The following is a 115,343-nucleotide window of genomic DNA, read 5'->3' as shown; positions in this document are numbered from 1 at the left end:
CGCAAGATGACCCTGCCTCAGGTACCGTTTGATGACCGCGGACTGGCGTATGGGGATGGCGTGTTCGAAACGGTGCTACTGCGTCACGGCGAGCCGGTGCTTTGGCCGTATCACGTAGCACGGCTGGTGCGTGGATGTCAGTGTCTGGGTATCCCCACTCCCTGCCAGGCGGCGATCGAAGCCACTTGGCAGGGCAAGGCCACGGCACCGCTTGAAGTATTAAAACTGATCGTCACCCGGGGAAGCGGTGGAAGAGGGTATGCGCTACCCGATCCCCCAGCGCCCCGTTTACTAAGCCAACGGACTGTGTTTGCCCCCATGGTTGAACGCTGGAAAAATGGGGTAACGGTGCGTATATGCTGTTTACGTCTGGGTCATCAGCCTGCTTTAGCCGGTATCAAGCATTTAAATCGGCTTGAAAACGTAATGGCGCGTCAGGAATGGCGCGATGCCATGATTGCCGAAGGTTTGCTTGCCGATCAGCAAGGGCAGCTGGTTGAAGCGACAAGCATGAACGTGTTCTGGCAACAGCGAGGGCAGGTGTTTACGCCGCCGCTGGATAAATGCGGCGTGGCGGGCACACTGCGTCGCGCGTTAATTGATCAGGGCGCTGTCAGTGAAGCCAGCCTGTCACTTGAATTGCTACCCAGGATGGAGCGCGTTTGGGTGGCTAACTCCGTGCAGGGTGTCTGGCCCGTTCACACGTTACTATCGGAAGACAATGTTTGCCTGCAACGCTTTCAGGGCGATAGGCACGACAAGTTTCAAACGCTGGCGCACCGCCTGTTGGGCTATGCGCCAACTCCTATGCAGTAAGCCCTAACTTATTTTGTTGAGGTGAAACGTTGAAACGGTTATTGGCCGCTGTTGGAATTATCCTGGTGTTGGGCGTTGCTGTCGCGGCAGGTAGCTATCTGTATTGGCAAAACCGCCTGGAAGCACCCTTAACGCTTGATGAGCCAGTTCTTTACCAAGTACCCGCCGGTGCTGGCTTTAATCAGGTGGTAGCGCAGTTAGAGTCTCAAGGCATTATTGATGATGCCTGGGCATTTCAATTGCTGGCACGGGTTCATCCAGAGCGCGTTCCGCGTCTTCGCGTGGGTGAGTATCAGCTGACACCCGGGATGAGCGGTCTTGAGATGATCGCGCTGTTAGGCAGTAACAATGTAGTTACCTATGCATTAACGCTTCCCGAAGGGCGCACGTTTAATCAATTGCGTGAGCTGCTCAATAATGCGCCAAAGCTTGGCCATCAAACGGCCGATATGAGTGATGAAGAGATCATGGCGCTGCTGGACCGGGAAGGTACCTTTCCAGAAGGCTGGTTTTTCCCCGATACGTACCGTTATCACCTAGGGATGGATGACGTCGATCTTCTGCGTCAAGCGCTTGCGCGCATGGAGCGTATTTTAGAGGAAGTGTGGGAATCTCGTGCAGAAGACCTGACCGTTGAATCGCCTTACGAGGCGCTTATCATGGCATCGCTTATCGAGCGGGAAACCGGGGCGCCTGAAGAGCGGCGTGAAATTGCCGGTGTCTTTAAGCGCCGTATGGAGCAGGGCATGCGCCTGCAAACCGACCCTACCGTGATTTACGGCATGGGTGAGCGCTACGCGGGGCGTATTACCTATGCCGACCTGCGCGAAGCCACGCCTTACAATACCTATGTGATTAATGGTATGCCACCCACGCCGATTGCCATGCCGGGGCGGGCGTCGCTTGAAGCGGCCGTTAATCCTCTGCCCGGTGATACGCTGTATTTTGTATCGCGTGGAGATGGTACGCACCAGTTCTCACGCACGTTGCGTGAGCACAATAATGCGGTTAATCGTTATATTCGCAACCGTTGATTAAGGGATCGCAATGACTAAGCGGGGACGCTTTATTACGCTGGAAGGCGGCGAAGGCGTAGGCAAATCCACCAATATGGCCTTTGTGGTCGCCTCGCTTGAAGCGCAGGGTTTTGAGGTTGTAAGTACGCGGGAGCCAGGTGGTACGCCGCGCGCCGAAGCGATCCGTACGCTCCTGCTCGACCCTGCTCCGCAGGAACCGTTACATGCCGATGCTGAGCTTTTATTGATGTTTGCCGCGCGTGCCCAGCATCTGGCCGAAAAAATAGTCCCGGCGCTGGAACGCGGGGCATGGGTCGTGTGTGATCGCTTTACTGACGCAACCTTTGCCTATCAGGGGGGCGGGCGAGGCATGCCGGTTGAGCGGATTGCCCAACTTGAAGCGTTCGTGCAAAAGGGGCTCGCACCTGATCTGACCCTGCTGCTGGACATGCCGTTAACTGCCGCGCAATCGCGCCTTGAGTCACGTTTAAATAGTCAAAACGAGCAGCGTGACCGTTTTGAGCAGGAGCGTGGCGAATTTTTCCAGGCTGTTCGTAAAGCCTATTTGGCCCGAGTCGACGCCGAACCGGAGCGCTTTGCGCTGATTGATGCGCATCAGTCACTTGCCAATGTGCAAGCCGATATTCACGACACGCTCGCCGAACGGATAGCGCTATGGCGTTAACCGGCATACTGCCGTGGCAGGAAGCCACTTGGCGACAGCTGGTGCGCCTGGCGGATGAGGGGCGTATGCCGCATGCGATTTTGCTCAGCGGCGCCCACGGCGTGGGTAAGCAGCAGCTGGCTGAGACATTGATTGCCCGCACGCTATGCGCAAACCCCGATGTGTTGGCATGCGGCCAGTGTCACAGCTGTTCCATGCTGGCCTCGGGCTACCATCCTGATCTGCTGCGCGTTTCTCCTGAAGAGGGCAAACGACAGATACGTATTGACCCTATCCGCGACGTTAATCGGTTTGTGTCGCAGACCGCCCAGCAGGGCGGCTATCGCGTGATTGTGATTTCTCCTGCTGAGAGCATGAACATCGCCGCTGCCAATGCGTTGCTGAAAAGCCTCGAAGAGCCGGGCGCCAAGACGCTATTTATTCTGCTGTCTGATGTGCCCTCGCGCATGTTGGCCACCATACGCTCGCGGTGTCAGCAGTGGTCATTGCCCAATGTCGCATTCGAGGCATCGCGAGGCTGGCTGATCGAGAAGTTGGGCAGCCAGGATGAGGCATATTTTTGGTGGCGTGTGTCGGGTGGTTTGCCACTGTTGGCAGTTGAGCTGGCTTCGCCTGAAGAGCGGGCATTGCGCCATCAGATACATGACTGTTTTGAGCAGTTGGTGCGCGGTGCCGAACCAGTGTCAGAAGCCGCGCGGCTTGATCGTCAGGCGATTGATGCCATCCTGTGGTACGGTATTGCCTGGCTTGAAGATCTCATTCGGTTGGGCATCTCCGGCGAAGCGGACGTATTGCATAACCCCGATTTAGAGCCTCTTTATCGTCAGGCGGTTAAAAACGGCCGTGTTCAGGACTGGTTTCGTTTATTGGACTACGCCCGTGAGCAGCGGCGCCTGTTGGCGGTGGGAGCCAACCCCAATCCGCAGCTGGTGCTGGAAGCCTGGCTAGTGCGTTGGGCCGCGCTACTGCGGTCGTAATTTTCTATGGCGCGCGAGGTTGATATGAATGTTCACAAAGCCCTTGCCCTGACCGTGCCCGATATTGCTACGCTATTGTCTGCCTATATGCCGTTTTTAGAACGTGGTGGCATGTTTGTTCCCACCAAAACGCCGTATGCGTTGGGCGATCAGGTCACTTTACTACTTACGTTGCCGGATGAAACCGAGCGGGTCACCGTTTCGGGTGATGTTGTGTGGGTGACGCCCAGCGAAGCAGACACCCAGCGTACGCCGGGCATTGGCGTGCATTTTCGCTCACAGGATAATGCTCTGCGCGAACGTATCGAAACGTTGCTGGCAGAGGTAAGTTCTACGACGCCCTCGTTTACGCTTTAATATCCTGCCTTTATTCTTCTTTATTGTTGCTGAGACGTTCATGTTTGTTGATTCGCACTGTCATTTAGATCGTTTATCTGAACATACCCATGGAGGCGATATAGCCGCCACGCTGAACGCGGCGCGGGCGGCCGACGTCAGCCAGTTTTTGGCGGTTGCGGTAACGCTTGACGATATGCCGGGGCTTGCTGCGATTGCCCGCGAGCATGCTGATGTCGCTATCTCGGCAGGCCTGCATCCGCTGCACACGCCTAAGCAGGAGCCCAGCGTCAGCGATATTCAAGAAGCCGCCGAGCGATATGGCGCGGTGGCCATTGGCGAAACGGGGCTCGATTATCACTATCAGGACAGCGTGTCGGATGTTGTGCAGCATGAACGCTTCAAGCGTCACTTGGTGGCCGCGCGGGAGCTTGAACTGCCGGTCATCGTGCATACTCGTGAAGCTAAAGAAGATACGCTCGCCTTATTGCGCGATCACAGTAACCCGCGGGTCGGGGGCGTACTTCACTGCTTTACCGAAGATTTGGATATGGCTCGCGAGGCCGTGCGGCTTGGCTTCTATATCTCGTTGTCAGGTATTATTACCTTCAACAACGCCGCATCACTGCGTGAGCTGGCTCGCCAACTGCCGCTTGATCGTCTATTGATTGAAACCGACAGCCCTTATCTGGCGCCTGTGCCATACCGTGGCAAACCCAATGAGCCTGCGTGGGTGGTCGAGGTGGCGGAGTGTATCGCCAAGGAGCGCGGGGTGAGTGTTGATGAAGTGGCCATGCAGACGACCGCTAACTTCTATCAGCTTTTTAAAGCGGCAGTACCCGATGCCCCGGCGCATATCAAAGACGCGCTGGCGCAGGCCGGGTTAGTGTCAGCACGTTAAACTGCGCAAGCGTAAGGTGGGTGCGATGAATATTGACCGACTACTTCAGCAACGTCAAAGCGCGGCCAGTATTCCGCCTTTAGATCAATGGCAGCCGGCGTTGTCGGGTGATATCAATATTGTGATTCAGGCCGATGGTACCTGGCTGCACGAAGGGCAGCCGTTTGCCCGGCCGAATATTGCGCGCCTGCTATCAACGCTGTTACGCCATGATTCAGACGGTGTTTGCCTGGTGACGCCGGTTGAGCGCTGGCGCGTTCAGGTGGAAGATTTGCCTTTCGTGGCGGTCGAGGCCGATTTTCGTGATGACGCCTGGTGGTTTACCACCCAGTTTGATGATGTCGTACGTCTGGACCAAGCGCATCCTTTATCCATTAGTCAGACGCCGCAAGGGGAGTGGGTACCGGAAGCCAGCGTGCGTTATGGGCTGGCGGCTAGATTGCATCGCCATGTGTTTTACCAATTGGTTGAGGCCTCCAGCACCCGGGAACTTGCTAACGGCCAGTGTGAGGTGGGTATTTGGAGCGCCGGTGACTGGTATCCGCTAGGCCAGGTGGACGCTATGGATGATGGCTCGCCAAGTGAGGTTTCGTGAAGTTAACCGCTGAGCAACATGCTGTAGTGCATCATAGCGGTGGCCATGCGCGGGTAGCGGCTGTCGCGGGGGCCGGCAAAACGACCACTATGGCGGCGCGGGTTTTGCATTTGCTTGCCAGCGGTGTAGAGCCAAAACGGATGCTGGTACTGATGTTCAACCGCTCGGCGCGCGATGATTTTCATCAGCGCTTGGTCAAGATGGCGCCTGACGGCCAGGTATTGCCTGCCGTGCGCACCTTTCATTCCTTGGGGCACCGGCTTACTCAAAGCCTGTGCCGCTGGGGCGCGCTTGCGCCACGGCGGTTACTCTCGGCTGACTGGCAGCTGGAGCGCTTGCTGCGCCAGGCGAGTATCAATGTACTGCGTGACAGCGTGGAGCGCCGCGATGCGGCGATTGAAGGCGACCGACTGGAAGCCCTGGCGCATTTTTGTAATCTGGTGAAAGCTGAAATGGCCGCGCCCCAAGCGCTTTATGAGCGGCTTAATTACGAGCCCGATACCGATTATTTTCCTGCCGCCTTTGATGAGGCGGAAAAAATGCTCAGTAACGAAGGTCTGATGACCTACGCCGATCTTTTGTATCGGCCGCTACAGGTGTTGGAAGCTGACAGTACACTACGCCAGCGGGTCGAAGGCTTTCTGGATCACGTGATTATTGATGAGTATCAGGATATCAACGCCGCTCAGCAACGCCTTTTGGCAGTGCTGGCGGGCAGTACGGCGTCGGTAATGGCGGTAGGTGATGCTAACCAGTGCATTTATGAATGGCGCGGCGCTCGGCCGGATACCATGCTGGAAGACTTTACCGCCACGTTTGGGCAGGCAACCGACTACCCGCTTTCCACGACCTTCCGCCACGGTCACGCGCTGGCGCTTACCGCGAACCACGCGATCGTGGCCAATCGGCGGCGTCCTGATCAGCTGTGTTTGGCCGCGCCGTATAACCCGAATACGCGGGTGTCGGTCGGGCAGGGCAATACCGTATTGCTGGATACCTTGATAGACTGGAAAGCGCAGGGCCGCGCCTTTAACCAGGTGAGTCTTTTAGTGCGTAGCTGGGCGCTTTCCGTACCTTTTCAATTGGCGCTTCTCCAGGCGGGCATTCCGTTTCGTCTGCTGCGTGAAGACCGCTTTGTATTTCGTTTGCCGCTGGTGCAGGCATTGGTCGGCTATTTAAAGCTTTCGCGTCGTCCCGAACTTCTCCATCAGCCTGAACATCTGCTGCTGTTGCTTTCGCAACCAACACCTTTCGTAGCACGCGATCGGCTACAGCGCTTGGCGTATCAGCTGGCAACTACACAGAACTGGCCAGAGCGGCATGACCCCGTCCTCACGGAGCTAAAGCCTCTGCAACGGCGTACGCTAAAAAAACGCTGGGCTTTATTGTGTGAGCTTCCCAGGTTAAGCGCCTGGCCGCCGGCCAAACTACTCAGTCATGTAGTGGAAACTATCGACGCCGAGAAGACCTTAAAACGTGCTGCGGCACGGCGTGATAAAGGCGAAGAGGATGTGCGTCTTCTGGACGTGCTGATCGAGCAGGCGCAAAGCGTTCAAGACCCGGATGCGTTTATTGAGCTTTTAGAGCGCCCGGTTGAAAACCAGGCGGGGGGCGTGCTGATTTCAACCGTACACGGCGCCAAAGGGCTGGAGTGGCCGCTGGTTGTGGTGGCTGGCGTCAATGAAGAAGATTTCCCCCACTATAGTCGTGAAACGCCGCTAAGTGATGAGCGCTTGGAAGAGGAGCGACGGCTGTTTTATGTGGCGATTACCCGTGCAGAAGAGCAGCTAATAGTATTGCACGATGGCGGTGCGCATCGCCCAAGCCGCTTTATCGCTGAAAGCGCGTGGCAGGACAGTATGCGTATTGCTGAGTGTCTGGCGCAGAGTGCGCCTGGCAGCGCTACCCTGAGCGTGGCGTCACCCGCTATTGTTAAACGCTATCTAGAGCGCTTGGGGCGCGATGACATTACCCTCGCGGTGCCTGAGGTTCGGGAGCCCAAGGCCTCTTATGCGCCGGGCGAACCCTTTTATCCAGGGCAGCGGCTGCATCATGCGGTATTTGGTGAGGGAGAGATTGCGTCTGTTGAGGGTAACCCTGCTGATCCGGTGATTGATGTACGTTTTGTCCAGGCAGGACGGCGACGCTTGATTGCTCGCCGGGCCCCCATTGAGCGGCTGGAGCCGCCCGCTCAGCCAGCCTGAACGTGTAAGGTTTAGGCTGGCGTTTGGACGTGCTCTAAAGAGCAGGTGTGGGTATTACATGTTCGGATAGTTGGGGCCGCCGCCGCCTTCTGGCGCTACCCAGTTGATGTTCTGGGCCGGGTCTTTAATATCACAGGTTTTGCAGTGCACGCAGTTTTGGAAGTTGATCTGAAAGCGTGGTTCGCCCGCCGTATCTTCCACCACTTCATAAACCCCAGCTGGGCAGTAGCGCTGAGCAGGCTCGGCGTACTTGGGCAGGTTTTCCTGGATAGGGATTTTGGGATCATCAAGGCGCAGATGGCACGGCTGATCCTCTTCGTGGTTGGTGTTGGAGAGAAACACCGAAGAAGGCTTATCGAAAGACAGCTTGCCGTCAGGCTTAGGGTAGTTGATTTTTTCGAACTCAGACGCAAGCTTTAGCGCGCCATGATCCGTGGTGGTGTCGTGCACATTGGGCAGTTTGTTGCCCAGCAACTGGTTGACGAAGTTATAGGCGCCACCACCCACCGTGCCGTATTTATGCATGGCCGGGCTAAAGCTAGCAGTCTCTTTGAGCTCTTGATACGCCCAGCTGGCTTGCCATTTCTCAGTAAAACTCACAAGCTCCTGCGCACCTTCGTCACCGCCTTTAATCGCTTCAAAGACGCTTTCAGCGGCTACCAGCCCGGACTTCATTGCTGTATGCAAGCCCTTAATCTTGGCGGAGTTCAATGTGCCTGCATCGCAGCCGATTAGCAGGCCGCCAGGGAAAGTCATTTTCGGAAGGCTGTTAAAACCGCCTTTCGTCAAGGCACGCGCCCCGTAAGCAACTCGTTTGCCCCCTTCCAGGTATTGGCTCAGCGTCGGGTGGTGCTTCATGCGCTGGAACTCATCAAAAGGCGAAAGCCAAGGGTTCTGGTAACCCAGATCCATAATCAGGCCTACTACCACCTGCTGGTTCTCAGCGTGGTAAAGAAACCAACCGCCGTGGGTGTTTTTGTCCAGTGGCCAGCCAGACCCGTGTACCACCAGCCCAGGTTCATGCTTGTCGGCGGGCACATCCCACAGCTCTTTCAGGCCAATGCCGTAGTGTTGCGGATCGCGCCCTGAATCAAGAGAGAAGTGCTCGATAAGACGCTTGCCTAAATGGCCACGCGCGCCCTCGGCAAACAGCGTGTACTTGGCACGCAGCTCCATGCCGGGCATATAGCCATCTTTCGGCGTGCCGTCAGCGGCCACACCCATATCGCCAATGATAATTCCGCGTACGGCATCTTCTTCAATAATCACTTCCTGTGCGGCAAAGCCCGGGAAGATTTCAACGCCCAAGCTCTCTGCCTGTTCGGCGAGCCAGCGGCATAGATTGCCGGCGCTGATCACATAGCGGGTGATATCGCCGCCGGTATTGTGCATGCTCTTGGGCACTACGGCATTTGGCAGCTTTTGAGCTTTGTGCGCGTCTTTAAGCAGGTAAACATCGTCACGAGTGGCGGGGGTGTTTAAGGGAGCGCCACGCTCTTGCCAGTCAGGAAACAGCTCCGCCAGAGCCCGCGGTTCAAAAACAGCGCCGGATAAAATGTGTGCACCGACTTCAGAGCCTTTTTCCACAACACAAACGGTCAGCTCCTGTTCGGCTTCATTGGCTTGCTGCATCAGGCGGCAGGCTGCGGAAAGTCCGGACGGACCCGCGCCTACAATCACTACATCAAAGTCCATGACATCGCGTTCAACATTTTCCACCTGGTTTCTCCTTATTCTCATAAGTGCAGTGCCTTATAAAAACACGGCCTTAATTTAAAACGGTCGTTTGCTTCTGGTTATACTCCATGATAGGCATAATACCTGTGTCAGGTCACGCCTACGATGGTAAAACCCGCCTTTCCGGCTAAGTGAGCCACAGGTAGTGCTATTTAGGGCAGTCCTTCGACCATTGCGCTGAGAATGGGTATTGTTGCCACCCAGCAGGCTGTGGCAAATTGATAGGGTTTTTTGATTGCGTACCTATCAAACGCTTGCATGAATTTATCGAAGCCTTGCCATTACGTCACCATGGCGAGGCTGACTCTTTTATAAGCGGTGTCCGCAAAGCGGGTGCCGACTTGGGTAAACGGCTTTTGCCACCAGCCAAGCGAGGAACCTATGAAAGTACTCGTCGCGGTTAAACGCGTCATCGATTACAACGTCAAGATCCGCGTTAAAGCGGATCACTCCGACGTGGATCTTACCAACGTCAAAATGGCCATGAACCCCTTCTGCGAAATCGCCGTGGAAGAGGCTCTGCGCCTCAAAGAGAAGGGCGTGGCCACGGAAGTCGTTGCCGTCAGCATTGGCCCCAAGGCCGCCCAGGAACAGCTGCGTACCGCGCTGGCGCTGGGCGCCGACCGCGCCCTGCATATCGAAACCGACGAACGGGCCGAGTCACTGGCGGTTGCCAAACTGCTGGCCAACGTCGTCGATGAAGAGCAGCCGGGGTTGGTGATTCTGGGTAAACAGGCGATCGACACTGACAATAACCAAACCGGCCAGATGCTCGCTGCGCTGACCAATCTGCCTCAGGGCACGTTTGCCTCGGAAGTGGCTGTCGATGGTGACAAGGTCAACGTCACCCGTGAAATCGACGGCGGTCTGCAGACGATTGCGCTGACGCTCCCGGCGATTGTGACCACCGACCTGCGCCTGAACGAGCCGCGCTACGCCAAGCTTCCGGACATCATGAAGGCCAAGAAAAAGCCCATGGACGTCAAGACCCCCGCCGACTACGGCGTCGAGGTGGCGTCCAAGGTCAGCCTGCTCAAGGTGGAATCTCCGGCCGAGCGCAAAGGCGGCATCAAGGTCGCCTCCGTGGACGAACTGATCGATAAACTTAAAAACGAAGCCAAGGTGCTTTAAGAGGAGTCGAACGCATGAGCATTCTGGTACTTGCCGACCTTCATGAAGGCCAGTTGGCGGGCGCAACCGCCCACGTGGTGGCGGCCGCCAAAGCGATCGGTGGCGATATTGACGTGCTGATCGCCGGGGAAGGCGTTCAAGCCGCCGCCGACGCGGCCGCCAAGCTGGACGGCGTCAGCAAAGTGCGCGTGGCGGATAACGCCGTCTATGCCCACCAGCTCGCCGAGCCCATGGGCGCCTTGCTGGTCGAGCTGGCCGGCGACTACACCCACGTATTGGCCAGCGCCTCCACCACGGGCAAAAACGTCCTGCCGCGCTTGGCCGCGTTGAAAGATGTCAGCCAGCTGTCTGACGTGATTGCGGTGGAAAGCGCGGATACCTTCAAGCGCTCGATCTACGCGGGCAACGCCATCGCCACGGTGAAAAGCGATGATGCGCTTAAAGTGATGACCGTACGCACCACCGCGTTTGACGCGGTCAGCGATAGCGGTAGCGCCACGGTGGAAGCGGTAGACGTGGTGGTCGAGAACACCCAGTCAAGCTTTGTGAAACAAGAACTGGCGCAGTCTGACCGCCCCGAACTCGGCGGTGCCAAGGTCGTCATCTCCGGTGGCCGCGGCATGGGCAACGGCGACAACTTCAAACTGCTTAACGGGATTGCCGACAAGCTGGGCGCGGCGGTAGGCGCCTCGCGCGCCGCGGTGGACGCAGGCTTTGTACCCAACGATATGCAGGTTGGTCAAACCGGTAAAATCGTCGCTCCAGATCTGTATATCGCGGTGGGGATCTCCGGCGCCATTCAGCACTTGGCGGGCATGAAAGACTCCAAAGTGATCGTTGCGATCAACAAGGACGACGAAGCGCCGATCTTCCAGGTGGCCGACTACGGCCTGGTGGGCGATCTGTTCGAGATTCTGCCCGAGCTTGAAAGCAAGCTATAAATCGCTACGCCGGATTGCACTTTAGGCCAGTGATTTTAAGCCGGCTCGTTTGTTAGCCGGCTTTTTCGTATGCATGTATTAGATAAACACGCCGTTGTTAGCTAAAGTACGGGCACGACATGAGAAAACGCCGCCAGGGCGGTTGAAAAAGGTGTCGGTTGGCCGCACCTATTAGTAGTGAACGCAACGAAAGCCACTCAAGGAGATGATAATATGGCACATACACTTCCCGAACTGCCGTACGCGTATGACGCTCTCGAGCCGAATATTGATGCGATGACCATGGAAATCCACCATTCGCGTCATCATCAAACGTATGTAAATAACCTCAATGCTGCACTAGAAGGCACGGGTCTTGAGGACGTTGCGATTGAAGAGCTCGTCTCTAATCTGGATCGCGTACCTGAAGCTAAGCGTCAGGCGGTTATTAACAACGGCGGTGGTCATGCTAACCACTCCATGTTCTGGCAAATGATGTCACCCAATGGTGGCGGTCAGCCCCAGGGTGATGTTGCAAAAGCCATTGAAAGTGAGCTGGGCGGCTTGGACACCTTTAAAGAAGAGTTCAAAAAAGCGGCTGTAGGCCGTTTTGGTAGCGGTTGGGCATGGCTCAGCGTTACGCCAGAGAAAAAGCTGGTGGTAGAAAATACCCTGAACCAGGATAGCCCGCTGATGCACGGCAACACGCCGCTGCTGGGTCTGGACGTCTGGGAACACGCTTACTACCTGAAGTACCAGAACAAGCGTCCTGACTATATTTCTGCGTTCTTTGACGTGGTTAACTGGGAAGACGTTGAGCGTCGTTACCAGGCTGCTATCGCTTAATTACGCGTTATGTAAGCTAAGATGCCAGCTTTTGGCGTCTACAAGAGACCGCCCCCTTCGTTTCTGTATAGTACATAGAACTGTGTAATTTTGATAAAAACCCCCTTAATGGGGGTTTCTTTTTTCTGAAGACTACGCTATATGTATAGTAAATACTGTGTAAGATGTGTAGGATTCAAGAATGTTTGCAACGAAGGTTACAGCCAAGGTAGTTCAGGACAAAAGTGGAGTGGCCACAGAGATCCCGGTCATTCTGACCGACCAAGGGGTTTTGGGGTCAGTCACAGATTATGTGCTTAGCCTTCACCTAAATGGCACCTCACTTTCAACAATCACTAACCATATTCAGTCGATTAGGCTCCTCATCGAGTTCATGGATGCCAACGAAGGCATGTTCGATGAACCCGAAGCGTTGTTCGCGGGCTTTGTCCGACGGCTCTACAGCGGCACCATCGGTGAAGATGGATTGGATCCCTCTGGCCTTTATTGGATACCGGCCAGTAATGGCACGATACATCGACACATCAACAATCTGACGAATTTCACCAATTGGCTCTCGGACAAAGGTCTGGGCAAGCCTCTTAATACCTTGCGGACAGCCACTCGACATGAGGAGCGCATCCAGTATGCCGCTTGGTTTAGGCGCAACCAGAACGATTTCCTCGGACACATCAAAGACAAGTCGATCAACAATACTGTCAAGAGAGCCCGCAGCATCAAGGGCAGAACGCCTCTGGCAAGAACCAATGACGATGCGATTGCCTTCCCTACGGGAAAGTTTGAAGACTTCTACATGAAGGGCTTGGGAGGAGCCAAAGACCCGCGAGTTGCGCTGCGGGACAAGCTTATTTTGCTCCTGATGCACGCGGCCGGTTTGAGGCGTAGCGAAGCACTGTTGCTTTGGGTCACAGATGTCTTCGAGGCTCCCTCCGATCCGGATCGGGCAATCGTGAGGATCTACAACGAGATAGAAGGCAAGGCACCTGAAGGATGGAAGTCCCGAAAAGGGATAAAAAACCGCAAGGCGTACCTACAAGAAAAGTATTCACGCATACCGCGTCAGGAGATGCAAAACACCCAGCATCTTGGCTGGAAATCCAAAACCCTGGATCACAAGGATGGTTACCTGGAGGCGTATTTCTTCCCGCAGGAGTTTGCTCGGATATTCATGTTGCTGTGGCGACAGTATTTGGTTTTCCGTGCATCGTTGGAGTGCCATCACCCCTATGCGTTTATCAGCTTCGACTCTCGCTATCTGGGCAATCCCTATACCTACAACGCCTTCACCCAAAGCTATGCCGCAGGATTAAGACGAATTGGCCTCGAACCCAACAAGAGCGTAGGGCTCGATCCTCATGGCCATCGCCACAATTATGGCCGCCGATTGACGGATGCCGGGGTCGATCCACTCATTCGCAAAAAGTGCCTGCATCACGCAAGCCTGGAGTCTCAGGTTCCTTACACCATGCCCCCCAGTGTGAAAGTCTCAGAAGCGCTGTCCCAGGCAACACAACAGCTTCAGTTGGGATCGGATAAGGAAAAGACCCCCGTGTCTTTCGACTGGAAGACGTTGGCAGAACACGGCTTTGAAGACCTCGATCCAAACGGCCACTTCACCGGCAAGAATCCACGGTTAGGGAAGCGATAACATGACCCAAAAACTAAAAGGGAAAGGCTACACCACGGATCTGACGCTGGGGTGGGTGACTGAGGAACTGGGGCACGACTGGCTGCAATGGCAGCAGTACGCCGCCGAATGGCTAAAAACGCAAGACAAAGGCGTTGGTCAGCGTTTGGCGGGTATAAGAAAATTTCTTCTTTATTTGAACGCGAAAGCCTCGTATGCCACTGATGTGGCCACAATGTTCAAGGGCCATCCGAGCGGCCATAAAGTGTCCAGTGAAGAGTTTGAGGCCTTTCTGGTTAATAGTGGAGCGAGTTCTGAGAACTCTAAACACGTTTCGCACACGGTCGAATTATGCGACCACATCCTCAAGCACCATCTAAGCGCCGAGTGCGATGACGGCGTCGAACGACCTCTATTCTCTAATCCGTTCGATAAAATCAAGGGAAACACATCAAACACCGAAACCGTCCACAGCCCGTTACCCTATCGCTATATTCAGCAAGCTAGGCACATTCTCTGCCCCTATCCAACCGATGATCCCGGCAATAAAACGCCATGGGTCGGGTTTCATTTCCGGGACTGGCAGTGGGCCCTCAACCATCTTCAATGTGGCAATCAGGCGTGGATGGAAGTGCCTCTGGAAGTCATTGATCCCGATGATCCGGACTGCGTCGCCCGTACACGGATTGTGACCAGGAACGGCAGGAAAGTTGATATCCATGAGGTCTGGTCGCCTGTGATGGCGATGTTTCTATTTACCAAACTCCATCTGCCTCTTCGCTCTCTACAGGTGCGGTTTCTGGACTCCGGCGAAGGCGATACCTGGCGTTACGAGCGCGGTCATTGGGTCGAGAACATCCAGCACCCATTCAGGTACGGGACCCCGAAGCGGCCCTACCAGAAAGGGGTCTTCCGGCGCATTTATGACTCGATGACGGAGAGTTATGCCACCGGACTCTATGTCTCGACCAACAAAACCGCCGATCAAAACAAAGACGAAATTCAGCGAGGGTATACCATACCGTGGCAGCACGAAGAACTGCTGTATTGGCTGGAAAAGCTCCGCAACTGGCAGGAAAAATACAACCCGATTAACCGACTGATCAGTGGCGCAGAGCTTTCGGCTACCTATATTGGCAAGACCAAATCCAAGAAGCAATTAGCCGAAATGGGCGAGTTTGCCTTTTTGTTTCGAGACCGAAATTCCGCCTTCCCGATCAGCACAAACTCTTTCATGAGTCCTTGGTATCGCTTGTTGTCGAAACTGGAAGAAGATTTGTTCCAGTCGGGCCTGAGGATGAGAGACGGGCACCGTCTACGGTTTGTGAAAGACTACGGTGATGACTACGAGGGGCAGGAGTCAGAAAAGAAGGCAACGGAATACCCCCTGCACAGCCTCCGCGTGTCGTTGATCACCTGCTACACCATGGACACCGATCTGCCGTTGCCGGTGATCTCCAAGCTTCTGGCCGGTCATACCCGGCTGTTAATGACGATCTATTACAACAAGATCACGCCCTCAGTGATGGCCGAGAAAATGAATGAGGCGTACTCCGCTTTGGTTGAGCGCGGGGAAGCGTCCCTGAAGAACTTTCTTCAGGACGCAGAGATGAGGCAGATCCAACTCCGCGCTGCCTTCCACGGTGATCAGTACAATTCTGTCGAAGCTACACTGGCGAACCGAAATCCGATTGGCTGGGAAGAGCGGGCCACCGGACTGTGCCTGGTCGGCGGCAACTCCGTGTGTTCGGATGAACTGTCCACCGTTGGTGGCTGCTGGAATGGTGGCCCGTTAATCAGGGATTCAACAATAGCTAATACCAGGGTTTATAGCCCGGTACCCCATGGCCCTGAAAACTGCCCCCGCTGTCGCTTTCACATCACCGATGCAACCTACTTGCCAGCGCTGAATTCCAAGTTCAATCAGGTCAGCTACAAGGCGCATCAGGCGGCTGAACTGGCCGTCGAGATTGAAGGCCAATTAGAGGCCCTGAAGGATGAGCTGTTCATCGCCGAGGAAACCGGTAAGCCGTTTCTCAAGCATGGCGAACTTCAGGCTCTGGAGCGCCGGTACGAAAAGCAGCGCGTGGAGGCAGATGAGTACGCCAAGGACTACATCGCGATCTTCAATCTGATCAACAAAGTGATCCAGATCGAGAATGGGCGAACTGAGGACGATGACCGTCAAAAGCTGGTCGCTGTGGGGTCTGCGGAAGACCTCAATGTCAGCATGAAATTCATCGAAACCGACTCGGAATTGCTGCACCTGTCCTTGCTCTGCGAGGACGCTGAGTTCTATCCCGATCTACACGATGATCTGCGCAAGACGCCTGCGATTGCCAAGCGTACCAACGCCTTGAGTCGCATGATGGCCCGCTCCGGGTACAAGCCCGTCTTTTTGGAAATGGACGAAAACACGCAGTTGATCGTGGGTAATGCTCTCATTCGAAAGATGGCTAAGATCGCGGAACCAGACGACAAAATGGAAGGCTACCGAATCGCAACAAATTACATCGAAGCGCAAGAGTACCTGGAGAACGATGGACTGCTGAAATCCGGGTTTGAGGCAGTCAAACAAATCACCCCGATCACGCTGTCGTCGGGCGCTCTCAAACGGATTCCGGCCTTGGAGGTGTCCGATGAACATTGATGTTGATGCGATTCTGGACACCCTTAAAGACGGCAAGACCGCCAAGACGAAGGCCTCTCTGGTTAAGCTCCACGAAACGTTGAGTGCCTACTTCGACTCCGGTGCTCGGGACTTTTCCATCACCACCATTGGGCGCGTATCCGAGGAAGATGGCGGTGTTGGCTACCAGTCGATCCGTGCCACCGCAAACAAGCATTATCGGGATCTGGTCGAAGCGTGGGCTGCCAAAGCGAAGACCACCACGAAGAAACCACCGGTAGGGCCACCCAAGAGAATGAGCCAGGATCACCAACTTCTGGAGCGCATTGAGGACGCGGCGGTGCGTGCCCTCTTTGGACAAATCATTCGTGAGCGGGATCGCTACAGAAGCGAAGCCAACATGCTCAAGAGCACAACCGAGATCGTGATTGATAAGCGACCGACGACCTATGTGGAGCCCCAGTCTGAAGCCAGTGTGGAGCTGCTGCCCTCGTTAAAGGGGATCTGTTCGGAGAACGAGATCAAGGCGTTGCAAACCGTCTGCACCGAGGAATGGCTGGAGAAACTCGGATTCAAAGCGAACGCATTGGGCCAAGTGAAAGATGAGCTGGGTACGGAAATCCTACCTCGCGGATTTCTAACAGCGATCAAAAAGCTCTTGGGGGAAATGGATGAGTAATGGTCAGGAAAGAGCACGTCAGAACCTGAGTGCCTTCCAGAGCTGGGTGGCCACCCAAACGGATGACGATTTTAAGCAGATCATCTTTCGGGGCCAGTTAAACCGTGGCGAAGTGGCCAAAGCCATAGGCATCGGAAAGAGCGCGTTGCGCCAGAATCCGGCCATTAAATCGGCACTGGAGAATCTGGAGCAGAGCCTGCGTGATCGGGGTGTTCTGCCAGAACTGACCGAAACCGCCCAGGCCCAGCGGTCAGAACCGAAGCGCTACGACCCTAGTGTCAACCAAAGAGCCATGGAATCGAGAAGGCTCTCAGTGCTGGAGCAGGAAAACATTGAGCTGAAGGCCCGGGTGGCAACCCTCGAAGCCAAGCTAAAACGTTACGGTGAACTGTCTGAAGTCCTCACAGAGTTCGGAGTCGCGCCCGATGCATGAAGAGTATTTCCGTGTCACCAGCTGCCAACACAACGGCTATAAATACGCGATCTTCACGGGCATTCCCCTTAAAGCCGACAGTTACAAAATCAACTCGGGCAAATACATCGTTAGCATCCGATGCGAAAACCAGTCCCTGCCTATCAAGCCGTCTGTTGGTCAGCAATGGCGGGTGCGTGGCGTAAGGACGCTGGAGACCGTTCAAGCAGGCGATTATAAGCTTCAGCAGCATTTGTATGATGCCCCAGCTGAGATGGAGTGCATGCTGCCGGAAACGGGCGAGGCGCTGATCCGCTTCATTGCCAATGAAAAGGAGTTCACCGGTATCGGTGAGGCTAAAGCACGAGCCCTCTGGGACGCTTTTGGCAGTGAACTGCACCCCATGCTCCAGTTCGAGACCTCAGAGCACAGAGGCCGCCTCAGGGAGGTTCTCAGCGAGGTTTCGGTAACCGCGCTATACAACGGGTACGCCAAGTACAAAAACCTCGCGCATGCCAACTGGTTGGCCTCTCTGGGAGTGCCGCTGCGCATTCAGCAACGCATCCTGAAATACCACGATAATCGTACCGTTGAGATACTCAAGAGCAATCCTTACGCATTGCTCGGATTCGGGATGTCTTTTGCCGATATCGATACCATTGCTGAACAGATGGGTATGGAGAAATCGGCACCGATGCGGCTCGCAGCTGCTTTAGAAAGCGCGATACGAAAAGAGGTAGAAAAGGGGCACACCTACGCCACTCATCAGGCGCTCAGGCCCGAGATGATCAAACTGCTAGGCGATAAAACTCTGGTTGCAGAGGCATTCGCCAGCGGTTATCGCAACGGCCAGTTCATTCTCAGGCCAGAGACCGGCACCTACCATCCCACCGCCCAAATCATGATGGAGTCGGTCGTTGCCAAGCGGCTCAAGGCCCTGGCCGCCAACAAGGATGAAGATGAATCCGTTTTCAAGGCGCTCACCGAGGCCGTTCAGGAGTTGCCCTACGACCTGACCGAGCAGCAGTTCCGAGCGGTTGAGTCGAGCCTGACGAATTCGGTGTCCTGCATCACGGGTGGTGCCGGTACGGGCAAGACCACGGTCCTTAGTACCGTGCTCAAAGCCTATGCCGCACTAGGCTATAAGGTTCATGCCGTCGCACTGTCGGGGCGAGCAGCCATGCGACTGCACGAGAGCATCGGATTCTTCACCATGACGATTGCTCGCCTGTTACGGGAAGAGCCGATCTCGCCGTCATTAGATGAGCCGAAGCATCTTCTGGTCATCGACGAAGCCAGTATGATCGACCTCCCGACCATGTATCGGATCGTTACGCACCTCGATCCTTCAGTACGTATCATCCTGACAGGCGATCCGAACCAGCTGCCAGCCATCGGATGTGGCAAAGTCCTCTCAGACATCGTTGAATCCGGCGCAATCGCTACGGTTGAGTTGAACATCGTCAAACGCCAAGAAGGCTCAACGAGCATCCCGGAATACTCGACTACCATCAATCGGGGCGAGGTGCCTCCATCGTTATCGGTTGGCGCAATCACGTTCCACGAGACGCCTCCGCAGCAGGTGGTCGATAAGTGCAAATCCTTGTACGCGGAGTCACCCTATAACACCCAGATCATCGGAGCCACCAAGGCTCTCGTTGGCGAGGTGAACCGTGAATGCCAAAAGCTGATCAACCCCGATGGGGAGCGCTTGCAGTTTAGGCTGCATGGCGATGAATTCTTCCTCGATATGAGAGTGGGCGACCCGATCCTCTTCACCAGGAACAACTACAACATCGGCATTCAGAATGGGTCACTTGGCATCTTATCCTCAACAGAGCGCGACACTCAGGATGGCCAAGAAACATTTGGTATCGTGACCCTGGATACCGGAGAGGCCATTTCAATTACGGATGAAGTCTTCGATTGCATGGAGCTTGGTTACGGAATCACGCTCCACAAAGCTCAAGGAAGCCAGTTCCCGAGAATCATCGTGGCAGTCCAGAAGGGTCGCATCTCAGACCGTGCGTGGCTTTACACGGCGATTACCCGTGCCGAGGCAGAGATACACATTGTCGCGCAGGCTAGTGATTTTGCGTCCATCGTGAAATCGGTAAGCAATGCCACCAAGCGGGCGAGCTTCTTGAGGGAGTTGCTGGAAGAGAGGGATTCGGGGGTTAGCCATTAACGGCACGCCCCTCATCGCCGGTCGCGGCCATCGGGACCTCTCCCTGTACCGCAACTTCATCTTAAACGATCATCGCCGGTCGTCAAATACCTCGAAATCAGCTCATTAAAAAAGCGAACATTCTAGTCACGCCTTCCCTCCGCCTCCGAAAGCACCACTGCCAAATCCTCGGGCACCGGCATGGGTGCAAACGCGCTGACGTTTGCACGACCGGTGTTTCCGACCGGAACCCAAATTCGGGAAAAGACCAGGGCGGCAATGGTTCGGGTCAACTGCCCCAGCACCTCACGAACGTCTCTTGTTCGCCAACCCAGTCTGAGCATCCGTAAGTGGGTTGCAGCGTGCGCCAGAGCATATTTCTGGCTGAGGATATGGGCACGTTCCAGATGGGTGAAGGCTGTCTGGAAATCGCCTGCGCCTTCCGCCCTGCCTGTCGCCTCAAGCTCCGCAATATAGGATGGCTTCAGTTCACTGTGCATTGATGTTTACTCCCCGTAGATTGGCAACGGCAAGCCGATAATCGACCGCCTGCCCCCGAAAGGTTCAGCCTTTCAGTGCCAGTATGCGTTTGGCACCCATCAAGACGATGCCACCGACAATTCCGCCAATAATCAGATCTGGGTAGTTGGACCCGGTCCAGGCAACGAGCAGCCCCGCAAGTATTACCCCCAGGTTGATGACCACGTCGTTGGCTGAAAATATCCAGCTGGCTTTCATGTGAGCACCGCCTTCACGGTGTTTTGCGATCAGGAGCAGGCAACTGATATTCGCAATGAGAGCAACAGAGGCGACGGCCATCATCATTAACGACTGAGGATCACTGCCGAACAGAAAACGTCTGCTAACTTCAACCAATACCCCAGCGGCAAGGATAAGCTGGAGGATGCCTGCCACATGGGCCGCTCTGACCTGCATTTTGATGCCGTGCCCAACGGCGTAAAGTGCGAGACCGTAGACGGCGGCATCGGCAAGCATGTCTAGCGAGTCTGCAATCAGGCCAGCGGACTGGGCGATCAGGCCCATCGTCATCTCGACCAGAAACATCAGGCCGTTGATTGCCAGCAGTATCCATAAAGTGCCGGATTCTTCGCTTTCGTTGGCCTTAGAAGATTCAGCCGCTCTGACGGATTCAGCGCTGGCGTCTTCTGTCCGCTGCAAGGAAGCACCCAGGCCCAGGTTTTCCAGTTTGCTGGTAATAGGACCGGTTTCTCCATGGTGGATAATTTCCAATGTACGACCCGATAAATCGAATGACAGCGACTGAATGTTTTCAACGCCAGTCAGTGCCATTCGAATCATTCGCTCTTCCGAGGGACAATCCATTTTTGGTATTTTGTAGGTGCTTAGCTGGCTACCTGTTTCGTCGGTGGCGCGTCCCTGAAACTTGTCATCTACGACAGAGTCTTCACTACCACACTGCCCATTGCAGGGTTTGCTCATTTTCTCGGCTCCGGTTTTCGTACAAATGATGCAATTTAAAACCCTGTAGCCACTACAGGGTCAATAACTAATCTACACTAGTAGTCGTCAAAATCGGCGTTTGTCTGGATAAAGATCTACAATGATAAGTGCGATGGTGTGGACGTCTAATTTTATTTCGAGGGTAAACTTTATGATTTCATTTAAAGGACTTACAGCAACCGCTGCGTTGTTGGTTTTTCCTGCATTCGTGCTAGCGCATGGTGATCAAGGCTCATGGCAAGGGCATGGTCCTGGCATGATGATGGATCAGGAGCAAATGCAACAGATGCACCAGAACTGGTCTCACATGAACCAGCTGATGCAACGCATTCCTGATGAAGCTTCACCGCAAGAACGGCAACGATTGATGCGAGAACACAGGGAGGCGATGCAAGAGCAAATGGGTTTTATGCATCACGGTATGATGGGCCCCGGCATGATGCGTGGACAAAACGGCATGATGGGAGGTCAGCACATGATGAACGGCGGCGGTAAATCAAAGAATGGTGGTAGTCTGTCTAACGAGCAACAAATTCAGATGATGCAGGAGCGCATGGATCAAATGCAGCTGATGATGGAGCAAATGCTGCAATACCAGCAAAATCTAAAGGTAGAGTGATCGAGAAGCCTTCAAATACTTTTACTTAACAGACGCGTAGTAACTGGCGAGTTTGATAGGCTGAAGTTTGTGAAAACGGCGCAGTAGCTGGGTTTCGGTCTCAACGAAATCCCTGGCCTTTTACGGCTGGAAGATGGCGCTCTGGGCACCACTTCGAATGTTCGCTTTGCGACCAGAGCCACGGGCGGCCAATTTGTTGTGGCAACCTCCAGCTACAGTATGGGTATGGTGGTACGACCACTGCTAACTTTGGGTAAGCGGATTAAATGGTTGATCTTACCTTTGCATGAGAGTGAGACAGACCGGCATCTCATCGGATTATCTGGTTGATGCTTCACCTACTGCTGGTGCATGTTTCCTTCGCTAATTCCAGCAAGAACCCCACACGCCTCAACTTCCCGGTCATCGTTGCAACTCGCTCTCAGTGAAACGAGTTGTTTCTCAAGCGCTTGCAGAGCGGTTATCTGCGACCGCACATGAGAGATGTGATCATCGAGCAAGGCGTTGACGGCGGTACAAGGCTGATGAGGGTCGTCCTGATAGCTCTGTAGTTCGTGAATCTCAGCCAGTGACAGGCCCAGGATTCTGCAGCGACGGATGAAGGCCAGCCCCTCACCATGCTTCTCGGTATAGACACGGTAACCGTTGTCCTGCCGATCAGGCGGCGGCAACAAGCCCTGCTGTTCATAGAAGCGGATCGTCTGTGTTTCGACCCCTACCAACTGCGCCAACTGACCAATGCGCATCAGCCTCCTCCCCAACGGATTCTTTACTCTATTGACCTTATAGTAGCTTTATAGTTTTAAATGGTACCACAACATTGTTCAAGTGGAGTCGTATCATGAGCAAATCCTGTGGTGGCGCCTGTGGCGGTGATGCAACGTCCGCAGCGGATACCGATATACAGGCCTCCTCCGAGGCGCCAGGGAGATGGGTCAGTGTTTATGCCGTGCCGAAGATGGACTGTCCATCAGAAGAACGAATGATTCGCCTAGCCCTGAACGGCTTTGAGGAGATTCGGGCGCTGTCCTTCGACTTGTCGAACCGCCGGCTGAAGGTCGTGCATGACGGCGAGGTCGAGCCCGTCACCTCGAAACTGAAGACCTTGGGGCTAGGCGCCTCGCTTCAGGAAACCGTCGCTGCAAATCCGGAGACCATCAAGGCCGCCGAGTTTTCGGCAGCTTCTGCTAAGCAAGAATCCGGGACCCTGCGCTGGTTGCTCGGCATCAATGCACTTCTGTTCGTGGTGGAAATGACTGCCGGTCTGATCGCCCAGTCCACCGGCCTGATTGGAGAATCCCTGGACAATTTTGCCGATGCGGCGGTGTACGGGCTTGCCCTTTATGCGGTTGGACATAGCGTGAAAATGCAGGTACGTGCCGCGCATCTTGCTGGTGTACTGCAACTGATCTTGGCTGTGGGCGTGCTCGTAGAGGTGGTGAGACGCTTTGTATTCGGTAGTGAGCCTGAATCGCTGGTGATGATGGCTATCGCATTCGTCGCATTGATTGCCAATACCAGTTGTCTGCTGCTCATATCCAAACATCGGGAAGGCGGGGCGCACATGAAGGCAAGCTGGATATTCTCGGCCAACGACGTGGTGATCAACCTGGGGGTCATCACCGCCGGCGCCCTGGTCGCGTGGACCGGTTCCAATTATCCGGATCTGATTATCGGCACCATCGCGGGGGGCATTGTACTTAACGGTGCCAGACGCATTTTGGCGTTGAAGGGTTAAATAATGCTCATTATTGGCAAAAAGCTCTCGCCGTATGCCCTATTGTCCATATCGGGCCTGCTGGCAGCGTCTGATCAGGCTGTAAAGTGGCTGGTGCAGCAATCAATGGCCTATGGCGAGTATGTTTCGGTGACCCCGTTCTTTAACTGGGTGCACCTATGGAACACCGGTGCCGCATTCAGTCTTTTTGCGAATGGTGGAGGCTGGCAGCGCTACTTATTTATCGGAATCGCGGTAGTGGTCTCGATTTTTCTGATCAAGCTGATCCTTGAAAATCGTCATAAAGGAGAAGCCATCGCTTACAGTCTTATCCTCGGTGGCGCCATGGGCAACCTGATTGACCGGGTCTTTCGCGGCTATGTTGTGGATTCCTTTGATTTCTATTGGCGAGACTGGCATTGGCCGGCCTTCAACCTGGCTGATATTGCAATTGTCCTCGGTGCCTTACTTTTCGTTTCCAGCAGCTTGTTGGGTAAAAAAGCAAACACCAATGCCGAGCCGGATGGATCTGACTGACACCTACGCCTATACAACACCATGACCGAACTTCCCGACAACATCCTTCACCTGCCGCAATACCAAGTACTGGGCTGCAAATCAACCGACGACGAAATGCACTTCCAGGTGGACGTGCCCGATCCCATCGCCTGCGAGGAATGCGGCGTGCAGGGTGAGTTCGTACGGTTCGGCAAGCGTGACGTTCCCTATCGTGATCTGCCCATCCACGGCAAGCGGGTTACTCTCTGGGTGGTCCGCCGCCGATACACCTGCCGGGCCTGCAAGACAACATTCAGGCCCCAGCTACCGGAGATGGTGGACGGATTCCGTATGACACTGCGGCTGCATGAGTACGTGGAGAAGGAATCCTTCAACCACCCCTACACCTTTGTGGCGGCACAGACCGGCCTGGACGAGAAGACGGTGCGCGACATCTTCAACGCCCGCGCCGAGTTCCTGGGGCGCTGGCACCGCTTCGAGACGCCCCGCATCCTGGGCATTGACGAGCTATACCTGAACAAGCGCTACCGCTGCATTCTGACCAACATTGAGGAGCGAACCCTGCTCGACCTGCTGGCCACCCGCCGCCAGGACGTGGTGACCAACTACCTGATGAAGCTGAAAGACCGGCAGAAGGTCGAGATCGTCAGCATGGACATGTGGAACCCCTACCGGGCAGCGGTCAAGGCTGTGCTGCCCCAGGCCCGTATCGTGGTCGATAAGTTCCATGTGGTGCGCATGGCCAACGATGCCCTAGAGAGAGTGCGCAAGGGCCTCAGAAAGGAGCTGAAACCGTCCCAGAGCCGGACTCTCAAGGGAGACCGGAAAATCCTGCTGAAACGCGCTCACGAAGTCTCAGACCGGGAGCGCCTCATCATGGAGACCTGGACAGGCGCGTTCCCGCAACTGCTGGCCGCCTACGAGCACAAGGAGCGCTTCTACGGCATCTGGGACGCCACCACACGGCTCCAGGCAGAAGCCGCCCTGGACGAGTGGATAGCCACCATCCCGAAGGGCCAAAAGGAAGTCTGGAGCGATCTGGTCAGGGCAGTGGGAAACTGGCGCGAAGAGACCATGACCTACTTCGAGACGGACATGCCCGTCACCAACGCTTACACGGAGTCCATCAACCGACTGGCCAAGGACAAGAACCGTGAAGGGCGCGGTTACTCCTTCGAGGTGATGCGGGCACGAATGCTCTACACCACGAAGCACAAGAAGAAGGCACCGACTGCGAAGGTCTCTCCTTTCTACAAGAAAACCATCGGTTACGGACTGCCGGACTTCGCAGAGGAACTCAACTACGGAGTCGATCTATCAACCATCTGAGGGTGGTATCAGATTGATGGGGTGAAGGTGCCCCATCAACCATTAAATCCGTATACCCCTAACTTTTAAGCACCCCCGAGGAAGTTGTCTTCATCTGTGCTCTCACTCGATCACATCGCTGGTCGTGAAATACCTCGGGTGAATCGTCGCTTGCGGCGAGAGGGCAGAGCCCTTGGAACAAGCGCTTCTATTTTTACACATGGAATTACACACTGTGTAGAAATAAAGAATGCCCCAAAAGGCGCTGCTCATGGGGCACTCACTCACTCACTCAGTGAAGTACATAAAGTTCACTATATACTCCTTCGTGGGGCGGTTTTTTTATTTCTAAAGGGGATGCTGGGTATGAGCTGTCAATAACCTGTGGATGAAAAAATACCATATATGCTTGAATTGATTTTCTCATGGTCTATATATAGTATGCGTGCTGTCTTTAGAGAGGGTGAAGCACTAACGCTGCTTTACCCGAAAAATACCGCTATGAAAAGGAAAAATGACCATGGCAATCCAGATTTATAGCAAGCCTGCTTGTGTTCAGTGCACCGCCACGTATCGCGCTCTGGATAAGCACGGTTTAGAGTATACCGTTATTGATATTACGGCTGAGTCGGGTGCCCAACAAGAAGTAGAAGCCCTTGGCTACCGTCAGCTTCCTGTTGTGGTAGCAGGCGATGACCACTGGTCAGGCTTCCGTCCTGATCGTATTCAAGCATTGGCGTAAATATTTATGTTGGTGGACGCCGCCGCTGAATCACCAATGGCTGGCAGCCTGGTCTATTTTTCCACCAAGTCAGGTAACACTCATCGTTTTGTACAGAAACTTGGTCTGGCTGCTCAACGGCTTCCGCTTGGGCGTGATGAACCGATGCTACATGTCACTACACCTTACATATTGATCACGCCCACCTATGGGGGCGGAGAAGCAAAAGGCGCAGTGCCAGGGCAAGTGATCCGTTTTCTCAACGATGAACAGAATCGACGCCTTATTTGCGGCGTCATTGCTGCCGGAAACACTAATTTTGGCGAAGCGTATGGCCTGGCTGGACGCGTCATTGCAGAGAAGTGTCAGGTGCCATTGTTATATAGATTTGAATTATTTGGCACCGACGACGACGTCGCCAAGGTCCGCAAAGGAGTAGAAGAGTTTTGGAAACGACAAACCTAGTCACGAAAAACTTGGCTGAATCAAAACGGCCGGCTACGGGAGCCTCCGAGGCGCGTACATTGGATTATCACGCGCTCAACGCGATGCTTAATTTGTACGGTGCCAACGGCGAATTACAGCTCGATAAAGATCGTGAAGCTGCGCGTCAGTATTTCTTGCAGCATGTTAATCAGAACACGGTCTTTTTCCACTCGCTGGAAGAAAAACTCGACTATCTGATGGAAGAGGGCTATTACGAAGCAGAAATGCTGGGCCAGTACAGTTTCGCCTTTATTAAGGCGCTTTTTGAGCAGGCGTATGCCTACAAATTCCGGTTTCCAAGCTTTCTCGGCGCCTTTAAGTACTACACCAGCTATACGCTTAAAACGTTCGACGGCAAGCGTTACCTTGAGCGCTATGAAGACCGCGTCTGCATGGTGGCACTGACCCTGGCCCGTGGTGATGAAGCACTGGCAAAATCCCTGGTCGATGAAGTGATCAGCGGTCGCTTCCAGCCAGCGACACCAACGTTTCTTAACTGCGGTAAGCAGCAGCGCGGTGAGTTGGTATCGTGCTTCCTGTTGCGTATTGAAGACAACATGGAGTCGATTGGCCGCTCGATTAACTCAGCGCTGCAGCTCTCCAAGCGCGGTGGAGGTGTGGCCTTCCTGCTGACCAATATTCGTGAGGCTGGCGCGCCCATCAAGCGCATCGAGAACCAGTCGTCGGGCATTATTCCGATCATGAAGCTGCTCGAAGACGCTTTCTCCTACGCCAACCAGCTGGGTGCTCGCCAGGGTGCAGGTGCGGTATATCTCAACGCGCACCACCCGGATATCCTGCGTTTTCTGGATACCAAGCGTGAAAACGCGGATGAAAAAATCCGTATCAAAACGCTGTCGCTGGGCGTCACCATTCCGGATATTACGTTTGAGCTTGCCAAGCGTAACGACGATATGTACCTGTTCTCGCCCTATGATGTCGAACGTGTTTACGGCGTACCGTTTGGCGATATCAGCGTCACCGAGAAATACCACGAGATGGTAGCGGACGCGCGTATTCGTAAGCAGAAAATCAATGCGCGCGCGTTCTTCCAGACGCTGGCAGAGCTGCAGTTCGAATCAGGCTATCCGTACATCATGTTTGAAGATACGGTAAACCGGACGAACCCGATTGCCGGGCGTATCAATATGAGTAACCTGTGCTCGGAAATTCTTCAGGTGAACACGCCGACAGAATATGACGATGACCTTGGCTATCGCCAAATGGGGCAGGACATTTCCTGCAATCTAGGCTCAATGAACATTGCCAAGGTAATGGATGCCGGCAATATTGGCGAAAGCGTTGAAATTGCGATTCGCGGGTTAACGGCTGTTTCTGAAATGAGCAACCTGAAAAGCGTGCCTTCCATTGCTGAAGGTAACGCCAAATCCCGCGCGATCGGCCTTGGTCAAATGAACCTGCACGGCTACCTGGCGCGCGAGCACATTTATTACGGCTCTGAAGAAGGATTGGACTTCACCAACCTCTACTTCTACTGCATTGCGTTTTACGCTATCCGTGCGTCCAACCGTCTGGCGGTTGAGCATAACGATACCTTTGCAGGCTTTGCAGATTCCACGTACGCAACGGGCGAGTTTTTTGATAAGTACGTTGATCAAGAGTGGCTGCCGCGTACCGAGAAAGTCCGTGGGTTGTTTGAGCGTAGCAATATTACGCTACCCACTCAGCAGGACTGGCAGGAGCTGAAAGCGTCCGTAATGGCACACGGGCTTTACAACCGCAACTTGCAGGCAGTGCCGCCGACTGGTTCGATTTCGTATATCAATCACTCGACTTCCAGTATCCACCCGGTAGCGGCCAGAATTGAAATTCGTAAAGAGGGCAAGCTGGGGCGTGTTTATTATTCGGCGCCGTTCTTGAACGAGGCCAATTTCGATTACTTCCAGGATGCCTACGAAATTGGTCCTGAGAAGATTATTGACACCTATGCCGAGGCTTCCAAGCACGTAGACCAGGGGCTTTCACTGACCCTGTTCTTCCCGGATACCGCCACAACGCGTGATATCAACAAGGCGCAAATTTACGCCTGGCGCAAAGGCATTAAAACGCTTTATTACATCCGCCTGCGCCAAAGCGCGCTGGAAGGTACGGAAATAGAAGGCTGCGTTTCCTGCACGCTTTAATCTTTGTGCTTGGGGCTCGCGCCAGCATCTGATATCCGTTTTTACGCGCCGTATATAATACGGCGCTTTTGATGAGAGTTATTTCATGACCACCACGCAACGCTTATCGCGGGTTAATGCGATTAACTGGAACCGCCTTCAAGATGACAAGGATCTGGAAGTGTGGAACCGTCTGACCAGCAACTTTTGGCTGCCGGAAAAAGTGCCGCTGTCCAACGATATTCAATCGTGGAATACGCTGACTCAGCAGGAAAAACAGCTGACCATTCGCGTGTTCACCGGATTGACGCTGCTGGATACCATTCAGAGTAGCGTTGGTGCGCCGGTGCTGATGGAAGATGCCCGTACCCCCCATGAAGAAGCGGTATATACCAATATCGCGTTTATGGAATCGGTGCATGCGCGTTCGTATAGCTCGATTTTCTCGACGCTGTGTGCCACGCGTGATGTGGACGACGCTTTCCGCTGGAGCGAAGAGAACCCCACGCTTCAGGCCAAGTCAGAGCTGATTCTGGAGCGCTATCGCTCCGATGATCCGCTGATGCGTAAAGTGGCGAGCGTGTTCCTGGAGTCGTTCCTGTTCTACTCCGGCTTCTATCTGCCCATGTATTGGTCGAGCCATGCCAAGCTGACCAATACCGCCGATCTTATTCGCCTGATCATTCGTGATGAAGCGGTACACGGCTACTATATTGGCTATAAGTTCCAGCAGGCTTTGGCGGAAGCGACACCCGCGCGTCAGCAGGAAGTCAAAGATTATGCGTACGAGCTGCTACTTGAGCTTTACGATAACGAAGTGCGCTACACCGAGTCGCTGTATGACGAGGTTGGCCTCTCTGAAGATGTGAAGAAGTTCCTTCACTACAACGCCAATAAGGCGCTGATGAACCTGGGCTATGAGCCTCTGTTCCCAAGCAGCGTTACCGACGTTGATCCGACGATCATGGCGGCGTTATCGCCCAGTGCTAATGAAAACCATGACTTCTTCTCAGGCTCAGGCTCCTCGTATGTGATTGGTAAAGCCATTGCCACAGAAGATGACGACTGGGCATTCTAATAGCGCTAGCCCGATAAGTGTTAGAGTAAACGGTAAGTGGTAAGTGGTAAGTGGTACGTATAAAAAGAGGGAAGAGCCATGCCAGATGTAACGCCAACAGTCAGCGTAATGAAAATTGTAGCGGCCGTTGTGAGTGATCCCGATGGTCGCCTGCTGCTGGTGCGTAAACAGGACACGGCTTTCTTTATGCAGCCGGGCGGCAAGATCGACCCGGGCGAAACCGCGTTGGCGGCGCTATGCCGTGAGCTTCAAGAAGAGCTAGGTTTGCAGGTCACTGAAGATCGGCTGCTTTCTTTGGGTGTGCAAACGGCACCGGCGGCGAATGAGCCTGGCGTGACTATAGAAGCGCAGCTTTATGGGCTGGTGATTGATGAGCCGGTAGAGGCTGCGGCTGAAATAGCAGAAGCCATATGGGTCAGCCGTGAGCAGGCGTGGGAGCTTCCTCTGGCTCCGCTAACCAAAGACTATGTAATGTTGAACGTTTAAAAGTACCAAGCCTAAGTGGCTAATTCAGCATTATAACCAGGGCGCCAGTAGGCGCCCTTTTTTATATCCGAAAGAAAGCAAAAAGCGCCTTGATGTGAATGATAAATATTGTCATTTATTGTAATGGTGGTAGGCTAGGCACGTAGAGTTTAAACGCAAATCGTTCTTATAACTAATTAGTTTCTAGCGCGGCCATTTTTAAAGCCCGCTAGGCAGTAACGGAGAGTCGACGTGCTGAACAGGCCTTTCTTTGTTTTGCGTGGGTGCTGCCTAGCCTGCGTGCTAGTCAGCGGTACGCTAATGGCAAGCGATGAAACAGCGGGCCAGGCGGCCCAGAGTGTAGAAGCCCAGCAAACCCAAGCGGCTCTGCAACAGCAAATTGACGCAGCCGATGAAGAAACCCGAGAAGCGCTAGAAGAACTGCGCCGTTTGGAGCGTGAAACGCGCCAAATGGATGCCACAAACGCCTCGTTAAGCGTGCGTCTGGCAGAGGAAGCCGAGCGCCAGCAGCGTTTAAATACCGCGCTGGATACGCTCGAAGAGACCCGTGCCGCGCTACCCCTGATCGAGCAGGATATGCAAGAACAGCTAACCCGCTGGATTGAGCGCGACCTGCCGTTTTTACGCGATGAGCGTTTGGCGCGAGTGACAACTTCTGAAGGGCAGCAGGGCGAAGATACGGTTGAGCGCATCAATAGCTTGCTGGAAGCATGGCGAGCCGAGCTGGACTACGGGCGTGAAATCGATAACTGGCGCGGACGTTTGCAGAGCGCTGAAGGCAGCGTGCGCGAAGTGGACTATTTGCGCGTAGGCCGTATCGGCTTTTATTACCTGACGCCTGATGCACGTGAAGGGGGCGTTTGGGACGCTGCGAGCAACGAGTGGCAGCCCTTGGATGAACGCGCGCGACGCGAAGTGCGCAACGGTCTGCGTATCGCGGCCGACCAGCGCACACCGGATCTGCTGCGGTTGCCGCTGTCGATCACCGTTTCAGAACAATCTTTTCAGAACAACAGGGAGGTCAGCCATGAGCCTGAATAGCCAGCGTCTTCAGCGTCTGGGCGGCGCCTGCCTGCTGATGGGGCTTCTTGCTGTCAGCGGTGTGTCTTCGGCGCAAAGCGATAGCGTTTCATCACTGCGTGAAGCGCGTCAGGCCGCCGAAATGCGCGACCAGGAGCGCTTGGAAAACTTTCTGGAAGACCAGCAAGCGTTAAACGCCGCGCTTGAAGACGCCCGAGCGGCCCATCAGTCGGCTGAAGAGCGGCGTGAGGCGCTGCAAGCTCAGCAGGCCGAACAGTCTGAGCAGGCCAGTGAATTAACCGCGCGACAAGATGAACAGGGCGAAGCGCTTTCGGGGCTGCTTGCGAACCTTGCCCGGCATAGCACCGAAGTGCGCAGCGCGCTAGGCGAAGAAAGCTGGTTAACCTTGCGGGAGGAAGTGTTGCCACCTCGCCTGGATGATGCCGAAGTGCTTGAGCGTATCCAGCTGGAAGATGTGGTCGATAGTTTGGCCATACTAACGGCAAAAACCGGCCAGGCTGAGCGTTTGGAGCTGCCGGTAGCCGATGCTAGTGGCACTATTGCGCCGCGTGACGTGGTGCGTTTAGGTGATTTTGCCGCGTTTACCGAAACCGCGCTGCTGCGTCAGGATGGCGATAACGACCACTTGGCTGAAGTGCCGCGCACGCCAGCTGAAATTCAGAATGTTCTCGCGGCTTATCATCAGGGTGACAGTCGGGAATTCATGATCGACCCCACTCAGGGGCCTGTTCTACAGGCGCTTTCCCAGCGCCCAAGCCTTTGGGAGCGTTTCCAGCAAGGCGGTTACGTGGGTTACGTGATTGTAGTGCTGGGGGTGTTGGGTCTGCTGGTAGCACTGGTTCAATATATCTATTTAGTACTGCAGAGCGTCCGCGTGCGCCGCCAGCGCCAGTCGCTTGACCAGCTGCAGACGCATAATCCGCTAGGTCGCGTACTGCTACGCTTTAAGGAAATGGATAAGCACCAGACCCCTGAAGCATTGGAAGCGCGCCTGGATGAGGCGGTACTGGCAGAGTTGCCGCGCATTGAGCGGGGCCAGCCGATTGTTAAGCTGCTGGCCGCCATTGCGCCGCTGCTGGGGCTGCTGGGTACGGTAACCGGCATGATCGTAACGTTCCAGGCCATCACCGTGTTTGGTACCGGCGACCCGCAGTTAATGGCTGGGGGGATTAGCCAAGCATTGGTTACCACGGTATTAGGCCTGATTACGGCGGTGCCGTTGCTGTTTGCGCAAACGGCGCTGGCGAGCCGCAGCCGTCATCTAAGTCAAGTGATCGAAGGCGAGGCGAGTGCGACCCTGGCAGATCATTTGGAAGCTCAATCTACTGTTCATGCCACTGCGGTGAATTGATATGCCCACGCTACCTCTTTGGCTTGAACCGGTAGAGCGGCTGGTCGATGCCGGTGGTGCAGTGCTGGTCGTGCTGGCGTTGGTCGCGGTGCTGGTGTTTGGCATGGCGATAGAGCGCTGGTGGTACTACCGCATTACCTGGCGCTCCGCCCGTCGGCAGTTGATTCGCCGCTGGGCTGCGCGCAGCGACCACCGCAGCTGGAGTGCGCGTACACTGCGCCACGTCTGGACAGAAGCGCTGGTTGCCAGGCTTCGTCGTCCGCTGCCCTGGTTAAAACTGCTGGTGGCGCTCTGCCCGCTGTTAGGTCTGTTGGGCACCGTCACCGGCATGATTACTGTCTTTGATAGCCTCTCTATGAGTGACACGCATCAGGCGCGCGCCATGGCCGACGGTGTGGCGCGTGCAACGCTGCCCACGTTGACCGGTATGGCGATTGCAGTGGTGGGGCTATTGTTTATTAGTCGTTTAGAGCACGTGATTCGTCGTGAAGACCAGCGGTTACATGACCGCTTGGCACGTGCCTTGGAGCAGAATGATGCGTAGACGCCGTTCAATGGACGCAAACGCAGAAAGCAATGAGGTCAATCTGACGCCCATGCTGGACGTGGTGTTCATTATGCTGATCTTCTTTATCGTAACGACCAGTTTCATTAAAGAAAGCGGTATCGAGATTGAACGCCCAGAATCGAGTGCGGCAAGCCCGCGTCCGGAAGCCCAGGTGCTGGTGGCCATTACTCCTGAAGGCGCCGTTTGGGTGGACGGCAAGCCCGTGGATGTCCATCAGGTGGGGCGCGAAGTGGCCGGGATGTTGACCGAGCAGGGGTCTGCCGTTATCCAGGCGGATCGTGAGTCCACTACGGGGCTGTTGATTGAAGTCATGGACCGCTTGAAAGAGGCTGGCGTTGATCAGGTGGCCGTGGCGGCGAGTCGGAGCGCGCCATGATACGTCATACGGTATCGTTTCTTGTGGGAATTACGTTGGCAGTCGGGCTGTTCTGGCTGCTGGCGCTATTAGTAACACCGCCAGAAAGTGAGCCCGAACAGCCCATAATGACCATGACGATGAATATGGTTGAAGCACCTGAGGTCGCGCCTGAGCAAGAGGCGCCTGCACCTCAGCCTGCACAGGCGGCTCCCCAGCAGGCGCCACCCCCCATGCCAACGCCTGAGCCTCCGCCGGTAACCGATAGCGCTATTACGCTACCTGAGGTCGAGCTGCCCGAGGTGCCCCTCGAGCCGGTTGAAATGGATAATGAGCTGCCGGAGCTAGCGGAAATTACCCCCGAGCCCACGCCCGAGCCAACGCCGCGGCCAGACCCTGCACCGGAGCCAACGCCTGAGCCGCCAGCTGAACCAGCACCTGCCGCGACGCCCACCGAAGCGCCCGCGCCGCGTGAAGCAGCGCCCGTCGCTGAAGCACCGCCGTCTAATGAGCCGGTGAGTGTAGGCCAGGTAGCGCCCACCAACCGCGTCAACCCCACGTACCCCTCACGCGCACAGCGTCGAGGCATGGAAGGGTTTGTTGAGGTGGAATTTATTATTCGGCGTGACGGCAGCGTTGATCGCTCTTCCATTCGGGTAACCAATGCTCAGCCGCGGCGCGTATTTGAAGATGCCGCGCAGGATGCGATTGCGCAATGGCAGTTTGCGGGCAGCCAGCAGATACGGCGCGCCACACAACGCATAGAGTTTCAGTTGAGGTAGCGGTATGCAGCGTTTAGCGTGGATTCTAATGTTCAGCGTGTGGGCTTCTGTCGCCCAGGCCAATGCACCGCTGCCTGGCGATATCATCCGTGATCTGAAAGCCCTGCAGGAGCAGTTGGAGGAGGGTGCGGTTGAGGCGGTGGCCGAGCGCGCTTCCTCCCAGGCCCAGCGCTTAAGTGGAGGCAATGCGTCTGATCGCTGGGCGAGTGCGCTCTATCATCAGCTGGCCGCCGGCGCCCTGGCTCGCCAGGATCAGCCCGCGCAGGCAGCCGACCATTTAGCCGCGGCACGCCAAACCGGTGGCGTTGGTACAGACCAAGCGGCGCGCTGGCTGCGTGAAGAAGCCTCGCTGCGCCGCGCGGCGGGCCAAAATGAGCAGGCGATTGGCTTACTAAGCGAGTGGCTGGATGGCGAGCAGGACACCCAGGCGTTATGGCGATTGGTCGGCTTGATGGCGCAAGAGCAGCAGTGGGACGCCGCCGCAGAGCGGCTGGAGCAAGCCATTGGCCAAACGCCAGAGCTCAACGAAAGCCAGCAAGCGCTGGCGCTTGCCGTAATGCGCCATGCCGGGCAGAACGAGCAGGCACTAAGCTGGCTGGTGGATGGTTTGAGCCCTGATAGTGATATAGAAACCTGGCGTCAGGCGGCAGGGCTTGCCCAGCAGGCAGGTCAGGCCGGTGTGGCGGCGGGTCTTTGGGAAATGGCCTGGCAGTTAGGTAAGCTTGAGACGCCAGAAGATCAGTGGCTGCTTATTCAACTGCATATGGCCGGAGGAACGCCTGCGCGCGCGGCCGAGCATTTAACCCAAGCGCTGGAAAACGGCGATATTGAGCGTGATGAAAAAACGTTAAGGTTGCTGGCGACGGCCTGGCAGCAGGCCAGGCACGTCGACAATGCGTTAAGCGCGTGGCAGGCCCTGGCCGAACAAGCCCAGTCCGCCAGGGATTGGCGTCAGTATGGTCAGTTAGCCTATGCCTGGGGGGATGAAGCCCAGGCCGAGCAGGCACTAGAGCAGGCAGCTAGCCTGGGAGATGAAGAGGCAAGCCAGTGGCTGAGCAGTTTTGACTAGTAGAGTAGGTTGCCTGCGCGCAGTGGCGGCAGGCACTAGCTGGCTAAGTAGACGCTTTTAACGTGATCGCAAAATCGCTCCAGGTCGGCGCATGGTCAGACGGGCGCTCCATGCCACGCATTGCGTAATCGATCCCGGCGGCCTGAACGCAGTCGGCTAAAGGCTGCGTCACGAGAATGTAGTCAATACGCAGGCCACGTTTCGGCTCGCGGTCAAAGCCCTTGGAGCGGTAGTCAAACCAGCTGAACCACTCGTTGTTTTCTGGGTGACAAAGGCGATAGCTGTCGGTGAGGCCCCAGGCTTTAATGCCTTCAAGCCATTCACGCTCAATCGGTTGAAAGCTGGCTTTACCTTCGCGCAGCCAGCGCTTGCGGCTATCTTCGCCAATGCCAATATCCTGATCTTCAGGGGAGATATTAAAATCACCCATTATTGCCAAGCGCTCGTCAGGACGGTGCTGTTCATCAAGCAGCCGCTTTAATTGGCGATAGAACTGCGCCTTGTGCGGAAATTTGGTGGGGTGCTCGACGTTTTCGCCCTGAGGGAAATATCCGTTCCATACGGTGACCGGCTCGCCGTCATCGGCCAGCAGACGTACCCCGATCATGCGTCGTTGGGCGTCTTCGTCCTCGTCTGTGAAGCCGTAAAAAACGTCCTGAGGTTTCTGGCGGCACATCAGTGCCACACCGTAATGACCTTTCTGACCATGGTAATACACGTGGTAACCCATGGCTTCCACATCGGCCAGGGGAAATTCGCTGTCCTGAACTTTGGTTTCCTGCAGGCCAATAACGTCAGGTTGTTGGGTATCAATCAAGGCCTGTAGCTGATGAAGTCGAGCACGAATGCCGTTGATATTGAAAGAAACCAAACGCATTACGATTTATCCTCTGGTTTTTGCTCAGCCCCTTTGTCTGGATGAATCGCAATGTTTTGACCACTTTGCTGGCGGGCCAGTTTTTTAACCGCCTGCAATTTACGCTGCTGCTGCTTTTTTGCTACAAAGCGGCGTGACGGCGCCACCTGATCGGGGTTATCGTGGCGCCACTTTTTGTAATCTTTGCGTCGCCCCGTGCGGATCGTCACCTTGTCGGCCAGCGAACGTGTCTTTTTCTTACGCGTCATGTCGCGCTCCTTACGTCGATTTAAGCCACATTCTAACAGGCTCTGGCCTACCTTCGACAGCAGGACGCGCTCTTAACGCCAACCCCTGATACAATGCGCACTTCGTGATGCCTAATATTCACAGCAATGGACAGATACATAGCCTATGAGCGAGTCGGAACAGACCATAGCATCGGCCCAGAACCGTAAGCCAAAACGCCGCCGTCGGAAACCGCGTCGTCGTCAGTCTAGCTGGGATCTTCGTCAGTTTCAGGTGCCTGCCGTGGCTGGCAAATGGCGCTTCCATGACTTTGATCTGCCGCTACCGCTAATGCGCGCTATCCATGCCCAAGGGTTTGAATACTGCACGCCGATCCAGGCCGAGGCGTTACGCCAAACGCTGCTGGGTGGCGATATTGTCGGTAAAGCGCAGACCGGTACCGGCAAGACCGCAGCGTTTTTAATCTCGGTGCTGGCTTACTTCCTGGAAGAGCCGACACCTGATGGTCAAAAAGCGGGGGCGCCGCGTGCGCTGATTATTGCGCCTACCCGTGAGCTGGCGCTGCAGATAGAAAAAGATGCCAAAGCGCTAGCCCGCTTCACGCAGTTGAATGTGGCAAGCGTTGTCGGTGGAATGGACTATCAAAAGCAGCGTGAAAGCCTGGGTAAAAAGATCGATATCCTGGTTGCCACCCCGGGCCGCCTGTTGGATTTTCATCAAAAGCGCGATATCGACCTTTCTGAAGTAGAAGTACTGGTGCTGGATGAAGCTGACCGCATGTTGTCGATGGGCTTTATTCCAGACGTGAAGCGTATTATTCGCTACACGCCAAAGACAGAAGAGCGTCAGACGTTCCTGTTTTCGGCAACCTTTACCGACGATATCCTGAACCTGGCCAGTCAGTGGACGCTGAACCCGGCCCACGTTGAGATTGAAGTCACGGTTGAAAACCAGGCCGATATCGACCAGCGCGTTTACCTTGTCTCCGATGACGACAAGCAGCGCCTGCTGGTGAATCTGCTTGAGCAGGAGAGTTTCGAGCGCGTCATGGTATTTGGTAATCGCCGTGATTTGGTTCGCAAGCTGGATGATCTGCTTAAGAAAGCCGGCGTCAGCGTTGCCATGCTGTCCGGTGATGTGCCGCAGAGTCAGAGGATCACCACGCTTGAGCGTTTCCGTGAAGGGGAAATTCAAGTGCTGGTAGCCACCGATGTGGCCGGGCGCGGTATTCATATTGAAGACGTAAGCCACGTCATCAACTATACGCTGCCTGAAGACCCGGAAGACTACGTTCACCGTATTGGCCGTACTGGTCGTGCGGGCGCTAAAGGCGTTTCGATCAGCTTTGTGGGTGAAGAAGATGCCTTCTCGCTGCCGGAAATCGAGCGTTATATCAACGACAAGCTTCCCTGCGAGCATCCGCCGGAAGGCATGCTGTAAAGCGCATGCTCGATAATGCCTTAAAAAGCGATATTCAAGACGCCTACCGTCGCGTGGTGGAAAAGCTCGAGCTTACCCCACGCTACGGGCAGCGGCTGATGATTGCCGAAATTGCCCGTACGCTGGGGGATATCGAAAGCGATAGTGAAGGTAAGCGTGTAAGCGACAGCCATGTATGTGTGCTTGAAGCGGGTACCGGCACGGGAAAAACGCTGGCCTACCTGATCGCCGCCTTGCCGATTGCGAAAGCCCGCGGCAAGCGGCTGGTCATTTCGACAGCGACGGTCGCCCTGCAAGAACAGGTGCTTAACCAGGATCTGCCCGCGCTTGCCAGCCATAGCGGTATTGCCTTTCGTTACGCGCTGGCCAAAGGTCGCGGCCGCTATGTTTGCGTGGCGAAGCTGGATGAGGTGCTGGAAGGCTCTGAACCTAATCCCACGCTTTCGCTATTCGAGCATTCCCTGCAAGCCCAAAGCAGTGATTTTACCGTACTGGCTACCGATATGGCGGAAGCCTACGGGCAGGGCGAGTGGGAAGGTGATCGTGATAACTGGCCAGTCGCCATTGAGGATACGCACTGGCGACGGCTTACCGTTGATCATCGCCAATGTACGGGAAGGCGCTGCGGCCATTTTGGCGCCTGCGCCTTTTTTCGCTCGCGGCGTGAACTTGAAAATGCCGACGTCATTGTGGCCAATCATGATCTGGTGCTGGCTGATTTGGCCTTGGGGGGCGGGGCTATTCTGCCCGATCCGGCGGACTGCATTTTTGTCTTCGATGAAGGCCATCACCTGCCCGATAAAGCACTCTCGCATTTTGCCCATCGATTTGCGGTACACGGCTGTGTGCGTTGGTTAAAAACGCTGAAAAGCAGTTTGACGGATCTGCACCAAGCGCTGGCAATACAGCCAACCATCGCGCGTTTGCTGGCGGGTCTGCCAGAGGTGATTCAGGGTCTTGAACCGCTGCTTGGCGATGTGTTCAGCGTCGGGCATCAGATTGCCGGTCGGCCCAACGGGCTGTCAGATGAAGAAAACACCCTGCAGTCGCGCTTTGAAAAGGGCCAGGTGCCCGATGCGCTGCGCGACCAGGCACAGCAACTGCTGGTCATGTTCGCCACGCTTTCGCGGTGTCTGGAGAGTATTAGCGATATTTTGCGTGAGAGTCTTGATCCGGATAAACAGACCGGTCTTGATCGCGAGCAGGCCGAAAGCTGGCTACCGCTAGTGGCCTTGCTACATGGCCGGGCGCTTGAGGCCCATGCGCTATGGCAGGCATTTAGCGAGCAGGACCCGCCCAACGCGCCGCCCAGCGCCAGGTGGGTAACGCTTAGCCGCGTTGCGGGTGAACCTGAAATCGAATTTTCGGCAAGCCCGGTATCGGCCGCCCATACGCTGGCCAAGCATTTATGGGGGCGCTGCCACGGTGCGGTGGTAACGTCGGCTACGCTTACCGCACTGGGTCGGTTTGAACGGCTGCAGGAGCGGGCGGGGCTGGCAAACCGCTACCGTTATCAGGCGCTGCCTAGCCCGTTCAATTATGCTAATGCGGTACTGCGTGTGCCTAAAGAGGCTACCGATCCCAGTGACCGGGAAGCGCATGAAAGCGCTATTGTGCAATTTGTAACGCAACTGGCCGATAAAGAGGCTGCCCTGGTGCTGTTTTCGTCACGGGCGCAGCTGCGCGCCGTGGAAAAGGGGCTGCCGACGGCTATCAAGGAGCGCGTGCTTGCCCAGGATGCGTTGCCTAAGCGTGAGCTCATCACTCAGCATCGCGCGGCGATTGATAAAGGCAAGGGGAGTATTATTTTCGGGCTGGCAAGCTTTGCCGAAGGTATCGACCTGCCTGGAGATTATCTGACCCACGTGGTGATTACCCGGCTGCCCTTTGCGGTGCCCGATGACCCTGTGGGCGCAACGCTTGCCGAATGGATTGAAAGTCAGGGGGGAAACTCTTTTATGCGGATCAGCGTACCTGATGCTTCCATCAAACTGGTGCAGGCCTGCGGGCGACTCATTCGTAAAGAGAGTGACCACGGGACGATTACGCTGCTTGATAAGCGTGTGATAACTCGCCGCTATGGTCAGGCGCTGTTAGATGCGTTGCCGCCATTTCGAAGAGAAATACACTAACCTTACCCCGCTGCGAAGCTTACTGCAGTGGGGTAAGGCAAGGCATCGTTACGCAGTAATACGCTTGGCTAATACCGACGCCAGTTTATCGTTCATACGCTTAAAGGCGTCAACGGTGGTATCCCAGTCGATACACGCATCAGTAATTGAGACGCCATACGCTAGCTGGCTGAGGTCGGCAGGTACTTTCTGACTTCCCCAGCCGATGTTGGACTCAATCATCAGGCCGATGATGGATGTGTTACCTTCCAGAATCTGATTAGTAACATTTTCCAAGACTAGTGGCTGCAGGGCAGGGTCTTTGTTTGAGTTAGCGTGGGAGCAGTCGATCATGATGTTGGGCGAAATATTGGCTTTTTTAAGCTCTTTTTCCGCCAGGGCGACGCTTACGCTATCGTAGTTGGGTTTGCCGTTACCGCCACGCAGCACGACGTGGCCGTAGGCATTGCCCCGAGTGCGAATAACCGATACCTGACCTGCCTGGTTAATGCCCAAGAAATTGTGTGGGTTGGCAACGGACTGCAGCGCGTTGATGGCAACATCCAGACTGCCGTCGGTGCCGTTTTTAAAACCGACTGGCGAGGAAAGACCGGAAGCCATTTCGCGGTGGGTTTGTGATTCTGTGGTACGCGCGCCCACGGCAGACCAGCTGATACAGTCTTGAAGATACTGGGGCGAAATGGGGTCAAGTGCTTCTGTGGCAAGCGGTAAACCAAGCTCCGCCAGGTCAACGAGCAGCTTGCGAGCAATGTGCAGTCCTTCATCGATCTCAAACGAGTCGTTAAGGTGCGGGTCGTTGATCAGGCCTTTCCAGCCAACGGTGGTGCGCGGTTTTTCAAAGTAAACGCGCATCACGATGTACAGGCTATCACTTACCTGGTCGGCCAGTGTGCGAAGGCGACGGGCATAATCCAGGGCTGCCTCAACATCATGGATGGAGCAGGGGCCGACCACGACCAATAGGCGGGGGTCTTTGCCATCCAGGATATTTTGGATAGTCTGGCGCCCTTCTATAACCGTGCGTTCAGCCGCGTCGGTAAGAGGAACGGCCTGTTTAAGCGCGTCCGGCGTCGTGAGAACATCCTGAGCGAGGACGTTAAGATTGTGAACCTGCTGTTCTGACATCTAGCTACCTATGCTTGCGCAATGAACGGAAAATGGCACCTACTATGGCGTGTCACGGTGGTAAAAATCAATTATTGAGGAACTTGGCAGCGTTGAACAGTGTCAGCTCCTGGATTTTGCAAGTAGGGGGTAAGCGCTTGATGCGTCGCACAGAACGCGTAACACTTAGCGCTATGAATCATTTATGGGGCATTGTTTTGTTAGCCTCTTTCATCACTATCATTAATTAATCCCCAAGGGACACTATGCTGCTTGCTGTGAAGGCCCGCGCAAAGGGGCTAATAGGAATAAGGCTCGACGCACGTCGTACGAGCTGGAGGAGCGTGTGAATGGGCACTCGGGAAACGGACCAACAGCTTGTCGAACGTGCCCAAAAAGGCGATACGCGCGCTTTTGATCTGCTGGTAAAAAAATATCAGCATAAAATTATTGGGTTGATCGGACGCTACGTACATGATCACTCGGAAGTTCAGGACGTGGCGCAAGAGGCATTTATCAAGGCGTACCGGGCGCTGGGTAAATTTCGTGCCGAGAGCGCTTTTTATACCTGGATGTACCGGATCGCCATCAACACGGCTAAAAACCACCTAGTGTCACGTGGTCGTCGCCCGCCCGGTAGCGACCTGGATATTGTCGATGCCGAAATTGTTGATCAAAGCGGTCGGCTGGCCGATGCCGAGTCGCCGGAAGCCGCCATTGCCCGTGATCAGCTTGAGGCAGCGGTTTATGAGGCGATTGAAAACCTACCGGATGATCTACGTACCGCCATTACGTTACGTGAGCTTGATGGCCTGGCGTATGAAGATATTGCCCAGATAATGCAGTGCCCGGTGGGAACCGTGCGCTCACGAATTTTCCGTGCGCGTGAAGCGGTGGATGAACATATTCGCCCTTTGGTGACTACCGCACGGAACAGTCGTGACGATTAATGGTCAATAACAGCAGTACCCAATAGCGTATTTTGCGCATTAGACCTTGTCGGGTAGCTAACGGATTGGTCACAAATAATTACGTTTTTACTTTTTTTGTGAACTGTCTGGAAAGTGGAGCGTCATACAGGCTGACCGCTTTCGATAAGCGGAAGAGAGTTAACAGCCGTGACGCTATTTACAGCAGCGCCTTAAGCAACAAGCACTAAGTTAGAACTAACGTAAGTGCTTATTGCAGGGCAAGTTGTTCAGGTCTTAGCCTGTGAAGTTATTACAGCGGTCACTGCTTATTTGCCGTACTGCGGTAGGACTTCATTTAACACAGTGTGAGGGTGTGAAGTATGAGTCAAAACACACGGGAATCACTTTCAGCATTAATGGATAGCGAAAGTGATGAGCTGGAACTACGCCGAGTGTTGAAGGCACTACCAAATGACGCTGACGCGGCAGATACGTGGCGACGTTACCACTTGGCCCGCAGCATGATGCAGCGTGAGCAAGGCGTGGATATCAGCGTTGATCTGTCGGCCGGTATTATGGCGCGTTTGCAAGACGAGCCTGCGCCGCTGCTTGATGATGCTCAAGAACGCGCTCCCATGCGCTCAAACGGTATCTCTTTTGCACGGGGTGCGGGTGTGGCCGCTGCTGTATCTTTGATGGTGATCACTGGTGTGCAGTTTTTAGGTAACGGTAACAGCAGTGGCACGAGTGTTAGCACTGGCGGCGACATGGCGGTGACTGCATCAAACGGCGGCTCTATGGCTGGGCAGGTGCAGCCGGTAAGCCTGGGCGCTTCTCAGCCTGCCTCCGTGATGTCTGCCAACATGCCCATGTTTGAACCGACGCCGTTCAGGCTAACGGGGCAGTCGCAAAGCGGCTTTATGAATGTAAGCGATGCGGGCTTTGAGTCGGCAGCCGTGCCGCAAACTGCCACCATGCAACAAAGTACTGCCATTGATGTTGATCAAATAAGGCTTCTGCAGTCGTATTTGGAGCAGCACTCTCAAGGTGCCGCTTACGGTAATGGCGACAGCTGGATGCCGTTGATGCGTTCTTCTTCCGTCACTGAGCCGCTGGGTCAGCGTTGATAGCGCTGGCTTAATAAGGCGACGATCGTTAGTGAAGGAATACCCCGCATGATGGTAACTTGGCGAAGCAGGCTGGTGGCTCTGGGCGCATTAATGAGCGTCAGCTTGTTGCCTTTACAGACGTACGCACAAAGCGATACCCAGAACCTTTGTGTTGATACGTCTGCTGCTGAAACGCCCGCCAGCATTGAGCAGTGGCTCGAACGAAGTTTACAGGCGAGCCACTGCTATACCTTCCAGGCCAGAGCGGTGGCGATTAATTCTATCGATGTGCGCACGTTAGCGCTTTCCCATCGCATTCAGGATGGCATCCGCCAGCAGGTGGTGCAGCAACTTGATGGGCCTTCCATCAGTGTTGAGCGCCGCTCGCGAGTAGGGCAGCTAGCCTGGAAAGCTAATGGAAGCAATGGCTTTCCTTCGCTAAAAGGTTGGACGGAGCACACGTCAGAGGTTTACGACATTAGTTTAGAAGAGGGCGCACGTGTTGCTGGGCGAGACGCGGTGAAGTTGCGCTTTGAACCGCATGATAATCAGCGCTATACCCATGAATGGTGGTTAGATAACGCCACGGGACTGTTGCTTAAGCACGTGCTCAGTGATCCTACCGACCGAATTCTCGAAACCTTTCAGGTAACCCAGCTGCATGAGCCCGAGCGCTACGAGGGGCAAATTGTCGTGGACCCCACGCAACCCGCCTCTGAGCCATCTTGGCATGCAGAGTGGCTACCGGAAGGTTTTGTCGCGCAGCCCGTTTCCGCGCGAGATGAAGAGGCGCATCAACGCCTGTATAGCGATGGCTTGGCAACGGTAAGTATTTTTGCTGAGCCGCAGGCTGGCACACAAAATCTTAAAAGTGGCGTTAGCCAAATTGGTGTCTCCTCGATTGCAGTTGAAGCGCATACCCAAGGTGACTTGCAATGGCAGTTGGTAGGCATTGGTGAAGTCCCTCCGTCCATGCTTCAGCGTATCGTTCATTCGGTCGAGTTTGATTAAACGTCGTTAACGGTTGATGCTCTTTACTATTAATGTCCTTTACTACGAGTAAATTACGTCAGAGTAATGTGCAGTGATTAAGCCCTCATGTAATGCCTTAACGCGTTATGGAAACGTCGTCGGCTATACCCAGCATGGATTGTTAGTCGATGTATCGATTAAAGAGGCGTGTCAGCAGTGTGCTCAGGGCCGAGGTTGTGGCATGGGCATACTGGCCCGGCAGCAACGCCAGTGCATCGAAGTAACCTCTTCCCATCCTGTCCTCTTACTTGGCGAGCGCTATCCGCTGGGTAGCCCAGTAACGCTTTGCCTTGAGCGCTCAGATATAACGTTGTTGGCGTTACTCATCTATGCGTTGCCGCTTTTAATGGCACTGGCGTTATCTGGATGTCTGGCCGCGCTAAGGGTGACGGAATGGATCGTGCCTGCCAGCTTTTTTGCGACCCTGTTAATCGGGGTGGTAGGTTTAAAGCATTTGCTTAGCGGGCGAACGGAACGCTTTCGCCCCCGGTTGGTCAGTTAATTGTCCTGCACCTCGCATGAGTTGCATTTCTTTTCGTTTGATGACTGCTTTAGTAGGAGCTCTTGCATGAAGCGCTTGGTTCTCCCCTCGGCACTATGGCTATGCCTGATGGCACTCTTGACGGTAGGTCAAAGTGCTTACGCTTATGATTTACCTGATTTTACAGAGCTGGTTGAGGACGCCGCCCCTGGAGTCGTCAATATCTCAACAAGCCGTACCGTTCAACGTAGTAATGCTCCTTCTGTTGGGGGATTCGGCGGGCAGGAAATTCCGGAAATTTTTCGGCATTTCTTTGGCGATAGTTTCCCCTCGCCGCCAGGGAGTGGCCCGGGGCGTAGCGAAGAGCGCCAATCGCTGGGTTCCGGGTTTGTAATTAGCGAAGACGGCTATGTCATGACGAATGCCCACGTGGTGCAGGATGCCGATGAAATTCTGGTGCGTTTAAATGACCGTCGTGAACTTCCCGCTGAGCTCGTTGGTAGCGATGCCCAGACGGATGTGGCCTTATTAAAAATTGAAGCAACCGGTTTGCCCGTTCTAAACCTGGGTAATTCTGATAATTTGAAAGTGGGCGAGTGGGTCGCTGCCATCGGTTCTCCCTTTGGTTTTGACCATTCGGTAACCGCTGGCATTGTGAGCGCGATTAATCGTACGCTGCCGCGGGATGCTTACGTTCCGTTTATTCAAACCGATGTGGCGATAAATCCCGGTAACTCAGGTGGCCCGCTGTTTAATCTGGACGGCGAAGTGGTCGGGATTAACTCGCAAATCTTTACCCGCAGCGGCGGCTTTATGGGGCTCTCGTTTGCGATTCCGATTAATGTGGCCATGGACGTTGCCGACCAGCTGCGCGAAGGCGGCCACGTTGACCGCGGCTGGCTGGGTGTCATGATTCAACCGGTGTCGCGTGATTTAGCCGAATCGTTTGGTATGGAAAACGCCAGTGGCGCGCTAATTGCGGATCTAGACCCCGAAGGCCCCGCGGCCCAAGGTGGCTTACGTGCAGGGGATGTGATCATTAGCGTTAATGGGGATGAGGTCGATCGTTCAAGCTCATTGCCGCGTTTGATTGGTCGTGCAGCTCCAGGCAGTGAGGTAGAACTGACCTTGATGCGCGATGGCGAACAGGTTACCGAAACCGTTGAGCTGGGCCATTGGCCGGATTCTGAAAAGGCCGAGGGCGAGGGCAGCAATAACCAGGTTCGCTTAGGTATTTCGGTCGCTGAGCTTGACGATACCGTGCGTGAGCGCTTGAACATCGATGGTGGCGTTGAAGTTCGCCAGGTTGAGCCGGGTAGCGTTGCTGCACAGGCGGGTCTGCAAGTGGGTGATGTGCTGGTAAGCATTGACCACCGGGGTGTGTCCTCAGCCGATGAGCTACTAAGCATTGTTGAAGGACTGCCTAGCGATCGGGCAATTCCACTGCGTATTTATCGTGATGGTCGCTCACTGTTTGTCGCTCTGCGCCTAGAATAAACGCTTTTCCTGCCTATTCAGTCCGGCGGTTCACGCCGGACTGCTGTTCCTATCCCCCGCATATCGCTACAATAGCGCTTATCTTTTTAACGAAAATAGATAAAGCGGCCAATGGGCCGACTGTTTTCGAGCTTTAAACTTTCGAGGCGGCCAGTTTTAGAGCCGCTTGCGTACCACTAAGGCAGAACACTTTCGATGTCCCATGACGTTTCTAGCAGCAAGCTCAAAAACATAAGAAACTTCTCAATTATCGCTCACATTGACCACGGGAAATCGACGCTTTCTGACTGTTTGATTCAGACCTGTGGTGGCCTGACCCAGCGTGAGCTGAAAGAGCAAGTGCTCGACTCCATGGACATTGAGCGCGAGCGCGGCATTACCATTAAAGCGCAGTCGGTGACACTCGATTACACCGCGGCCGATGGCGAGGTGTATCAGCTCAATTTCATCGATACCCCCGGGCACGTGGATTTCTCCTACGAAGTATCGCGCTCTCTGTATGCTTGTGAAGGGGCGCTGCTGGTCGTGGACGCGGCCCAAGGGGTTGAGGCGCAATCGGTGGCTAACTGCTATACCGCCATTGAGCAGGGCCTGGAAGTGCTGCCCGTCCTCAATAAAATCGACTTACCCCAGGCCGACCCGGACAAGGTTGCGCAAGAGATTGAGGAAATTATCGGCCTTGACGCTACTGACGCCTGTCAGGTGTCAGCCAAAAGCGGTATCGGCATTGATGGTCTGCTTGAGCGTTTAGTACGCGATATTCCACCGCCCAAAGGCGACCGGGATGCACCTCTGCAGGCACTAATCATTGACTCCTGGTTTGATAACTATCTGGGCGTTGTTTCGCTGGTGCGCTTGTTTGACGGCACGCTGCGCAAGGGCGAAAAAATCCGTATCAAGTCAACGGGCCGCGATTGGAACACCACCGAAGTGGGCATTTTTACTCCGCTGCGCAAAGAAACCAACATTCTGCGCGCCGGTGAAGTGGGCTTTATTGTCGCCGGGATTAAAGAGATCCACGGCGCGCCGGTGGGTGACACCATCACCCATACCAAAACGCCCGATGTGCCGCGTCTGCCGGGTTTCCAAAAGGTGAAGCCTCAGGTGTATGCCGGTATGTTCCCGGTCAGCGCCGATGATTACGAAGACTTCCGTGATGCGCTTGAAAAGCTCGCGCTCAACGATGCTTCTTTAGAGTATGAACCGGAAAACTCGGATGCCCTGGGCTTTGGTTTCCGCGTTGGTTTCCTCGGCACGCTGCACATGGAAATCATCCAGGAGCGGCTTGAGCGCGAATACGACATTGATCTCATTACCACTGCCCCTACCGTGGTATACGAACTCGCCATGAAAAATGGCGATGTCACCTACGTCTCCAACCCCTCCAAACTGCCGGATATGGCAGACGTGGATGAAATGCGTGAGCCTATCGTACGGGCCAGCATACTGGTGCCGCAGGAGTTCGTGGGCAACGTGATCACCGAGTGTGAGCAGCGCCGTGGGACCCAGAAGGACATGCAGTTCCTGGGTAATCAGATTCAACTGGCCTATGAGCTGCCGATGTCGGAAGTGGTCATGGACTTCTTTGACCGTCTGAAATCCATCTCCCGTGGCTATGCGTCGCTTGAATACAATTTCGAGCGTTTTGAAGCGGCCAAGCTGGTGCGTCTGGATGTACTGATCAACAGCGAAAAGGTAGATGCCCTCGCGGTGATCATTCACCGTGACCACGCCCACAGCCGTGGCCGGTTGCTGGTCGAGAAAATGAAAGAGCTGATTCCGCGTCAGATGTTTGACGTGGCTATTCAGGCGGCCATTGGTGGTCAGGTCGTGGCACGTTCCACGGTCAAGGCACTGCGCAAGAACGTGACCGCCAAGTGTTATGGCGGCGACGTAAGCCGTAAGAAGAAGCTGCTGGAAAAACAGAAAGCCGGTAAAAAGCGGATGAAACAGGTGGGGCGCGTTGAAATTCCCCAGGATGCCTTCCTCGCTGTGCTTAAGGTTAACGACTAGGGAATACGTCCTCTATGGATTTTTCATTACTGCTGGTACTGGCCGTTGCAATTTCAGGGGTCATTTATTTCATTGATGCTGTCTGGCTGCGTCCCAAGCGGCGTGAACGCCTGGCCAAGGCGGAGGCGGCGACGGTTGAAGGCGTGGATGGGCCTACGCGGGATAAGCTGCTCAAAGAGCCATGGCCTGTGGACTACGCGCGCTCGTTCTTCCCGGTACTGCTGGTGGTGCTGGTGGTACGCAGCTTCATTGTCGAGCCGTTCCAGATCCCCTCGGGCTCAATGCGGCCAACCCTCGAGGTTGGTGACTTTATCCTGGTAAACAAATTTGCCTACGGACTTCGCCTGCCTGTCGTTCATGACCGTATCCTGGAAGTGGATGATCCTGAACGCGGCGATGTGATGGTATTCCGCTTTCCCGACGAGCCATCGGTCAACTTCATCAAACGTGTGGTAGGCCTGCCGGGTGACCGTATTCGCTACGAAGATAAGCAGCTATACATTAACGATGAGCCGATAGCCAAGACGCTGGTCGAAGAAGGTCCCGAAACCGCGCCTCAAGAGCTATTATTGCAAGAGCAGCTGGGCAGCGCGAGCCACGCCATTTATAACAACCCGCGCGACCCTGGGCCGCAGATGCGTGAAGTCGAAGTGCCCGAAGGCCACTACTTCATGATGGGCGATAACCGCGATCACTCCAACGATAGCCGTTACTGGGGATTTGTACCCGAAGAAAATATAGTGGGGCGTGCCTTTGCCGTATGGATGCATTGGGATGGCGGTCTGCCAAGCTTTAGCAGTGTGCGAAGCATTGAATGAACGGGTTTAGGTTGGTTTTGATCAATCATGTCACTTTAGTTAACGTCAATGACGTAGGAGCTCTGTGAGTAATTCCTTAAACGCTTTTTGCCGACGAATCGGCCACACCTTTGGCGACGAATCGCTCTTGGAGTTGGCCATGACTCACCGAAGCTACGGTGGGCGTAACAATGAGCGCCTGGAGTTTTTAGGCGACTCGATTGTTAACTTCGTTATCGCAGAAGCTTTGTTTCAGCGTTTCCCTCAGGCGCGCGAAGGGCAGTTGTCGCGCCTTCGTGCACGTTTGGTGAAAGGCCAGACGCTGGCTGAACTAGCCCGTGAAATGACCTTTGGCGAATGCTTGCGCCTGGGTTCCGGGGAAATGAAAAGCGGAGGGCATCGTCGCGAGTCGATCCTCGCCGATGCGGTTGAAGCGATAATCGGGGCCATTTATCTGGACGCCGGTATGGATGTCGTCCGAGAACGCGTTCTTTCCTGGTACGCCGAGCGGCTAGAGAATATCTCGTTACAAGATACCCAGAAAGATCCTAAAACACGCTTACAAGAGTTTTTGCAATCGCGTCAGGCAGCGCTGCCGCGCTATGAAGTGGTCTCTGTAAAGGGCGAGGCGCATGCCCAGACCTTTACCGTGGAGTGCTACATTGAGCTACTAAGCGAGCATACCACCGGTAAAGGCCCTAGCCGCCGCCATGCTGAACAGCAGGCGGCCGAAGAAGCGCTTTCGTACCTTGAGAAAAAACCAGGAGACAAATCATGAGCCAATCCTGCGGCTTTGTGGCCATCGTCGGACGGCCTAACGTAGGCAAATCAACCCTCATGAATCGAATTCTGGGGCAAAAAATCTCCATTACCTCACGGCGTCCACAAACCACGCGTCACCAGGTAATGGGCATTAAAACGGTTGAGGACACGCAGTTTATCTACGTGGATACGCCTGGCATGCACATCATGTCGAAAGACCGCAATAAAGCCATCAACCGCTTTATGAACCAGGCGGCTACCCAGGCGCTGCGTGATGTCGACTGTGTGGTGTTTATTATCGACCGCACCCGCTGGACCGAGGAAGACCAGGCGGTACTCAAGCGCCTTGAGCACGTTAAAGCGCCGGTGATTCTGGCGGTCAACAAGGTCGATCGTCTGCAGGACAAGGGTGATCTACTGCCCTGGCTCGCAGAAGTGGGTGCGCGGCGAGAGTTTGCAGCCGTTGTGCCTATTTCGGCCAAACACGGCACTCAGGTGGATACGCTGGAAGAGGAAGTGGCCAAGTACCTGCCGGAAAGTGTGCATTTCTTCCCCGAAGACCAGATTACCGACAAGAGCCTGCGCTTTATGGCGGCTGAGCTTGTGCGTGAGAAAGTCATGCGCCAGCTGGGCGACGAGCTGCCATACCAGATGACCGTCGAGATCGAAGAGTTCCGCGAAACCGAGCGCGTCACGCATATCAGCGCGTTGATTCTGGTGGAACGCCAGGGTCAGAAGGTGATTCTGATCGGTGAAAACGGCGACCGGATCAAGAGCATTGGCCGTGAAGCGCGTCTGGATATGGAGCGTGCGCTGGGTACCAAGGTCATGCTTAATATGTGGGTGAAAGTGAAGCGCGGTTGGTCCGATGACGAGCGTGCTTTGAAAAGCCTGGGTTACGACCTCGATTGAGTGTTGCGATGTCAGCGGAGCCCGCGTTCTTACTGCACCGCAAGCCTTATCGTGAAACCAGTGCGTTGGTGGATTTATTAACGCTGAATAATGGCCGCATACGCGCCGTTGCACATGGCGGGCAGCGGCCGGGGTCGAAGTCACGTCAACGCTTGCAGCCGTTCACGCCACTATTTGTTAGCTGGCGCGGTGAGCGGGATCTCAAGCGACTTACCTTGATGGAGTCGCGGGGGCAGACGGCATTATTGGCGGGTGAGGGCTTGCTATGCGGCCTTTACGCGAATGAAATTGCGACCCGCTTATTACCGTTAGAATTCGCCGCGGGCGATGTTTTTGCCTTCTATACGGCGCTGCTTGAAGCGCTTCCTATCCCTTCTGAACGGGCTTTAGCTTTACGCCGCTATGAGTGGGCACTGCTTGAAGCGCTTGAAGCGACGCCGCGTTTTTGTACACCCGACGGTCATCCGCTAGACCCACAGGTTCGCTACCGGTTTGATGCACAGAGCCGCGCTTTTCTACCCGCAGATAACGGGCTCGAAGCTCGCGCACTGCGCTATGTAGAACAAGGCGACTGGCAGCATGCGGGTCTTGCCAACGTTCTAAAATCCGTTATGCGCGCTGCGCTGGCGCCGCACTTGGGGTCGACCGCTCTGCGCTCTCGGGAGCTTATGGTGGCGCTGGCCCGCCGACGTCAACCATAGTCTACGCTTACGACTTTTCTTGATTGGAGACAGTTATGCATCCTCCTCGCATTCTACTCGGCGTTAATATTGATCATATCGCCACGCTGCGCCAGGCGCGCGGCACCCGCTACCCTGATCCGGTACAGGCCGCTTTACTTGCCGAAGAAGCGGGCGCCGATGGTATTACCGTGCACCTGCGCGAAGACCGCCGCCATATCCAGCCCCGCGATGTGCGGCTATTAGCCGAGATGCTCAATACCCGCATGAACCTGGAAATGGCGGTGACCGAGGAGATGCTTGCGCTGGCCGAGGAAGTGCGTCCGGCTCACGTTTGCCTGGTGCCGGAGAAGCGTGAAGAGCTTACGACCGAAGGCGGATTGGATGTGGTCGGTGGCTTTGACGCTATTGCCAGCGCGTGTGAACGGCTTAAAAAAGCCGGTTGTGACGTGTCGCTATTTATTGACCCTGAAGAAGCGCAAATCGACGCGGCCCATCGCGCTGGCGCACCGACCATTGAGCTGCATACCGGCGCTTATGCTGAAGCCAAACCGGGCAGTGATGTGGCCAATGCAGAGTATGAGCGTTTGACCACTGCCGCCACGCACGCGGTATCGCTGGGTCTGGTGGTTAACGCAGGGCACGGCCTTCACTACCACAACGTAGAAGCGATAGCCGCGCTACCCGGGGTTAATGAGCTAAATATTGGCCATGCCATTATTGCCCGCGCGCTGTTTGTCGGCCTTAAAGAGGCCGTGCAGGAAATGAAACGGCTTATTATCGCCGGTCAGGAAGCAGGCCTGATGGCCGCTTTAGATGCGCATGACCACGAACACGACCATGATCATGCTCATAACCACCATGAATGCTGCGGTCACTAAATCATGATCGTGGGTATCGGCTCCGATATTGCCCGGGTTGCGCGCTTTGCGCAGGCGATGGAGCGTCATGGGCCACGCTTTGCCAGGCGGATTCTGGGGGTTGATGAGTACGCCACCTGGCAGCAAAAGGGCAAACCAACGGCCTATCTGGCCAAACGGTTCGCCGCTAAAGAAGCCTTTGTAAAAGCGCTAGGGCTGGGTCTTCGCGGCGGTATGCAGTGGGGCGATATTCAGGTCGTCAATGACGCCCTGGGTAAGCCCCATCTGCAGTTAAGTCATGAAGCCAAGCGGCTAATGCAGGCATCGGGTGCCACCACCAGCCACATCACGTTAAGTGATGAAGCCGAGTATGCCGTCGCCTTTGTCATTCTTGAGCGTTAGCCCCACGGGCCAGCATACTACGCTGCGTGCGCAGGCGGGCCATGGCGCTATAAAGCGCTTCCAGCAGGCTTTCAACGTGGCTTAGCCCACTGGTGCGCAGCCGTGTTTCCAGCGTTTCAACCAGCAATGCAAGCTCAGGCGCACCACAGTAGCGGCTAGCGCCGTTGAGACCATGCACCCAGTCAATGAGGGCTTCTACATCCTTGCGCGCATAAGCTGTGTGTATTTCTTTTTCGGTTTCATCCAGATTATCGATCAAGCGAATTAGCTGCTCGTAGGCAAGGTGCTTCTTACCTCCGGCAAGCCGTGTGCCCAGCGCCAGATCGACGGCAGGCAGTGCTTCGCTCGTCGGGGAGCTCAGCGAGCTCTCCTGGGAAGTGGCCTGCGTGCTGGCGGGCAGATAAGCTGTAATGTCCAAAAAACGCTGCAATAGCTGCTGAAGCTGCGTTTCATCAATAGGCTTGATCAGCACATCATCCAGACCCGCCGCCAGCCACTGCTGGCGCTCGTTACTTAAGGCATGCGCGGTGACCGCGACAATCGGGCAGCGCGACCAGCGATTGCTGATGCGGCGTAGTGCCTGACTTGTTTGAACACCGTCCATGCCGGGCATGCGGATATCCATAAGCACGATATCCGCCGTGTGATTAAGCGCAAAGGCCAGCGCCTCCTGACCGCTGGATGCCAGCGTAATGCGTATTTGCTCAGTTTCGAGCATAGCCTTAAGTAGTTCTCGGTTGGATGCATTATCGTCAACGATCAAAATATGGATAGCCGAGGCGACAGGCGGTTTAAGTGAGCGGGATATGGGGGGCGCGAGCTTTTTTTGCACTGGCTGAAGTAAGTGGCGCAACGTGGTAGCTAGCTGTACGCGGGTAAACGGCTTACACAGCATTTCGCCGCCATGGGGAAGCTCCCAGGGGGGTAAATCAAAGCTAGTGGTGTTGGCCAGAATCAGCACTGGGCAGCCGGCCTGTTCAATTAATTGTTGCCATTCATGTCTTTTCGCAGCTTCAAACTCTTCTTGTTCAAGGCCCAAAATCAGCAGGTCTTCTTCGCCCTTGGCGCTAAACGCCATGGGGATTGCACCCCAGCGCTCCAGTAAATATTCCAATGCATGACGGGTAGGAATATGCGGCTCATAAAGGCGTATCAGAGGGCTTTCCAGATTTAGCTCGGGCAGCCGTTCACCGCTTTGGTTGGCCAGTAGGGGCAGGGTAAAGGAGAACGTCGTTCCTTGGCCAAGCTCGCTTTCCACGCTGATCTCGCCCCCCATGCGTTCAATCAGTTGGCGGCAGATGGTAAGCCCCAGGCCACTTCCGCCGAACTGGCGTGAATGGCTGGGTTCCGCTTGAGAAAACGCGCTAAATAGCTGCTGTTGGTGCTCCTCACTCAGGCCAATGCCGGTATCGCTGATACTGATACGCAGCACCACGTGCTGCCCTTCCTGGTTGTCGAGCATCACACGCACAATCACTTCACCCTGATGCGTGAACTTAAGGGCATTGCCAATTAGATTGCTAAGTACCTGATGGATACGCAGCGGGTCGCCGCTCAGCGGCGTGGGCACATCATCATAAACCATGGTGACCAGATGTAGACGTTTACGCTGGGCCTCTGGTGCATGCAGGCCAATCACTTCATCCAGCAGGGGCACGATATCGATATCGACTTCTTCAAGCGTTAGGCGATTGGCCTCAAGCTTGGAGAAATCGAGTACGTCATTGACCAGCATTAGCAGGTTATTGCAGGCGCGATGAACGTGTTCAAGCCACTCTTGCTGGCGATGATCCAGCGTTGAGCGGCCCAGTAAACGACAAAAGCCAATAATACCATTGAGCGGTGTGCGTATTTCATGGCTCATGTTGGCTAAGAATTCTGATTTAACCGCATTGGCCCGCAACGCGCTGCGGTGCGCCAAGTCGAGCTTGATATTTTGCTCTTCAATGGTTTCCATTGATTCTTGCAGTTCGCTGGTGGCTTGCTCGATTTGCGTTTGCATGTCACGTTGCGACTGCTGAAAGTGCTCTGTCAGGCTATTTACATGAACCGCTAACTGGTTAAGCTCAATAGGCCGGACGGGGGTTAAATACTGCCGGTAGTCACCCCGCGACAAGCGATAGAGCGCTTGGTTGGCTTCTTCGATAGGGCGGGAAATATACCGACTGAGGGCGAAGGCGCCGAGAAACAGCAGCAATCCCAGCAGCATACCCCCCAGGCTTAAACTGGCTAGAAGCTTATAGCGTTCAAGTGTCAGTGGATGGGTATTCACTTCTGCTTCAAGCCAGCCTGTTCCGGTGCGGCGTATGTCGAACTGAGCATTACCCAGGGGCACCAGCAGTCGCCAGATAGTATCTTCCTCTTCCACCTGGGTTGAGAGGGGGGGCATTAAGCGTGGGGAGAGCTTGGTTGAGCGCCCAAGTGCCAACAAACGGTTGCCCTGCTCATCAAAAAGGCTCACCGCGCTGAGCCCGTGATGATCCAATAATTGGCGAGCCAGTCTTTCCAGACGCTCAGAATCAGCCTCTGACATCGCAGTTTGAAGGCTGGGGGCTAGTAACTCGCCAACATCTTGAAGGCGTTCTTTAAAAGCATCGCGCTGTGCTGTCTCGCTTTGTACCATCAACAAAACAGACATCATGGCATACACCAATAGCGGAAAACCGAGTAGTGCAAATAACAAACGCGTGTTCAATGACATGAAAGAAGCCCGCAATTCAATAAGGTTGCCTGTCAAGCGTAAGGCAGCACCGATATAATGCAGCATAACGGTTATGATAAGGAACGTAAGATGAATTATCCCACGCTAGAGGATGTAGTAGGCAATACGCCGCTGGTGCGCCTAAAAAGAATTACCGCAGGACGCAACAATACGCTGCTCGCCAAGCTTGAAGGCCATAATCCAGCTGGTTCTGTTAAAGACCGGCCCGCGTTATCCATGCTCAATGAAGCAGAAGCGCGGGGTGATATCACTCCCGGCGACACGCTCATCGAGGCTACTTCGGGCAATACGGGCATTGCGCTTGCCATGGCGGCGGCCATCAAGGGCTACAAAATGGTCCTGATCATGCCTGAAAACTCTTCGGAAGAGCGCAAACAGGCGATGGCCGCCTATGGCGCCACGCTAATTTCTGCCAGCAAAGCCGGCGGCATGGAAGAAGCTAGGGATATTGCTGACAGCATGATTGCCAAAGGCGAGGGCAAGCCGCTGAATCAGTTTGCCAACCCGGATAACCCGCTGGCGCACTACCGTACCACGGGGCCGGAATTATGGCAGCAGACCCAGGGTGAGATCACCCATTTCGTCAGCTCCATGGGCACTACAGGCACCATTATGGGCGTCTCGCGGTATCTGAAAGAGCAAAATTCAGCTATTCAGATTGTCGGCCTGCAGCCTGCCGATGGCGCGAGCATCCCGGGTATTCGTCGCTGGCCCGAAGCCTATCTTCCGAGCATCTTTGAAGCGCCACGGGTGGATACCACTCTGGATATTGGCCAGCAAGAGGCCGAAGAACATATGCGGCGCCTAGCGCGTGAAGAGGGTATTTTTGCTGGGGTATCCTCCGGCGGCAGCCTGGCAGGGGCTTTGCGAATTGCCGAGCAAACCGAAAATGCGGTCATTGTCTTTATTGTCTGTGATCGGGGTGACCGCTACCTCTCAACGGGCTTGTACGCCCCGGAGTTATAAATGGCCATGCTGGGTAAGCGGCGTCCATCGCGTGCTGCGTCAGGAAAATCAGGGCTTACGCGAACGTCCGCGCCAAAAACGCCGGTCTCTTCTGAGAGCGACTCATTAGTCATTGAACGCTTGGCCCATGATGGCCGGGGCGTTGCCCACAACGCCGCCGGCAAGGCGGTGTTTGTTGACCGCACGCTGCCTGGCGAGCGGGTCGAAGTGGCCGTGCACGTTAACCGTAAGCGCTTTGATGAAGCGCATGTAAAAGCATTGCTGAGCCGTTCAGCGCAGCGTGTTGAACCGCCGTGTGGCTATTTTGGCCAGTGCGGCGGCTGTCAGCTGCAGCATATGGATATCGAGACTCAGCGCGTACATAAGCAGGACGTGTTGCGTGAGCTCTTTGCCCGCCAAGGGATTACATTAGATACTCCCCGTTTACTACACGGCAGCACGGAACACTATCGGCGCCGGGCACGGCTGGGCGTTAAGGTCGATGGGCAAAATAACGTACTGCTTGGCTTTCGGGCTGCCCATAGCCACCGGCTTATCGATATCAACCAGTGTTACGTGCTGGTCGAACCGCTACAAGCGCTATTGCCTCCTTTACGGACGTTCTTGACCACGCTTGAGGCACCCCGTCAGGTAGGTCATATTGAGCTATTGGCAACCGCCTCTGAATGCGTACTGTTGGTGCGTCAGCTTAAACAGCATGCGGGTGATACCGAGCGTTGGCAGCAGTTTGCCGAGCAGCAGGGCATCGCGCTTGGCGCCTGGGTGGGGCGCGAGTCAGCTGAACTGCATTGGTACAGCGCAGAACCCGTGCTTGAAGAAACCTTGCGTATACAGGGCCAGCCGCCGCTACCGCTGACATTTTTACCCGGCGATTTTTTGCAGGTAAACGCTGAAGTCAACCAATTGATGGTAGCTGAAGTGGTAGCGTGGTTAGCGCCTTCGCCCGACCAGCGCATCGTGGATCTATTTGCCGGAATGGGCAATTTCAGCCTGCCGCTGGCAATGGGCGGCGCCCAGGTTCATGCGGTCGAGGGTAGCCCCAGCATGGTGGCACGGATCAAGACGAACGCAGCTCGTAATCAGCTAGACGTTAGTGCCCAACAGGCTGATCTAAGCGATGACGCGGCGATTAATGGGCTATTAAAGGCCCAGGGCAACCTTGATGCACTGGTGCTGGACCCGCCCCGTAACGGTGCCGAAAGTATTTGTCAGGCGCTTGGCCGTTACCCGGTCTCCCGTGTGGCCTATGTTTCTTGCGACCCGGCAACGCTTGCCCGTGATGCGGCGCATCTGTTGCATGCAGGATACCGAATCAAGCAAGTGGCAGTGGCGGATATGTTCCTGCACACTGCGCATATGGAAACGCTGATGCTGTTCGAGTACGAGGGCTAGCCTGCCCATCGCATCAAGCCACGGTGTTGGCCAGTGTTGGCTAACACCCTGAAGGGATGAATCATAGTCATGGTGAAAGTGCGTGAAGACCAACCGCTGATGGCTAGCGGCAAGGTGGACATACAACAATGGTTAACGCGCCTACAAGAAGATGTGCGCTTACGTGAACCCGAACGCCTTATAGAGGCCAGTGAGCTGGCTGAAAAGCTGGATCGTGAGGCGCCTAATAACCATCGCGTATGGCTATCTCCCGGTTCAAGCTTCCGTATGGGGCTTGAAATGGCCGATATCCTGGCCGACCTGAAACTCGACCAGGCAACCTTGGAAGCCGCCGTACTCTATCGCGCCGTGCGCGAAGAACTGCTCAGCCTGGACGCCGTTACCAAGCGGTTTGGCAGTGAAGTCGCCACCTTGATCGATGGTGTGCTGCAAATGGCGGCCATCAGCTATCCGCTCGCCCCCAATCACGGTATGAGCCAGCATAATCAGCAGGAAAATCTGCGCAAAATGCTGGTCAACATGGTGGGGGACGTTCGCGTTGCGCTGATCAAGATTGCCGAGCGCACCTGTGCGCTACGTCAGGTCAAGGACGCCCCGCTTGAAAAATGCCTGCAGGTGGCGCGGGAAGTGGCTGATATTTACGCGCCGCTCGCTCACCGATTGGGCATCGGACAGATCAAGTGGGAGCTTGAAGACCTTTCGTTTCGCTATCTGCATGAAGATGAGTATAAAGCAATCGCCAAGCTGCTCGCCGAGAAGCGTCTTGATCGCGAGCGCTACATACATGACGTGGTGGAAACCCTCAAAGGTCTGATGGAAGCGCAGCACATTACCCATCATGACGTGAGCGGCCGGGCCAAGCATATCTATTCGATCTGGCGCAAAATGAAGCGCAAGGGGATCGACTTCTCTGAAGTTCACGACGTCCGTGCAGTGCGTATCCTGGTTCCCGAAGTGACCGACTGCTACACCGTGTTGGGCATTGTCCACTCGCGCTGGCACCACGTACCCGACGAGTTTGACGACTACATTGCCAACCCCAAGAAAAATGGCTATCAGTCGCTGCACACCGCGGTGGTCGGGCCTGAAAACAAAGTGCTCGAAATCCAGATCCGCACCTTTGCCATGCACGATGACGCCGAGCTTGGGGTATGTGCCCACTGGCGTTACAAGGGCCACGATACCAACGCCAAAAGTCGCAGCTATGAAGAAAAAATCGCCTGGCTGCGTCAGGTTCTGGAATGGCAGGATGAAGTGGGCGGCTTTGGTGATCTACGCGAAGGGCTTTCAAGCGATGTCGCGCCGGATCGCAACTACGTATTTACCCCCGACGGGCACGTTATCGACTTGCCGCGGATTGCCACGCCTATCGATTTTGCCTACCGCGTTCATACCGAAATCGGCCACCGCTGCCGGGGCGCCAAGGTCAATGGCCGCATTGTACCGCTGACTTACAAGCTCAAGTCGGGCCAGCAGGTGGAAATTCTTACCGCCACCAAAGGCGGTCCGAGCCGGGACTGGTTAAACCCCAGTCTGGGCTATGTGCGCACTTCCCGGGCGCGCGCCAAAATTCAGGCATGGTTCAAGCATCAGGCGCGCGATCAAAACCTGGACGAGGGCCGCGCAATCTTTGAGCGAGAAATGCGCCGTCTGGACGTCGATGGGCTGGATCTACCCAAGCTTGCTGATGCGGTCAATTATCAAAACGCTGATGATATGTACGCAGCGATTGGTGCGGGAGATTTACGGATCGGACAAGTGCTGCATCAAGCGCAGCAGCTGTTTGGCGAAACCGACGATCAGGAACAGCTGGAGCGCCTGCTTGCCAAGCCCCGTCGGCTACCCAGTAAAACGCCCAAAAGCGACATCACGGTACTCGGCGTAGGCAATTTAAAAACCAGCATGGCCAACTGCTGCCGACCGGTTCCGGGCGAGTCGATTGTCGGCTTTATTACCCAGGGGCGGGGAGTGACGGTTCACCGCCAGGATTGCAGCAATATTTTGCAGCTCCGCATGGAAGAACCGCAGCGGATTATAGAAGTGGAGTGGGGCGAACGCGCGCATACCCGCTACCCGGTCACCATCGAAATTCAGGCCTGGGACCGCTCCGGTCTACTGCGGGATGTAACGGGTCTGCTGGGCAATGAGAAGGTCAATGTGCTGGCGGTCAATACACTGACCGACACCAACGAAGGCATCGCGCGCCTGCGGATTACACTAGAGGTAGATGGTCTTGAGTCACTGGGTCGACTCTTTTCGCGTATCCAGCAGCTGCCCAATGTGACCGAAGTACGTCGTCTTCGAAACGCAGACCCTAATAAAGACGATCAGCATGGAGGGCGCTGATGCGCTATAACCTGGATGACCTGCTGACGTTGATGCAGGTGCTGCGTGACCCTGAACAGGGCTGCCCGTGGGATATTCAGCAGGGCTGGGACAGTATTGTGCCGCATACCCTGGAAGAGACCTACGAGGTTGCCGATGCCATTGAGCGGCGCGCGTTCGATGAGCTGCCGGGCGAGCTTGGCGATCTACTCTTTCAAGTGGTGTATTACGCCCAGTTTGGCGCGGAAGAGCAGCGGTTTGATTTTCACGATATCGTGCATACGCTGACGGCTAAAATGCTGCGCCGTCATCCGCACGTGTTTCCTGAGGGCACGCTTGCCTCGCGACGCCCACCGGGTGTGAGCGCTGAAGAACTACAAACCCAACAGGTTAACCGCCGCTGGGAATCGCTTAAGGCAGAAGAGCGCGCCGAGCGCACCGCCGCTGATGCGCCTTCTGTATTGGATGATGTGCCCCATACGCTGCCTGCATTAAGCCGCGCCGCCAAGCTCTCCAAACGTGCGGCGCGGGTGGGGTTTGACTGGCCCGATGCGCGCGGCGTTATCGATAAAATCCGTGAGGAGCTTGAGGAAGTGGAACAAGCCCTGGCGGAAGGTGATACCCGCCACGCCCAAACGGAAGTGGGGGATCTGCTGTTTGCGGTGACAAATTTAGCCCGAACGCTCGGCGCTGACCCTGAGCAGTGTTTACGTGGTACCAATGCCAAGTTCGAGCGCCGTTTTCGCTATGTGGAGCGCACGTTACATGCGAGCCAACGTCCGCTAACCGAGGCTTCTCTAGATGAGATGGAAGCCCACTGGCAGGCGGCTAAAGATCAAGAATAAATTTTTAACGTTAACCTGATAACGACGCGACCCCGCTAGGAGGCCTTGCCAATGAGTCATGACCTACACGAATCGCTGCGCGATAACGTCCGTATTCTGGGCGATAGCCTGGGGCGTACAATCGCCGATGATCTGGGCCAAGCTTTTGTCGATAAAATAGAAACAATCCGGGCACATGCCAAGCGTGGCCGCCAAGGGGACTCCCTTCAGCAGCGCGAACTTATCGAATATTTACGCAAATTACCCGAGCGTGACCTGCTGCCGGTAACGCGCGCTTTTAACCAGTTTTTAAACTTTGCCAACATTGCCGAGCAGCACTATCGGGCGCGTTTTCGGCGCGTAGAGGATTACAAACCTGGCTCACAGCCAGCGTTGGACGAGTTGCTGGCGCGTGCCCAACAGGCAGGTAACTCACCGCGCAAGCTGGTGGAAACTCTCGCCAACATGCGGGTCGAGCTGGTGCTTACCGCGCATCCCACCGAGGTTATCCGCCGCACGCTGATTCAAAAATACGATGCTATCGATGAGTGTCTGACCGCGATTGAAGGCTCTGAAGACTACCCCGAGCGCGGTGCTCGCGCCCAGGGGCGGCTTGAAGAGCTTATTAGTCAGGCATGGCATACCGATGAAATTCGTCATGAACGACCGACCCCGGTTGATGAGGCCAAATGGGGTTTTGCAGTCATCGAGAATTCGCTGTGGCAGGCCGTACCGGATTTTCATCGCGACTTGGATAACCTGCTTCTGGAGAATGCTGGCGAGCGCCTGCCTCTGGATGCCGCGCCTATTCGCTATGCATCGTGGATGGGTGGGGACCGTGACGGTAACCCCAATGTGACCGCGCGCGTTACTCGCGAGGTCCTTCTGTTAGGGCGCTGGATGGCCGCAGACCTTTACCTGCGCGATTTAGAGCAGCTAAAAACCGAGCTCTCCATGTGGAAGGCCAACAGCGCTTTGAAAGCCGAAGTTGGCGATGTGGCCGAGCCGTATCGCGAACTGCTTAAACGCCTGCTGCTTAAAATGGAAGCCACCCGAGACTGGGCCAAGGCGAAGCTGGATGGTCGTAATTATGATGGCGGTCCGATTGTTGAAACCCGCGATCAGATATACGCGCCATTGCTTGCCTGCTATCGCTCGCTTTGCGATGTGGGGCTGGATACCGTCGCCAACGGTTCACTGCTGGATACTCTGCGCCGTGTCGCCGTGTTTGGCGTTACGCTTACCAAGCTGGACCTGCGTCAGGAAGCCAGCCGCCACGCTCAGGTCATTGAAGAGCTCACCAGCACCTTGGGGCTGGGCCACTATGAAGAGTGGGACGAAGCCCAGCGCCAGGCCTTTCTGCTCGAAGAGCTTGCCTCGCGGCGCCCGCTTATTCCGCGCCGCTGGGAGTGCTCCGCTGAGTCCCGTGAGGTGCTGGATACCTTTAAGGTGATCGCTCAGGAACATACTGAAGCGCTCGGCACTTACATTATCTCCATGGCCGCCGAGCCGTCGGACGTACTCACCGTGGCACTGTTAATGAAAGAAGCTGGTGGTGAGGTCACGCTGCCCATTGCACCGCTATTTGAGACGCTCAACGATCTGGACCATGCGGGCGATGTGATTGAGCAGCTACTGACGCTACCCGGTTATCGGGCACTGATCGGGGATCGTCAGGAAGTCATGATTGGCTACTCCGACTCCGCCAAAGATGCCGGGCAGTTAGCCGCTGCCTGGGCTCAGTACCGCGCCCAGGAAGCGCTGGTGAATGTTTGTGAGCGGCATGGCGTTGATTTGACCCTGTTCCACGGGCGTGGTGGTACCGTGGGCCGTGGGGGCGGTCCGGCACACGCCGCTATCTTGTCGCAACCCCCGGGTTCGGTAAATGGCAGCCTGCGGGTCACTGAGCAGGGCGAGATGATTCGTTTCAAGTTCGGCCAGCCGGACATTGCCCTTCGCTCAATGGAAATTTATGCCTGTGCTGTGCTTGAGGCCACCTTGCTGCCGCCTCCCGCGCCAGAGCCCCATTGGCGCGAAGAGATGGACAAACTCGCCCACATCGCGCATGCAGGGTACGTGGGTGTCGTGCGTGAAAACCCGGATTTTGTGCCGTATTTCCGCGCGGTGACGCCGGAAGGCGCGCTGGGGCGTTTGCCGCTCGGCTCGCGTCCCGCCAAGCGACGCCAGGATGGCGGTGTTGAAACGCTACGCGCGATTCCCTGGATATTTGCCTGGACACAGATCCGCTTGATGCTGCCCGCGTGGTTGGGAAGTGGCGAGGCCTTCGCCCGCCGCCTGGAGGAGCCGGGCGGGCTGGAAGTTCTTCAGGAGATGCGTACGAACTGGCCGTTTTTTGGCACCTACCTGGACATGCTGGAGATGCTGCTCGCCAAGGCCGACACTGCTATTGCCGCGTACTATGAACACCGCCTGGTTGATGAGCCGTCGCTTAAATTACTGGGTAAGGAATTGCGCGAACGTTTTGCCCGCCTGGAAGAAGTGCTGTTGAATATTCTCCAGCAGGAAAAGCTGCTTGAGAATACGCCGCTGATTCGCCAGGCGATTGATGTGCGTAACCCCTATATTGACCCGCTGCACGGATTACAGGCCGAGCTTTTACAGCGTAACCGCGATGCCGATGGCGCCATTAGCGCGGATCTTTCGCGCGCGCTAATGGTAACGATGGCGGGTATTGCCGCGGGCTTACGCAATACCGGTTAGGTGCCCAGGCTAGTTGTGCTTATGCCGCCAGCGCCGCTGGCGCTGGCGGCATAAATTAACACTTCAGGAGTCGTCCATGAATCCAGATGCCCAAGCGGTGCTACAGTTCTGGTTTAACGAACTAACGCCAGCGCAATGGTTTAAAAAAGATCTCGAGATGGATAGGGTAATTGTTACCCGGTTTGCAGAGCTGCACGCCCGAGTTGCCAAGTGTGAATGCTACTCATGGCGCGAGACCCCCCACGGCCGTTTGGCCGAAATTATTGTGCTTGACCAATTTTCTCGCAATATGTACCGCGATAACGCCCGCGCCTTTGGGTATGATGCGTTGGCCTTAGCCCTGGCACAGGAAGCCGTGGCGGCAGGTGCGGATGATGAGCTAAGCCCCGCAGAGCGCAGCTTTTTATATATGCCGTATATGCACAGCGAGTCCAAGGCAATTCACGCGCTGGCGCTTAGCCTGTTTGACCAGCCAGGGCTTGAAAACAACCTGGATTTTGAAATTCGCCATAAGGCGATTATTGATCGCTTTGGCCGCTACCCACACCGCAATGCGGTTTTGGGAAGGGCATCAACCGATGAAGAGATCGCCTTTTTAAAACAGCCAGGCTCCTCTTTTTAGCGGTGCTTTTAACTCCTTTTAGCCTTACGGCGTGTTATGTCATTACGAAAATCGACCCGAATCAATAAGTACATCAGTGAAAGCGGCCTTTGCTCGCGCCGAGAGGCGGACCGGTTTGTGGAGCAGGGTAACGTCTGGATTAACGGCCGACGGGCCACCACGGGTGATCAGGTGGTGGCGGGCGACCGGGTAAAAGTGAATGGTCAGGAGATCGAGCCTCAGGAAGAGGAAGATCTGATTCTGATTGCGCTCAATAAGCCCGTGGGCATTGTGAGCACCACGGAGTCGAGTGAAAAAGACAATATTGTTGAGTTTGTAAAGCATGGCGCGCGTATTTTTCCCATCGGTCGGCTGGATAAAGACTCCCAGGGTCTGATTTTTCTGACCAATAACGGTGATCTGGTTAACAAGATCCTGCGCGCCAACAACAATCACGAAAAAGAGTATCAAGTGACGGTTAATAAGCCGATCACGGATGAATTTGTTGAAGGCATGCAAAAAGGCGTGCCGATTCTGGGGCAGGTGACCAAAAGGTGCAGCGTAGAGAAAGTTTCCACGTTTGCATTTACGATTACGCTGGTGCAAGGACTGAACCGCCAGATTCGCCGTATGTGTGAATATTTTGGCTACGAGGTTACTCAGCTAATTCGCACTCGGATCATGAACGTATCGCTTAAAGGGTTAGCACTAGGGGACTGGCGCGATTTAACGCCCAAAGAGATCGATACGATTATCACGCTTACCGAAGGCTCTGAAGCTACCCCGGCAGCGCCCAAACAGGCTAAGCCGAAAGCCAAGCCCCGAACGCAAAATGGCCAAAATGCGCGTCAGGGCAAGCCGGGGGTAAAATCCCACAGCGCTGGTAAAGCGGCCTCTGGTAAACCGGCTAATGGTAAAGCTGCCTCTGGAAAATCAGCTTCGGGTAAAACGCGCTCAAGCGTTAAGGGTAAGCCCGGTGCGGCTGGCAAGACACATCCCAAGGCAAAAGCCGCCTCGGGGGGGAAACCGGCAGCGGCCGGCAAGCGCAGTGCCAAGCCCACGAGTAAAGCTCGCCCCAGTGCTGGAAAACCCGCTGCACGTGGAAAAGCACCGCGTCCCAAAACAAAACGTTAGGCTTTTTAGGCGCTTGCACGGGCTTTGGTTACAGTTATCCTCAATAAGCAAATGAGGCTTAGAAATCTCAATATTGCTATAAAGCAAAGTTGACGCCCGTACCTTGCCCAAGTATGAAAAGGCCAACTAAGGTATTGATACTCGGATATCAATGGAGGACCTTGTGATGGCAAAGCCTGAGCTGCAAGATGCCATAATATATACCCAGGATGGGAGCGTACTAGGCACCGTGTCGGATGCCAGTGCTGAGACAAAACTTGAGGTACTCAAATCAGACGGTAATCGGATCTGGGTAGAACGAAATGACCTGAGCGAAAATTATGGTCAATTGACGCTTGCCGAAGATTATACGGTTTACTCGGCTGATAGCGTCAAGGGCGATTGGACCGAAGGCGACGTGGACGATACGGTCGACGATACGTTCCCCGCCAGTGACCCGCCCTCATTTACCTTAGGTGATGAGGGCAAAGGACGTTAACGAAGGCGTTACGCTTAAGTCTTCATCCTTCAACACTAAAAGCTGGGCGTTGCAGATCGCAACCCCAGCTTTTTTATGCTTTGGCAGCGTCAATCAATCGGCTATGCCAGCAAAAAATTGGCAATCAGCTCTTTGCCACCTTCAGTCGCAAACGATTCTGGATGAAACTGAATGCCGTGAATCGGATAATCGCGGTGCTTGACCCCCATTAGCTCGAACTCGCCGACAGTGTTCCAGCGACTGCGCTGTTCAAAGTCAGCAGCCTGCAAGCTACCCACCGTAGCGGTCACTTCCAGACATTCAGGTAGCGAGTCTGCATCGGCAATCAGCGAGTGGTAGCGCATTACCTCTAGCTGGTCGGGTACGCCTTTAAATACCGACTGCTGATCATGGGTGACCGGGCTGATCTTGCCATGCATGGGTAATGGCGCTTTTACCACCTTGCCGCCAAACACATGCACGATGCCTTGCATGCCTAAACAAACCCCCAGCAGGGGCGTGGTTATACCCAACTCCTTGATTACATCGGCACATACGCCAAAGTAGCGCGGGTCATCGGGCGAGCCGGGCCCGGGTGAAATAATAATACGGTCAGGCGCCATCGCGACAATATCGGCAAACTCAATCTGGTCATTGCGCTCAACGATAATGTCAAAATCGTCAAGCGAGCCGCGGTTTTTTTCCGTAGTGAGAATCTCACCAATGAACTGATAAAGGTTGTAGGTAAACGAATCGTAGTTATCGATGATCAACACTTTCATGCCGGGCTCTCCGAATCCATAAAGGGCGCTAGGGCTTTACGTGTACCCGCGAATTTACGTCGAATCTCTTCATACTCGTCGTCTGCGTTACTATCAAACACGTTGCCACCACAGGTCTGCACATAAGCGTTTTCGCCATTTACAAACACGGTACGAATAGGAATGGCAAAAGTGCAGTCGCCGTTAAACGAAAACTGGCCCACCGCGCCGCCATACGGTCCGCGGCCATCGGTTTCCAGGTCATCGATGATTTTCATGGCTTCAATCTTGGGCGCGCCGGTCAACGTGCCGGCCGGGAAGTTGCTGGCCAGGGCGCTAAACATGTCTTCGCCCTCTGCAATAATGCCGACAATTTCGCTGGAAATATGCTGAACGTGGCTAAAGCGCTTGATATCCATCAGGCTGCGCACTTTAACGGTACCAAACTGGGCAACCCGGCCAATATCATTACGGTGCAGATCAACGATCATATTGTGCTCGGCAATCTCCTTGGGATCGTTAAGCAGCGCCCGCGCCAGTTGGGTATCTTCCTGTGCCGTTTGTCCCCGCGTCGTCGTACCTGCCAAGGGAAAAGTTTCCATTTCACCCTGGCGTAGACGAAACAGCAGCTCAGGGCTTGCCCCAATCAGCTTCTGTTCACCAAACTTCATATAGTACATCTGGGGCGAAGGGTTGATTGTTCGCAGCTGATCGTAAAGGGCGACCGTATCGCCCTCTAACCGGAAGCGCTTTTTAAAGCCGACTTCACACTGAAACACCTTGCCGTCGATAATATCCTGCTTGACCTTGGCGACCGCCGCGGCGTGTTCTGCCTGGCTCATGGTGTCGCCCAGCGCGGTAATTTTCAGATCGTCGCTTTCGATATCCTCGGCGTCGATAAGTGTTTGCAGAAAATCAAAGCGGCTATGGTCGTAATAGAAGTAGGTTACCTCGCCGGTCATCTTGTCGAGAATAAGCCCGTCTTTATAGAGCCCAAACCGAAACGTATCGAAGTCATCATTGGCTTTTAATGAAAGCGTAGGCTCGAAGTACTGCATCGCATCGTAGCCTAAATAGCCGCTTAGTCCGCCGGCATATTTTCGCGAAATAATATTTTGCGGTATCAGGCTACGCAGCAGGGCATAAGGGTTGTCGCTTGAATAGTGCTCGGTATGGCCGTCGCGGTCTTCAATACTCAGCGTCTGGCCATTCGCGTAAATAGTGTACTCAGGGTCAAAGCCAATAATCGAATGGCGCGCCATATGGCTATCTTCGCCCAGTGATTCCAGCATGTAGCAGGTGGCAAACTGCTTCTCTATTTTTTTGAATAAGGCAAAAAAATCACAGTCTGCCGCGAGCGTGACGTAGTGAGGTTTACGCGGCAGCGTAAACGGACGTGGGCTGTGTTGTTGAGGCGTAGCTTGGATGGTCATGGTTCAGCGGTCCATTAATGAGTGAGAAGTGCCTAGCGCGCGTGAACCACGCGAAACGGTCGCAATGCCAACCCCTAACATTTCCGCAATCTTGCGGTGGGGAACTCCCTCTCGAAGCAGATTGAAAATTTGCAGCCGTTTGCTGATTTCCAGATATTCCGCTGGCGTTAGCAGATTGCTTAGCGCTTCATGCATGGCGTCAGGGCTATCAATCGCCAATAGATAGGTAATCAATTCGGTGTGGTAGGAATCATATGAAGACGAATTCTTTGAAGACATGAGCGCACCGATAATAGAAAGGCTGTACTAGCGTACTAGTACCATATATTGATTGGCGAAGAAGTCAAGTAATTCCCAGACTTGGAAATAGGCCTGGAAGAAATAGGCCTGGAAGAAATAGGGCTGGCATTGAGGTTAGCGATAGGATTGATGAGAAAGCAGACGGATAGGCGTTAAATGCTCAGCGCTAATGGGTCTTGAGGAAGGTGCTTGTTCGCAGACGGTAATAGATTACTATACCGTCATCTTGATTAAGGGGTACGGCATGACGGCTTATTTTATCCAGGCATTTATCTACCTTCTGGCGGCAGTAATCGCAGTGCCGCTTGCCAAACGGTTTGGCTTGGGGTCGGTGCTGGGATATCTCGTGGCCGGGGTTGCCATTGGGCCGGTCTTTGGACTGGTAGGGCAAGAGACCACCACTATTCAGCACTTTGCCGAATTTGGCGTGGTGATGATGCTTTTTCTGGTCGGTATGGAGCTAGACCCCAAAAGCCTCTGGGCAATGCGGGTCCGTTTGGTGGGGCTTGGCGGGTTGCAAGTCGTGATAACCGCCATTGCGGGTACGGCCACTGCCTGGTGGCTGGGCCTGGTATGGCAAACCGCCTTAACGGTTGGGTTAATTTTTGCGCTTTCCTCCACCGCTATCGTACTGCAATCGTTAAATGAAAAAGGCCTGGCTAAAACCGAGGGCGGGCGTAGCGCTTTTTCGGTGCTGCTATTTCAGGATATTGCCGTAATCCCTATGCTCGCGTTGATTCCGCTACTGGCGCTGCCGGAGTTGATGGGAACCGGTGGCGGTGGAGATGACCACGGCAGTTTTAATCTGGTAACGCATCTTCCTGGATGGGCCCATGCCCTGGTCGTCATCGGGGCCATTGTCGCGGTTATCGCGGGCGGTTATTACCTGGGCCCGCCGCTGTTTCGCTACGTGGTAGGGGCAGGGCTTCGCGAAGTATTCACCGCCACCGCGCTGATGGTGGTAATTGGTATTGCCGCACTGATGAGCCTGGTTAATTTATCACCCGCGTTAGGCGCATTTTTAGCGGGCGTGGTGCTTGCCAACAGTGAATTCAAGCACGAACTCGAGGCTAATATAGAGCCATTTAAAGGGCTTTTGTTAGGGCTTTTCTTTATCACGGTGGGCGCCGGGATCAATTTTGAAGTATTGGCGGCCGAGTGGGCCACCGTCGTTGCATTGGGGTTGGCGGTCATCGCGGTTAAAGCCATCGTTTTGCTGGCGCTAGCCTGGCTGTTCAAGATCCGTGGAAGTAACTTCTGGCTGTTTGCGCTCAGCCTTGCCCAGGCCGGTGAATTTGGGTTTGTGTTGCTGACCTACAGCGTACAGAACAGTGTTATTGCGCCGGATACCGCGCAGATTCTGTCGCTGGTGGTGGCGCTTTCAATGTTTTTAACACCGCTTCTCTTTATCGCTTATGACCGACTTGTTCTACCCCGTTACCTGAGTGCGAAAGGGGAGGCGCGCGACGCTGATGATATCGAAGAACAGGCGCCGGTAATCGTTGCTGGGGTAGGGCGTTTTGGGCAGATCATCTGCCGTTTGCTGCGAGCTAATAATATTCCCATGGTCGTGCTGGATCTTGAGCTTGAGCAGATTGAAAACTCACGGCGGATCAATATCAAAAGCTACTTTGGTGATGCCAGCCGCTCGGACCTTCTGGAACGAGCGGGCATCGAAAGCGCCCGAATGTTGGTGGTGGCCATTGACGACCGTGATCGCGCGGTGCACATGATCCAGCATGTTAAGCACTATTACCCTAACGTGTGGGTGCTGGCGCGGGCCTTTGACCGCGGGCACGGGTATCAGCTGCGTAAAGCTGGCGCCGATGATGTGGTCAGTGAAACCTACCACTCCGCGCTGGAACTGGGTGGCCACGCGTTGACGGCCATGGGCGTGCATCCCATGCGGGCGAAACAAATGACCTGGTCGTTTGTGCAAAATGAGCAGGCTCACGAGGACGAGCTGTTTAACGCCTGGCAAGAGATTGAAGGCGGCATCAGCTTTAGCCCACGTTACGGTGAGCTGTTTATGAAACTGGAGGAATCACTCAACAGCGCGATGCAGCAAGACTGGCAAGAACCCGAGCGCGCTGATGTACCTATCTGGACGCCGCCCGAGAAAAGTGAGCAGTAGGGTAGGTAAAGAGATTTTAATTGAGCCTAAAAATTCACTAATGCGCTGAGTTGATTGAGCTGGCTTGGCGTTTCTAACTGCGCGATTATTTTCCGGGGGGATTACCCATCCGGCTCCAGGTCGATCTCCAGGTTCAGCCCTGGGGCGCTCAGGCCGTGCAGATGACCGCTGCCGTAGGTGTGCCAGTTGAGCGCGGGCAGCTCGCCGAACTGGCTCGCTTGAGGGGCACCGTTGGCGGTGAGGGTGCGGTGGTGCCGCTGCTAGCCTCGGCCGCCGTAGAGGCTAGCTCAGCCTTTGAATTAGGTGTCTGGCTCTTTGAACTCACTCTAATTTAACAAGTAATTCAGATCTTACGGAGCATCTATTCAATTATCCTTTAAAAATACTTTTTAATGCCCTAAAAATTATTTTTACTATTAAGTAAATATTTATTAATGATAATAAAAATAAAAAAAGAAGGCTATACCCTAAATATTTTCCTCGAACACACTGCCAATGATTTACACTGACCCATCTTTCTTCTTGTTCAAAGTCTTCTTCATATAAAACTTTATAAACATACTCTTCACTACTTATCGAAGAATACCTTTGAAGTGAAAAAAGCTTTTCATTACCCTCCCAGTCAATTGCCTTAAAATAAATCTTAGATCCTGTCGACACTGCATTATACCCAACAATAGTTTTAAATTTGCTTGCTCCTTTAACCCACTTATCAAATGCTGGTTTTTCTTTATTCGTACTAGATATAATTTCTGTGTAATCTACCATTAACTGAAATCGATCATCAAACCAAGATGGTGAAAGTCCGAGCGCTAGCTCGGGTTTTTTTTCTCTTATACCACAGTAAAAGGCAGTTGAAGAATTCATGTACAGAACAACCAAGGCTACAACAAAGAAACTACAAATAAAAAAAACATATGAAGAACGCATATTTTTAGCACCATCTATTATGGTTTTGGATAGATGACTGACCAGTCGAAGGTTTTATATTGATATGGTGTACCTCCTAGTTCAACACCCATATCTATAGGACCTTCAAAACCTTCAGGGTCTCCCTCCCGATTCATAATCGGAGCTGTAATGGTTGTTGTACAGCTGTCTTCAGTGCAAACCTCAGTATATTCAGCCTTCACTCTACCTATATGAAAGGTATCCCATCCCTCCCATATGAGATCCATATCAATTCTGTGTGGTTCTCTACCTTCTCCACGCATATTTCTATCGATTTGAGCTTGAACGCTGGGATGGTTAATTATTTTATCCTTAACTGACTGACAAAGTTCTGCGGGACTGCCGTTACCGTGGTAATAATGTGCTACCGCATCGCTGGAATTCTTTAAGACACTATAGTCACGATTGGCAGCATGATTCCAAGGATGCGCTCCATCCAGACCCAGCGGATCCACCATCCCCAACGGATTCGCTACATACCCATATAAGTTGGTGCCACCCCGCAACCCAATTGGATCCTGACTCACATATCGCCCCTGCTGCGGATCATAGTACCGGTGACGGTTGTAATAGAGTCCACTTTTCTCATCTTGCCACTGCCCTTGGAAGCGAATCGGCTGCACTGTGTTACCGCGCTGATGTTTCACTGTGGCCCAATCATCAGGCTGCGCCTGCCATTTCGTTTCGCCATTGGGCGCCACCAGTTGCATGGGCGTACCTAGCGCATCGGTCACAAAAGCACTGAGCGCTTGACCTTGCTGCGTATCATCAATGCGCAGCATGGGCACAAAACTACCCGGCTCGTAGACAATGGTCGAGCGCTGACTATCGCTTTCTTCCCGCACGATGCGGTCGCCGTCCCAGCCGTAGTGCGGTGATTTTCAACCCAGTTGTCCAAATGGCTGCCTCTAGGCAGCCTGTTTATTACGCTCGATTTCGTGCAGCTTGCCAGGGTTGAGCGATACCGAGCCAGGTATCTCCCAGTTTCGGGTGTTGCCTGACCAGCGCTGTGGATGTCGGCGCTTAGCGCTTTCATACACCGCTTTGCGGTGCTCAAGACGTTCACGGTCAACGCCTTGGTGCCGATCAGCGGGCGTCACATACCGAATGCCACTGTGCAGGTGCTGTTCGTTGTAAGCCTGTTCAAACGCCAGCATCCAGTCAACGTACCGCGTTGAGCGATGCAAAGCCCTTTGTAGGCCACGCTGGGCAGTATTTGACCGTGCGGAACAACGCTTCCGAGTAAGGGTTGTCATTGCTCACTCTCGGCCGGCTGTAAGACATCAGCATTCCCAGCTCTGTTAGCCTTGCTTTAAGCGTATAAGACGTCATCGGCGCGCCATTATCCGAGTGCAACACCGGGGGCTGATGCCAGCATCCTTCTCGCAATAAGGCGCGTTCCAACAAGTGTTTCGCTAACTCGCCTGATTCCGCATCATGGACTTCCCAGGCGATGATTTTACGACTGTAGATATCCATGATCAGATAGAGATACCAGTGCTGGCCACGCACAACGGAAGAACAGTAGCTGATGTCCCAGCACCAGACCTGGTTTGGCCCGGTTGCAGTAAAGCTTGTCGGCTCAGGTACTTGGCGGCGTGGCTTCATTCGCCCTCGGTGCTGCTGCTGTTGGTGCTTTTTCAGTACTCGATAGAACGACGACTCGGAGGCCAAGTAGATCCCTTGATCTGCCAATGAGGGCACGATTTGAGACGGCGGCAGGCTCTGATACTCGGGGCGATGGCAGGCGTTTAAAATGGCCTGTTCCTCCTCGTGAGTCAGCTGATGCGGCTGACTGCCTTGTACCGCGCGTGGACGCCGATCCTCAACCACAGCGCCACACCCAGAACGCCAGCGTTTCAACGTGCGCTCGCTCACGTCTATCATCGCCGCGGCTTTGTAACGGGAAGCGCCTCCCGTTACCGCCTTGTCAAACAACGTAATGAGCCTTGCACGTTCCTCAAGAGGCGTCAGTCGTCCTCGCCGCTGTTCAGGTCTTCGCCGTACAAGGCGTCTAGCTTTTTTGAGAGCACCAGCAGCGACGTTGTTTCCGCTAAGGCTCTGTCTTTGCGGCGGACTTCCGCTTTGAGCTGCTTGATCGTCTTACGGTCTTCTTTCCGCTGTTTCTGTGCCGTTCTTTGCTGGCCTTCTTGTTGGCCAGCGCCCTCTAGACAAGCGGCTTTCCACTGCTGGATTTGCTCGGGATAAAGGCCTTTTTCGCGGCAGTAAGCACCCAGCTCGGTTTCTGACAGGGTGGCGGTTTCAATGACCACGGCGAGCTTGGCATCTGGTGACCATTCGTTGTCGCTTGGTGTGTAACCCGGCACAGGCACTCCTTTTTCTCGACACTTTTTTAACCAACTATACAGCGTCGCGTCAGAGATGCCTTCTTCAGTGGCAACGGATACCACGCTGCGATTGTGGGGTGGCAATAACTTTTTCAGAACGGCTGCTTTACGCTCTGCAGAATAACGTGGCACAAGGACTCCATGCCGCTCCCTCTGGATTAGGTTAAGGCGATATCGCCAACCGGACAACTAGGCTGACAGAGGGGGACACCTTGCCGTGGCGTTGGCGCACCGCAATCAAATCCCCCCACCGGGCGATAGGAGTAGCGCACCAGCCAACAGTTCTGGCCGTCATCGTTATCTTGGTTAATAATCATTTACAGTGCTGAAGACTTATACACGCATTACTATGCGGCTACTCCAATACATCTAGATGAGTGGCACTACTACCAAAATAAAAATGGCCATCGACTATTATACCTTCGCTCCGCTATTGCATAGCGCCTCTTCATTTCCTCTGTATCACGATCAATGACGAGGCAGCTAGCGCTCTTTTTCTGTGAATGTGAAGGGGACTACATCCATGTTGCAATTATTGCTTGAATTCCGAATCAAATCCCCATTAGCATATCCCAAAAAGAAATATTTCTTTCACTATACTGCTTTTTAAAAATCATGTTGGCGGGTGTTGATGTCTGATCCAGTCCGCAATCTTTGCTAAAAGAGTATGAGAATGCTAACTCATGATCATTGTGTTTTATGTTTAAGTTCTTGTAGTTGAAGCTCGCCGTATACACACCATCCGACCTTTCCCTAAATGTGGTTTCAGAATTTTCTGAGATCAATAAAGTTTCTTCATTTTCTAAGTTTTTTAAAACTATCGAATTCACATTTACTAAACAGCTACTGCCCTGTTCGGTGGAAGAAGAAAACCAAAGCAGCATTTCATATGGGGTGTGGTATATACTAGTTTTATTGTCAATGTTTTCCATTGTGCCGCGCAACTTTGCATGTATAACACCAGTGTTTAGGTGGATCTCAGGCTCTGTGAATTCATAATTTTTATGTGTTTTCATGCTGCACCCTAGGCACGTGAAAATCACCAACAACAGGAGCGTTAAGTTTTTTGATTTTAGCATTGATTATTTTTCCTGTGTTAAATGATCGTACGTGGTTGTGAAGCGCTGTGGGTTAAACATGTCTGACGGTGAAGTTCCAAAAATATAGTATGGAAGCACATCTGTAACACCATGAGGAGCTCCGCCCATGAAACGTGGGCCAAAAAAGTTATAAGTTCCCGCATTAGCCGGATCGGTCACAAGGTCGTCATTACAATCAAAAACTGCTTCACTACGGCCATTTGGGGAAACAAATTTTCGATTTCCATCATTGCCTTCACCCATGCGGTGATAGATTGACTCTTCCGGTGTTAACTCCGTCCAATCCTGAACATCAGTAATATCTGAAACAGGCTCATTCCAATAATTTCTTGTCCAGTTAACTACTGCAGTCCCCCCAACTACCACTCCAGCAATACAGAATCCGCCGCAAGCTAACAACCCCAGCGGATCCACCGCCCCCATCGGATTTGTCACATATCCATATAAGTTAGTGCCACCGCGCAACCCAATCGGATCCTGACTCACATATCGCCCTTGCTGCGGGTCGTAGTACCGATGGCGGTTATAATAGAGTCCGCTTTCTTCATCGTGCCACTGGCCCTGAAAGCGAATCGGCTGCGCCGTGCTGCCGCGCTGATGCTTCACTGCCGCCCAGTCATCGGGCTGCGCCTGCCATTTCATTTCGCCGTTGGGCGCCACCAGTTGCATGGGCGTACCCAGCGCATCGGTCACAAAAGCGCTCATCATTTGGCCTTGCTGAGTATCATCAATACGCAGCATGGGCACAAAGCTGCCCGGCTCGTAGACGATGGTTGAGCGCTGGCTCTCGCTTTCTTCGCGCACGATGCGGTCGCCGTCCCAGCCGTAGTGGGTGGTGGCGGTGGTGCCGTTGGTGTGGCGGACGGTTTTGCTGATCCGGCGACCCAGGCCGTCGTAGCGGTAGGCGGCCTCCGTGGTGTGGCCGTGTTGGTAAGGCTTACCAAGCGGTTGGCGCCGTCGTAGCCCATGGTCAGGCGCTCGCCGTTGGGCTGTTGCCGTTCGATCATATTGCCTGCGCCATCGTAGCGGTAGCGGGTGCCGTTGAGCTGGCCCAGGCGGTTGTCGGAGAGGGCCTGCTGGCCGTCCAGGCGGTTACCGGCAGCGTCTAGCGCGTAGCGGTGGGCCTGGTCGCCGTGCTGGCTGCCGGTGAGGCGACCGGCGGCATCGTAGCTATACGCAATCACTTTGGATTGTTCACCTTGCAGGGCGCGGAAGCTCATCCGGCCCAGGGCGTCGTACTGGTACTGCTGGCCGCCGCCGTGTTGCGCGCCGCGCAGGGTGAGATGGTCCAACTGGCCGAGGTTCGTATAACCGCGCTCTAGAATCAGCGGTTGCGTCTGGTCGCCACTGCCGAGGCTGACGCGGCGCTGAGTCTCGCGGTGTAGGGCGTCGGGCTCCAGGGCGATGTCCAGGTTCAGGTCCGGAGCGCTCAGGCCGTGCAGGTGGCCGCTGTCAGCGCGTCGCATTATTTAGGGAATCTCGCGCCTGTAGAGCGAATACCCGGCCACACGCCAGCGTTCGCCCGTGCGCGTATCGTAGTAACCGCCCTCGGCGCTGCGGCCTTCATCTTCTATCTGCCAACTGCCGCCGCCGTCGTAGCTAACGGCGGTGACATCCTTGCCCAGCAGGCTTCCTTGGTTGACGCCGTCGAATAGCAGTCCTTCTTCCGGTGTGATGTAGAGAGCATAGCCCACCAGGTCGCTATCAAATTCGTGCAGCTCGCTTAATTCCTCGCCATTCCAGTGCCAGACGGAAGACGGGTGGTCGGGAAGCTTTTCTTTGGGCATAAAGCCATGGGGGCGGCCCCGTCTGGCCAGAATATATGTTTCGCTCTGATCGGTGGCCGCGATATCCATGACGCGATAATGGCCCAAGGCCAGCTCGAAGCTGGGCGCGTCTTCTCCCCAGGGCAGGGTATACATCACGCTTTCGTCGCGGACTTGATCATGAAAGGCCATGCGCAGGACGTTATCTTCCCCGAGCGCGACTAAATCAAAGCGTTGGCGTTCGTTGTCAGGGTCGCGGGATGTTTCTGGTACCGGAATTTCCTGCCAATTGTCGCCGCCATCGTTAGTGCGCCAGATATGGGGGCCCCAGCCAATCAGGTAGCCGCGCTCGGCGTCGATAAAACGCAGGGCGGAAATATTCTGATCCTCCGGCCAGCGCATTTTTTCCCACGACTCGCCTTGATCCGTGGATTTGAATAGCTGCGTGATTTGAGGCGTATAGCGCCCGCCTGGAGGTGGGTTTAAGTGATAATCCATCCATCCTGTGGCCAGGTAGAGCGTATTCCAATCCTTGGATAGCCACCAGTCAGCTTGTTGAGCAGGCTCTTCAAAGCGCCGTTCAATCCCTTCTTCAATGGAGCCACTAAGAATGCGTACGCTACGACGATTAGCGCGCTCAGCCGGGCTAGACATCCAAGGTTCGCTATACTCCAGTTTGACATTCGCGAGAACTTCTTCGTCTGTTCTGGGTTTGGTCGTTGTCTTAGGCTGGGTGAGTTTCATGGAAAGCACCTGCCCACCCCGTATTCTAAAATCGCCAGGCCCGTAAGGTTCATCTTCTCTTATGAAATCGCTGTCTACCTGCTCCCACATACTCCAACTCCCTATGCCCCAACTCGTGACCAAAATGGCGGCCACGCCAACAAACCAGTGAGACTTGCGCATGACATCTCCTACTGGCGGTGGTTTATCAACCGTGAAAGCGCCTGTTCGGCGGCATCCATGCCAGCACTCACCGCATCAATACCGGCATTCACTCTATCGCTTACCGCTTCTGCTGTGCATTGAGCGGTTTCTGCCGCTGTTTCCCATACAGCGCCAATCTTACTTTTGCCGACCTCAAGGCTGCTCCCGATGGCTTGACCCCAAGTTTCTGCGTCTCCCCACTCTTCGATATTAGGTTGGCCGCCAATTCTTATCAGATCACACGCATCCAGGTCGGCGAGGCCAGCATCCAGATAAGCTGGAACATGCGTAGCAAAGGCAAAAGTCTTAAAAGTGGTGGGGTCAACCTCCAGTTCGTATTGCTCGACCTCCATGGCAACGCTGCGGTTGGGGTAACGGCGGCAGACAATATGGACCTGGTCAGCTTTCATGTTGTCCTTGAGTCCATTTTCAGCATTTTCTTGAAGATTAAGCCTCGCCTGATCTAGCCAGCGCTTGCCATCTGGACTCAGCCTTGGTTTTAAGCGCTCCCCGTAGGTATAGCAGTAGTAGTAGCCATAGCTTATGTAATAGTCGGGAGGCAGGTGACCGCAGCCGATATGGCGCATCATGAAATTGGCATGGCGCGACCAGTGTGGGTGTGGGCTGTCGGGCGCGATCAATTCATCGCGGTTAATCAATAGGCGGCGTGCTACATCTATATTATCAAATGGGTTCCAAGATGTGGTCCATGCCTTCAATGCCTCCCAGCCCGATACGCCGCTCTTGGTAATGTATTCATCGTGAAGGGGCCGGTAATACCATTCACAGTTGCCCAAGAAGCTTTCGTTGGCCGGAGGAACCTGTTTATTACAGACGTATATATCGACCGCGACCCGCTGAGTGTCGTCAACAGGTGTGTGATTGGCATCGGTCGCACCGAGTACTTCGTCTTCCGCCACGGTCAGTCTCCCAAAATATCGATGTGCAGGTGATCGGGGGCGTCGCTTTCGGATAACCCGGTTTCCCCGAGGTCATTGGTTCGGCCCTCTTGTACGACCGAGCCATTAGCATCCGTGATGCGATAGCGCATATTAGCTGCAGGAATTTGAGTTCCTCTCCAGGTCGCGATGAAAGCCTGGTCGTAGCTCCTTGAATCGCTTTCGTTTCGGACATGAAGTGATGAGCGCTCTTTTCTACCCTGCGCGCTTAGTCTTGACCTTGCGCTAGTCAGACTCGGCGTTTGGTGTGGCTCAAGAGTAACGTCGTCACTCTCTTCAGGCTCTGCTTCGCCCGGCAGGCGCGGCAGCACGATTGCTTGCCCCTGGCCACGCCCGGGGCTGCCACCCGAGTTGATTCTCACCTGTGAACCCACAATGGTCACACCGCTCGGGTCGAGCTTTATAAAGCTGCCGCCCGCTTTGAGGGTAATTTCCGCCCCGGCCTCGATCACGACCTGCGAGCCGGCCTTGTAGTGCACCTCACGACCCGCTTCCAGAAGCTGCGAATCGCCATAATATTCGTGACGGGTCTGATCCACCTGAAGGTGGTCATCGCCTTTTATCTGCGTGTGGCGATTATGGTGGACCGTCAGGTGGTCGTCGTTATGAATCTCGGTCAACCGGTTGCGGTGCAGCTTCAGGTGGCTGTCGCGGCGGATTTCTTCAGTGCGGTCATTTAACGTCAGCAGTTCCAGGTCTTTTTGGGCGTGCAGCCAGATCTGCTCTTCACCGGCTTCGTCCTCGAAGCGTAGCTCGTTGAAGCCCTCGGCCTTATGGCTTTGGGTGCGAATCACGGTGCGGGTCTTGTGTTCCGGCAGCGGGTAGGGCGGGATGTTTACCGCGTGGTAGGTACGCCCGGTGATGAGTGGCTGGTCCGGGTCACCTTCCAGGAACGAGATAATCACCTCATGGCCAATGCGCGGAATCGCCATGCTGCCATAGCCACCGCCCGCCCAGCCCTGGGCCACCCGTATCCAGCAGCTGGCGGTTTCATTGGGCTCGGCGTAGCGGTCCCAGGGGAACTGCACCTTTACTCGGCCGTGTTCATCGCAGTAGATCTCTTCGCCTTCGGGGCCCACTACAAACGCCACCTGAGGCCCATCCACGCGCGGTTTGGGATTGGGCGTCGGGCGCCAGGTCTGGTCGCGGGGCATCAGCTCGACGCTATTGTAGTAGCGGGTCATCTGTTCGCCCGCTTGATCCGAGGTGGCGCTACCCCGGGCCATGCCGTCTTCTTCCAGCGCCTGGGGCTGCTCGCCGACATGCACCACGCCGAGTACCTGCCAGTCCTGATTGAGGCTCTCCACATCGTGGTCGGTCAGGGTGAAGCAGAGGCCCGGGGCCAGTTCGGGCAGGTCGCTCTCGGCCTGGGCTACCAACGCATCGGCGCGCAGGGATTCCAGCCGGTGGCGGGTAAACGGCTTGCCGGAGCCATCTTTCTTGTAGCGGCCTGGGTAGTCGAAGTGTTCGTAATCCTCACGCTGAGCGTGCTCGCCTAGCCCCGGCGCCAGGTGCTCGTGCCGCTGGGCGTAGGCCGGGTTTTTAAAGGTGTAGTCCTTGAGCATGGCGGATGCCGGGCGTACCCGGCTGACCTGACGCAGCTTGCGCAAATGGCGCCGGGGCGGCGTACCGCCCGCACGGCCGTGGTAGGTGCGCTCACCCACGCTTGGCAGCACCGCGGTGGCATCGGCAAATACTAGCCGGTGGGCGCCGCCTTCGGCATTTTCGAACTCATGGAAATAAAAGCATCCCTCTTCGGCAGCCAGGCGTTCGATAAACGCCAGGTCGGTTTCCCGGTACTGCACCAGGTACTCCCGCTCGAGCGGGGTACGCGTGGTGGCAAAGCCGATATCCGTCAGGCCACGCTCCTGGGCCAGGGTGGTGATCGCATCGTAAGGCAGCGTTTCCTGGAAGATGCGCGAGTTGTGACGCAGCGAAAGCCGCCATAAGGCCGGGCGGATCACCACCTGATAAAAAGAGCGGCGGTGGCCGCGGTCGCCTTGGGCGAACTCGCTCACAATGCCATGAATGCGGCGTAGCGGTTCGCCATCCTGCCAAATAGTTAACGTGGCCGTCTGCTCCAGGCAGTCGGTGGGGGATAAATCATGAGCCCGGCTGGCAAACTCGACAGAGAGGGAAAACGGTTCGGAAAGGGCTTCGCGGTGGGTAAAACGTACAACAGCGGTATCATCAGCCCCGGGTAGGGTGAGAGTAAACTGCAGGCCTGTTTTATCCGCCATGGTATCGCTCCTTGAACCGAGTCTGCTAATGAGAAACGCTTAGGGTAGCGGGCTGAGCGGGAAGGGCAACCCTTGGAGGTTAAGAGGCGTTAATCTCTTACAGCGTTGTAAGACATTGCTTACAAAATTATTGGCATCGGCTTACAAAGACGGTGGAAGACTAAAAAATTAGCGTTTTCGCATGTAAGAAATGAGTAACGATTATGGTCAAGCAACGAAAAGCTTTTGGCATGGATGTGCTTAAGTACTGAGGCGATAACTACCGAGGCAATAACTGCAGAAAGGGAAATGTCTTACACGCAGGAAGACAAGTAATAGCTTATAAAAAGAATGCTAATAGTAATAAGAACCTAAAAAGGCAAATGCAACGATGCGCTGAGTTGATTGAGGTGGCTTAGCGTTGGTGCATCAACGCGTTCATATTCCAAGCGGGTGATCAGCCGGTTGATGGTGACGGTGGCGCCAAAGCCTTGCAGCCAGGCGGTGCCGCCTTCGTCTGCACCTTGAGGCTGGTCGGTATCGCCGCGCCATTCGGTCAGGCCAGACTTAGCGTACATACTGAAAGCCCCCATACGGATGCCTGCCACAATGGCGCCGCCTAAACTTAGCGTATCCATGATCATGGGTGACATGCTGGAGGCAATCGGCACTTCTTCGCTTTCGCGGTAGGCAATTTCAGCGCCAATATCTAATTGGGGGAGTTGCCAGGGGCTAAACCCGGCCGTTAAGCGAAAACCGGATGTGTAGGTGTCCAAACTGCTTAAATCGCTGCCTTCCAGTACCACGCCGTTATCGAGTCGCATGAGCTCGCTCTCCGGCATGGCATAGGCAATTGCTGGCACCTCGTCATTGGCGACAGCGGCTACAATAGTTAAATTCAAACCGATAACACTGTACAGGATAGCGCCAGCCAAGCGTTTCATTGGCGTTCCTCATCCTTGGCTTTAATTATTATCCCCACCAGCATAGCAACTGGCTTTAACTTCTACCAAGTTAATTGCCTGCTGCTTGAGGTTAAAAAGCAGGTTTTTGCCCATTTCCTGGAAGCGCTCACCAAATACCCACTGCGGCGAAAGGATCGGCATCTGGGCGGTTTGCTCTTTATTGCCCTGACGCTCACGCCACTCCAGGGCGATATCGCTCCAGTCAACGCAGTGCTCAAGCGTAAAGCCGCTTTGCTGAAGTTGCTGGGTAAGTGCCGTTTGGCTAAGCAGGTGTGAGTGCGTGGGTTCTGTCGCCCAGGGCACAGGGTAGCGCAGGGCGTCTACATTAGGCCCGCTCACTACTTCATGCATTACCAGCTGCCCGCCAGGGCGCAAGACCCGGTGGCTTTCGGCAAACACCCGGGCGGCGTCAGGCATGTTGAGCAGGCTGTGCTGAAATAAAAGCGCGTCAAAGGTGTTATCTGCAAACGGTAGGGCAGTCGCATCTCCCGTTATCCAGAAAAGCGGCGTTGAGTGGGGTTCGCTCAACGCACTTAGCGCTTTATTGAGTGCGTTAAAACGGTGGGTAATGTCCAGGCCGGTCACCTGAAAACCCTGCGCTGCGCCTTGGCGCATTAACCCGCCCAAGCCTGCACCAATATCCAGAACGCGTGGATGGAGGGCTGGGTCAAGCAGGGCGAGCAATCGCGTAGTGGCCGTTACGCCGCCGATATGCAGCTGATCAAGCGGGGCCAGCTGGTGCAGGGTAGGGCCCGCCGGATAATGGCTGCGAATTTGCGCCAGCACATCGGCATCGCGCAGCCCCTGCTGGTAATGCTCAGCCAAACGCGGTGCGTCTGTCATGACGGTGATTCTGGATTCAACCCCAGCTCTTGAGTGGAAATTTCACGCATCTTGAATTTCTGGATTTTGCCGGTCACCGTCATGGGGAATTCATCGACGAATTTAAAGTAGCGGGGGATCTTGAAGTGGGTGATCTTGCCTTTACAGAACTCACGTAGATCTTCACCGCTAATCTCACCCGCCGTGGCGTTGAGCTTTACCCAGGCAACCAGCTCCTCACCGTATTTCTTGTCGGGCACGCCGGTGACCTGCACATCGGAAATCGCCGGGTGGGTGTACAGAAACTCTTCGATTTCTTTGGGGTAAACGTTTTCGCCCCCGCGAATCACCATGTCTTTAATACGTCCGACGATCTGGATATAACCCTCTTCGTCCATGGTGGCCAGGTCGCCGGTATGCATCCAGCCGGATTCGTCGATGGCCTCACGCGTGGCCTGCTCGTTGTTCCAGTATTGGAGCATGACGCTATAGCCCCGGGTACACAGCTCGCCGATCTCACCGCGGGGTAAGATGGCGCCATTGCCGGGGTCGACAATTTTGCTCTCCAGATGCGGCTGGGTACGGCCCACGGTGGAAACCCGCTTTTCAATACTGTCATTTGCGCCCGTTTGGGTAGAAACCGGGCTGGTTTCAGTCATCCCGTAGGCGATCTGGACGCCCTTCATGTTCATCTTGTTGATGACTTGTTTCATGATCTCGGCTGGGCAAATCGAGCCTGCCATGATGCCGGTACGCAGTGAAGAGAGGTCGGTGTTGGCAAACTCGGGGTGATCCAGCTCGGCGATAAACATGGTAGGTACGCCATAAAGCGCAGTGGCTTTTTGCTCGTGTACGGCTTTGAGTACTTTACCGGGATCAAAGCCTTCATCGGGGTAAATCATCGCAGCCCCATGGGTCATACAGCCCAGATTACCCATGACCATGCCAAAGCAGTGATAAAGCGGCACAGGAATGACCAGACGATCTTCACTGGTAAAGCCCATGCTTTCAGCCACAAAAAAGCCGTTATTGAGAATATTGTGATGAGAAAGCGTGGCGCCTTTCGGAAAGCCGGTGGTGCCCGAGGTGTATTGAATATTGATCGGGTCGTCAAACTGAAGGGTGCTTTGCAGGTCGTTGACGTCGGTTTGGCTAACCTTGCTCGACTCCTGCATTAAATCTGACCAGCGCCACATGCCGGGATGTTTCTCGCTGCTTAAGTTAATCACGCACTCAAGCTGGGGTAGCTTTAGCGATTTAAGCGCGCCTTCTGCACTGGTTTGAAGCTCCGGCGCCAGCTCATAGAGCATGCCGCGGTAATCGGAGCTTTTGAAACTGTCGGCGCAGACCAAAAAACGCGCGCCGGATTGGTTAAGCGCATACTCAAGTTCATGAGTACGGTAAGCCGGGTTGATGTTGACTAAAATGGCACCAATTTTGGCGGTAGCGAATTGGGTTAATGTCCACTCGCTGCAGTTAGGCGCCCACATACCGACCCGATCACCACACTTCACGCCAATGGCCAGTAACGCGCGGGCGCAGCGGTTTACCTCTTCATGAAGCTCGCGGTAGCGCCAGTGAATATTCTGGTGCAGCACAATCAGGGCATCGTTATCGGGATACTGCGCGGCAATGTGGTCGAATTTATCGCCGATAGTCATACCCAGCAGCGGTTTGTCAGCGGTGCTGCTGGCATAGCTGGGCAGGGCTTTAGATAGGCTGGGGTCATGTAGCGCCATGATGTCTCTCCGTATTTTTATTGTCTGATCGAGCAGGCCGCGTTGATGAGGGTTAGCTTGCGTGTGCGCCTCTGGCCAGGGCAACGTTTGAGGTCGGCTTGCGGCCCAGCGCCTGGGTAATCCAATGGCTCGTATCCAGCACGGCCTGCAGATCAATCCCCGTTTCAATGCCTAAGCCCTCCAGCAGGTAAAGCACGTCTTCGGTGGCGACGTTACCGGAGGCACCTTTGGCATAAGGGCAGCCGCCCAAGCCGCCGGTCGCAGCATCAATCACGCTGACACCTTCTTGCATGACCGCATAAAGATTGGCAATAGCCATACCGTAGGTATCATGAAAATGTGCCGCCAGTCGATCAATTGGCACCTGCCTGGAAACGGCTTCAACCATTCGCTTGGCCGCCAGCGGCGTACCCACTCCAATGGTGTCACCGAGGGAAATCTCATAGCAGCCCATGTCATAAAGGGCCTTGGCCACCTGAGCGACTTTCTCCGGGGGAATATCGCCTTCATAAGGGCACCCCAGCACACAGGAAACGTAGCCGCGCACACGCACATTCGCTTCCTGGGCACGCTTGAGCACAGGCTTGAAGCGCTCAAGGGATTCAGCAATCGAGCAGTTGATGTTCTTTTGTGAAAACGCTTCAGAGGCCGCACCAAATACCGCTACTTCATCGACGCCTGCGGCCAAGGCATTTTCAAGCCCCTTGAGATTAGGGGTAAGGGCCGAGTAAACCACGCCGGGAGTACGGGTAATGCCATGCATTACGTCGGTCGCATCGCCCATTTGCGGCACCCACTTGGGTGATACAAAGCTTGCCGCTTCAATATGGCGGATGCCGGCATTGGCGAGCCGATGAATCAGCTCGATTTTGGTCGCGGTAGGCACCATGGCCCCCGGCTCGTTTTGCAGGCCATCTCGGGGGGCCATTTCGAACAGGCGTACGCGCTGGGGAAGGCTGGATTGGCGCAGTACCATGGTCAAGCTCCTTATTCGCCTGGGGCGAAGTCGAGTAATACATCACCCTGGCTAACGGTATCGCCTGCCTGAAAGCGGAAACCTTCCACGCGACCGTTAGTCGGCGCGGTCATGGTGTGTTCCATCTTCATGGCTTCCATGACCATCAGGGGAATGCCTTTTTCAACGCTCGCCCCGGCTTCAACTAGCAGCGCCACCACCGTGCCATGCATGGGAGCGGTAAAGCTCGCCTGCACTTCATGCTGGCCGTGATCAATCGCATCAATGCGCTGCCAGTAAAGGCGGGTTTCGCCCTGCGGGTCGACCATGATTAACACATTGCCATCGCGCTGGGCCTGCAGGCGGCGGCGATGCCCGTTAAGGGTAATCGCCACGGCATTGCCGGTAAGCGGTTGAAGGCTGGCGCTAAAGGTTTGCTCATTAACGGCGTGGCCATTAATGGTTAGGTGCCACTCTGGGTCACCCGGGTGTCGTTTGCCTTCCACAACCACTAGGGGACTTGCATCCTCCGGCGCTTGAGAGTGCTTGGGATCGTGCAGGGCAATGCGCACCGTGCGTGGCGCGTTAAGCCGAAAGCCATCGTGGCGATCCCAGGGCGAATTGCTTTCGCACTCCTGGGCCAGCTGGTGTAACGCCATTAACGCGGCGCTGGCATAGTCTTCAGGCTGATAGTGGTGCGCGGCAAACAGGGTGGCCTCGTGGCGCTCGATAAACCGTGTATCCAGCTCTACGTTCTTAAACGCGGGGTGAGTCGCCAGGCGCTGCAAAAAAGCCCGGTTGGTGACCACGCCCTGTATATCGAGGGCCGCTAGCGCGCGGTTAAGGGTGGCCAGGGCGGCATCCCGGTCACTGCCATGCACAATCAGCTTGGCAAGCATGGGGTCGTAGTGCATGGAAACCGTATCACCGCTTTCCACACCGCTATCCAGGCGCACCTGCTCGGCCTTTAGGTCGGTGCCCGCTAAATCGAGCGCAAAGCGAGTAAGCTTTCCCGTGGCGGGTAAAAAGTCCTGATCAGGGTCTTCAGCATAAAGGCGTGCTTCAAAGCTATGCCCGGTGATCGTCAATGCTTCCTGTGTGCAAGGCAGCGATTCACCCATTGCCACCCGCAGCTGCCATTCGACCAGATCCTGGCCGGTGATCATTTCAGTCACCGGGTGCTCGACCTGCAGACGGGTGTTCATCTCCATAAAGTAGAACGCCCCGTCCTGGCCTGGCGAAGCATCCAATAGAAACTCAACCGTGCCCGCGCCCACGTAGCCAATTTCCTGAGCGGCACGTACGGCTGCATTACCCATCGCCGCGCGTAGTTCCGGCGTCATGCCCGGGGCGGGGGCTTCTTCGAGGACTTTTTGGTGGCGGCGTTGAATGCTGCAGTCGCGCTCGAACAGGTACACGCCGTGGCCCTGGCGATCACAAAATACCTGTACTTCCACGTGACGTGGCTGCACCAGGTATTTTTCAATCAGCATACGATCATCGCCGAAGGCGGCTTTAGACTCGCGGCGACAGCCTTCCAGCGCCGCCTGAAAGGCCTCGCTTTTTTCGACCACGCGCATGCCTTTACCGCCACCACCGGCGCTGGCTTTGAGCATGACCGGGTAACCGATTTTATCGGCCTCGGCCCGGAGCAGGTCATCATCCTGGTTATCGCCGTGGTAGCCCGGTACCAGCGGCACATCTGCATTGGCCATACGCGCCTTGGCGGCCGATTTATCTCCCATGGCGGCAATGGCTGACGCGGGCGGCCCGATAAAAGTAATACCCGCTTCTTCGAGCGCTTTTACAAAGGCGCCGTTTTCTGAAAGAAAGCCGTAGCCAGGATGAATGGCGCCACTGCCGGTGCGCTTGGCGGCGTCAATCACCGCTTCGATATTCAAATAGCTTTCGCGCGCAGCGGCGGGGCCGATACGAATGGCTTCATCGGCTTCACGTACGTGGCGGGCGTTGGCGTCAGCATCGGAATACACCGCAACGGTTTTAAGGCCCATAAGGCGTGCGGTGCGCATTACCCGGCAGGCAATTTCACCCCGGTTGGCGATCAGCAGGGTGTCAAAGGGCGTGGTGCGCAGGTTAGATTCAGACGACGTTAGGTGGCTCATGAGCGGCGCTCCTTGGCGTTGCCGGATAAAGGCGTTTCAGCCCAGGCGGGGCGACGCTTTTCAAAAAATCCAGCCAGTCCTTCCTGGCCTTCCTGGCTAACCCGCAGCTTGGCAATCACCTGACAGGTTTGTTCGCGTGTGGCGTCAGAATCAGGCGACTGGCTGACCGTTTGGAGCAGCGCTTTGGTAACCTGCTGCGCCTGCGGTGAACCGGCGAGCAACGTTTCCAGCATGGCATCTACCGCGCTATCCAGTGCGTTGTGTTCAACGACCTGATGGGCCAGGCCCAGACTGAGAGCGGTGGGCGCGTCGATGACTTCAGCGCTCAACGCGTAACGGCGCATCTGGCGCGGCCCGAGTGCGCGGTTTACATAGGGGCTGATGACCGCAGGCGAGAGGCCAATCTTGACTTCTGAAAGGCAGAACCTGGCTTTATCGGAGGCAATAACGATATCGCAGCAGGCGGCCAAGCCTACGGCGCCGCCAAAGGCGGCCCCCTGGACCCGACACAGCGTGGGGCAGGGCAGCGTATCCAGGCTATGCATCAGCGTGGCGAGCTTGCGCGAATCGGCCAGATTGTCTTCAAAATCGTAATCGACCATGCGCTTCATCCAGTTCAAATCCGCGCCCGCTGAGAAACTGTTGCCTTCAGAACCCAGCACCACCACGCGTACCTCACCGCTTTTAATCAGCGGTTGAAGCTTATCGAGGTGTGCGTTCAGCTCGGCAATTAGCTGGTCATCAAAGGCGTTGTGAACGTCCGGGCGATTAAGGGTTAAGCGGGCAACACCTGCATCTATGGTTAACGTTGAATTCGTCATGATAGGCCCCTTACATCCGGAACACGCCGAAGCGTGTCTCTTCAATCTCAGCGTTCATGGCCGCGGCCAGCGCTAAGCCCAGTACATCGCGGGTTTGTAGCGGGTCGATCACGCCGTCATCCCAGAGCCGGGCACTGGCGTAGTAAGGGTGGCCCTGGTGCTCATACTGTTCGCGGGTGGGCTGCTTGAACGCCTCTTCGGCCTCTTTAGTCCATTCGCTGCCTTCGCGCTCATACTGTTCGCGCTTAACCTGCGCCAGTACGCCGGCAGCCTGCTCGCCACCCATGACGGATATACGCGCGTTGGGCCACATAAATAGCAGGTTAGGGTCATAAGCGCGGCCGCACATACCGTAGTTACCCGCCCCGAAGCTTCCGCCAATCAGCACGGTGAACTTGGGTACCTTGGCACACGCTACGGCGGTGACCAGCTTGGCGCCATGCTTGGCGATACCTTCATGCTCGTACTTGGAACCCACCATGAAACCGGTGATGTTCTGCAGGAAAACCAGCGGAATCTTGCGCTGGGCGCACAGCTCAATAAAGTGGGCGCCTTTGACGGCGCTCTCTGAAAACAGCACGCCGTTATTGGCCACAATACCCACCGGGTGGCCATGAATATGCGCAAACCCGGTAACTAAGGTGTCGCCGTAGTAGCGTTTGAATTCATCAAAATCAGAGCTGTCGACGATGCGCCCGATAACTTCGCGAACATCAAAGGGCTTTTTAAGGTCGGTGCCCACAATGCCGTAAAGCTCCAACGGGTCGAGCTTGGGCGGCTGGGGCGCCTGCATGGCAAGCTTGCCGCGCTTTTGCCAGTTCAGGCGCGAGACACAGGCGCGGGCAAGCTGCAGGGCATGCATATCGTTTTCGGCATAATGGTCGGCCACGCCGCTGACTTTGGCATGTACATCGGCGCCGCCCAACGCCTCGGCACTGATACTTTCACCGGTGGCCGCTTTGACGAGCGGCGGGCCGCCCAGAAAGATGGTGCCTTGCTCTTTAACGATGATCGATTCATCGGCCATGGCGGGCACATAAGCGCCGCCTGCCGTACACGAACCCATCACCACGGCAATTTGCGGAATGCCTTCGGCCGATAGGGTGGCCTGGTTATAGAAAATGCGCCCGAAGTGGTCGCGGTCAGGGAAGACTTCATCCTGACGGGGTAGAAAGGCACCGCCGGAATCGACCAGATAAATACACGGTAGGCGATGCTTGCGGGCGATTTCCTGGGCGCGGATATGTTTTTTGACCGTCAGCGGAAAGTAGGTGCCGCCTTTTACCGTGGCATCGTTGGCCACAATCACGCATTCAACGCCTGATACGCGCCCAATGCCGGTTACTACACCGGCGGCCGGTACGTCGCTTTCATACACCTTGTGGGCGGCAAGCGCTGAAAATTCTAGAAAAGGCGAGCCTTCGTCGATCAGGTGATCAATGCGGTCACGCACAAAGAGCTTGCCACGGCTCTCATGACGCTCACGAGATTTAACGCCGCCACCCTGGGCAACGGCCGCGGTGAGTTCATGTAGCTGGGTAACCACGCCGCGCATTGACTGCTCATTGGTCTGAAAGAGCTCGCTGCGCGGATTAATCTGAGTGCTGAGAATGCTCATGGCGCGCCTCTACTGGCTTTCGGTGAAGAGTTCGCGGCCAATCAACATCCGCCGAATTTCACTGGTGCCCGCGCCGATTTCATAAAGCTTCGCGTCGCGCAGCAGGCGCCCGGTGGGGTATTCGTTGATATAGCCGTTACCGCCCAACAGCTGAATGGAATCCAGCGCTACCTGGGTGGCTTTCTCGGCACAGTAGAGGATGACGCCAGCGGCATCCTTGCGCGAGGTCTGGTCGCGATCACACGCGGCCGCGACGGCATACAGATAAGCGCGGCAGGCATTCAGCGTGGTATACATATCCGCCACTTTGCCCTGTACCAGCTGGAACTCACCGATCGACTGATTAAACTGTTTGCGCTCATGAATATACGGCATCACGACATCCATGGCGGCCTGCATGATGCCGACCGGCCCTGCGGCCAGTACGGTGCGTTCGTAGTCCAGTCCGCTCATCAATACGCGCACACCTTTGCCTTCTTCGCCCAGCACGTTTTCAGCGGGAACCTCGCAATCCTGAAACACCAATTCGCAGGTGTTGGAGCCGCGCATGCCCAGCTTGTCGAGCTTCTGAGCCGTGGAGAATCCCGGCATGCCTTTTTCGATCAGGAAAGTGGTAATGCCTTTGGACCCGGCTTCCGGGTCAGTCTTGGCGTAGACCACCAGCACATCGGCATCGGGGCCGTTGGTGATCCACATTTTGTTGCCGTTTAGAAGGTAGTTATCGCCGACTTTTTTAGCCCGCAGCTGCATGGAGACCACATCGGAACCAGCGCCAGGTTCGGACATGGCAAGCGCGCCGACGTGCTCGCCACTGATCAATTTAGGCAGATACTTGGCCTTCTGTTCGGCGGAGGCGTTGCGCTTGATCTGATTCACACACAGATTGGAGTGCGCACCGTAAGATAGCGCAACCGACGCGCTCGCCCGGGAGATCTCTTCCATGGCGATGCAGTGGGCAAGATAGCCCATGCCGCTGCCGCCATCTTCTTCAGACACGGTGATACCTAAAAGGCCCATGTCGCCAAACTTCTTCCATAAGTCGTTAGGAAATTCATTATTGCGGTCGATTTCCGCGGCGCGCGGGGCAATTTCGCTGGCGGCGAAGGCATTGACCTGCTCGCGCAGCATGTTCATTTCGTCATCAAGACCGAAATTCAGTTCTGAGTAGAGAGAGTGCATGGTCAATCACCTGTTTATTAGAAATTGTTTATTGAAAATCATTGTTGGATAGGGAATGAGACGCCACGAAATCTTAAGTAGACGATGACGCCTGAATGCGTTCTTCATCGGATTGTTTTTCGTGTAGCTCCTCAAGCGCCTGACGGCAGCGAATCTCGGCACTTTCAAGCTCCAGCTGTACCATGGTGATATCTTTCATCTGCTGTTCAAGCGCTGCCCGGCGCTCGCCGATTTTGTTCAACATAAGCTGCAGCTGTTTTTCACTACCGCTGCGGGTCTCATCCCAAAGCTCAAATAATTCTCGGATCTCCGCCAGTGAAAGCCCCAGCCGTTTGCCCCGTAGGGTCAATTTAAGCCGTACTCGATCCTTGCTGCTGTAAATGCGTGTTTGGCCCCGCCGTGCCGGGTGAAGCAGTTCCTGATCTTCGTAAAACCGAATGCTGCGGGTGGTGACGTCAAACTCGCTGGCCAGTTCGCTGATCGAGTAAGTTTTGCTCATGGGTTAATTCTCTTCAAAAGGGGCTATTCCTATGGAACACTGCTGATGAGGCTAAAACAAGTTTACGTTAACGTAAAGAAGTCATTGCCTAAGCCAATGGTTTAATGGCTTGGTGTAACTCTATGTAAAATAAATACTTAATGTTTTATTAGCATTTAATGTTATTTTTTGTAGACCAAAGTTGTAATTGTAATTGCCTGCTAGAGATTGCTAGTTTGCACTTAAACCTTACGTAAAGGTAAAGATGCATTGCCAGCTAACAATAATAACGAACCTACCTCATTAAAGCGGTAAGGAGCTGGTGAAACGTCAGCACGAGAATCGCTCAGCATAAGAACAACAAGAGGCTTATTGCTCTATGAGTGCAGACAGTACTTCCGCAAACAGTACTTCCGAGAACAGTACTTCCAAGAACAGTACTTCCACGACCGGTGCTTCTACACAAAGTGCATTGACAACAAGTACTTCGACGACAAGTTCTTCCCAAGCGCCAGTGCTTGAAACGCGAGGGCTGACAAAAGCGTTCCGTGGCTTTACGGCGGTGGATAACGTTAATCTCAGCGTTCAGGAAGGCCATATTCATGCCCTGATCGGGCCTAACGGTGCCGGTAAGACCACCGTATTTAACTTACTCACCAAGTTTCTTCCCCCCACGCGGGGCGAAATTCTGTATCGCGGTAAACCGATAACCGCGCTTAAATCCAACCAGATTGCCCGGCTTGGTTTAGTGCGTTCATTTCAGATTTCCGCGGTGTTTGCTCATATGACGGCGCTTGAGAACGTACGCGTTGCGCTTCAGCGCCAGCTCGGCACATCCTTTCATTTCTGGAAATCGGAAAAATCCCTCGATCACCTTAACGAACGTGCCTTGGCACTGCTTGAAGAAGTGGGGCTGCGCGAGTATGCCGACACGTTAACGGTGGAGATGCCTTACGGGCGCAAACGGGCGCTGGAAGTCGCGACGACGCTGGCGCTAGACCCTGTGATGATGCTGCTGGATGAGCCAACCCAAGGCATGGGCGCTGAAGACGTTGACCGTATCGTGGCGCTGATCAAACGCGTTTCCAAAGGACGGACGGTCCTGATGGTCGAGCACAACCTGAGCGTAGTAAGCCGCCTATGTGATCAAATCACGGTGCTTGCCCGGGGCGCTGTTCTGGCTGAAGGGGACTATGAAAGCGTGTCGCGTAATCCGCTGGTGCGTGAAGCGTATATGGGCAGCGACGCCGCTGAACAAGAGAGGGCCAGCGCATGAGTATTGCCGATGCAGCAGCCATTGATACGCAAGCCGCGGCGCCCAGCACCCACGCGCAGTCGCGCGAAATGCTTAGGATAAAAGACCTGCACGCCTTTTATGGCGAATCGCACATTCTTCACGGGGTGAACTTTGACGTAAAGCAGGGCGAGCTTGTCACCCTGTTAGGCCGCAACGGCGCTGGGCGAAGCACCACGCTTAAGGCCATCATGAACATGGTAGGACGGCGAACGGGCTCTATCGTCATCAACGGCCAGGAAACACTGGCGATGAAGCCCCACCATATTCCACGTCTGGGTATTGGCTATTGCCCAGAGGAGCGGGGGATTTTCTCAAGCCTGGATGTCCATGAAAACCTGCTGTTACCACCTACGGTCAGTTCGGGCGGTATGAGCCTGGACGATATTTACGCCATGTTCCCCAATTTATATGAACGGCGTAAAAGCCAGGGAACGCGGCTTTCCGGAGGCGAGCAGCAGATGCTGGCCATGGCACGCATTTTACGTACCGGCGCACGCCTTTTGCTGCTGGATGAAATTACCGAAGGGCTGGCGCCGGTCATCGTGCAAAAACTGGGCGAGGTGTTGGTGCTGCTCAAGGCCCAAGGGATGACCATTGTGCTGGTCGAGCAGAATTTCCGCTTTGCCGCACCGCTTGCCGACCGCCACTTTGTGATGGATCACGGCCAGATAGTAGAAGAGATCAGCGCCGCACAGCTACCTGCGCGGCGCGAGCATCTCAATTCGATGTTAGGGGTATAACCAGGTTACGTCGCAACACAACAACAAAGGCTTAAGGGCCAGGAGACGAACATGACGTTAATGAAAAAAACATTGGTTGCCAGCATTGCCGTAGCAGCTGCTTCCAGCATGGCAATGTCGACAGCGCAGGCCGAGATCAGTGACGGCGAGGTGCGGATTGGCTATCTGGCCGATATGTCGGGTACTTATCGCGATCTGGCCGGGCCCGGTGGATTATCGGCGCTTGAGATGGCGATTGAAGATTTCGGTGGCAGCGTTAATGGCTCGCCCATTGTGGTCTTCAGCGCCGACGACCGTAATAGCGCCGATGTAGGTGCCAACACGGTGCGTGAATGGATCGATCAGCGCAACGTGGATATGGTGGCGGGCCTGGTGGCCTCTTCTGTGTCGATCGCCGTTACCAAAGTGCTTGAAGAGAACGATGGCTTAGGCATTGTATCCGGTTCAGCGGCTTCAAGTATTACTAACGAGCACTGCACACCGAACCATATCCACTGGGTTTATGATACTTATCCGCTGGCCAACGGTACCGCTAAAGCGGTGGTCGAGCAGGGCGGTGATAGTTGGTTTTTGCTCACTGCTGATTACGCCTTTGGCCATGCGCTTGAAGCCGATGTCACTAACGTAGTGGAAGCTAGCGGTGGTGAAATTGTTGGCGGTGTCCGCCATCCGTTCCCAACCAATGACTTCTCTTCTTATATCCTCCAGGCTCAGGGTTCTGGCGCCAAAATTGTTGGTCTGGCCAACGCCGGTGCGGATACGGTTAACGCGATTACCACTGCGAGCCAGTTTGGGTTGACGCAAAGTGGCCAGCAGCTTGCGGGCCTGCTGATATTCTTGAATGACGTGCATGCGCTAGGCCTTGAGGCCACCCAAAACCTGCTGTTAACCACCGGCTGGTACTGGGACATGGATGACCAGGCACGCGAATGGTCCGAGCGCTACTTCGAAGAAGTTGGCCGCATGCCCACCATGGTACAGGCGGGTATCTATTCAAGCACCATGCATTACCTGCAAGCCATTGAAGCCGCGGGCACCGACGATCCTGAAACCGTACGTGCCCAGATGGCTGAAGAGCCCATCAATGACTTCTTCGCCCGCAACGGTCGTATTCGTGAAGATGGCCGCATGGTGCACGATATGTACCTGGCGCAGGTGAAAACCCCGGAAGAGTCCACCGGTGAGTGGGATCTTTACGAAATCCTCAGCACCATTCCTGCCGAAGAAGCTTACCGCCCGCTGTCTGAAAGCCAGTGCAAACTGGTACAGAACTAAGCTCCGTCTTAGTCATTATTAAGCGCCAGGGCATTATTAAGCGCTAAGTCATTATTAAGCGTTACCGCTTGGGTCGCCGGGTAAGGCGGCCCAACGCGGCGAGGAGATTCGTGCTATGACGATGATATTCGGTGTGCCCATGGCGGTGTTCATGGGGCAGCTCACCCTGGGGCTGGTCAACGGTGCGTTTTACGCGCTGTTAAGCCTGGGGCTTGCCGTCATTTTTGGCCTTTTAAAAATCGTCAATTTTGCACACGGCGCGCAGTACATGCTGGGCGCATTTGCGGCCCTTTTGGGGTTTCGTTATCTAGGGATTAACTACTGGCTGGCGCTCATTTTAGTGCCGCTGGTGATTGCTGGGCTAGGCATGCTGGTAGAGCGTTTTCTACTGCGCCGCATTGCCCATTTGGATCACCTGTATGGGCTTTTATTAACCTTCGGGTTGGCGCTTATTTTTGAGGGCACGCTGATTAACTTCTTTGGCGTTTCAGGTGCCCGCTATGCAACGCCTGAAATACTCCAGGGCGGGCTGAATCTGGGCTTTATGTTCTTGCCTACGTATCGGGCCTGGGTTCTGGTGGCCGCACTCGCCATGTGCCTGTTTACCTGGTTTATGATCGAGCGCACCCGGCTAGGCGCCTATTTACGCGCGGGAACCGAGAACTCGCAGCTGATGCAGGCATTCGGAGTCAATGTGCCGCTGTTGATCACCCTTACCTATGGCTTTGGCGTAGGGCTGGCGGCATTTGCCGGTGTATTGGCGGCACCGCTTTATCCGGTTTCGCCGACCATGGGGTCAAGTCTGTTGATTGTGGTGTTTGCCGTGGTCGTTATCGGCGGGATGGGGTCGATTCTGGGCGCTATTCTCACCGGGCTGGGGATGGGCATTATTGAAGGGTTAACCAAGGTCTACTATCCGGAAGCCGCCAACACGGTGATTTTCCTAGTGATGATTTTAGTGCTCATGTTGCGCCCAGCTGGGCTGTTCGGGAAGGAGGCATAGCCATGACCGAATCTCACACTTTGAAAGCGCCTTCCGTGGTGGCAAAACGCCAGCGCCGGGCCAATCAGCGTCGTACGCTCTTCTATATGGCACTGGTCGTGGTCGGGTTGGTGGCACCGTTTCTAGCGTACCCCGTGTTCTTGATGAAGATACTCTGCTTCGCGCTGTTTGCCTGCGCCTTCAACCTGCTGCTGGGTTACGCAGGATTGCTGTCGTTTGGCCATGCTGCGTTTTTGGCCACCGGCGGCTATGTAACGGGGTATTTGCTGGCAAGCTACCCGGGGCTTACCCCTGAGCTTGGAATTATTGCCGGTACGCTTTCGGCCACGCTGCTAGGCGTGCTGTTCGGCGTGTTGTCTATTCGCCGCCAGGGCATCTACTTTGCCATGGTGACGCTGGCGTTGGCGCAGCTGATGTTCTTTGTGTTTATCCAGGCACCGTTTACCGGCGGGGAAGATGGACTGCACGGCGTGCCGCGGGGCAATCTGTTTGGGCTTATCAGCCTAAGTAACAATCTGGCGATGTACTACTTCGTGTTTACGGTTTTCCTGCTCGGCTACGCGCTTATCCAGCGCACCGTGCATTCGCCGTTTGGCCAAGTACTGAAAGCCATTCGTGAAAACGAGCCGCGGGCCATTTCGCTGGGTTACAACGTGGATGCCTATAAGCTGGTGGCGTTTGTTATCTCTGCGGCGTTGGCGGGGCTTGCCGGTTCAACCAAAACCGTGGTGTTCCAGCTGGCGTCCCTTACCGATGCCCACTGGCATATGTCGGGCGAGGTCATCCTGATGACGCTGTTAGGCGGGGTAGGCACGTTGCTGGGGCCGATCATGGGCGCAGGGCTAGTCGTCAGCTTGCAGCATATTCTGTCCCAGTCGCCGCTGGGCAACTGGGTAAGCGTGATGCTGGGGCTAATCTTTGTGGTCTGCGTACTAAGCTTTCGAAGCGGTATCGTAGGGGAGCTTGGCAATATGTATCGCAAAAACTTCAAGTAACTTCAGGCTGTTTAAAACCGCGCTGTTTTGGTTGAACAGGCCTTTGGATGTGGCGCCTTTGAGGCGCCTTTTTTATACGCGTAAATGAGTCGCTCTACACCGAAGGTCGTGGGCGCCAAATGGTTGCGCAGCACTGGTTTAGGCGATAAGTTAACGTAAACGTCAATTACAACGACAACATCTAATGTGTGCGCACATTAGCGGAGATTGGCCATGAACTTTGAGTTGAGTGAAGACCAGGTAGCCTTTGCCGATATGGCGCGGGCCTTCGCCCAAAATGAGCTTGAGCCCCATGCTGCACAATGGGACGCCGAGGCTATTTTTCCCGTAGACGTTATCCGTAAGGCCGGTGAGCTGGGCTTCTGCTCGCTTTACGCGCCGGAAAGCGTGGGCGGGCTGGGCCTTTCAAGGCTGGATGCCAGCATTATCTTCGAGCAGCTCTCCATGGGCTGTACCTCCACCACGGCGTATCTCACCATCCACAATATGGTGACCTGGATGCTTGCCGATTTCGGCCAGCCCGATGTGGTTGAGCAGTGGGGGGCGAAGCTTGCGACCGGCGAGCTGCTCGGCTCTTACTGCTTGACCGAGCCCAATGCGGGTTCCGATGCGGCCTCGCTTAAAACCACGGCCAAGCGCGATGGCGAACACTACGTGCTCAATGGCAGCAAGATGTTTATTTCCGGCGCGGGCAGCACCGATTTTCTGGTGGTGATGGCGCGTACCGGCAGTGAGGGCGCTGGTGGCGTTTCCGCGTTTGCCGTGGATGCCAAGTCGCAAGGCATCAGCTACGGGCGCAAAGAGGACAAAATGGGTTGGAACAGCCAGCCTACTCGAATGGTTACCTTTGAAGACGTCCGCGTACCCGCCAATCACCTGCTGGGTAGCGAAGGTGATGGCTTCAAGATCGCCATGAAAGGTCTGGATGGCGGGCGGATCAATATCGCTACCTGCTCCATCGGCACAGCGCAGCAGGCGATCAATAAGGCCCGCGAATATATGCTTGAGCGCAAGCAGTTCGGTAAGCGTCTGGCAGAGTTTCAGGCCCTGCAGTTTCGCCTGGCCGATATGGTCACCGAGCTGGTAGCCGCCCGCCAATTGGTAAGAATGGCCGCGACCAAACTGGATGCCGGCCACGCCGATGCCACCACTTACTGCGCCATGGCGAAACGTTTTGCTACCGATGTGGGCTTTAACGTCTGCGATGAGGCGCTGCAGCTATACGGCGGCAACGGTTATATCAAGGAGTACCCCATGGAGCGCTATGTGCGTGACACGCGGGTACATCGAATTCTGGAAGGCACCAACGAGATTATGCGCCTGATCATTTCGCGCCGAGTGCTCGCCGATAACGCCGCCGAACTATAAATCTACCGGATTATAGTGATAGTCACTGATTACCTATCAAGGATGGTTGAATGAGTAGCGTACTGTTTACCGAGCACTCTACCGACGATGGCCATGCGATCGCTGAAATCAAGCTTAACGCCGAGCGCTCGCTGAACGCGCTAACGTTAGACATGATCGAGGCCATCCTGCCTCAAATAAACGCCTGGGAAGCCGACGAGCGTATTGTCGCCATCCTGCTGGATAGCGCAGGTGAGAAAGCCTTTTGTGCGGGCGGCGATGTGGTCAGCCTTTATAAAGCCATTACTGGCCAAGGCGACCCCAACTTCCCTGAGCGGTTTTTCGAGACGGAATATCGCCTGGATTACCGGCTCCACACCTATTCAAAACCGGTTATTTGCTGGGGCAATGGCATCGTGATGGGCGGCGGCATGGGGCTTTTAAACGCCAGCAGCCACCGTGTGGTCACAGAAACCTCCCGCTTAGCCATGCCCGAAGTGACCATTGGCCTGTATCCCGATGTAGGCGCCAGCTGGTTTTTAAACCGTCTGCCGGGCGGTGCCGGACGGTTCCTAGCCATGACCGGCAGCCAGATTAACGCCCCTGATGCGCTAACCCTGGGCCTGGCCGACCGCTGTATCGCCAGCCATTATCGCGACGAGCTTATTCAAAAGCTTATGAACGCAACCTGGGGCGCCGGGGAAAATACCGATGCCCACGGCGTGGTAAACCGCACTCTGCGCGAACTAGAGCAAGCCTCTAAAGCCGATTTCGCGGAGCTGGATACGCCGGTGGGTAATTTCGCCCCGTTGATTCGCGAGTTGATGGATCACGACACCGCTGAGCAGATGGTAGCTGCCGTGCTGGCGGTGGAAAGTGACGACAAGTGGTTCAACAAAGCGCAAAAGACCCTGGCGCACGGCAGCCCGGTTTCCATCAAACTGATCGATGAGCAGCTAAAGCGCGCCAAACATATGTCGCTTGCCGAAGTGTTTCAGTCAGAGCTTGCGCTTTCGGTTCAGTGCTGCCGCCATCGCGAGTTCCCGGAAGGCGTACGTGCCTTGCTCGTGGATAAAGACGGCCAGCCCGCCTGGACCTATGCCGATGTAACGGTGGTGGAAGACAGTTTTATCGACGAGCTTTTAGCCTCGCCGTGGCCGGAAAGTCCGCTCGCTGATCTTAAGTGACTAGATAAAACAGATGTTCTTGAATGTTAACAACCAACAATAAGGACAATATTATGGCTATCGTGGCATTTGTCGGTTTAGGCAATATGGGCGGCCCTATGGCGGCCAACCTGGTCAAGGCCGGTTACACCGTGCGTGCATTCGACCTGTCAGAAGCCGCCTTGGAAACAGCCCAATCACAAGGCTGCGAGGTGGCAAGCTCGGCTCGTGAAGCCGCCGCCGAGGCTGATTTCATTATTTCCATGCTGCCCGCAGGCAAGCATGTAAAAGCGCTGTACGTTGATGGGGATGTGCCGTTGTTTGACGTCGTCCAACCGGGCGCGTTGATTATTGACTGCTCGACCATTGATGCCGATACGGCGCGTAACGTTGCCGATATTGGTGAGAAGCGCGGCATTAGTTTTGTGGATGCGCCGGTGTCCGGTGGGGTAGGCGGTGCCCAGGCAGGCACGCTGACCTTTATTGTAGGTGGCAGCGACGACCAGTTCGCGAAGGCTAAGCCCGTACTCGATGCGATGGGCAAAAATATCTTCCACGCGGGCGACCACGGTGCGGGGCAGGTGGCTAAAGCGTGCAACAACATGCTGCTATCGGTATTAATGGCGGGCACCTGCGAAGCGATCAATATGGGGGTTAAAAACGGTTTAGACCCCGCGGTGCTGTCTGAAATCATGAAGCAAAGCTCGGGCGGTAACTGGGCGCTAAACGTTTACAACCCCTACCCTGGGGTAATGGAAAATGCCCCCGCGTCAAAAGGCTATCAAGGGGGCTTCCAGGTAGATTTAATGATCAAAGACCTGGGGCTTGCCATGGATGTCAGCCAGCAAAGCGCCGCACCCGTGCCCATGGGCTCTGCCGCCCGTGCGCTGTTCACGCTTCATAAAACCGACGGCAACGGCAAACTCGACTTCTCCAGCCTGATGCAGTTTTATCAGGATAAGAAAGGTGAAAGGTGAAAGGTGAAAGGTGAAGGGTGAAGGGTGAAGGGTGTGGGGCGAAAGATGTTGTAGCACGTGGTAACGAATCTTGCGAGGCTCGAGCAAATGAGTCACCCGCAGTGGCGGCCCGGCGCGAAAGGGCGACGAAGTCGCCCCACACCTAAACCACCTTTATCTCACGGCGTGATCGGGTAAACTCTTAAAAACCTAACCAATAAGGAACGTTATGATCACGCTGTGGGGTCGCAATAACTCGACCAACGTTAAAAAAGTCATATGGGTACTTGAAGAGCTGGCAGTACCTTTCGAGCAAATTCAGGCGGGCCTTCAACACGGGGTCAATAACACCCCGGAGTACCTGACAATGAACCCTAACGGGCTGGTGCCGGTATTAAAAGACGACACCACTGACAGCGTGCTTTGGGAATCCAATACCATCATTCGCTATCTGGCCGCGCAATATGGCCAAGACAAGCTCTGGGTAGAAGACCCGGCAAAACGCGCCCAGGCAGAAAAATGGATGGACTGGTCAAGCAACACGCTTTCGCCCGCCCACCGGGTGATCTTGATGGGCTATGTAAGAACACCGCCCGAGCAGCGTGATAACGCCAAGATCGAAGCGGGCATGCAGAACTGCGAAAAACTGTTTGAACTGCTGGATAACGTACTCGCCAAGCAGGCATGGTTCTCTGGCGAGGAGTTTGGCCTGGGTGATATTGCCGTTGCACCGTTTATCTACAATTTATGGAATATCGGCCTAACCTGGCAGCCGCGCCCCCACCTGGAGCGTTGGTATCAGCAGCTAACTGAGCGGCCTGTATTTCGTGATGTAGTAATGATCCCAGTTACCTAAACCGCTTCATCTTTATAGCCGCATCCTCCGCGGGTGCGCTAACGCTTACACCGCGCTACAAAATCAATGGTTTCAAATGCTTGCTCGCGATGTGGTGGTTCGCGTTGTCTAAACCGTTTCACCGCTGTGGCCGCATCCTTCGCGGGTGCGCTAACGCTTACGCCGCGCTACAAAATCAATGGTTTCAAATGCTTGCTCGCGATGTGGTGGTTCGCGTTGTCTAAACCGTTTCACCGTTGTGGCCGCATCCTTCGCGGGTGCGCTAACGCTTACACCGCGCTACAAAATTATAAATATGCGATATTTCAAACCTGTAGTGCGGGTAACGAGGCACCCGCAGCGGCGGCCCGGCGCGAAAGGGCGGCGAAGCCGCCCCAACAACCCTGAACCGGCTAAAACCCCGCCTCCAACACCGCCAACTCACGATTCAACCCCCGTAAAACCTCACAACCTACTTCATGCCGCTCACCACTCCCAATCAACGGTCCTAAAATCGCCTCGCGCTCGGTAAGCCGCTTAGCCTCCACATCTTGCAGCATCGACGCCTTATTGTTCGCCGTCTTCTCAATAACGTCCCAAGCCAGCGCCAGCCAGTCATCCAAACCGCTGTCACCGTTAGGCGCCTGAACTCCTTCGGCCAACATAATTTCTGCCACTTCCTCAACTACCGCCTCAACGCGGCCTGCGTAAGCAGCGCAACGCAGCTCACCGTTACGAATTCCATTCAAAGCAACCAGCGGATTAATCGCCGCATTCACCGCCAGTTTCTGCCATAGGCGGCTACGAATATCATCTACCGCCGTGGCCGCAAGCCCTGCTTGAGCGAGCTGATGGGCTATCTGCTGAGCCAACGCAGCGTGGCGATTCTCCAGATCCCCCACAAACGTATGCCCATGCCCCGCATGCACCAAGTTTTTATCACCGGTTAGATAAGCGCCCTCCGTAGTTGTGGCACAAAGCACTGGCCCCGGCCAAAGCTCAGTCAGCCTCGGCTGAGCCAAAAAACCGTTCTGCCATAGCACCAGTGGGGTAGTTGTAGAAAGAATGCTCGCCACGCTTTCTAATGCCGCTTCAGCAGCCATCGCCTTGGTGGTGATATGCACACAAGTGGGCGGCGCTGGCGCCTTGGCTAACAGCTGCGATGTGGTTATCACGTTTAAGTGCTGGCTACGCGGCTCGCCTTCCGGTGTCGTTATCGTTTGCTGCGCAGGCAGCGCACGGCGACCGACGGATGTGACGTCAGCAAGAGGGGAGAGCGAATGGGCCAACAGGCGGCCGATCGCGCCAGGGCCGAGAATCCAGTGTGAGGTCATTGAGTATGTACTCAGCAGCGGTGTTGTCGATCAGCTTAGCTTGTTTGCTATGCAGAAATGAAGGCGAAGTGAGAGAGTTCAGAGAGACGTCTAATTGCTAATGACGATGCTTAGTATTATCTGCTGGCGTTAGGGCTAAGCCGATTTTGTGAATGTTAGTGAGGGTTTTAGCCGTAGCGCTTGTTAGGGCGAAGTACAACGACGAGGGCCGTAAGGTACTGTGCTTAATGCCCTATTTCGACCCAAAGTGAGCAAAGCTGGTTGCTGGGACGATTCAATCCCAAATGTCTTTCGGCTTCAGATGAGCCTTCTGGACAAACAGCTTGCATAAGCGGATAGATGATCGCTTACAACAAGTTGGACGAGTGCCCACCACCGTATCGACGTGCTGCGCATTGCGCTCGCCAAACACTTATGCATCGTTTGAGAATCCGACCACCGTACCGAAATGTTATGTGGTAGAGCGCAGTTTGTGCTTTGACGACATACCAGCAGGTGCAAACGTAAGCCTACTGGCAACGGCTGAATAGACTTGCCAACCCTTAAGAACCGACTGTGGCGGGCGGGGGGCTAAGATTAGCGAGCTATACGGGTGCTGGCGTCGGTAAAGCCGATCAGCGAAATATCTAGATCCATGCGCTCTCCGCGTGGATCAATAATGCTGAGGGTTGCCGTATTACCGCTGCGGAGTTGCTGCAACATCGATGGTTCAATAGGGGTGTCAGCACGGCACCCTTGCTCCTGGCAGACCTGATAGGGGAACTGGATTGGCTCACCGTTACCCACTTTCAATTGCAAGCCCGCGGCTAGACGTACCCCCAACGGCACGAAGAAGCTCATCACCGGGTCATCAATCTGGGGCGGATAGTCGAGAATTACCTGCATCAAAGGCTGGTCGCTATTAGGTCGAGTAATCAATTGCGACATCGCACAGGGGGTCTGACCCTCGGCATTACGCTGGCAACGGACCTCCCAATCCTGGAACGACTCGGTGGTGGCATTATTACCGGCAGCCGTGGCCGGTTGCTGTTGGCTGAAGGCATTGGGAGACAATACCAAGATCGATAATAGCCCCATCCTACAGAGGTGTTTAGTAAGATAGTGTGGCATTGGCGTAACCTCCTGTTGGTTCGCTGACGGTGGATAATAATAACTACCATGCACGCTTGTTCGCTTGAGGTCGAGTTCTTGGATGACGAAATCGTGGGCTACGTAGGTGAACTTAAAGCACTAGGCAGTTCATGCCGCCGATAACACCGGTAACCAAAGCGTCAAAGCAACCAGCGTTGCCAATATCACCGGCGGCGTGATCAGCAGGCCGATTTTCATATACTGGCCCCAGCCAAACGTGTATGCCTTGCCTGCTAGCACGTGTAGCCAGAGCAGTGTGGCAAGGCTGCCAATCGGGTGAACTTGGGGCTCAGGTCATTGCCGATGACGTTAGAGTAGATCATCAATTCCTGCGTTACGATGGGCACGTTCGTCGGATTATCACCGCAGACATTATTGAGTGGCGCTTGGAATGCTGGCGATGTTTGCGCTACTTCAATTCGTTAGAAAAACGCCGTACAGCGTCTACCACCTGTTTGGCACCTTCCTGAATCTCGACAATCACGGTGCCCGCTTGGCTTGCCAGTTCCAGGCCTTGCTCGGCTTCTTCTCGGGTGCTGAACATCTGGCGCCTGACGTCATCTGAAAGCACCTTGTTTTTCTCGACGACGCTTACAATCTCTACGGTGGCGGCACTGGTGCTGGCTGCCAACTTTCGCACTGCGTCGGCAACCACGGCGAAGCCGCGCCCCTGTTCACCGGCTCTGGCGGCCTCGATAGCGGCGTTTATGGCCAGCAGGTTCGTCTGCACCGCAATACCGCCGATGGTTTGTACGATGGCATTAATCTGTAGTGATTGCTTGCTCAACGCATCAAGGCTTTCGGTAGCGGCCTCCATTTCCGAGGCTATCTGCTGCATGGTCTCGACCGTCTGCTGAACCACCGTAGCGCCCTTGGTGGCGCTTATGTCCGTTTGCTGCGAAACCTCAAAAGCAACGTTTGCGCCTTCGCGTACCTGGGCTTCGCGTGCCACTTGCTCGGTGACGACGCTGGCAAACTTTACGACCTTACAGAGGTGTCCATCAGCGTTGTAGACCGGATTATAGGTGGCCTCCAGCCATACTTCAGAGCCGCGGCTGTCGATCCGCTTGAAGCGATCCGCCACATACTCTCCGCTGTTTAGTTTTTCCCAGAAGGCCGTGTATTCGGGCGAGCCAACCTCCTCCTTTGTACAAAATAGGCGGTGGTGCTGGCCGGTTATTTGTTCAAGTCGGTAGCCCATGGCCTGAAGAAACTGCTCGTTTGCAGTGATGATGGTGCCATCAAGATTGAACTGGATAACGGCCGTGGATCGGAGCAGCGCCGCAATGAACGACTCGCTCTCTTTTGCACCTTCCACCTTGGTGGTTACATCGCGGCCATAACCCTGTACGTAAGAGAGCTTGCCGCTCATTCCTCGTATCGGAAGCCAATCGATATTCAGCCAGACAAGAGAGCCATCGGCACGTAAGTAGCGATAGTTGTCGTTAATTGGCGCGAGCGCTGCGATGGCTTGATTGAAATCTCGAAAACAGGCCAGCTTGGTGACATAGGTTGGCACAATTTCCGACATTGGCCGCCCTTGCAGCTGCTCTCGCTGGTAACCGAGGGCATCAGCAAAGCTCTGGTTCACAGAAGAGATAATGAAGTCGGCGTTCAATGTGATGGACAGCATTCCCCGGTCCATCTGGGCAGTCAACTGGCGGAGCATCGCTAACCCTCCACGCTGGTTTTCAGGTTCTTTTTTTAGACGCAGATTAAGCATCAGGAGACTCCGATAGACGATAACATTACTTATCGGCAGCCTGGGCAGGCTCTTGAGTCCTTTAGCGTATGTCGCAGTGATGACAACGGTGCGCTCTATCGGTTAACACTTCAGTCCCACGCAACGAGGCGTTTGAATAATCCCTGTGATTTTTTTGCAACCGATTGATAATACATATAATTCATAACCTACGTTAGCTTGGTGAAGTAAGCAAATGTTTTAGAATAACGCTAATAAACCATTTGCCTAAGAGGTAACGGAGTGTCTCTCATCGATACAGAAGTGATGCGGGGCCTTAATACCCAAGGCGCTCTGTCTCATGAAGATAAAGCGCTATTGCTGGGCCTGGAGCTTACCCCTAGGTACATGTCAGCCAGCGAGGTGTTATGGCAGGAAAGGGAGGATACTGATCAATTCTGCGTGGTCAAGGAGGGCTGGGCATACTCTTATCGTAACTTGAAAAATGGTTCGAAGCAGATCTTCAATTTCTACCTGCCTGGCGATATCATCGGCATTCGCGATTTTGGCTTCACTCGCCGTCTGACAAGTGCGGTAATGATCAATAAAGGTGTGATTTGCCCATTCTCGTATCAGCAGCTTTTTGAACTCTTCGGGCGTTCGAGCTTAGCCGTTGGTATCGTGGCCACAGCAACGCGTCAGCAGGCGCAACTTTCCGAGCGGCTTATCTATCTCGGCAAGTATTCGGCCTACGAGCAATTGACACACTTTCTCTATGAAATTTATCTGCGACTCAAGCGTATCAAGGCCGTTGAGAACAATAGTTTCTTCATGCCGCTTACTCAGGAGCTGATTAGCGACGCACTGGGAATGAGTTCGGTACATGTAAGCCGTACTTTCTCGATGCTGCGTGAAGAGGGGCTGGTGATACGAAAGCGCCAGCATGTGATGCTGCCTGACCCTGAAGCGTTGGCGCGGTTAGTCGAATTTAATGACAGCTATATTGATGAATTCCTGCCTCCCTCATTTTCTGAGCTTTTAAAAAGTTAGTCCTTTAAGTTACAACAGAACTGCCTAAACGACCGTTCCATAACCGATACAGGAAGCTAGGCAGAAATGTTGTCTAACTTCCGTCACCAATCTCATTTCCATTCATACCGCTGACAATGCAGGAAGCCAGAATGCCAAAGCAATCAGCGTTGCCAGCAGCACCGGCGGCGTAATCAGCAGGCCGATTTTCATATACTGGCCCCAGCCAATTTTGTATCCCTTGCCCGCTAGCACGTGTAGCCAGAGCAGGGTGGCGAGGCTACCAATCGGGGTGAACTTGGGACCTAGGTCATTACCAATTACATTGGCGTAGACCATCAACTCCTGCGTTACCGCAGGCACGTTCGCTTGATCAATCGCCAGCGCACCAACCAGTGTCGAGGGCATATTGTTCATGACAGAAGCGACGATGGCGGAAAGGAAGCCGGTACCCAGCGTGGCGATAAAGTCGCCCTGTTGAGCCAGCCATTCAAGTGCCATCGCGCCATAGTTCGTCAGCCCTGCATTACCCAGCCCGTAAACGACGAGATACATGCCGATTGAGAACAGCACTATCTGCCAGGGGGCGCCGCGTAGCGCATCCGATACGGAGACGATGGCCCCGCGGCCCGCTTGCCACCAGCGCCCGGCAATTGCCATCAGCAGCACGGCGGCTGTTCCCGTCACAAACGCGATGGGAATGCCTAGCGGGGCGGTCACGAAGTAGGCGATAAGCAGCATCGTCAGCAGCGGAAACGCCACTCTAAATACCAGCGGGTCCTTTATGGCCGAGCGCGGTGGGTCGAGGTTCTCGACAGAATAGTGTTTCGGGATTCGGCGGCCAAACGCTATCCAGAGCACGACCAGTGTGGCCGTTATAGACACCAGGTTCACCGGCACCATGACCGCTGCATAGCGATCAAAGCCAATATCAAAGTAGTTAGCGCTGACGATATTAACGAGGTTAGAGATCACCAAAGGCAGGCTTGCGGTATCCGCGATAAACCCCGTTGCGATGATGAAGGCCAGCGCCGCAGGTGGCTCAAAGTTTAGGCGCAGCAGAATAGCGATCACAATGGGCGTCAGCAGTAGGGCGGCACCGTCATTCGCGAAGAAAGCGGCAATGATAGCGCCGAGTATGACGACCAGCGGGAAAAGTAGATGCCCGCGCCCATTACCCCAGCGCGCCACATGAAGCGCTGCCCAGGCGAAGAACCCCGCCTCATCTAAAATCAGCGAAATAATGATCAGAGCAACAAACGTAAACGTGGCATCCCAGACGATGTTCCACACCACGCCGATATCAGCCAATTGCACCACACCCACGAGCAGTGCCACTAAAGCGCCGCCCAGTGCGCTCCACCCGATACCCAAACCTTTAGGCTGCCAGATCACCAGAACCAGGGTGACGACAAAAATGGCTAGTGCCAACATGAAATGACCTTACGTCAGTGAGTGTTTTGGTTAACGCGGCGAGAGAGTTCTTCAGCACTCTCGACCCGCTCTGAATAGCGGTCGGTAAGATAGGCGGACCTGTCTCGCGTCAGCCAGGTGAATTTCACAAGTTCTTCGCAAACATCGACGATACGCATATAGAGTGGTGAGGGCTTCATGCGCCCGGCATCGTCAAATTCGGTGAACGCTTTGGGTACCGAGGATTGGTTAGGGATGGTAATCATGCGCATCCAGCGGCCTAGGATTCGCATCTGGTTGACGGCGTTAAAGCTTTGGCTTCCGCCAGACACTTCCATCACCGCCAGCGTTTTGCCCTGAGTAGGGCGAACACCGCCCAGCGATAGCGGTATCCAGTCGATTTGCGTTTTCATAATGCCCGTCATCGCCCCATGGCGTTCGGGGCTGACCCAGAACATACCTTCAGACCATTGGGCAAGGTCACGCAGCTCTCGTACCTTCGGGTGATCGGCCTCTGAATCATCTGGTAGCGGTAAACCTGACGGGTTAAAGGTGCGTACCTCACAACCGAACCAGCGTAGCAACCGCGCCGCTTCTTCGGACGCCAAGCGTGAAAAAGAGCGTTCGCGCAGAGAACCATAAAGCACCAGAATTCTGGGTGGATGACGCGGCGCATCTGGCCCCGCTAGTAAGTTCACATCAATCGGCTGTAGCTTTTGCGGATCGATATTGGGGAGATCGTCGAAACTGACTATGTGACTCATTACTGACTGCCCTTGAAATGCACGACATCGCCATCTTCTTTGGTAAACGTGGTTACCGGGTTGGCCAATAACTCGAATACACGCTCAGAAGGGCGGCACAGGCGTGCGCCTTTTGCTGTTACCACAATGGGGCGATTGATCAGGATAGGGTGCGCGATCATGGCGTCTATCAGTTGATCATCGCTTAACGCTGGATCATCGAGATTGAGCTCTTCAAAGGGCGTGCCCTTGCGGCGCAGTAGCTCTCTTGGAGTAATTGCCATCATTGAAAGCAGCTCCACCAGCCGCTCGCGGCTAGGGGGTGTCTTCAGGTATTCGATCACTTGGGGTGCCTCACCGGACGCTTCGATGATGGCTAGCGTATTGCGCGAGGTGCCGCAGGCAGGGTTGTGGTAAATCATCGTTTTCAAAAGGGTTATTCCTTCTCTGTATTAAGAGAGCAGTCAGTGAAGGCCGTGAACAGCGGCTCGCAAACCTCGGGGTGGCCTGCACAACAATCGCGAATTAAAAAGCTGAGGGTTTGCTGCATATGTTCTAGATTGGCGCGATAAATAATCGAGCGACTCTGCCGATGAGAATTGACCCATCCCGCTCGTGCAAGCACTGAAAGATGCGTCGACATCGTGTTATGGGGCACAGCTAACTGACGTGCGATTTCCCCAGCAGGCAAGCCTTCGGGCTCGTGGCGTACCAGAAGCCTGAAGGCTTCGAGACGCGTTTCCTGAGAAAGGGCGCTGAAACTGGCGGTAACGTTTTTTATTTCCATATGTCTATTGTTGTGGACATAAAGAAATAAAACAATCAGTTTTTTTGCGCACTGCCTAAATAGTTGGCGAGAACCGCATGGCGCGACGAAGTCGAGCATGCAATGGGCGCTACAAACCCGAGCGAATCGTATTACAGACAAGATGAGCGGCTTTGGATAATCCTGATGCATATGGATGAGGTAAATCATATGACGTTAGGACGCTATTCCGTCGTATCATCTTCTGTCAGGTCGTCTGCCCTTCGACCCGCGGTGCGAGTGAGGTAAGGATATGATCGATCACGACTTTCTTTCCGAAATGCTGTGCAGCGTTCGCCTATCCGGCGCGGTGTTCTTCGAGGTGGACGCGGCAGCGCCCTGGGTGGCTGCCGCACCGCCCAAAGAAAAAATTGCGCAAACAGTGGTATCTGGCGCACAGCATGTGATCGACTACCACGTCATTGTCGAAGGTAGCTGCTGGACTAGGCTGACTAATCCTGATAGCCAGCCGATTAAACTGGGTGCAGGAAGCGTGGTGGTATTTCCACAAGGCGACACCCATGTGCTTGCCAGTGATCCGGGCCTTGATGCTGAGCCGAACTTTGCTGCATTCGACGAAATCGCACGCGGGCGCTCACTGCCGTTCCACATTGACTTACGGGGCGGTGAAGTTGGTACCACTCGGCTCTTGTGTGGTTTCCTTGGCTGTGATGTGGCGCCTTTCAATCCGCTGATCTCGGCACTTCCCCGGGTCATTCATGTCCCGGATGGCTATGGCAGCGGCGAGGGATTCCTTGGGCATTTGATCGGCGCTGCAGTGCGCGAGACGCAAGCAACCGACGCTGGCAGCGATGGGATTCTGGTAAAGCTGAGCGAGCTCATTTTTATAGAGGTGATTCGGAGGTACGCGGCTTCCATGCCTTTGGATGCGGATGGTTGGCTCGCGGGTCTGCGCGATCCGGCGGTAGGCCGCGCATTACGCTTGTTGCATCGCGATTGTGCTCACCCCTGGACGGTTGCAGAGCTTGCGCGTGAGGCGGGAATGTCGCGCACCATTCTTTCTGAGCGATTCACCGCACTTCTGGGCATACCGCCCATGGCCTATCTCACGAGTTGGCGGATGCAGCGAGCGGCTAGTCTGCTTTGTGCCGGTACGGCAACGCTCGCCCAGATTACGGACGCGATCGGTTATGAATCCGAGGCCTCGTTCAGCCGTGCTTTCAAGCGGATGACAGGCCTCTCACCATCGCACTGGCGGCAGAACGCGCGGCATCGCTAACTGGCTCAGATGTTTGCGTGGCAAGAACGGTCTGACCTACCGTGCAAACGCCAACAGGCGCACCATTGGTTGGGCAGTCAGTGCTAAGCCAGCGAAGCTTCAAGCTCCGCCGTTTTGTTCTGTCCAGAACACATGTCGAGGCTACCCTAGAGGTATATTATGACCATCACCCGGCCAGCTGTATCTCGGCGTTGGGTAAGATATTTTGGTTGAGGCGGAACCGGTTCTCGGGGTCGTAGCAGGCCTTGACTGCTGTGAGCCGTGCATAGTTTGCGCCGTAAGCTTCAGCCACACGGGCACTTTCTTCGGCTGGCATGAAGTTGACGTAGACGCCCGCTGAGTAAGGAGAAAGAGCCTCGAAAAGCCCACGCGCCCAATGCCGGGCTGCGTCGTCCTTTGTTGGATCTTGCCAGCGAGTGTGAATATTAACTACGTAATGGGGTCGGCGCTGAATGAAGGCGGTCTCATGCGGAGCGATGCGAGACATTGCCCCGCCCACATGAGCGACAAAAATCTCCGTTTCCGCATCGGGTAAGCGATCGACGGCCTCGATAAGCGCTTCGACTGCGGTGTCGGGTAGATTGAGCAAGTCGTGGGACTTCCAATAGTTGCGTGCGCCGGGGATCAGGAGCGGATCGAATATCTGCTGAAACTCGGCAAAAGGCTGAATGCCAGCCAGAAACGCGAGCGGGTTGTTGATCGCTCTGAGCGGCGCGATTAAGGCCTCTCCATCTTCGGGGTCGCCTGAATAGCAAAACGCCATCATCGCGATACTGGTGCCGTGCGATTCCTCGGGCAGGAAAGGCATCGGGGGTGCATTGCGCACCACCACCCATGCCGTCAACTCCTCCGTATCGCCTTCCATCAGTTCCCGCTGGAGAGCGAAGAGTTCCCGTGCCCGTATGAGCGGTAAGAAGAGTAAACCACACAGCAGGTTGGGTCGGACAGCCTTGGCCTGGAACTCGAAACGCGTGATGATGCCGAAGTTGCCGCCCCCACCGCGGATCGCCCAGAATAGGTCGGGGTTCTCGTCCGCTGTAGCACGCAGCCGTGCGCCATCGGCGGTGATGACATCGGCTGCAACGAGGCAATCGATGGTGAGCCCATGAGCCCGCGTCAGCCAACCGAAGCCGCCGCCGAGAGTGAGGCCTGCAATGCCGGTCGTCGAGTTTATTCCAACGGGTACCGCTAGTCCGTAGGGCCTAGTCGCCGCATCGAGATCTGCCAGCGATGCGCCGGGTCCCACCTGGACGCGGTGCGTCTCAGGGTTCACGTCGACGTTGTTCATTGTGGAAAGATCAAACATAAGACCGCCTTCTGTCACCGCATTCCCCGCGATATTGTGTCCGCCGCCTTTGATGGAGATGAGCGCATCGGTCTGGCGTGCGAAGTTAACTGCCGCGGCGACATCGTTGGCGTCGGCGCAACATGCAATCAGAGCGGGCCGCTTATCGACCATCGCATTCCAGACACTGCGGGCCGTGTCGTAGTCTTCATCGCCAGGCAGCAGTAGCGGGCCGGACATATCAGCGCGTAGCGTCGTAATCATCTTGGCAGGGAGGCTTAGCGTCCTGCCATTGAGCGTCTTGAGAATAAAGTCGGTCATGGCTTTGATCCTTTTTCAGTCTCTTACCCGTTCGTCGCGCTGCCTGCTATAAGGTCTAGGATACAGTCGCGGCAGCAAGAAGAGTGGTCGTGTAGCGTTGCAAGAATGTTCTCTTGTTTCGATAAAATACGGGTAAGCGCCCATCGCTCTTCTACGCTAGAAGCGGTCAGGGCGGCGAACCATTGTCGATATCTATTTAAAGGACACGCCTTAAGCATACGAGTCGGCCGCATAACCAGGAATTGCCGTGCGTCCGGATGAAACTACCGTTCGTCCGGAATAGCAGAAATCGAGGGTCAATTTGCAAAGGTTAGTCACTGTCAGAATAGTGCTTGCACATTTATGCGCAGCATCCCGCATCATAAGCTGCACCCATCGATTTCGGGTAAAGCGGTGGTGGTGCGGATCAATGGCTGTTTTGTCGTTCGGGTAACCGCCTTTCGAGGCAAAGCGGTACTGTATTTTGATCAGAAAAACCTGTTTGATCAGTACAGGCATCACTAATAAGAACTAATCAACCGGTAGCTAGCTCGCGACTGCGACAGCGCGTTGCGGGCTCTATGGCAGGTCATGCTCTGCCGCTACGAGACCTGATCTGCACAGAGTATGGAAACCCTTTTTGTATTGAGCGATGTGTGAGAGCCGATTTTTCAGACAGAACCAAAGGAGGTCTGTATCGCCAGCAGCTTCTGAATCGACGCTGCCCCTCGGCCTAATACCATCAATTGGCAAAATGATGATCGCAGCCGATGAGAGAATTGATCTTGATGATTCTAAGAATGGCGGCAATATTGACTAAAGTTGACCATCCCAGCTTTTAAGATATCAGCCGTGAGGTGGAAAGAACGGCAGTGGTTTAAAAGAACTCACCTGACAACGACCCCAATCGCAGCGTCATCGATAGCGACTGTTTTTTATTCGGACTCCGTTGGGAGATGTGCAGTGAAAAATCATACAATGATTTTTTTGCGTTCAGGCGCGACTATCGCATTAATGACGGGTGCTCTGTTGGGGCTTCCCTCCTTATCACAAGCGGCAAGTATTGCATGCAGTGTGGAGACGCAGGAAACAGAAAAAGTACTGCAGTGCTTCAATGACGATGGCACACCAGCCCGTTTGCGTCCCCCCTTACGGGATACCGTCAATCTTGAGTTTGGCCTTTTCCTGTTGGGTTGTAACGTTTCAAAGATCGACGGCGATTTAAACGATGCAGACGAGGACATAGCCTGCGTGCAGGCTATGTTCGGTTTGACGCCAGGGCCGCTCTCGAGGGTAGACGCTAACCGGATCAGTTCCTTAGGTCGAGTGGTGCACAGCCGAGAAGATGCATTAAGGTATATGGCTACCCGAGGCTATCATCCCATTGAGGTCCAAGTAGCCCAGACCGAGGCACCTCCGCCTGCTGAACTGCAAGCATCAGCCGCAGCCGAACACGACTCGGAGTTTCCCTATTTGCCTCAAGATAAAGCTCGTTATTTCACCCGTATACTGCAAGGTGATGCGAGGGCGGGCAACTCGGCCAGCAATAAGATCGGCATCTACCTTGCCTTTCATAGAGCATTCTCTGCGTCCTGCCCCGTGGAGATAGGCGACGATTCGGCGGAATATACGCTTACGCGCGAAAGTGAACGACTGGGTCTTCGAGAGGCTGAGCAAATCCGGCTTCGCTCTACCGACTTGGATGAATTCTACCTCGCCGCTTCGACGCTGGTTCCGGTCGTTATACTGGAGTATGACGAAGACCCGACTAAGGACTTCGACATTCGCCGTATATATCAAATTCGCGTTGCAACCGATGCAGAAAACCAAGCAGCCTTCGCCCAGGTGCTGGCTCGGGAAGGTTGCCATTCTGACTTAACAGAGACTCTTCGCGCGGCGTTGTCTGAGAATTTACCTCAAATGTCTGCCAGCGCTGGTGAATCTACCGTATCAATGTATTTTTCAAACAATCACAGGAGCGCGAAGCTTAAACGTCACGCTTAACTCTCCTTATGATCCAGATAGCATAAGAGCCACGAAAATTGTCAGCAGTTCGGACACTGGGCTCTTTCCGCTGGGGGGCGATTATGGCGGGCGAATGCTGTCCTATCTTGCATTAGGAGACTTCCCCGCTGCGCGTGGTGAGCATCGCAAACCTGCCGATGAGGTTATACGCCAGATTAGAGCGCTAGGGCCTGCAGGATACAATCCAGTCGCCGAGTTGTATGAATGGGGCTTCCAGAACAGTGCGAATTTCAGCCCGATGAGTGCGCTTATTACGTCCTATATCATCCGTAGGGTGCAGACGCTTGGCTCATGCGGAGATCCGCTTGTCACCGTCACCCGAAATTACGTCGAGATTGAGACGACGCGGGTGGGCGGGGTGGAAACCGGATCGCGCCAGGTCGGGAGTTTCTCCCGCGAAGCCATCGTTCCAGCAGCCTTCAAGCAAATCGTGGAACGAGCCGAGGACATTACACCTGGGGTAAATTCACGTGAGCTTGTCGATGGTGCGATCGAGAGGCTTACGTGCGATTCCGAGATGCGCAGAAACCTCGAAGCGAACATGATTGCCTTCAACAGCGGTGTAGAACCTGTGTGGGTAAATCCCGAGAGTAGGAGAACGTTTGGCTCCGACGAGAATAATGCTGAGGCAAGCCAGAGTGCATATATCTATACAGATTTCGATGCGGCTGTTGAACTCATTGAGAATGCGGCTCAGAAGAATGATTCACGGCTCTCGCTGCGTTACGGCTTGCCAAATAATTCTGACCGGTCCGCAGCACAATTGAACCTTCTTTTGATCGAAGATGTGCCAGCCATGGTTTTTGACACAAGCTATTTCGGCCGGAAGCCCGGTGGCCGTGATCCAGGCCGGATGGTGCGGTTGATAATGACATGTGCGGATAGCGGAGAGATTGAGGTAAGCCAGTTCCTGTCCAGCACTCAACCGAACGATTTAGATCCAGATTCAATCTACAATATAACCTATGGCGCATATGGGCTGAATGGTCAGTGGCCTATGACAGCGCATCTGGAAAGTGAAATCGCTAATAGTAATTCTTTCACCTTCGCTCGTTTCCGAGGGCGGATTGCAGCGGACGACACCACTTTTGTCGGGCTCCGACCAACGTCCAACTTCACAAGCTCACTGGCGATGCCGGATGGAAATTATCATCTGAGTTTTGGAGTCGACGGAGGCCGCGTCAATACGACTCTCGCACCTCTTATTGATCATTGCAGGTCGATTGAAACGCTTTGATGTCTTAATCCATATTAAGCATTGATCTCAGTATAGCTGGCCGTGAAGAAAGGAGTTGCAGAAGCGTCAATCGATCGAGAGTTTGATAAAGCGCCATAGTCATCACCTGGTTTCGAGAAGGTTCGACGTCTGCCGTAAAGCTCTAG

106 protein-coding genes and 1 pseudogene are annotated in these 115,343 nt (G+C 54.8%); 69 read left to right on the top strand and 38 right to left on the bottom strand.

Annotation, left to right across the window (positions count from 1 at the left end):
- The first annotated feature begins 6 nt into the window (after nt 1–6).
- From pabC to ACT3R7_RS00500, 8 genes are read left to right on the top strand one after another with little or no spacing between them, the layout of a single operon-like run.
- On the top strand, nt 7–816 hold the full coding sequence (gene pabC, locus ACT3R7_RS00535) for an aminodeoxychorismate lyase (RefSeq protein ID WP_192537306.1): 810 nt from the start codon (nt 7–9) through the stop codon (nt 814–816).
- Nucleotides 817–845: 29 nt separating this feature from the next.
- Nucleotides 846–1,850, top strand: coding sequence for an endolytic transglycosylase MltG (gene mltG / locus ACT3R7_RS00530; protein WP_192537308.1), 1,005 nt, complete (start codon nt 846–848; stop codon nt 1,848–1,850).
- A gap of 13 nt (nt 1,851–1,863) precedes the next feature.
- Entirely contained in the window at nt 1,864–2,517 is a 654-nt protein-coding gene (gene tmk, locus ACT3R7_RS00525) for a dTMP kinase (RefSeq protein ID WP_193090948.1), read from the top strand.
- Nucleotides 2,508–3,494: a DNA polymerase III subunit delta' gene (locus tag ACT3R7_RS00520; RefSeq protein WP_193090947.1), complete on the top strand. Its 987-nt coding sequence runs from the start codon at nt 2,508–2,510 to the stop codon at nt 3,492–3,494. Before tmk ends, ACT3R7_RS00520 begins: the two co-directional genes overlap by 10 nt.
- A gap of 24 nt (nt 3,495–3,518) precedes the next feature.
- On the top strand, nt 3,519–3,851 hold the full coding sequence (locus tag ACT3R7_RS00515; RefSeq protein ID WP_441676123.1) for a PilZ domain-containing protein: 333 nt from the start codon (nt 3,519–3,521) through the stop codon (nt 3,849–3,851).
- A 40-nt stretch (nt 3,852–3,891) separates the two neighbouring features.
- The gene (locus tag ACT3R7_RS00510; RefSeq protein WP_496198707.1) at nt 3,892–4,731 is read left to right on the top strand and encodes a TatD family hydrolase; all 840 of its coding nucleotides are present in this window, start codon (nt 3,892–3,894) and stop codon (nt 4,729–4,731) included.
- A 25-nt stretch (nt 4,732–4,756) separates the two neighbouring features.
- A complete protein-coding gene (locus ACT3R7_RS00505) occupies nt 4,757–5,326 on the top strand; it encodes a DUF1285 domain-containing protein (protein ID WP_441676125.1) in 570 nt (189 codons plus the stop codon).
- The gene (locus ACT3R7_RS00500; protein WP_441676126.1) at nt 5,323–7,530 is read left to right on the top strand and encodes an ATP-dependent helicase; all 2,208 of its coding nucleotides are present in this window, start codon (nt 5,323–5,325) and stop codon (nt 7,528–7,530) included. The genes ACT3R7_RS00505 and ACT3R7_RS00500 overlap by 4 nt, the downstream gene beginning before the upstream one ends.
- Before the next feature lie 54 nt (nt 7,531–7,584).
- On the opposite strand, the gene ACT3R7_RS00495 is transcribed toward ACT3R7_RS00500, so the two are convergent.
- Nucleotides 7,585–9,249, bottom strand: coding sequence for an electron transfer flavoprotein-ubiquinone oxidoreductase (locus ACT3R7_RS00495; RefSeq protein WP_441676127.1), 1,665 nt, complete (start codon nt 9,247–9,249; stop codon nt 7,585–7,587).
- Between the two features lie 399 nt (nt 9,250–9,648).
- Here ACT3R7_RS00495 and ACT3R7_RS00490 point away from each other — a divergent pair, with 399 nt between their 5' ends.
- The 8 genes from ACT3R7_RS00490 to ACT3R7_RS00455 all read left to right on the top strand — a co-directional run bounded on the left by ACT3R7_RS00490 (nt 9,649) and on the right by ACT3R7_RS00455 (nt 19,699).
- A complete protein-coding gene (locus ACT3R7_RS00490) occupies nt 9,649–10,398 on the top strand; it encodes an electron transfer flavoprotein subunit beta/FixA family protein (protein WP_444280535.1) in 750 nt (249 codons plus the stop codon).
- Between the two features lie 14 nt (nt 10,399–10,412).
- Complete coding sequence (locus ACT3R7_RS00485) at nt 10,413–11,339, top strand: electron transfer flavoprotein subunit alpha/FixB family protein (protein ID WP_444280534.1); 927 nt, start codon at nt 10,413–10,415, stop codon at nt 11,337–11,339.
- 213 nt (nt 11,340–11,552) lie between these two features.
- Nucleotides 11,553–12,164 (top strand): superoxide dismutase, encoded by a 612-nt coding sequence (locus tag ACT3R7_RS00480; RefSeq protein ID WP_193092935.1) that lies wholly within the window; start codon nt 11,553–11,555, stop codon nt 12,162–12,164.
- A gap of 181 nt (nt 12,165–12,345) precedes the next feature.
- Entirely contained in the window at nt 12,346–13,812 is a 1,467-nt protein-coding gene (gene gmtY, locus ACT3R7_RS00475) for a gamma-mobile-trio recombinase GmtY (protein ID WP_193092847.1), read from the top strand.
- Nucleotide 13,813: 1 nt separating this feature from the next.
- Complete coding sequence (gene gmtZ, locus ACT3R7_RS00470; protein ID WP_193092848.1) at nt 13,814–16,441, top strand: gamma-mobile-trio integrase GmtZ; 2,628 nt, start codon at nt 13,814–13,816, stop codon at nt 16,439–16,441.
- Nucleotides 16,431–17,099, top strand: a complete 669-nt coding sequence (gmtX, locus tag ACT3R7_RS00465; protein WP_193092849.1) for a gamma-mobile-trio protein GmtX — start codon at nt 16,431–16,433, stop codon at nt 17,097–17,099. The genes gmtZ and gmtX overlap by 11 nt, the downstream gene beginning before the upstream one ends.
- Complete coding sequence (locus ACT3R7_RS00460) at nt 17,092–17,532, top strand: VPA1267 family protein (protein WP_193092850.1); 441 nt, start codon at nt 17,092–17,094, stop codon at nt 17,530–17,532. Before gmtX ends, ACT3R7_RS00460 begins: the two co-directional genes overlap by 8 nt.
- Nucleotides 17,525–19,699, top strand: coding sequence for an AAA family ATPase (locus ACT3R7_RS00455; RefSeq protein WP_193092851.1), 2,175 nt, complete (start codon nt 17,525–17,527; stop codon nt 19,697–19,699). The genes ACT3R7_RS00460 and ACT3R7_RS00455 overlap by 8 nt, the downstream gene beginning before the upstream one ends.
- Before the next feature lie 122 nt (nt 19,700–19,821).
- Here ACT3R7_RS00455 and ACT3R7_RS00450 read toward each other — a convergent pair whose 3' ends face one another.
- Together ACT3R7_RS00450 and ACT3R7_RS00445 are read right to left on the bottom strand one after the other, a co-directional pair.
- A complete protein-coding gene (locus ACT3R7_RS00450) occupies nt 19,822–20,178 on the bottom strand; it encodes a DUF3703 domain-containing protein (RefSeq protein ID WP_014420763.1) in 357 nt (118 codons plus the stop codon).
- A 64-nt stretch (nt 20,179–20,242) separates the two neighbouring features.
- Nucleotides 20,243–21,139 (bottom strand): cation efflux transmembrane domain-containing protein, encoded by an 897-nt coding sequence (locus ACT3R7_RS00445; protein ID WP_193092852.1) that lies wholly within the window; start codon nt 21,137–21,139, stop codon nt 20,243–20,245.
- 172 nt (nt 21,140–21,311) lie between these two features.
- On the opposite strand from ACT3R7_RS00445, the gene ACT3R7_RS00440 reads away from it, so the two are divergent.
- A complete protein-coding gene (locus ACT3R7_RS00440) occupies nt 21,312–21,779 on the top strand; it encodes a hypothetical protein (protein WP_041343552.1) in 468 nt (155 codons plus the stop codon).
- A gap of 338 nt (nt 21,780–22,117) precedes the next feature.
- Here ACT3R7_RS00440 and cadR read toward each other — a convergent pair whose 3' ends face one another.
- The gene (gene cadR, locus ACT3R7_RS00435; protein WP_004364961.1) at nt 22,118–22,525 is read right to left on the bottom strand and encodes a Cd(II)/Pb(II)-responsive transcriptional regulator; all 408 of its coding nucleotides are present in this window, start codon (nt 22,523–22,525) and stop codon (nt 22,118–22,120) included.
- A 95-nt stretch (nt 22,526–22,620) separates the two neighbouring features.
- Between cadR and ACT3R7_RS00430 the strand changes: the two genes are divergently transcribed.
- The 14 genes from ACT3R7_RS00430 (at nt 22,621) to ACT3R7_RS00365 (ending at nt 35,383) form a co-directional block, all read left to right on the top strand.
- Nucleotides 22,621–23,517, top strand: a complete 897-nt coding sequence (locus tag ACT3R7_RS00430) for a cation efflux transmembrane domain-containing protein (protein WP_004574643.1) — start codon at nt 22,621–22,623, stop codon at nt 23,515–23,517.
- A gap of 3 nt (nt 23,518–23,520) precedes the next feature.
- A complete protein-coding gene (lspA, locus tag ACT3R7_RS00425; protein ID WP_008740521.1) occupies nt 23,521–24,033 on the top strand; it encodes a signal peptidase II in 513 nt (170 codons plus the stop codon).
- Between the two features lie 21 nt (nt 24,034–24,054).
- Nucleotides 24,055–25,344, top strand: coding sequence for an ISL3-like element ISPpu12 family transposase (locus tag ACT3R7_RS00420; protein WP_004574636.1), 1,290 nt, complete (start codon nt 24,055–24,057; stop codon nt 25,342–25,344).
- 499 nt (nt 25,345–25,843) lie between these two features.
- Complete coding sequence (gene nrdH, locus ACT3R7_RS00415; RefSeq protein WP_018915822.1) at nt 25,844–26,065, top strand: glutaredoxin-like protein NrdH; 222 nt, start codon at nt 25,844–25,846, stop codon at nt 26,063–26,065.
- A gap of 6 nt (nt 26,066–26,071) precedes the next feature.
- Nucleotides 26,072–26,509 (top strand): class Ib ribonucleoside-diphosphate reductase assembly flavoprotein NrdI, encoded by a 438-nt coding sequence (gene nrdI, locus ACT3R7_RS00410; protein WP_193092439.1) that lies wholly within the window; start codon nt 26,072–26,074, stop codon nt 26,507–26,509.
- Nucleotides 26,491–28,674: a class 1b ribonucleoside-diphosphate reductase subunit alpha gene (nrdE, locus tag ACT3R7_RS00405; RefSeq protein WP_441675523.1), complete on the top strand. Its 2,184-nt coding sequence runs from the start codon at nt 26,491–26,493 to the stop codon at nt 28,672–28,674. Before nrdI ends, nrdE begins: the two co-directional genes overlap by 19 nt.
- An 85-nt stretch (nt 28,675–28,759) precedes the next feature.
- On the top strand, nt 28,760–29,731 hold the full coding sequence (gene nrdF / locus ACT3R7_RS00400) for a class 1b ribonucleoside-diphosphate reductase subunit beta (RefSeq protein WP_417422250.1): 972 nt from the start codon (nt 28,760–28,762) through the stop codon (nt 29,729–29,731).
- A 78-nt stretch (nt 29,732–29,809) separates the two neighbouring features.
- A complete protein-coding gene (locus tag ACT3R7_RS00395; RefSeq protein ID WP_192538866.1) occupies nt 29,810–30,217 on the top strand; it encodes an NUDIX hydrolase in 408 nt (135 codons plus the stop codon).
- A 231-nt stretch (nt 30,218–30,448) separates the two neighbouring features.
- Nucleotides 30,449–31,258: a DUF3450 domain-containing protein gene (locus tag ACT3R7_RS00390; RefSeq protein ID WP_193092437.1), complete on the top strand. Its 810-nt coding sequence runs from the start codon at nt 30,449–30,451 to the stop codon at nt 31,256–31,258.
- Complete coding sequence (locus tag ACT3R7_RS00385) at nt 31,245–32,609, top strand: MotA/TolQ/ExbB proton channel family protein (protein ID WP_192538868.1); 1,365 nt, start codon at nt 31,245–31,247, stop codon at nt 32,607–32,609. The genes ACT3R7_RS00390 and ACT3R7_RS00385 overlap by 14 nt, the downstream gene beginning before the upstream one ends.
- 1 nt (nt 32,610) lies before the next feature.
- Nucleotides 32,611–33,153: a MotA/TolQ/ExbB proton channel family protein gene (locus tag ACT3R7_RS00380; protein ID WP_441675519.1), complete on the top strand. Its 543-nt coding sequence runs from the start codon at nt 32,611–32,613 to the stop codon at nt 33,151–33,153.
- Nucleotides 33,146–33,553 carry an ExbD/TolR family protein gene (locus ACT3R7_RS00375; RefSeq protein ID WP_192538869.1) on the top strand — a complete coding sequence of 136 codons (408 nt, stop codon included), beginning with the start codon at nt 33,146–33,148 and terminating at the stop codon, nt 33,551–33,553. Before ACT3R7_RS00380 ends, ACT3R7_RS00375 begins: the two co-directional genes overlap by 8 nt.
- A complete protein-coding gene (locus ACT3R7_RS00370) occupies nt 33,550–34,314 on the top strand; it encodes an energy transducer TonB (RefSeq protein ID WP_192538870.1) in 765 nt (254 codons plus the stop codon). Before ACT3R7_RS00375 ends, ACT3R7_RS00370 begins: the two co-directional genes overlap by 4 nt.
- Before the next feature lie 4 nt (nt 34,315–34,318).
- Complete coding sequence (locus tag ACT3R7_RS00365) at nt 34,319–35,383, top strand: hypothetical protein (RefSeq protein ID WP_441675516.1); 1,065 nt, start codon at nt 34,319–34,321, stop codon at nt 35,381–35,383.
- A 43-nt stretch (nt 35,384–35,426) separates the two neighbouring features.
- Here ACT3R7_RS00365 and xthA read toward each other — a convergent pair whose 3' ends face one another.
- Entirely contained in the window at nt 35,427–36,260 is an 834-nt protein-coding gene (gene xthA, locus ACT3R7_RS00360) for an exodeoxyribonuclease III (protein WP_496198706.1), read from the bottom strand.
- A complete protein-coding gene (locus ACT3R7_RS00355) occupies nt 36,260–36,508 on the bottom strand; it encodes a hypothetical protein (protein ID WP_018915834.1) in 249 nt (82 codons plus the stop codon). The genes xthA and ACT3R7_RS00355 overlap by 1 nt, the downstream gene beginning before the upstream one ends.
- Nucleotides 36,509–36,653: 145 nt before the next feature.
- Here ACT3R7_RS00355 and rhlB point away from each other — a divergent pair, with 145 nt between their 5' ends.
- Both rhlB and dinG read left to right on the top strand, forming a co-directional pair.
- Nucleotides 36,654–37,928, top strand: a complete 1,275-nt coding sequence (gene rhlB, locus ACT3R7_RS00350; RefSeq protein WP_018915835.1) for an ATP-dependent RNA helicase RhlB — start codon at nt 36,654–36,656, stop codon at nt 37,926–37,928.
- A 5-nt stretch (nt 37,929–37,933) separates the two neighbouring features.
- The gene (dinG, locus tag ACT3R7_RS00345; protein WP_496198705.1) at nt 37,934–40,060 is read left to right on the top strand and encodes an ATP-dependent DNA helicase DinG; all 2,127 of its coding nucleotides are present in this window, start codon (nt 37,934–37,936) and stop codon (nt 40,058–40,060) included.
- Between the two features lie 48 nt (nt 40,061–40,108).
- Here the strand turns inward: dinG and ACT3R7_RS00340 are convergent, their stop codons facing one another.
- Nucleotides 40,109–41,185 (bottom strand): 3-deoxy-7-phosphoheptulonate synthase, encoded by a 1,077-nt coding sequence (locus ACT3R7_RS00340; protein WP_441675510.1) that lies wholly within the window; start codon nt 41,183–41,185, stop codon nt 40,109–40,111.
- A 329-nt stretch (nt 41,186–41,514) separates the two neighbouring features.
- On the opposite strand from ACT3R7_RS00340, the gene rpoE reads away from it, so the two are divergent.
- From rpoE to acpS, 12 genes are all read left to right on the top strand, one after another.
- The gene (rpoE, locus tag ACT3R7_RS00335) at nt 41,515–42,114 is read left to right on the top strand and encodes an RNA polymerase sigma factor RpoE (RefSeq protein ID WP_018915838.1); all 600 of its coding nucleotides are present in this window, start codon (nt 41,515–41,517) and stop codon (nt 42,112–42,114) included.
- 341 nt (nt 42,115–42,455) lie between these two features.
- Nucleotides 42,456–43,202, top strand: a complete 747-nt coding sequence (locus ACT3R7_RS00330) for a sigma-E factor negative regulatory protein (protein ID WP_496198704.1) — start codon at nt 42,456–42,458, stop codon at nt 43,200–43,202.
- A 48-nt stretch (nt 43,203–43,250) separates the two neighbouring features.
- Nucleotides 43,251–44,195, top strand: coding sequence for a MucB/RseB C-terminal domain-containing protein (locus ACT3R7_RS00325; RefSeq protein WP_441675508.1), 945 nt, complete (start codon nt 43,251–43,253; stop codon nt 44,193–44,195).
- A 73-nt stretch (nt 44,196–44,268) separates the two neighbouring features.
- Complete coding sequence (locus tag ACT3R7_RS00320) at nt 44,269–44,718, top strand: SoxR reducing system RseC family protein (protein WP_441675507.1); 450 nt, start codon at nt 44,269–44,271, stop codon at nt 44,716–44,718.
- A 66-nt stretch (nt 44,719–44,784) separates the two neighbouring features.
- Nucleotides 44,785–46,194 (top strand): DegQ family serine endoprotease, encoded by a 1,410-nt coding sequence (locus ACT3R7_RS00315; protein WP_496198703.1) that lies wholly within the window; start codon nt 44,785–44,787, stop codon nt 46,192–46,194.
- Nucleotides 46,195–46,389: 195 nt separating this feature from the next.
- On the top strand, nt 46,390–48,207 hold the full coding sequence (gene lepA / locus ACT3R7_RS00310) for a translation elongation factor 4 (RefSeq protein ID WP_496198702.1): 1,818 nt from the start codon (nt 46,390–46,392) through the stop codon (nt 48,205–48,207).
- 14 nt (nt 48,208–48,221) lie between these two features.
- Nucleotides 48,222–49,025: a signal peptidase I gene (lepB, locus tag ACT3R7_RS00305; RefSeq protein WP_192538880.1), complete on the top strand. Its 804-nt coding sequence runs from the start codon at nt 48,222–48,224 to the stop codon at nt 49,023–49,025.
- Between the two features lie 64 nt (nt 49,026–49,089).
- Nucleotides 49,090–49,782, top strand: coding sequence for a ribonuclease III (rnc, locus tag ACT3R7_RS00300; protein ID WP_026285570.1), 693 nt, complete (start codon nt 49,090–49,092; stop codon nt 49,780–49,782).
- Nucleotides 49,779–50,678, top strand: a complete 900-nt coding sequence (gene era, locus ACT3R7_RS00295) for a GTPase Era (RefSeq protein ID WP_018915846.1) — start codon at nt 49,779–49,781, stop codon at nt 50,676–50,678. The genes rnc and era overlap by 4 nt, the downstream gene beginning before the upstream one ends.
- A gap of 8 nt (nt 50,679–50,686) precedes the next feature.
- Nucleotides 50,687–51,379: a DNA repair protein RecO gene (gene recO / locus ACT3R7_RS00290; protein WP_441675974.1), complete on the top strand. Its 693-nt coding sequence runs from the start codon at nt 50,687–50,689 to the stop codon at nt 51,377–51,379.
- Nucleotides 51,380–51,414: 35 nt separating this feature from the next.
- On the top strand, nt 51,415–52,239 hold the full coding sequence (gene pdxJ, locus ACT3R7_RS00285; RefSeq protein WP_192538883.1) for a pyridoxine 5'-phosphate synthase: 825 nt from the start codon (nt 51,415–51,417) through the stop codon (nt 52,237–52,239).
- A gap of 3 nt (nt 52,240–52,242) precedes the next feature.
- Entirely contained in the window at nt 52,243–52,620 is a 378-nt protein-coding gene (acpS, locus tag ACT3R7_RS00280) for a holo-ACP synthase (protein WP_441675976.1), read from the top strand.
- Here the strand turns inward: acpS and ACT3R7_RS00275 are convergent.
- Nucleotides 52,604–55,321, bottom strand: coding sequence for an ATP-binding protein (locus ACT3R7_RS00275; RefSeq protein WP_441675977.1), 2,718 nt, complete (start codon nt 55,319–55,321; stop codon nt 52,604–52,606). The genes acpS and ACT3R7_RS00275 overlap by 17 nt on opposite strands.
- A 90-nt stretch (nt 55,322–55,411) precedes the next feature.
- Here ACT3R7_RS00275 and cysM point away from each other — a divergent pair, with 90 nt between their 5' ends.
- The 8 genes from cysM to ACT3R7_RS00235 all read left to right on the top strand — a co-directional run bounded on the left by cysM (nt 55,412) and on the right by ACT3R7_RS00235 (nt 65,783).
- Complete coding sequence (cysM, locus tag ACT3R7_RS00270; RefSeq protein WP_192538886.1) at nt 55,412–56,308, top strand: cysteine synthase CysM; 897 nt, start codon at nt 55,412–55,414, stop codon at nt 56,306–56,308.
- Nucleotides 56,309–57,700, top strand: coding sequence for a 23S rRNA (uracil(1939)-C(5))-methyltransferase RlmD (gene rlmD / locus ACT3R7_RS00265; RefSeq protein WP_496198701.1), 1,392 nt, complete (start codon nt 56,309–56,311; stop codon nt 57,698–57,700).
- Between the two features lie 69 nt (nt 57,701–57,769).
- A complete protein-coding gene (relA, locus tag ACT3R7_RS00260; RefSeq protein WP_192538888.1) occupies nt 57,770–60,046 on the top strand; it encodes a GTP diphosphokinase in 2,277 nt (758 codons plus the stop codon).
- Nucleotides 60,046–60,870, top strand: coding sequence for a nucleoside triphosphate pyrophosphohydrolase (gene mazG / locus ACT3R7_RS00255; protein WP_417422249.1), 825 nt, complete (start codon nt 60,046–60,048; stop codon nt 60,868–60,870). The genes relA and mazG overlap by 1 nt, the downstream gene beginning before the upstream one ends.
- A gap of 51 nt (nt 60,871–60,921) precedes the next feature.
- Nucleotides 60,922–63,570, top strand: coding sequence for a phosphoenolpyruvate carboxylase (gene ppc / locus ACT3R7_RS00250; protein WP_417422248.1), 2,649 nt, complete (start codon nt 60,922–60,924; stop codon nt 63,568–63,570).
- A 76-nt stretch (nt 63,571–63,646) separates the two neighbouring features.
- Nucleotides 63,647–64,192, top strand: coding sequence for a DUF924 family protein (locus ACT3R7_RS00245; RefSeq protein ID WP_496198700.1), 546 nt, complete (start codon nt 63,647–63,649; stop codon nt 64,190–64,192).
- 36 nt (nt 64,193–64,228) lie between these two features.
- The gene (rluF, locus tag ACT3R7_RS00240) at nt 64,229–65,305 is read left to right on the top strand and encodes a 23S rRNA pseudouridine(2604) synthase RluF (protein ID WP_496198699.1); all 1,077 of its coding nucleotides are present in this window, start codon (nt 64,229–64,231) and stop codon (nt 65,303–65,305) included.
- 166 nt (nt 65,306–65,471) lie between these two features.
- Nucleotides 65,472–65,783, top strand: a complete 312-nt coding sequence (locus tag ACT3R7_RS00235) for a hypothetical protein (RefSeq protein ID WP_441675988.1) — start codon at nt 65,472–65,474, stop codon at nt 65,781–65,783.
- Nucleotides 65,784–65,884: 101 nt separating this feature from the next.
- On the opposite strand, the gene ACT3R7_RS00230 is transcribed toward ACT3R7_RS00235, so the two are convergent.
- From ACT3R7_RS00230 to ACT3R7_RS00220, 3 genes are read right to left on the bottom strand one after another with little or no spacing between them, the layout of a single operon-like run.
- Nucleotides 65,885–66,544 (bottom strand): anthranilate synthase component II, encoded by a 660-nt coding sequence (locus ACT3R7_RS00230; protein WP_496198698.1) that lies wholly within the window; start codon nt 66,542–66,544, stop codon nt 65,885–65,887.
- Nucleotides 66,541–67,956: an anthranilate synthase component I family protein gene (locus tag ACT3R7_RS00225; RefSeq protein ID WP_496198697.1), complete on the bottom strand. Its 1,416-nt coding sequence runs from the start codon at nt 67,954–67,956 to the stop codon at nt 66,541–66,543. The genes ACT3R7_RS00230 and ACT3R7_RS00225 overlap by 4 nt, the downstream gene beginning before the upstream one ends.
- 3 nt (nt 67,957–67,959) lie before the next feature.
- Complete coding sequence (locus ACT3R7_RS00220) at nt 67,960–68,235, bottom strand: Trp family transcriptional regulator (protein WP_496198696.1); 276 nt, start codon at nt 68,233–68,235, stop codon at nt 67,960–67,962.
- 265 nt (nt 68,236–68,500) lie between these two features.
- Between ACT3R7_RS00220 and ACT3R7_RS00215 the strand changes: the two genes are divergently transcribed.
- Nucleotides 68,501–70,390, top strand: a complete 1,890-nt coding sequence (locus ACT3R7_RS00215; RefSeq protein WP_441675991.1) for a monovalent cation:proton antiporter-2 (CPA2) family protein — start codon at nt 68,501–68,503, stop codon at nt 70,388–70,390.
- A 161-nt stretch (nt 70,391–70,551) separates the two neighbouring features.
- On the top strand, nt 70,552–70,725 hold the full coding sequence (locus tag ACT3R7_RS00210) for a hypothetical protein (RefSeq protein ID WP_496198695.1): 174 nt from the start codon (nt 70,552–70,554) through the stop codon (nt 70,723–70,725).
- Nucleotides 70,726–70,759: 34 nt separating this feature from the next.
- Here ACT3R7_RS00210 and ACT3R7_RS00205 read toward each other — a convergent pair whose 3' ends face one another.
- The 18 genes and pseudogenes from ACT3R7_RS00205 to ACT3R7_RS00120 form a co-directional block, all read right to left on the bottom strand.
- Complete coding sequence (locus ACT3R7_RS00205) at nt 70,760–71,320, bottom strand: hypothetical protein (RefSeq protein WP_496198694.1); 561 nt, start codon at nt 71,318–71,320, stop codon at nt 70,760–70,762.
- Between the two features lie 17 nt (nt 71,321–71,337).
- The gene (locus ACT3R7_RS00200) at nt 71,338–72,186 is read right to left on the bottom strand and encodes an RHS repeat-associated core domain-containing protein (protein WP_496198693.1); all 849 of its coding nucleotides are present in this window, start codon (nt 72,184–72,186) and stop codon (nt 71,338–71,340) included.
- Nucleotides 72,187–72,249: 63 nt separating this feature from the next.
- A pseudogene (locus ACT3R7_RS00195) lies at nt 72,250–73,821 on the bottom strand (IS3 family transposase).
- A 419-nt stretch (nt 73,822–74,240) separates the two neighbouring features.
- On the bottom strand, nt 74,241–74,705 hold the full coding sequence (locus ACT3R7_RS00190; protein WP_417419832.1) for a hypothetical protein: 465 nt from the start codon (nt 74,703–74,705) through the stop codon (nt 74,241–74,243).
- Between the two features lie 66 nt (nt 74,706–74,771).
- A complete protein-coding gene (locus ACT3R7_RS00185) occupies nt 74,772–75,593 on the bottom strand; it encodes an RHS repeat-associated core domain-containing protein (protein ID WP_496198692.1) in 822 nt (273 codons plus the stop codon).
- A complete protein-coding gene (locus ACT3R7_RS00180) occupies nt 75,494–76,081 on the bottom strand; it encodes an RHS repeat domain-containing protein (RefSeq protein WP_496198691.1) in 588 nt (195 codons plus the stop codon). Before ACT3R7_RS00180 ends, ACT3R7_RS00185 begins: the two co-directional genes overlap by 100 nt.
- Before the next feature lie 177 nt (nt 76,082–76,258).
- Complete coding sequence (locus ACT3R7_RS00175; RefSeq protein WP_496198690.1) at nt 76,259–77,461, bottom strand: WD40/YVTN/BNR-like repeat-containing protein; 1,203 nt, start codon at nt 77,459–77,461, stop codon at nt 76,259–76,261.
- Between the two features lie 8 nt (nt 77,462–77,469).
- On the bottom strand, nt 77,470–78,402 hold the full coding sequence (locus ACT3R7_RS00170) for a hypothetical protein (RefSeq protein WP_496198689.1): 933 nt from the start codon (nt 78,400–78,402) through the stop codon (nt 77,470–77,472).
- A gap of 2 nt (nt 78,403–78,404) precedes the next feature.
- Nucleotides 78,405–80,681 (bottom strand): type VI secretion system Vgr family protein, encoded by a 2,277-nt coding sequence (locus ACT3R7_RS00165; protein WP_496198688.1) that lies wholly within the window; start codon nt 80,679–80,681, stop codon nt 78,405–78,407.
- A gap of 350 nt (nt 80,682–81,031) precedes the next feature.
- The gene (locus ACT3R7_RS00160) at nt 81,032–81,604 is read right to left on the bottom strand and encodes a hypothetical protein (RefSeq protein ID WP_192538179.1); all 573 of its coding nucleotides are present in this window, start codon (nt 81,602–81,604) and stop codon (nt 81,032–81,034) included.
- Nucleotides 81,605–81,625: 21 nt separating this feature from the next.
- Entirely contained in the window at nt 81,626–82,468 is an 843-nt protein-coding gene (locus ACT3R7_RS00155; RefSeq protein WP_441676450.1) for a class I SAM-dependent methyltransferase, read from the bottom strand.
- Entirely contained in the window at nt 82,465–84,186 is a 1,722-nt protein-coding gene (locus ACT3R7_RS00150) for an AMP-binding protein (protein WP_496198687.1), read from the bottom strand. The genes ACT3R7_RS00155 and ACT3R7_RS00150 overlap by 4 nt, the downstream gene beginning before the upstream one ends.
- A 52-nt stretch (nt 84,187–84,238) precedes the next feature.
- A complete protein-coding gene (locus ACT3R7_RS00145) occupies nt 84,239–85,162 on the bottom strand; it encodes a hydroxymethylglutaryl-CoA lyase (RefSeq protein ID WP_496198686.1) in 924 nt (307 codons plus the stop codon).
- Nucleotides 85,163–85,173: 11 nt separating this feature from the next.
- Nucleotides 85,174–87,264 carry an acetyl/propionyl/methylcrotonyl-CoA carboxylase subunit alpha gene (locus tag ACT3R7_RS00140; protein WP_496198685.1) on the bottom strand — a complete coding sequence of 697 codons (2,091 nt, stop codon included), beginning with the start codon at nt 87,262–87,264 and terminating at the stop codon, nt 85,174–85,176.
- The gene (locus tag ACT3R7_RS00135; RefSeq protein ID WP_496198684.1) at nt 87,261–88,085 is read right to left on the bottom strand and encodes an enoyl-CoA hydratase/isomerase family protein; all 825 of its coding nucleotides are present in this window, start codon (nt 88,083–88,085) and stop codon (nt 87,261–87,263) included. Before ACT3R7_RS00135 ends, ACT3R7_RS00140 begins: the two co-directional genes overlap by 4 nt.
- Before the next feature lie 10 nt (nt 88,086–88,095).
- Entirely contained in the window at nt 88,096–89,703 is a 1,608-nt protein-coding gene (locus tag ACT3R7_RS00130; protein ID WP_496198683.1) for a carboxyl transferase domain-containing protein, read from the bottom strand.
- Between the two features lie 9 nt (nt 89,704–89,712).
- The gene (locus ACT3R7_RS00125) at nt 89,713–90,882 is read right to left on the bottom strand and encodes an isovaleryl-CoA dehydrogenase (RefSeq protein WP_193092281.1); all 1,170 of its coding nucleotides are present in this window, start codon (nt 90,880–90,882) and stop codon (nt 89,713–89,715) included.
- Nucleotides 90,883–90,955: 73 nt separating this feature from the next.
- A complete protein-coding gene (locus tag ACT3R7_RS00120) occupies nt 90,956–91,381 on the bottom strand; it encodes a MerR family transcriptional regulator (RefSeq protein WP_192538187.1) in 426 nt (141 codons plus the stop codon).
- Nucleotides 91,382–91,874: 493 nt separating this feature from the next.
- Between ACT3R7_RS00120 and ACT3R7_RS00115 the strand changes: the two genes are divergently transcribed.
- The 9 genes from ACT3R7_RS00115 (at nt 91,875) to ACT3R7_RS00075 (ending at nt 100,995) form a co-directional block, all read left to right on the top strand.
- Complete coding sequence (locus tag ACT3R7_RS00115; RefSeq protein ID WP_018915879.1) at nt 91,875–92,636, top strand: ABC transporter ATP-binding protein; 762 nt, start codon at nt 91,875–91,877, stop codon at nt 92,634–92,636.
- On the top strand, nt 92,633–93,397 hold the full coding sequence (locus tag ACT3R7_RS00110) for an ABC transporter ATP-binding protein (protein WP_496198682.1): 765 nt from the start codon (nt 92,633–92,635) through the stop codon (nt 93,395–93,397). Before ACT3R7_RS00115 ends, ACT3R7_RS00110 begins: the two co-directional genes overlap by 4 nt.
- Before the next feature lie 51 nt (nt 93,398–93,448).
- On the top strand, nt 93,449–94,672 hold the full coding sequence (locus ACT3R7_RS00105) for an ABC transporter substrate-binding protein (RefSeq protein ID WP_192538188.1): 1,224 nt from the start codon (nt 93,449–93,451) through the stop codon (nt 94,670–94,672).
- A 115-nt stretch (nt 94,673–94,787) separates the two neighbouring features.
- The gene (locus ACT3R7_RS00100) at nt 94,788–95,675 is read left to right on the top strand and encodes a branched-chain amino acid ABC transporter permease (protein WP_441676253.1); all 888 of its coding nucleotides are present in this window, start codon (nt 94,788–94,790) and stop codon (nt 95,673–95,675) included.
- A gap of 2 nt (nt 95,676–95,677) precedes the next feature.
- Complete coding sequence (locus ACT3R7_RS00095) at nt 95,678–96,670, top strand: branched-chain amino acid ABC transporter permease (RefSeq protein WP_496198681.1); 993 nt, start codon at nt 95,678–95,680, stop codon at nt 96,668–96,670.
- Nucleotides 96,671–96,883: 213 nt separating this feature from the next.
- Entirely contained in the window at nt 96,884–98,038 is a 1,155-nt protein-coding gene (locus ACT3R7_RS00090) for an acyl-CoA dehydrogenase family protein (RefSeq protein WP_192538191.1), read from the top strand.
- A 50-nt stretch (nt 98,039–98,088) separates the two neighbouring features.
- A complete protein-coding gene (locus ACT3R7_RS00085) occupies nt 98,089–99,204 on the top strand; it encodes an enoyl-CoA hydratase/isomerase family protein (RefSeq protein ID WP_496198680.1) in 1,116 nt (371 codons plus the stop codon).
- 53 nt (nt 99,205–99,257) lie between these two features.
- On the top strand, nt 99,258–100,160 hold the full coding sequence (mmsB, locus tag ACT3R7_RS00080) for a 3-hydroxyisobutyrate dehydrogenase (RefSeq protein ID WP_496198679.1): 903 nt from the start codon (nt 99,258–99,260) through the stop codon (nt 100,158–100,160).
- Between the two features lie 208 nt (nt 100,161–100,368).
- Complete coding sequence (locus ACT3R7_RS00075) at nt 100,369–100,995, top strand: glutathione S-transferase family protein (RefSeq protein ID WP_496198678.1); 627 nt, start codon at nt 100,369–100,371, stop codon at nt 100,993–100,995.
- Nucleotides 100,996–101,387: 392 nt separating this feature from the next.
- Here the strand turns inward: ACT3R7_RS00075 and ACT3R7_RS00070 are convergent, their stop codons facing one another.
- From ACT3R7_RS00070 to ACT3R7_RS00055, 4 genes are all read right to left on the bottom strand, one after another.
- Nucleotides 101,388–102,308, bottom strand: coding sequence for a ketopantoate reductase family protein (locus ACT3R7_RS00070; protein WP_496198677.1), 921 nt, complete (start codon nt 102,306–102,308; stop codon nt 101,388–101,390).
- A gap of 576 nt (nt 102,309–102,884) precedes the next feature.
- Nucleotides 102,885–103,418 carry an invasion associated locus B family protein gene (locus ACT3R7_RS00065; protein WP_192538196.1) on the bottom strand — a complete coding sequence of 178 codons (534 nt, stop codon included), beginning with the start codon at nt 103,416–103,418 and terminating at the stop codon, nt 102,885–102,887.
- Nucleotides 103,419–103,547: 129 nt separating this feature from the next.
- Nucleotides 103,548–103,679, bottom strand: coding sequence for a hypothetical protein (locus tag ACT3R7_RS00060; RefSeq protein WP_318782757.1), 132 nt, complete (start codon nt 103,677–103,679; stop codon nt 103,548–103,550).
- 169 nt (nt 103,680–103,848) lie between these two features.
- Nucleotides 103,849–105,162, bottom strand: coding sequence for a methyl-accepting chemotaxis protein (locus ACT3R7_RS00055; RefSeq protein WP_496198676.1), 1,314 nt, complete (start codon nt 105,160–105,162; stop codon nt 103,849–103,851).
- Nucleotides 105,163–105,423: 261 nt separating this feature from the next.
- On the opposite strand from ACT3R7_RS00055, the gene ACT3R7_RS00050 reads away from it, so the two are divergent.
- The gene (locus ACT3R7_RS00050) at nt 105,424–106,170 is read left to right on the top strand and encodes a Crp/Fnr family transcriptional regulator (protein ID WP_496198675.1); all 747 of its coding nucleotides are present in this window, start codon (nt 105,424–105,426) and stop codon (nt 106,168–106,170) included.
- 102 nt (nt 106,171–106,272) lie between these two features.
- On the opposite strand, the gene ACT3R7_RS00045 is transcribed toward ACT3R7_RS00050, so the two are convergent.
- Genes ACT3R7_RS00045 through ACT3R7_RS00030 form a run of 4 tightly spaced genes read right to left on the bottom strand, consistent with a single transcriptional unit; the run spans nt 106,273 to nt 109,191 of the window.
- Nucleotides 106,273–107,583 (bottom strand): arsenic transporter, encoded by a 1,311-nt coding sequence (locus ACT3R7_RS00045; RefSeq protein ID WP_496198674.1) that lies wholly within the window; start codon nt 107,581–107,583, stop codon nt 106,273–106,275.
- Between the two features lie 14 nt (nt 107,584–107,597).
- Nucleotides 107,598–108,326 (bottom strand): arsenical resistance protein ArsH, encoded by a 729-nt coding sequence (gene arsH / locus ACT3R7_RS00040; RefSeq protein WP_496198673.1) that lies wholly within the window; start codon nt 108,324–108,326, stop codon nt 107,598–107,600.
- Nucleotides 108,326–108,736 (bottom strand): arsenate reductase (glutaredoxin), encoded by a 411-nt coding sequence (gene arsC / locus ACT3R7_RS00035; protein WP_193092270.1) that lies wholly within the window; start codon nt 108,734–108,736, stop codon nt 108,326–108,328. The genes arsH and arsC overlap by 1 nt, the downstream gene beginning before the upstream one ends.
- Nucleotides 108,737–108,741: 5 nt before the next feature.
- A complete protein-coding gene (locus ACT3R7_RS00030; RefSeq protein ID WP_225736163.1) occupies nt 108,742–109,191 on the bottom strand; it encodes an ArsR/SmtB family transcription factor in 450 nt (149 codons plus the stop codon).
- Between the two features lie 172 nt (nt 109,192–109,363).
- Here ACT3R7_RS00030 and ACT3R7_RS00025 point away from each other — a divergent pair, with 172 nt between their 5' ends.
- Complete coding sequence (locus ACT3R7_RS00025) at nt 109,364–110,350, top strand: AraC family transcriptional regulator (protein ID WP_192538202.1); 987 nt, start codon at nt 109,364–109,366, stop codon at nt 110,348–110,350.
- A gap of 166 nt (nt 110,351–110,516) precedes the next feature.
- Here the strand turns inward: ACT3R7_RS00025 and ACT3R7_RS00020 are convergent, their stop codons facing one another.
- Nucleotides 110,517–111,956 carry an FAD-binding oxidoreductase gene (locus ACT3R7_RS00020; RefSeq protein WP_192538203.1) on the bottom strand — a complete coding sequence of 480 codons (1,440 nt, stop codon included), beginning with the start codon at nt 111,954–111,956 and terminating at the stop codon, nt 110,517–110,519.
- 342 nt (nt 111,957–112,298) lie between these two features.
- Between ACT3R7_RS00020 and ACT3R7_RS00015 the strand changes: the two genes are divergently transcribed.
- From ACT3R7_RS00015 to ACT3R7_RS00005, 3 genes are all read left to right on the top strand, one after another.
- The gene (locus tag ACT3R7_RS00015) at nt 112,299–112,460 is read left to right on the top strand and encodes a hypothetical protein (protein WP_444489470.1); all 162 of its coding nucleotides are present in this window, start codon (nt 112,299–112,301) and stop codon (nt 112,458–112,460) included.
- 438 nt (nt 112,461–112,898) lie between these two features.
- Nucleotides 112,899–113,939, top strand: a complete 1,041-nt coding sequence (locus ACT3R7_RS00010) for a hypothetical protein (protein ID WP_496198672.1) — start codon at nt 112,899–112,901, stop codon at nt 113,937–113,939.
- Between the two features lie 94 nt (nt 113,940–114,033).
- Complete coding sequence (locus ACT3R7_RS00005) at nt 114,034–115,197, top strand: hypothetical protein (RefSeq protein WP_496198671.1); 1,164 nt, start codon at nt 114,034–114,036, stop codon at nt 115,195–115,197.
- Nucleotides 115,198–115,343 lie beyond the last annotated feature (146 nt).

The sequence above is a fragment of the Halomonas sp. AOP43-A1-21 genome (assembly GCF_052376775.1).
In the GTDB taxonomy this organism is placed as follows: domain Bacteria; phylum Pseudomonadota; class Gammaproteobacteria; order Pseudomonadales; family Halomonadaceae; genus Vreelandella; species Vreelandella colorata.
Note: the sequence above shows the minus strand (reverse complement) of the source record. Positions and strands in the feature narration are given on the sequence as shown.

What these genes read in the sequence shown, in the direction of transcription:
- pabC (WP_192537306.1), top strand. Translation starts at nt 7, where the DNA reads ATGACCCTGCCTCAGGTACCGTTTGATGACCGCGGACTGGCGTATGGG.
- tmk (WP_193090948.1), top strand. Translation starts at nt 1,864, where the DNA reads ATGACTAAGCGGGGACGCTTTATTACGCTGGAAGGCGGCGAAGGCGTA.
- ACT3R7_RS00520 (WP_193090947.1), top strand. Translation starts at nt 2,508, where the DNA reads ATGGCGTTAACCGGCATACTGCCGTGGCAGGAAGCCACTTGGCGACAG.
- ACT3R7_RS00515 (WP_441676123.1), top strand. Translation starts at nt 3,519, where the DNA reads ATGAATGTTCACAAAGCCCTTGCCCTGACCGTGCCCGATATTGCTACG.
- ACT3R7_RS00510 (WP_496198707.1), top strand. Translation starts at nt 3,892, where the DNA reads ATGTTTGTTGATTCGCACTGTCATTTAGATCGTTTATCTGAACATACC.
- ACT3R7_RS00505 (WP_441676125.1), top strand. Translation starts at nt 4,757, where the DNA reads ATGAATATTGACCGACTACTTCAGCAACGTCAAAGCGCGGCCAGTATT.
- ACT3R7_RS00490 (WP_444280535.1), top strand. Translation starts at nt 9,649, where the DNA reads ATGAAAGTACTCGTCGCGGTTAAACGCGTCATCGATTACAACGTCAAG.
- ACT3R7_RS00485 (WP_444280534.1), top strand. Translation starts at nt 10,413, where the DNA reads ATGAGCATTCTGGTACTTGCCGACCTTCATGAAGGCCAGTTGGCGGGC.
- ACT3R7_RS00480 (WP_193092935.1), top strand. Translation starts at nt 11,553, where the DNA reads ATGGCACATACACTTCCCGAACTGCCGTACGCGTATGACGCTCTCGAG.
- gmtY (WP_193092847.1), top strand. Translation starts at nt 12,346, where the DNA reads ATGTTTGCAACGAAGGTTACAGCCAAGGTAGTTCAGGACAAAAGTGGA.
- gmtZ (WP_193092848.1), top strand. Translation starts at nt 13,814, where the DNA reads ATGACCCAAAAACTAAAAGGGAAAGGCTACACCACGGATCTGACGCTG.
- gmtX (WP_193092849.1), top strand. Translation starts at nt 16,431, where the DNA reads ATGAACATTGATGTTGATGCGATTCTGGACACCCTTAAAGACGGCAAG.
- ACT3R7_RS00460 (WP_193092850.1), top strand. Translation starts at nt 17,092, where the DNA reads ATGAGTAATGGTCAGGAAAGAGCACGTCAGAACCTGAGTGCCTTCCAG.
- ACT3R7_RS00455 (WP_193092851.1), top strand. Translation starts at nt 17,525, where the DNA reads ATGCATGAAGAGTATTTCCGTGTCACCAGCTGCCAACACAACGGCTAT.
- ACT3R7_RS00450 (WP_014420763.1), bottom strand. Translation starts at nt 20,178, where the DNA reads ATGCACAGTGAACTGAAGCCATCCTATATTGCGGAGCTTGAGGCGACA.
- ACT3R7_RS00445 (WP_193092852.1), bottom strand. Translation starts at nt 21,139, where the DNA reads ATGAGCAAACCCTGCAATGGGCAGTGTGGTAGTGAAGACTCTGTCGTA.
- ACT3R7_RS00440 (WP_041343552.1), top strand. Translation starts at nt 21,312, where the DNA reads ATGATTTCATTTAAAGGACTTACAGCAACCGCTGCGTTGTTGGTTTTT.
- cadR (WP_004364961.1), bottom strand. Translation starts at nt 22,525, where the DNA reads ATGCGCATTGGTCAGTTGGCGCAGTTGGTAGGGGTCGAAACACAGACG.
- ACT3R7_RS00430 (WP_004574643.1), top strand. Translation starts at nt 22,621, where the DNA reads ATGAGCAAATCCTGTGGTGGCGCCTGTGGCGGTGATGCAACGTCCGCA.
- lspA (WP_008740521.1), top strand. Translation starts at nt 23,521, where the DNA reads ATGCTCATTATTGGCAAAAAGCTCTCGCCGTATGCCCTATTGTCCATA.
- ACT3R7_RS00420 (WP_004574636.1), top strand. Translation starts at nt 24,055, where the DNA reads ATGACCGAACTTCCCGACAACATCCTTCACCTGCCGCAATACCAAGTA.
- nrdH (WP_018915822.1), top strand. Translation starts at nt 25,844, where the DNA reads ATGGCAATCCAGATTTATAGCAAGCCTGCTTGTGTTCAGTGCACCGCC.
- nrdI (WP_193092439.1), top strand. Translation starts at nt 26,072, where the DNA reads ATGTTGGTGGACGCCGCCGCTGAATCACCAATGGCTGGCAGCCTGGTC.
- nrdF (WP_417422250.1), top strand. Translation starts at nt 28,760, where the DNA reads ATGACCACCACGCAACGCTTATCGCGGGTTAATGCGATTAACTGGAAC.
- ACT3R7_RS00395 (WP_192538866.1), top strand. Translation starts at nt 29,810, where the DNA reads ATGCCAGATGTAACGCCAACAGTCAGCGTAATGAAAATTGTAGCGGCC.
- ACT3R7_RS00385 (WP_192538868.1), top strand. Translation starts at nt 31,245, where the DNA reads ATGAGCCTGAATAGCCAGCGTCTTCAGCGTCTGGGCGGCGCCTGCCTG.
- ACT3R7_RS00380 (WP_441675519.1), top strand. Translation starts at nt 32,611, where the DNA reads ATGCCCACGCTACCTCTTTGGCTTGAACCGGTAGAGCGGCTGGTCGAT.
- ACT3R7_RS00375 (WP_192538869.1), top strand. Translation starts at nt 33,146, where the DNA reads ATGCGTAGACGCCGTTCAATGGACGCAAACGCAGAAAGCAATGAGGTC.
- ACT3R7_RS00370 (WP_192538870.1), top strand. Translation starts at nt 33,550, where the DNA reads ATGATACGTCATACGGTATCGTTTCTTGTGGGAATTACGTTGGCAGTC.
- ACT3R7_RS00365 (WP_441675516.1), top strand. Translation starts at nt 34,319, where the DNA reads ATGCAGCGTTTAGCGTGGATTCTAATGTTCAGCGTGTGGGCTTCTGTC.
- xthA (WP_496198706.1), bottom strand. Translation starts at nt 36,260, where the DNA reads ATGCGTTTGGTTTCTTTCAATATCAACGGCATTCGTGCTCGACTTCAT.
- ACT3R7_RS00355 (WP_018915834.1), bottom strand. Translation starts at nt 36,508, where the DNA reads ATGACGCGTAAGAAAAAGACACGTTCGCTGGCCGACAAGGTGACGATC.
- rhlB (WP_018915835.1), top strand. Translation starts at nt 36,654, where the DNA reads ATGAGCGAGTCGGAACAGACCATAGCATCGGCCCAGAACCGTAAGCCA.
- dinG (WP_496198705.1), top strand. Translation starts at nt 37,934, where the DNA reads ATGCTCGATAATGCCTTAAAAAGCGATATTCAAGACGCCTACCGTCGC.
- ACT3R7_RS00340 (WP_441675510.1), bottom strand. Translation starts at nt 41,185, where the DNA reads ATGTCAGAACAGCAGGTTCACAATCTTAACGTCCTCGCTCAGGATGTT.
- rpoE (WP_018915838.1), top strand. Translation starts at nt 41,515, where the DNA reads ATGGGCACTCGGGAAACGGACCAACAGCTTGTCGAACGTGCCCAAAAA.
- ACT3R7_RS00330 (WP_496198704.1), top strand. Translation starts at nt 42,456, where the DNA reads ATGAGTCAAAACACACGGGAATCACTTTCAGCATTAATGGATAGCGAA.
- ACT3R7_RS00325 (WP_441675508.1), top strand. Translation starts at nt 43,251, where the DNA reads ATGATGGTAACTTGGCGAAGCAGGCTGGTGGCTCTGGGCGCATTAATG.
- ACT3R7_RS00315 (WP_496198703.1), top strand. Translation starts at nt 44,785, where the DNA reads ATGAAGCGCTTGGTTCTCCCCTCGGCACTATGGCTATGCCTGATGGCA.
- lepA (WP_496198702.1), top strand. Translation starts at nt 46,390, where the DNA reads ATGTCCCATGACGTTTCTAGCAGCAAGCTCAAAAACATAAGAAACTTC.
- lepB (WP_192538880.1), top strand. Translation starts at nt 48,222, where the DNA reads ATGGATTTTTCATTACTGCTGGTACTGGCCGTTGCAATTTCAGGGGTC.
- era (WP_018915846.1), top strand. Translation starts at nt 49,779, where the DNA reads ATGAGCCAATCCTGCGGCTTTGTGGCCATCGTCGGACGGCCTAACGTA.
- recO (WP_441675974.1), top strand. Translation starts at nt 50,687, where the DNA reads ATGTCAGCGGAGCCCGCGTTCTTACTGCACCGCAAGCCTTATCGTGAA.
- pdxJ (WP_192538883.1), top strand. Translation starts at nt 51,415, where the DNA reads ATGCATCCTCCTCGCATTCTACTCGGCGTTAATATTGATCATATCGCC.
- acpS (WP_441675976.1), top strand. Translation starts at nt 52,243, where the DNA reads ATGATCGTGGGTATCGGCTCCGATATTGCCCGGGTTGCGCGCTTTGCG.
- ACT3R7_RS00275 (WP_441675977.1), bottom strand. Translation starts at nt 55,321, where the DNA reads ATGTCATTGAACACGCGTTTGTTATTTGCACTACTCGGTTTTCCGCTA.
- cysM (WP_192538886.1), top strand. Translation starts at nt 55,412, where the DNA reads ATGAATTATCCCACGCTAGAGGATGTAGTAGGCAATACGCCGCTGGTG.
- rlmD (WP_496198701.1), top strand. Translation starts at nt 56,309, where the DNA reads ATGGCCATGCTGGGTAAGCGGCGTCCATCGCGTGCTGCGTCAGGAAAA.
- relA (WP_192538888.1), top strand. Translation starts at nt 57,770, where the DNA reads ATGGTGAAAGTGCGTGAAGACCAACCGCTGATGGCTAGCGGCAAGGTG.
- mazG (WP_417422249.1), top strand. Translation starts at nt 60,046, where the DNA reads ATGCGCTATAACCTGGATGACCTGCTGACGTTGATGCAGGTGCTGCGT.
- ppc (WP_417422248.1), top strand. Translation starts at nt 60,922, where the DNA reads ATGAGTCATGACCTACACGAATCGCTGCGCGATAACGTCCGTATTCTG.
- ACT3R7_RS00245 (WP_496198700.1), top strand. Translation starts at nt 63,647, where the DNA reads ATGAATCCAGATGCCCAAGCGGTGCTACAGTTCTGGTTTAACGAACTA.
- rluF (WP_496198699.1), top strand. Translation starts at nt 64,229, where the DNA reads ATGTCATTACGAAAATCGACCCGAATCAATAAGTACATCAGTGAAAGC.
- ACT3R7_RS00235 (WP_441675988.1), top strand. Translation starts at nt 65,472, where the DNA reads ATGGCAAAGCCTGAGCTGCAAGATGCCATAATATATACCCAGGATGGG.
- ACT3R7_RS00230 (WP_496198698.1), bottom strand. Translation starts at nt 66,544, where the DNA reads ATGAAAGTGTTGATCATCGATAACTACGATTCGTTTACCTACAACCTT.
- ACT3R7_RS00225 (WP_496198697.1), bottom strand. Translation starts at nt 67,956, where the DNA reads ATGACCATCCAAGCTACGCCTCAACAACACAGCCCACGTCCGTTTACG.
- ACT3R7_RS00220 (WP_496198696.1), bottom strand. Translation starts at nt 68,235, where the DNA reads ATGTCTTCAAAGAATTCGTCTTCATATGATTCCTACCACACCGAATTG.
- ACT3R7_RS00215 (WP_441675991.1), top strand. Translation starts at nt 68,501, where the DNA reads ATGACGGCTTATTTTATCCAGGCATTTATCTACCTTCTGGCGGCAGTA.
- ACT3R7_RS00210 (WP_496198695.1), top strand. Translation starts at nt 70,552, where the DNA reads ATGACCGCTGCCGTAGGTGTGCCAGTTGAGCGCGGGCAGCTCGCCGAA.
- ACT3R7_RS00205 (WP_496198694.1), bottom strand. Translation starts at nt 71,320, where the DNA reads ATGCGTTCTTCATATGTTTTTTTTATTTGTAGTTTCTTTGTTGTAGCC.
- ACT3R7_RS00190 (WP_417419832.1), bottom strand. Translation starts at nt 74,705, where the DNA reads ATGAAAACACATAAAAATTATGAATTCACAGAGCCTGAGATCCACCTA.
- ACT3R7_RS00175 (WP_496198690.1), bottom strand. Translation starts at nt 77,461, where the DNA reads ATGCGCAAGTCTCACTGGTTTGTTGGCGTGGCCGCCATTTTGGTCACG.
- ACT3R7_RS00165 (WP_496198688.1), bottom strand. Translation starts at nt 80,681, where the DNA reads ATGGCGGATAAAACAGGCCTGCAGTTTACTCTCACCCTACCCGGGGCT.
- ACT3R7_RS00160 (WP_192538179.1), bottom strand. Translation starts at nt 81,604, where the DNA reads ATGAAACGCTTGGCTGGCGCTATCCTGTACAGTGTTATCGGTTTGAAT.
- ACT3R7_RS00155 (WP_441676450.1), bottom strand. Translation starts at nt 82,468, where the DNA reads ATGACAGACGCACCGCGTTTGGCTGAGCATTACCAGCAGGGGCTGCGC.
- ACT3R7_RS00150 (WP_496198687.1), bottom strand. Translation starts at nt 84,186, where the DNA reads ATGGCGCTACATGACCCCAGCCTATCTAAAGCCCTGCCCAGCTATGCC.
- ACT3R7_RS00145 (WP_496198686.1), bottom strand. Translation starts at nt 85,162, where the DNA reads ATGGTACTGCGCCAATCCAGCCTTCCCCAGCGCGTACGCCTGTTCGAA.
- ACT3R7_RS00140 (WP_496198685.1), bottom strand. Translation starts at nt 87,264, where the DNA reads ATGAGCCACCTAACGTCGTCTGAATCTAACCTGCGCACCACGCCCTTT.
- ACT3R7_RS00135 (WP_496198684.1), bottom strand. Translation starts at nt 88,085, where the DNA reads ATGACGAATTCAACGTTAACCATAGATGCAGGTGTTGCCCGCTTAACC.
- ACT3R7_RS00130 (WP_496198683.1), bottom strand. Translation starts at nt 89,703, where the DNA reads ATGAGCATTCTCAGCACTCAGATTAATCCGCGCAGCGAGCTCTTTCAG.
- ACT3R7_RS00125 (WP_193092281.1), bottom strand. Translation starts at nt 90,882, where the DNA reads ATGCACTCTCTCTACTCAGAACTGAATTTCGGTCTTGATGACGAAATG.
- ACT3R7_RS00120 (WP_192538187.1), bottom strand. Translation starts at nt 91,381, where the DNA reads ATGAGCAAAACTTACTCGATCAGCGAACTGGCCAGCGAGTTTGACGTC.
- ACT3R7_RS00110 (WP_496198682.1), top strand. Translation starts at nt 92,633, where the DNA reads ATGAGTATTGCCGATGCAGCAGCCATTGATACGCAAGCCGCGGCGCCC.
- ACT3R7_RS00105 (WP_192538188.1), top strand. Translation starts at nt 93,449, where the DNA reads ATGACGTTAATGAAAAAAACATTGGTTGCCAGCATTGCCGTAGCAGCT.
- ACT3R7_RS00100 (WP_441676253.1), top strand. Translation starts at nt 94,788, where the DNA reads ATGACGATGATATTCGGTGTGCCCATGGCGGTGTTCATGGGGCAGCTC.
- ACT3R7_RS00095 (WP_496198681.1), top strand. Translation starts at nt 95,678, where the DNA reads ATGACCGAATCTCACACTTTGAAAGCGCCTTCCGTGGTGGCAAAACGC.
- ACT3R7_RS00090 (WP_192538191.1), top strand. Translation starts at nt 96,884, where the DNA reads ATGAACTTTGAGTTGAGTGAAGACCAGGTAGCCTTTGCCGATATGGCG.
- ACT3R7_RS00085 (WP_496198680.1), top strand. Translation starts at nt 98,089, where the DNA reads ATGAGTAGCGTACTGTTTACCGAGCACTCTACCGACGATGGCCATGCG.
- mmsB (WP_496198679.1), top strand. Translation starts at nt 99,258, where the DNA reads ATGGCTATCGTGGCATTTGTCGGTTTAGGCAATATGGGCGGCCCTATG.
- ACT3R7_RS00075 (WP_496198678.1), top strand. Translation starts at nt 100,369, where the DNA reads ATGATCACGCTGTGGGGTCGCAATAACTCGACCAACGTTAAAAAAGTC.
- ACT3R7_RS00070 (WP_496198677.1), bottom strand. Translation starts at nt 102,308, where the DNA reads ATGACCTCACACTGGATTCTCGGCCCTGGCGCGATCGGCCGCCTGTTG.
- ACT3R7_RS00065 (WP_192538196.1), bottom strand. Translation starts at nt 103,418, where the DNA reads ATGCCACACTATCTTACTAAACACCTCTGTAGGATGGGGCTATTATCG.
- ACT3R7_RS00055 (WP_496198676.1), bottom strand. Translation starts at nt 105,162, where the DNA reads ATGCTTAATCTGCGTCTAAAAAAAGAACCTGAAAACCAGCGTGGAGGG.
- ACT3R7_RS00045 (WP_496198674.1), bottom strand. Translation starts at nt 107,583, where the DNA reads ATGTTGGCACTAGCCATTTTTGTCGTCACCCTGGTTCTGGTGATCTGG.
- arsH (WP_496198673.1), bottom strand. Translation starts at nt 108,326, where the DNA reads ATGAGTCACATAGTCAGTTTCGACGATCTCCCCAATATCGATCCGCAA.
- ACT3R7_RS00030 (WP_225736163.1), bottom strand. Translation starts at nt 109,191, where the DNA reads ATGCTCGACTTCGTCGCGCCATGCGGTTCTCGCCAACTATTTAGGCAG.
- ACT3R7_RS00025 (WP_192538202.1), top strand. Translation starts at nt 109,364, where the DNA reads ATGATCGATCACGACTTTCTTTCCGAAATGCTGTGCAGCGTTCGCCTA.
- ACT3R7_RS00020 (WP_192538203.1), bottom strand. Translation starts at nt 111,956, where the DNA reads ATGACCGACTTTATTCTCAAGACGCTCAATGGCAGGACGCTAAGCCTC.
- ACT3R7_RS00015 (WP_444489470.1), top strand. Translation starts at nt 112,299, where the DNA reads ATGCGCAGCATCCCGCATCATAAGCTGCACCCATCGATTTCGGGTAAA.
- ACT3R7_RS00005 (WP_496198671.1), top strand. Translation starts at nt 114,034, where the DNA reads ATGCTGTCCTATCTTGCATTAGGAGACTTCCCCGCTGCGCGTGGTGAG.